The sequence below is a fragment of the Mesorhizobium sp. B2-4-14 genome, from assembly GCF_006442155.1.
Lineage (GTDB): Bacteria > Pseudomonadota > Alphaproteobacteria > Rhizobiales > Rhizobiaceae > Mesorhizobium.
The window spans coordinates 55954-167150 of sequence record NZ_VFVA01000005.1 but is presented as its reverse complement, the minus strand read 5'-3'; the positions used below and the strand labels follow the sequence as shown (position 1 = coordinate 167150).

Below are 111197 nucleotides of genomic sequence, written 5' to 3'. Positions count from 1 at the left end.
GACGGACCGGCGTGCGGCTGATCTGGAATTCCTGGGCGAGTTCTTCCTCGGAGAGCCGGCTTCCCGGCGGGTAGTCGAGCAGGCAGATGCGGTCTCGCAGGATCCGGTAGATACGCTCGAACCGTTCCCGCGCCGAAAGCGGCCGCGGCGCCTCCAGGATCGCCGTGGTGACCGAGGCATCCGTCTCCAGTGTCATCCAGCCTCCAGGACAGCATGCAGGAATTGCCGTGTCCGCTCGTTCTTAGGGGCACCGAACAGCTCGCCTGGCGGTCCCTGCTCGCATATCTTGCCTTGGTAGAAGAAGCAGACGCGATCGGAAAATTCCTTGGCGAAGCCCATCTGGTGCGTGACCATGAGCATCGTCAAATCATGCTCGCGGCCGATTTGCCTTATCACTTGCAGCACTTCGCCGACAAGTTCCGGATCAAGCGCCGAGGTCACCTCGTCGAACAGCATTATCTTGGGTCGCATCGCCAACGCCCTGGCGATGGCGACGCGCTGTTGCTGGCCACCGGAAAGCTGGGAAGGGTAATGATCCTTCTTCTGCGACAGCCCAACCATGTCGAGAAGCTCGGCCGCCCGCGCCTCGGCATCCGCCCTTTTCATGCCAAGCACGGTTATCGGCGCCTCGATGCAATTTGCCATCGCCGTCATGTGGGGGAACAGATTGAAGGACTGGAAGACCATACCGATCTTTGCCCGGATGCGACGGATGTGAGCAAGGTTGGCAGGCACAAGCGTTCCGCCCTGCTGCATGTGCGTCAGCGGCTCGCCTTCGACCCAGATGACACCATCATTGATCGTCTCCAGCGTCATCAGCATGCGCAGCACGGTGGTCTTGCCCGAACCGGACGGGCCAATGACGGAGACCTTCTCGCCGCGCGCGATTTCGAGGTTCAAGCCGTCGAGAACGGTCAACGCGCCGTAGCGTTTGGAAACATTGTCGAAGCGGACCATCGGTTGTTCCGTCATCGCGTGTTCCTCCGGTTGAGCAGGCGTTCGAGGGCACGAATAAGCGCGGCAGAAACCAGGCTCATCGCAAGGAAGAACAGGCCGACCAGGGTAATCGGCTCGGTGTAGCGGAAAGTCTCGGAGCCGATGATCTTGGCTGTCTGCATGAGTTCCAGCACGGCGATAGCCGAAAGCAGCGGCGTTTCCTTGAACAGCGCGACGAGATAGTTGCCGAGCGCCGGCACGATCGGCGGAATGGCCTGCGGGATAATGATGTCGCGAAAGGTCGTCCAGGACGAGAGATTCAGCGCGATCGAGGCTTCCCATTGACCACGATGGATGTTGTCGAAGCCGGCGCGATAGACCTCCGAGCAGTAGGCGGCATAGTGAATGCCAATCGCCATGACACCAGCCGTGAACGCGTCGAGCACAAGGCCGAATTTCGGAAAGACGAAATAGAGGAAGAATATCTGGATGAGCAATGGCGTCGAGCGGATCAGCTCGACCAGCACCGAGATCGTCCAACCGGTCCACGGCACGGCGATGCGGATCACCGCCAGGACCAGGCCGAGCGAGGCCGCGATGGCGAAACCGAGCAGCGTCGCCTCTATCGAGATGACCGCGGCGCGCGCCAGCACCGGCAGGATCTCTAGGGCAAAACTCCAATCCCAGATCATGCTGCCTTCCCTCGCGCCAAGCCGAGCGAGGCCCGCTTTTCGAGCAGCCGCATGCCGATGGAAACGGTGAGCGACATGGCGAGATACATCAGCAGCACCAGCGTGAAGATTGGAATGGTCTTGAACGTGTTCTGGTTCATCTGCTGCGCCTTAAAGGCAAGGTCCGACAGGGTGATCAGCGAGACCAGCGCGGTCGACTTCAGCAACTCGATGAACAGATTGCCCCAAGGCGGGATCATGGCGATGAAGGCCTGCGGCAGGATGATCCGGCGCAGCATCTGCGCGCGGCTCATGTTGAGCGCAGTTCCCGCTTCCCACTGGCCGCGCGCGACTGACTGGATGGCCCCCCGCACGCATTCGGATCCGTAAGCCCCGACATTCAGGCCGAGCGCCAGCACGGCAACGAGAAATGCGTCTAGCGTGACGCCGAATTGCGGCAGCACAAAAAATAGCCAGAACAATTGCACCAGCGCCGAGGTGCCGCGAAAGATCTCGACATAGACCGTCGCCAGCCATCTAAGCGGCGCCGGGCCATACATACGTGCCAAGGCGGCGAGCACGCCCATGATGACCGCCAGCAGGCTGCCCAGGATGGCGATCTCCATTGTCAGGACGGCGCCCTGCAGCAGCCCCGGCAGGAACAGCCTGTATGTTGCCTGCGTTGCAAGCACGGCGATCACGGCCAGCGAGACAACCAGCATGGCAACGAGCGTGCGGATTCCCATCTGCTTCTCCGAGCAAAAAAAGGGGCGGCGCTTTCACGCCGCCCAGCAGTTGGGAACTTATTCGCCCTTGCAGAGCTGCGCGGTGGTCTTGTTCGGCAGATAATCCTTACCGAAGCCGAGTGGTTCGACCAGCGCAATGTGCTCCGGTGAGCCGATGAATTTCTTCAGTTCGGCATTGAACGCTTCCTGGAGATCGGTGTCCTCCTTGCGGAAGCCGAAGCCGCCGTGCCCCTTCACCGACTTGCCGGCAACTTCGCCGAAGGGCTTGGTCGATTCGACGCCATCGGCCTTCTTGGCCATATCGGCGATCGACAATGCGGTAAGCGCGGCGGCGTCGGCGCGCCCTGCCTGGACGGCGGCAACGAGACTGGACTGGTCAGGCAAAGCGACGATCTGCCCTGGCGCGACACCTGCATCCTTGGCGTATCCACCCTCGACCGCGCCCGCCATCACCGCAAGCTTGAGATCGGGATTGTCCTTGACGCTCGAATAATCCTTTATGCCCTTCGGGTTGCCCTTCGCCACCAGCATGGCCTGACCGATACCATAGGACGGTTCGGAGAAATTGATCTCCGCGCAACGCTTTGGATTGATGAACATGCCGGCAGCGATGATGTCAAATCTCCCAGCCTTCAGGCCAGGTATGAGCGACCCGAATTCGGTCAGCACGCCGTCCACCTGCGAAATGCCCATCTTGGCGAGCACAGCCTTGGCGACCTCGGGCGCTTCGCCGGTCAATTTGCCGTCAGGCGTTGCGAACCCGAACGGCGCCTCATTGGCGAAACCGACGCGGATGTAGCCGTCCTTCTTGGCGCGTTCGAGGGTCGTTTCGGCCTGAGCCGGAAGCGCCGTGAACATAGTCGCGACGAGCGCAAGGCAGGCAGCCGTCTTCATGGCCGTGCGGCGAGATATCTGTGACGTGAGCATGCATTCCCCTTTTCTTTTTTGGATGAGATTACTGGCTCGAAGGACGTTTCTCCATCGTCACATCGAACATGTAAGACGTATACAACTCATCTGGACATATCGCAAGACACCCTGTACGAATCTGGAAAATCACTGATGTCAGCCCGAATGTGTGGCTGGATTGATTGCTAGTTGTGCACAATTAGAGGTATCTGCCTCGAAATGTAGCGGCGGACTTGCAATCGATCACGATGGTCACGGGGACAAGTTTTGAGCAGGTCAGCCAATTTCACGAAGACGGAATACGCGCAGCGCCTGACGGGCGTGAAGCGGCGCATGGAGAAGGCCGGCTTCGATCTCATCGTCTGCCAGGATCCCGCAAACATGTGCTGGCTTACTGGCTACGACGGATGGTCCTTCTACGTGCCGCAATGCGTGCTCGTCCATCTGGAGGAAAATCTGCCGATCTGGTTCGGCAGGGCGCAGGACGCCAGGAGCGCCCGCTTGACCACCGGCCTGCCCGAAGAAAACATCGTCGCGTTCTCCGAGCGGCTGGTACAGCAGCCTATCGAGCATCCGTATGACGAACTCGCCAGCCTGATCCGGGCACGCGGATGGGAACAGGCGCGCATCGGCGTCGAGATGGACGCGCACTACTACACGGCGCGCTGTCATGCCCATCTTGTCGGCGGCCTGCCCGCGGCGCGTTTCGGCAACAATCACGACCTCGTCAACTGGGCGCGGCTGGTAAAATCGGAGGCCGAACTGGTGCTGATCCGTGAAGCCGGCGCGATCTGCGACAATGCCATGAACCGCGCGGTCGAAAAGATGCGACCGGGCGTGCCGCAGAACCAAGTGATCGCGGAAATCTATCATGCCCAGATCATGGGCCTGCCAGGCGTCGGCGGCGACTACGCAGCAATCTGCCCGCTGATGCCGGTAGGCGAAGGCACGAGCACACCGCATCTGACCTGGTCGGACGCGCCTCTTCCGGACAGCGGGCTGGCCATCATCGAGATCGCCGGTGTGCGACGGCGCTATCACGCGGCGCTAACCCGGACGGTGCATTTCGGCAAGCCGCCGACCGCCCTCTCCGATATGGCAAAGGCGATCGTCGAAGGGGTCGATGCGGGCCTCGATCTGGCACGGCCCGGCAACACCGCCGAAGAGGTCGAGGCCGCCTGGCAGGCGGTGCTGCGCAGAAACGGGCTGAAGAAGGAAAGCCGCGTCGGCTATCCTGTCGGCCTCGCCTATCCGCCGGATTGGGGCGAACGCACCGCAAGCCTGAGGCCTGGCGACAAGACCGAACTGCAGCCCGGTATGTGCTTCCACTTCATGGCCGGCGTATGGCTCGACGATTTCGGCGTCGCCATTTCCGAATCCTTCGTCGTTACCGAAGGCGGCGGCGAACGGCTGTGCGACGTGACCCGCGATCTCATCGTCATTGACTGACCACCAGCCCAAGAGCCGGTAACTTCAAGGATACCCAATGGACCGCAATCCCTTTTCCGAAGCCGAAATCGCCGGCCGCCTGTCGAAGGTGTCCACGGCGCTGGCAGAACGCGGGCTTGATGCCGCTATCTTCGCTTCGCCTGAGAATATCTTCTACCTCACCGGCCTCGACCATTGGGGCTATTTCGCGCCACACCTCTTGATTGTCCCACTCGACGGTCGACCGGTTCTGGTCACCCGGTCAATGGAAAAGGTGACGATAGAGAACCAGGTGAAGGCGGCGGATTTCCGCGGTCATTCCGACAGCGAAACCGCTGCCGATCTGGCCGCGCGCCTCATTTTTGAGCTTGGCCTGGCAGGCAAACAGATCGGCCTCGAAAACTGGACGGCGGGTCTGAGCCATGGCCTCGCCTTGAGGCTCGAGGCGCAGGCCGACGCCAGGTGGAGCGACGTTTCCGGGCTCGTCGACAGGATGCGGCTGGTGAAGAGTGCCGAGGAACAGGTGCTGATGCGCCGCGCCGCCAAGGTTACGGACGCTGCTGCAGGTGCGGCCATCGCGGCAATCTCCGCCGGCGCCGCCGAGCAGGAGGTCGCCGCCCAATGCATGGCGGCGATGATCCGCGCCGGGGGCCACGCGCCGGGGTTCGGCCCGTTCATTCGTCCAACCGCCAGGCTCGGGGAAGAACACACGACCTGGGGCGACGGCATCTACCGCACCGGCGAGCCTGTCTTCGTCGAACTCTCCGGCTGCGTCTCGCGCTATCATGCGCCGCTCGGCCGGCTGATCCGCATCGGCAGCATCAAGGATGAGGACGCGGCGATGGCCGAGGTCACGGCCAAGGCATTCGACGCCGTCGTCAAGGCGCTCAAGCCCGGCGTCAGGGCGCGCGATGTCTATGCCGCCTGGCAAGGCGTCGCCGACGAAGCCGGCCTGTCGCACTATCGCCGCCATCATTGCGGCTATCTGGTCGGCATCGGCCAGCCGCCATCCTGGACCGGCGGCAATTCAGTGACCGGACTGAGACACGATTCCGATCTCGAAATCGAGACCGGCATGAGCTTCCACATCCTGTCCTGGCTGATGGGCACCGGCCGCGGCGACCATTTCATGTCAAACACGGTGCTGCTGACCGACGCGGGCGCTGAAGTGCTGACCCACACCCCGGCCGGTTCGATCGTTCGCTAGACCATGAACATGTCGCGCTATTCTGCGTTCTCGATTTTCCGCAATGGCCTCTCCGGCCAGAAGAACTGGCAGCGCGCCTGGCGCGCGGCGGAGCCGAAGCCGGCTTACGACGTGATCATCGTCGGCGGTGGCGGACACGGGCTGGCCACGGCCTTCTATCTCGCCGAGAACCACGCCATCCGCAATGTCGCCGTGCTGGAGAAGGGCTATGTCGGCGGCGGCAATGTCGGCCGCAACACCACCGTCATCCGCTCCAACTACCTGCTCGACGGCAACACCCAATTCTACGAATTCTCGGTCAAGCTGTGGGAAGGCCTGTCGCAGGCGCTGAATTTCAACGTCATGTTTTCGCAGCGCGGCCAGATCGTCACCGCCCATTGCGCGGACCAGCTCGACACTTTCAGTCATCGCGCCAACATCATGCGGCTGAACGGCATCGATGCCGACATACTCGACCGCGATGCAGTGCGGCGGCTGGTGCCCTATCTCGATTTCTCCGACACGGCGCGATTTCCGATATATGGCGCCATCCTGCAGGGTCGCGCCGGCACCGCCCGCCACGATGCCGTCGCCTGGGGTTATGCGCGCGCCGCCGATGGTCATGGCGTCGACATCATCCAGAACTGCGAAGTAACCGGTTTTGTCCGCGATGGCGACAGGATCATCGGCGTCGAGACGAGCAAGGGCCGGATCGGCGCCGGCATGGTCGGCCTCGCCGTTGCCGGTCATACGTCGGTGCTCGGACGGAAGGCCGGCCTGGAATTGCCGATCGAAAGCCATGTGCTCCAGGCTTTCGTCACCGAGCCGCTGAAGCCGCTGGTCGACCATGTCGTCGCCTATGGCGCCGATCATTTCTATGTCAGCCAATCCGACAAGGGCGGGCTTGTCTTCGGCGGCAATCTCGACGGTTACAATTCCTATGCCCAGCGCGGCAATCTCGGCGTCGTGCGCGAGGTGGCGGAGGCCGCGATCGCGCTGATGCCCTGCATCTCGCGCGTCAGGCTGCTGCGCCATTGGGGCGGCGTCATGGACATGACGCCCGACGCCAGCCCGATCATCTGCCCGACGCCGATCGACGGGCTCTATCTCAACGGCGGCTGGTGCTATGGCGGCTTCAAGGCGACACCAGCTTCGGGCTGGTGTTTTGCACACACGCTGGCGACCGGCAAACCGCATCCGCTGATCGCCGCTTACGGGCTCGACCGTTTCCGCACCGGCCACATACTCGACGAGGCCGGTGCCGGTCCCTCGGCCTGGCTGCAATAGGGAGCAGCGAAATGCTTCGCATCGAATGTCCGTGCTGCGGCCCGCGCGACCATGATGAGTTCCGCTATGGCGGCGACGCTTCGGTCACGCGTCCGCGGCATGACGATCCGGACCCGGAGGCCTGGTACCACTATGTTTATGTGCGCAAAAACCCGCCCGGGCAGCACAGCGAGTTCTGGCAGCACGTGACCGGCTGCCGGCAATGGTTGGTCGTCGAGCGCGACACCAGCGACCATTCCATCCTCTCCGTCGGTTTCGCCAGGACATAGAAGCATGAACTCGAATGACAGACGTTTGCCAGCAGGCGGCCGCATCGATCGTGCGCAACCGATTGGCTTCAGCTTCGATGGCCGCACGCTGAACGGCTACCAAGGCGACACGCTGGCTTCGGCTTTGCTGGCCAACGGGATCACACTCACCGGACGTAGCTTCAAATATCACCGACCGCGCGGCATCTTCTCGGCCGGCCCCGAAGAACCGAACGCTCTGGTCACCCTCGGGAGTGGGGGACGGCGCGAACCGAACCTGCCGGCCACCACGCTCGAACTGGCGGAAGGCATGTCTGCCGAAAGCCAGAACCGCTGGCCGTCACTTGCGTTCGACCTGCAGAGCATCAACGGGCTGTTTGCGCCGTTCCTTTCGGCCGGCTTCTACTACAAGACCTTCATGGGACCGACGCGGCGCGCCTGGATGTTCTATGAGCATTTTATCCGCCGGGCGGCAGGCCTGGGCCGGGCCGGCACGGAGCCCGATCCCGATCGCTACGAGGTGCGTCACGCATTTGCCGATATTGCCATTGTCGGCGGCGGCCCTGCCGGCCTCTCGGCGGCTCGCGCCGCGGCATACGCAGGCGCAAGCGTTGCGCTGATCGAGCAGGATTTCCTGCTAGGCGGCCAGCTTCTTTCGGAGCGTTCCGATGGCGAGGCGGCAGCGTGGCTGAAGGCGGTCGAGACCGAACTGGCAGGCCTGTCCAACGTCACGGTGCTGCGCAAGACGATGGCATTCGGCGCCTATGACGGCAACACCCTGGCGCTGATCGAACGAAACGATGATCCGACCGCGCAAGGCGCTCCGCGGCAGGTCTTCACCATGCTTCGCGCCCGCGCAGTCGTCTTTGCCACCGGTGCCATCGAGCGGCCGCTGGTCTTCTCCAACAATGACCGGCCGGGTGTCATGCTGGCATCGGCCGCCCGGATCTACCTCAATCGCTTCGCCGTCCTGCCGGGCAAGAATATCCTGGTCGCTGCCGCGAATGACGGCGCCTATCTCACCGCCATCGACCTCGCCGCCGCCGGTGCGCAAGTGACCATCGCGGATCAGCGCAGCGCCTCACCTGCCGATCTGGCGGAGGAAGCCAGGCGCCTGAACGTAGCGATCCGGGCCGGGACCCAAATCGCCGACCTGCGTGGCGGCCATGAGGTCAAGGCCGCGAAGCTTGCCGGGCCGCGCGGCAATTCGGAGATTGCGTGCGACCTCGTCTGCGTGTCCGGCGGCTGGTCACCGACCGTGCATCTCACCTCGCATCTCGGGGTCAAGCCTATCTATCGCGACGACATGGACGGCTTCATCCCCGGCGCCTTTCCGGCAGGCCACTTTGGCGCCGGTGCAATGATGGGCTGCTTCTCGACCGCCGATGCCACCGACGGCGGCCACCGTGCCGGCATCGAAGCTGCGGCCTTCTGCGGAAAATCTCGAGCCGCACCGGCCCCTGCGAGGCTCGATCTCGGCGAAGCCGCGGCCAACGCGTTCCGTGCAATCCCCTTCGTCGGCCGCGGAAAGGCCTTTGTCGATTTCCAGATGGATGTGACCAGCAAGGACATCGAACTGGCGTATCGCGAGGGTTATGAATCGGTCGAGCACCTGAAGCGCTACACCACGCTCGGTATGGGGACCGACCAGGGCAAGACCAGCAATTTCGCCGCGCTGTCGGCCATGGCGGCGTTGCGCCAGGCGACGATCCCGCAAACCGGAACAACGACCTTTCGTCCGCCCTACGCGCCGATCGCTATCGGCGCGCTCGCCGGCCGCGCCGTCGGCCACCATTTCAAGCCGTTTCGCCGCACGCCGATGCATGATTGGCATGTGGCGAACGGCGCCGAGATGCTCGAGGTCGGGCTGTGGATGCGTCCTTACTTCTATCGCGCCGCCGGCCGCGACGTGAACGAGGCCTATGTCGCAGAGATGCGCATGGTGCGCGGGGCCGCGGGCCTGATGGACATTTCCACTCTCGGCAAGATCGACGTGCAAGGCCCGGACGCGGCCATTTTCCTCGACCGCGTCTACGTCAACGGCTTCGCCAAGCTGCCGGTAGGCCGCGCCCGCTACGGCGTCATGCTGCGCGATGACGGCGTCGTCTTCGATGACGGCACCACCACGCGATTGTCGGAAAACCGTTTCTTCATGACCACCTCGACCGCCAAGGCGGCCGATGTCCTGTCGCGGCTGGAATTCCTGCTCGACACCGCGTGGCCGGACCTGCGCGTCGCCGTCACCTCCGTCAGCGACGAATGGGCAGCGATGTCGGTCGCCGGACCGAGGAGCCGCGATATCCTTGCCGCCGCCTTTCCGGAGATCGACGTCTCGAACGATGCGCTGCCGCATATGGGCCTTGCCGAAGCGGAGTTTGACGGCCGGGCATTGCGCATCATGCGGCTCAGCTATTCCGGCGAGCGCGCCTACGAGATCTATGTCGGCGCAACTGCCGGCGGGAAGGTCTGGCACTATTTGCTTGAGGCCGCCGCGCCCTTCGGCCTGAGACCCTACGGGGTCGAAGCGCTCGGGGCGCTGCGGGTCGAAAAGGGCCATGTCGCCGGACCCGAGATCGATGGCCGTACCGCGCTCGACGATCTCGGCCTTGGCCGCATGATCGGAAAGCGCACCGGATTCGTTGGTGATGTCTTGCGGCGGCGTCCGGCCTTTCAGGTGCCCAACCGCCAGCGACTTGTCGGACTGGAATGCACTGAGGAAGGCAAGCGCCTGCGTGGCGGCGCGATATTGTTCATGCCCGACGATACCGTTGCAGGGCATGGACGCGGCCGGATAACCTCGGTCACGTTCAGCCCGGAGCACGGCCGTTATGTCGGCCTTGCCCTGCTGGCAGGCGATGTCGCGGTCGAGGGAAGCGAAGTCCTCGCCACCTATCCGATGAAGGCTGAAACCGTTCGCGCCCGCATCGTCTCGCCCGTCTTTCTGGATCCGAAAGGAGAGCGGCTGCATGGTTGAGGCTCTGGCATTGAAAGATTTCAATCTGTCGACGTCAGATTGCCCGATCGTTCAGATCGAGGGCTGGGACGGGATGCTGGCCCGGTTTGAGTTGCGTGTTTCGCAATTGCTGGGCACCGCCCTGCCCGTCTCCGTCGGCGAGACTGCCCGTTGTGCCGACACGCTCATCGTCCGGGTCTCTCCCCGCCGTCTGTGGCTGATCACGGAGGCGGATGCAAAACCGCCGCAACCCGCGATCGATCCCGAGCTGGGCTGTTCGCTCTCCCTCGGCGAGGGACGCGTGCGCTTCAGCTTGAGCGGCGCGGGCCTCCTGGAAATCCTCTCCAACTGCATCGCAGCCGACTGGCGCTCGGCAGGCTCAGCGCCAGGCCGCGCATTGCAAACGGCCCTCCATCACGTACCGGTGCTCGTCCTGCGCACGAGCGAGACCGGCTGCGACATGATCGTGCCGCGAAGCTTTGCGCGCAGCCTTGCGGACTGGATCGCCGAAAGCCGTTCTTCGCCTGGAATTAAAGCGCGAAATTGACTGACCGCTGGCCGACAAGATGGAACCCTTTCCAACCGGGGATTTGGAAGTAATCACGTCGAGGATCGCTCGACAGCGGCTGTCGACCGCCAAAACCCACCAACAAAGCCATCCGGAGCCTCCGGCGCTGACATGATGCTCGATGCCCTCGGCATCGATGCGCGCCGTCTCGGCGCTGACGCCGAGCGAGCGCAGGAAGGCTTCCACCGTTTGGTGGCGGATGCGGCTCTCCTCGGCCACCTTGCGGCCGGCCTCGGTCAGGAACACACCGCGATAGGGTTTTCTCGACACCAGCCCGTCGGCGCACAACCTGGTCAGCATCTTGGCCACTGTCGGCTGGGCGACGCCGAGCCTAGCCGCAATATCGACTTGGCGCGCCTCGTTCCCGTCCTCGATCAGGTCGGCGATCAGCTCGACATAGTCCTCGACAAGTGCGCTGCGGCGGGCTTCGCGCGTCTGCCGGAACCCTTCCGAATGGACGTCGGCGTCAGGCAATGGCTCACGCGGGACCGGTTTGTTCTTCAGCGCCAATGCGCGCTCCTCCTGGGAGTTTTGCCGTCTCTGTTTTTATAGCACGGGCTTTGATTCTTCAGGCCGTTTATTTGGAGGCATGTTCGCCGATCGGCAAGCAGGTCGTTGCGCGTCGGGACGACGTTCCTCCGCCAGCCTATGCCCTCGATGGGACGGCAGAAACCGATCCAGTGCCATTGTCCGTGACTCCTGGGGCCATATTTGGGTGTTGCTGAGCTGAAACCGCCCGACTGCAATCGCCGCCAGGGAGAAAGCCATGACCCGCAGTGACGTTCTGATCGTAGGCGCCGGCCCAACCGGCCTGGTGCTGGCGCTTTGGCTCACCAGGCTGGGTGTCGGCGTCCGCATCATCGACAGGACCGCCGAGCCCGGCACGACGTCGCGCGCCTTGGCCGTTGCCGCGCACACGCTCGAACTCTACCGTCAACTCGATCTGGCCGATGCCGTGACCGCGCGCGGCCACAAGGTGCGCGCCGCCAATTTGTGGGTGCGCGGTAAAGCGGAGGCGCGCGTGCCATTCGCCGCGATCGGCGAGGATCTGTCGCCCTATCCCTTTTTGCAGATCTTTCCGCAGGACGAGCACGAACGCCTTCTGGTCGAACGGCTCGGACAATTGGGCGTCACCGTCGAGCGGCGGACCGAATTGCATGATTTCACCGACCATGGCGACCACATTGTCGCCCGCCTGCGTGGCGAGCATGGCGAGGAGACCGTCGAATTCAGCTATCTGGCGGGTTGTGACGGCGCACGTTCCCTGGTGCGCGAGACGATATCGGCCGGTTTTTCCGGCGGCACCTATCGTGAACTTTTTTACGTCGCCGATGTCGAGGCATCCGGTGAAGCGATCAATGGCGAATTGCATGTCGATCTCGACGAGGCCGACTTCCTGGCGATCTTTCCGCTGGCGGACACGCGCCGCGCTCGGCTGATCGGCACGGTCCGCGACGAACGCGCGGATCATGCCGACACGCTGACATTCGACGACGTCAGCAGCAAGGCGATCGAAAACCTGAAGATCAAGATCGAAAAGGTGAACTGGTTCTCGACCTACCATGTTCACCACCGCGTCGCCGGGCAGTTCCGCAAGGGCCGCGCATTCCTGCTGGGTGACGCGGCGCATATCCACAGTCCGGTCGGCGGACAAGGAATGAACACCGGGATCGGGGACGCGATCAACCTTGCCTGGAAACTGTCTTGCGTGCTCGCGGCACGGGCGCCCGATGCCCTGCTCGACAGCTATGAGATCGAGCGCATTGCATTCGCCAGACGCCTCGTTGCCACCACCGACCGCATCTTCACCTTCGTCACTGCCGACGGGCACATCGCCGACCTCGTACGCACGCGGATCGCGCCGATTGTCGTACCCAGGGTCCTCGGCATAGACCGGGTTCGCGAATTCATCTTCCGGACCGTTTCGCAAATCACCCTCAACTACCGCGACAGCCCCGTCAGCGAGGGCTCCGCGGGCGAGGTCCGCGGCGGCGACCGGCTGCCATGGGCGCCGGTCGGGGGATTGGACAATTTTACGTCGCTCGCCGCCCCGCAATGGCAGGTCCATATCTACGGCGTCGCCAATGGCGATGTGAGGTCCTGGTGCGAACGCCATCGGGTTCCGCTGAACGTCTTCGACTGGCGGCCTGCTTATGAAGCAGCAGGCCTGGCCCGTGATGCGCTCTATCTCCTGCGGCCCGACACCTATGTGGCGCTAGCCGATCCCCAGGCTTCGGTCGATACGCTCGAGCGTTATTGCAGCGATAGAGGCTTTTCCATCGGAATGTAGGGCAATTGCTCGACCCGGATATCGAGTCCGATTGCCTGTTCGCCACCTCCGGCAAAATGCCGGACAAAAAGCACCGACAATGAAATATAGCATATTGCATAATGTTGAGCCGTGACATAGCTTAAGAGAGATCGACAAGTCTCGCGGAAAGCCCTCTTTCATGTCTGAAGCCGAAGCCACAGCCTCCCGATCCGCATGGCGGGTAGCCGGGCCCGAAGAGGACGACCAGCCCAGCCTGCGCGAGGTCAATTCCTCCATCGCGGTGCCGAGTTCCGGCGCCTGGTTCCGCCGCCTGTTCGCTTTCATGGGTCCCGGCTACATGGTCTCGGTCGGCTACATGGATCCCGGCAATTGGGCGACCGACCTCGCCGGCGGCGCCCAGTTCGGCTACACGCTCCTGTTCATCATCATGCTGTCCAACCTGATGGCGATCCTGCTGCAGGCGCTGGCAGCCCGGCTTGGCATCGCCACCGGCCGCGACCTCGCCCAGGCCTGCCGTGCCTATTATCCGCGCCCGGTCAATTTCGTGCTGTGGATCGCCTGCGAACTCGCCATCATCGCCTGTGATCTGGCCGAGGTGATCGGCACGGCGATCGCGCTGCAGCTCTTGTTCGGCATTCCGCTGATCGGCGGCGCCGTGCTCACCGCGCTTGACGCCTTCCTGGTGCTGCTGTTGATGAACAAGGGCTTTCGCTATCTCGAAGCCTTCGTCGTCGCGCTTTTGATCATCATCTTCAGCTGCTTTGCCATTCAGATTTTCGTTGCCGCCCCGCCGGCCGGCACGATCCTGCATTCGATGTTCGTGCCGTCCTCGGAAATCGTCACCAACCCGGCGATGCTCTACATCGCCATCGGCATCATCGGCGCCACCGTCATGCCGCACAATCTCTATTTGCACTCCTCGATCGTGCAGACCCGCGCCTATGAACGCACCGACGCCGGCAAACGCGATGCCGTCAAATGGGCAACGGCGGATTCGACCATCGCCCTGATGCTGGCGCTGTTCGTCAACGCCGCCATCCTGATCGTGTCGGCGGTAGCGTTCCACGGCACCGGCCACCAGGATGTCGCCGAGATCGGTCAGGCCTTCGAGCTCTTGTCGCCTTTGCTGGGCCTCGGCATCGCCTCGATCCTGTTTGCCGTCGCGCTGCTTGCCTCGGGCCTGAACTCGACGGTGACGGCGACACTTGCCGGCCAGATCGTCATGGAAGGTTTCCTGCGCCTGCGCATCCCCAACTGGGCGCGCCGGCTTTTGACGCGCGGCATCGCCATCGTCCCGGTCGTGGCCGTCACCGCGCTCTACGGCGAGAAGGGCACCGGCCAGTTGCTGGTGTTCAGCCAGGTGATCCTGTCGATGCAGTTGCCTTTCGCGGTCATCCCGCTGGTGCAGTTCGTCTCCGACCGGAGGAAGATGGGCAGTCTTGCCATTCCGCGCGCGGTCGCCGCGTTGGCCTGGGTGGTCGCGGCCATCATCCTGGTGCTCAATTTCAAGCTGCTCTACGACACGATATTCGGGATGGGCTGAAGTCCACCCGGTCCCAAGAGCGCAAAATCGCGCTATCTTCCCGGGCGTCATGTCCAATGTCGAAGACGCCAGAAAGTTCTATGCACGGCTGATGGCCGCCAACGCCGCCTCATCGGACCCGCGGCTGGAAGACGTGTTCGCCAGTGTTCCGCGCGAAGCCTTCCTCGGTTCGGGGCCGTGGACGATCATCGCCGGCAAGGGCAAGATAACCACGCCGAGCTCCGATCCGGTCCACCTCTACCAGAACGTGCTGGTAGCGCTCGACGCCGACAAGGGCATCAACAATGGCGAGCCGTTCCTGCACGCCATGTGGATCGGGAAACTGGCGCCGAGACCTGGCGAGGCCGCCACGCATATCGGCGCCGGCACCGGCTATTACACAGCGCTGCTGGCCAGACTTGTCGCGCCCGGCGGCAGCGTCACCGCTTTCGAGCTCGACAAAGACCTGGCCGACCGCGCGCGAAAGAATCTCGAAGCCTATGACAACGTCGCCGTCGTCCATGGCGATGCCGTCATGTCCTCCCTGCCCCCATCCGATATCATCTACGTCAATGCCGGCGTCGTCGCACCTCCGGCCGGCTGGCTGAAGGCTCTGCGCCAGGGCGGCCGCATGATCTTTCCCTGGCGCCCGGCCGAGACCGTCCCGTTCGCCGTGATGGTGACCCGCACCGAAAAAGGCTTCGCGTGCGAACCGTTCATGCGCTCCTGGTTCATCCCTTGCGTCGGCGCGTCGAGCGTGGACCCCGCCGCCAAGATCCCGACGCGCGACCAGGCCGCGCGCAGCCGCTCGATCTGGCTGACGCATGACAAGGCGCCGGACCGCACCGCCACCGCTATTTTCGGCGATGTCTGGTTCTCGTCGAAAAAGCCCGGCGCCAGACCCGGCAGCTGACCGTTTGATGGCCGGGCTTGCGCAAAATCTGGCAAGCCGTGTCGGGATGCTGACGCGCCGGCCGTCCTTGGACCACAGTCCAGCCGCGACGGCGTGGATGGAATAAGGGAGAGACCAATGAGAAAGATCATCGCCGCCACTTTCGTCAGCCTCGACGGTGTCATGCAGGCGCCGGGCGGTCCGGAAGAGGACCCTGTCGGCGGCTTCAAGTTCGGCGGCTGGACCTTCCATTACTTTGACGAGGTGGCGGGCGCGGCAATGAATGAACTGTTCTCCAAACCCTTCGCGCTGCTGCTCGGCCGCAGGACCTACGACATCTTCGCGGCGTACTGGCCGTATCAGAAAGATCCGATCGGCGATGCCTTCAACCCGGCGACCAAATACGTGGCCACGCACCGGCCGGATTCGTTGACCTGGCAGAACACCCAGTGGCTTGGGCCCGATGTCATTGCAAGGCTTAAGGAACTCAAGCAGGAAGACGGACCCGACCTGCTGATCCAGGGATCGGGGAATCTCATCCAGACGCTGCTCGCCAACGGGCTGATCGACGAGATCCGGCTGATGATCTTTCCGCTGTTGCTGGGCAAGGGCAAGCGGCTGTTCGGCGACAACGCACTGCCCGCCGCCTTCAAGCTCATCAAGTCGCAGGCGTCGACCACGGGCGTCATCATGGCGACTTATGAGCGCGGCGGTGAGATCAAGACCGGGTCGTTCGTGCAGCAGGAGCCGTCCGACGCCGAGCTCGAGCGGCGCAAGAACTGGAAATAGATTGTCGGAGGTGGCACCAAGCTGGAACAGCGAAGTTCGCCCCCTCAAGCCGCCTGCGCCCGCCGCGCCAGTCCATCACGTATATGCCGCGCGAACTCCTGCGCTGCCGGCGCAACGCCATGCCTCGGCAGATGCAGGTTGATGGCAAAATTCGGCAGTGGCGGCAGGCCGGATTCGAGCGGCAATATGTGGAGATCGGCCGGCACGGTGGAAGCCAGCCAGGTGGTGACGGCGAGGTCCGATCGCACGGTGGCCGTTGTCGCGTCGATGTTGCCGTTCTCGAACACGGTGCGCCATTCCAGCCCGTGCTCGTTGAGCGCCGCCAGCACGACCGGCCGAAAAGCGCAGGTATCGGCGACGATCGAAACCGGCAGCGGACGCTTGGCACGGGCAACGCCGCCCTTGGCGCCGACCCAGACCAGCCTGTCGATGACAAGGCATTCGCCGGCGCTCGGACCGACGCGCTCCTCGATCACCGCGAGGTCGATGGTTCCCGCAGCCAGCGCTGACGCCAAGTCCGGCGAGGAGGCGCAGACCAGCGAGATCTCGACCTGCGGATAGGTCTCGGCATAGGCCTTCAGCACCGGCGCCAGGAAGGTGCCGACCAGATCGTAGGGGACGCCGAGCCGCACCCGGCCGGCGATGGCACTCCCCGCCATCTCGGCCCAGATTTCATCGTTGAGGCTGAGCATTCGCTTTGCCTTGTCGAACAGCCGCTCACCGAACCGCGTCAGGCGCAGGCCGCGCCGGTCGCGCTCGAACAGGCCGCATCCGAGCGTCTCCTCCAGCCGCTTGACCTGCTGGCTGACGGCGCCTTGGGTCAGATGCAGCGCATTGGCCGCCGCCGTCATGCTGGCCTTGTCGGCGACGGTGACGAAGGTGCGGATGAGCGCAGTGTCGAGATTACGGATCATGCCTGCATTATAGTTCCTAATGCCAACCATGACAAACATTGCATTTACTGATTGATAGTCGCGCATACCATGACGGCCACCGACAAAGGAAGCCGCATGCTCCAGCCCATCCTGCCACTCATCCTGTTCGCCTTCGTGGCCACCGCCACGCCCGGCATCGCCACAACCTTGTCAACGGCGTCGGGCGCGCAGTTCGGCTTTCGCCGTTCGGTGCCGCTGATGATCGGCAGTGCCGCCGGCCTCGCGACCGTGACAGGGGCGGCGGCCGCCGGGCTCGCGGGCCTGTTGCTTGCGGTGCCTTCCTTGCAACTGGCGATGAAGATCGCCGGCTCGCTCTATCTCGTCTGGCTGGCGGTCAAGATCGGCCGCGCGGGACCGCCCAATCTCGACGTGGCGATGGCCAAACCCAACAGCTTTCTTGGCGGCGCCGGCATCCAGTGGATGAACCCCAAAGGCTGGGCGATGGGACTGGGCGCGGCGGCCTCTTTCGCCGCGCTCGCCGACGGGCCGGGAAAGCTCGCCCTGCTCCTCGGCTCGACCTTCGGCCTCACCGCCGCCATCTCGCTGTCCGTCTGGTGCGCGGCCGGCATGGTGCTGGCACGGCTGCTCAAGACCGAGTGGCAATGGCGCGTGCTCAACATCGTACAGGCGCTGGTGCTGACGGCCTCGATCATTCCGATGTGGCGGACTGTTTAGCACTGACCTGGTCCCTCTCTTGCGCAAAGCGGGGAGAGGAACCCCACGAGGTCGGCGCCAGTACCCCCACCCGGACCTTCGGTCCGACCTCCCCACAAGGGGGAGGTAGAAAACACGCGCTCCCCCTTGCGGGGTCCGAAGGTCGGCCGAGACTCGTGGCTCGCCCGGGCAAGCCGATGCGAAGCAGCCGGGTGGGGTGCTGGTTCGCGTCGCGAACCTCTTTAGGCCGCGTAGCGGGGGGCCGGCTTGTCGGCGTGCAGGCTGCCGTAGAAGGCTTGCCGGGCGCCGAGGAACATATCCAGCTTGGCCGCGTCGGCAAGCGCCGGCGCGGTGACGGCTTCGCCCCTGGCCAGGCCGACAAGGGCGGCATCGACCAGATCGTCGGCATTCATGACGATCTCCTTCGGCAACTGGTCGATATCGCTGCCGGCAAGTTCCCAGAAATCGGTTCGGGTCGCGCCCGGCAGCACCACCTGGACCTTGACGCCGGTGCCCGCGACCTCGCGATGCAGGGCTTCGGTGAAGTTGACGACATAGGCCTTAGTGCCGCTGTAAATGCCGCCGAACGAGCTGTCGAAGGCAAGCACCGAGGCGATGTTGACGATGGCGCCGCGATTGCGCGCCAAAAGCCCCGGCAGCACGGCACGGGTCAGCCGGGTGAGCGCCACGACATTGACCTTGATCATGCGCTCGGCCGCGTCGGCGTCGGCCGTTGCCACCACCTGCTGGCCGCCGAGGCCGGCATTGTTGACCAGCAGCGTCACGCTGTCGTCGGCGGATATCGCCTGCTCGACGCGGCGCACATCATCGTCGTTGGACAGATCGGCGCTGATCACGCTCACCTTGCGATCGTAGGTATAGCCCAGCTTCTCGGCCAATTCCTCCAGCCGGTCGGCGCGCCGCGCCACCAGCACGAGGTTATAGCCCTGCCCAGCCAGCCGGTCCGCATAGACCGCACCGATGCCCGATGAAGCGCCGGTGACGACCGCCGTGCCCATCTTGTCTTTCCCAGTCATTGTCGTTCCTTCCGTCTTGTTCGTTGTCGCTCGGCCTTGCGGACTACCCGCGCCTCGCTACCCAATTTCAATTAGTGGCATATGCCATTTTCATGGAAGTAGGCATATGCCGCTATCTTGTCAACGACGACCCCGAAAACTATTTTGCGACAGGGCTGGCGCATCGTTGCGAAGCCAAGGAGTTCACATGACCGAGAGCCACGGGCCGGGATTCAGCCTTTGCAATAACGCCACGCTTCGCCGCGCCGGGCGCAGTGTCGGCCGCTTCTACGACGACATGCTGGCGCCTACCGGGCTGAAGGGCACGCAGTTTGGCTTGCTCTTTCAGATCCATGTCAGCGACGAGCCGACGATGGGCGCCCTGGCCGAAGCGCTGATCATGGACCTGTCGGCGCTCGGCCATACGCTGAAGCCGCTGATCCGCGACGGCTATGTCGAGACTTTCACCGACACGGACGACCGCCGCGTCAGGCGCGTGCGGCTGACGCCGCTGGGCAAGGTCAAGCTCGAGGAAGCGATAAAATTATGGAGCATGGCCCAGCAGCGTTTCGAGGCGATGGTCGGCAAGGAACGGGCGGCTCAGCTGCGTGCCGCGCTGGATGAAATCGCCGCGCTGGATTTCGAGACGCCGACGGCCGCTCCTTCGGTCTGAAGGAGCGGCCGTCGAAATTGGTTCGGTCATTCTATTCCGCCGGCATCGCCACTGGCCTCGCCAGCATACGCCCGGCGAGCACGATACCCATTCCGATCAACGGGAACGCCGCGGCGACGAGGCCGAGATCGGCCGGCGCGCCGTAGCGCAGCACCTCGCCGCCGACCACCGCGCCCAGTGCCACACCCAGATAAAGCGCCGAGCCGTTGAGGGACAAAACGATAGGCGCTGCATCGGGCGCCAGCCTGATGATGCGGCTGGCCTGAGCCGGCGGGAACGCCCAGCCGACAATGCCCCACGGCACCATCATCGCCATCAGCGCCGGCCCGGCAATGTGCTGCGGCAGGAAGGAGGGAACGACCGACAGCATCACCAGCATGGCCGCGCTCAGCGTCAGCGACCAGCCGACGGTGCGCGTGGCGCCGAAACGGTCGGCGGCCTGGCCGCCGGCGATGTTGCCGATGACGGCGCCGACGCCGAAGGCGAGCAGCATGCCGGGCAGCGCGATCTGGCCAAGCCCGGCGCCCTCGATGGCGAGCGGCGCGACATAGGCAAAGACGGTGAAGGCACCGGTCAGCGCCAGCAGCGTCGTCAACAGGATCGGCATCACGCCGGGACGCGTTGCGGCGGCAAGCCGGCGCTTCAGGGGCAGCCTGGTGCCGACGATGCCGCGCGGCAGCCTGTACCACAGGATCGCGCCGGCGAGCGCGCCAAGCCCGGCAATGGCATAGAAGGTGCCGCGCCAGCCGGCGAACGCGGCGACCAGAGCGCCGAGCGGCGCACCGACGGCAACGGCGACCGTGGTGCCGCCGACGACGACAGCGATGGCGCGCGCCCGGTGATGGTCATCGACCAGCGCCACCGCCGTGCCTTGCGCGGTCGCCGCGAACAGGCCCGACGACAACGCCATGATGATGCGCGCGATCAGAAGCACCTCGAAGGAGGAACTCATGGCGGCGACGACGTTGCCGACAACGAAGAACACCAACGTCCACAGGATGACGCGGCGCCGGTCCCATTCGCCGGTCAGCGTCGCCAGGATAGGCGTGCCGATCGCATAGGCGAGCGCGAAGGCGGTGATCAGAGATCCGGCGAGCGGTATGGAAATGCCGGCATCCCTGGCGATGTCAGGCAGGAGGCTGGAGATGACGAAGCCTTCGGTCGAGATCGTGAACGATCCGAGCGCAAGCCAGAAAAGCCGCTTGTCCATGCGAGATGTCCTTAGTTCAAAAGTTATTGAACAATTGGACATAAGGGGGCATGATGTCAATGAAGACTGGTAAAAATAGCAGAACCATCCTGACAGCCCTGTGTCAGCACGGTCATCGAATGGAGAAACAGTGTGCATGCCCGCGGCAGGACAGACGCGTTGAAATCGGCCCGGACTGTGCTTAGTTTTCGAGCATGACCCTGCCCCATCCCAATATTGACCAGATCAGCCTGCCGATCGTGCTCGGCGTGCTCGGCGACCCGACACGGCTGGCGATCGTGCGCTATCTTGCCAGCAAGGAAGGCGTGCCGCTGAACTGCAGCCGTTTCCTCGACCTCGGCTCCAAGACCAATCTGAGCTATCACCTGGCCAAGCTGCGCGAGGCCGGCGTCACCCGCGCCGAAGTGGTCGGCACCAACCGCATGATCACGCTGCGCCGCGCCGATCTCGATGCCCGCTTCCCCGGCCTGCTCGACAGCGTCATCGCCGCGGCGGTGCATGATCCTGCCCTGCCGGCTGTCGGCGGTCATGACCTCGAAATCCCTGCTTAGAAACGATTACCGGACTGGCTGCAGTTTCCATTCAACATTGATGATTTATGCATCTCACTGTCGAGATGGGGGATCGATGAGCAGTTCTCAGATGGAAAAATATGTCTGGGCATCGGTCCTATATTATACTGTAACCGCGATTGCGTCGGTGCTTCTTGTAGCCGCTTACGTGAGCGTCGTTGGTTTCCTTCTGGGCCTTCTTATAATATTTGGATACCTTGTGCTGGTCATATTTCTTAGAGCGTGGCAGCGTAGGAGACATCCGCGAAGTGCCTATCAAATAGAATTGGCCAAATGGAGATCGAGCCAGTAGCCACCCTGGCCGGCTTGGCTATAGTCTGCTCGGCACCACATCCGTATCGACACTCACAATCACCGACATGCCGGCGCCAGCATCCGGACCTTGCCCCTCGTCGAGGATGACTTGCGAGGGGATCGGCTGCGGTTTCGAAAGCAGCAGCAGTGGTTCCCCCGTCCGTCCCGCGGCATGGTTCGCTTGAATTTTCGGACTTACATGGCGGCACATCGTCCCTTATAAAACCGGCCGGGCATGCGGCGGAACCGCCGTGGCATGGTGATTTGACTATCGGCGCACGGCCAAATGAAGAGGCGCACAGTTACGCTCCGAAAAAGTTTGCATGCGCTGATTGCCGCCGCTCCGCTGCTGATGGCGGCGTGGCAGGCTGTTGTCCCGGCCCATGCCGAAGAGGCCCCGTTCATCTCCATCGTCACCGGGCTGGCGCCAGACGACCTGCTCAATGTCCGCACCAAGCCATCGCCGATCGGCAAGACCGAGACCCGTCTGGCCGCTGGCGCCAGCGTCAGGAACCTCGGCTGTAACGACATTGACGGGAATCAATGGTGCAAGATCGTGTCGGACAATCCCCGGGCAACTGGCTGGGCCCCCGCGCGCTATCTCGTTCCCGTCAACCCGGCGACCGTACCTGATGCGGACCAACAGGCGGATGCCGGCGCCGAGGACGCGGGCGCGGCTGCCGATGCGAACACGGACGGGGACAGGGTGGTGTCCGCCGATCCCGCCCAGCCGCCGCTGGCGCCTCCAGCCGACCTGGCGGCAAGGTTGGGGCGCGCGGCTCATCCGGCCGCCCCTGAAACACCGATGAAATCGGCCGCCGACACCGCCATGCAGGATGCCTATGGCCTGGCATTGGCCGCTGCCGAAACCCCGTCGACCGGTGAGGTCGCGGCCCCCGCCGTGCCCGCCGCCCACGACCCGCTGACCGTCGCGGAACTGCCGCATCAGTCCGACGCTCTCGCCAGTGGCGGCTCCATCGAGATTCCCTGCGCCCGCAATGTCGGCCAACCGATGACCCGCTGCGCGGTAACGGTCCTGCATAAAGGTACGGACAAGGCCGAAGTGACGGTGACCTGGCCCGACGGCGGCACCCGTGTCATCTCGTTCGACGGTGGCCGGCCGGCCGGCTCGGACGCCAAAGGCGATTTCCGCTACACCCGCGAAGGCAGTCTCAGCATGATCCGCGTCGGGGTGTCGGAACGGTTCGAGATCACCGACGCGGTGGCGTTCGGGAAATCGGTTTTGGAGGGAATAAGGCAGTAGGGATTAGGCAGTAGGCCAATAGCCGGTTCGTGGCTGCGCGCGCCGAACTCCACCCGTTGGCAAGTCGCTACTGCCTACTGCCTATTGCCCACTGCCTAACCCCTGCTCCCTGCATTTTCGGGGTTACATCCCGCAAAACTCTTCCCTATAAGGCCCTCCTAGCCTGATACCAGAATCGCAAGCACAACCGGCCGGGTCTTCCCGTCCCGGTTTTTCGTGCAAGCCGCTCGCCGAACGGAATTTCGAACATGCCAAGACGCACCGACATCAAGTCGATCCTGATCATCGGGGCCGGCCCCATCGTCATCGGCCAGGCCTGCGAGTTCGACTATTCCGGCACCCAGGCCTGCAAGGCGCTGAAGGAAGAGGGCTTCCGCGTCATCCTGGTCAATTCCAACCCGGCCACCATCATGACCGACCCGGAACTGGCCGACGCCACCTATATCGAGCCGATCACGCCCGAGGTCGTCGCCAAGATCATCGCCAAGGAGCGGCCCGACGCGCTGCTGCCGACCATGGGTGGCCAGACCGCGCTCAACACCGCACTGTCGCTGCGCCGCATGGGCGTGCTCGAGCGTTACCAGGTCGAGATGATCGGCGCCGACGCCACGGCCATCGACAAGGCCGAGGACCGCGCGCTGTTCCGCGAAGCGATGAGCAAGATCGGGCTGGAAACGCCGAAGTCGATGCTGGCCAACGCCACCGACGTCAAGAACGCCGACCGCAAGACGCATGAGGCCGAGCGCGCCGCACTGAAGGCCGAGAAGCCGAAGAACCTCGACGCCGCGCTCGACGCGCTTGAAACCAGCTGGAACCTCGGTGAAGGCGACCGCAAGCAGCGCTATATCGGCCATGCGATGGCGGTGGCCGCGCAGGCGCTCGACCATGTCGGCCTGCCCGCCATCATCCGCCCCTCCTTCACCATGGGCGGCACCGGAGGCGGCATCGCCTACAACCGCGCCGAGTTCTACGATATCGTCCAGTCCGGCCTCGACGCCTCGCCGACCACCGAAGTGCTGATCGAGGAAAGCGTGCTCGGCTGGAAGGAGTATGAGATGGAGGTCGTCCGCGACCGGGCGGACAATTGCATCATCGTCTGCTCGATCGAGAACATCGACCCGATGGGCGTGCACACCGGCGACTCCATCACCGTCGCACCGGCGCTGACCTTGACCGACAAGGAATACCAGATGATGCGCAACGCCTCGATCGCGGTGCTGCGCGAGATCGGCGTCGAGACCGGTGGCTCCAACGTGCAGTTCGCCGTCAACCCGGCCGATGGCCGCCTCGTCGTCATCGAAATGAACCCGCGCGTTTCGCGCTCCTCGGCACTTGCCTCCAAGGCGACCGGTTTCCCCATCGCCAAGATTGCCGCCAAGCTTGCCGTCGGCTACACGCTGGACGAGTTGGAGAACGACATCACCGGCGGCGCCACGCCCGCCTCCTTCGAGCCGTCGATCGATTACGTCGTCACCAAGATACCGCGTTTCGCCTTCGAGAAATTCCCCGGCGCCGAGCCGGTGCTGACCACCGCCATGAAGTCGGTCGGCGAAGTCATGGCCATCGGCCGCACCTTCCAGGAGTCCTTGCAGAAGGCTTTGCGCGGTCTGGAGACCGGCCTCACCGGCCTCGACGAGATCGAGATCCCCGGCCTCGGCCATGGAACCGCAGTCGCCAGCCATGCCGACGACCGCAACGCCATTCGCGCCGCCCTGGGCACGCCGACGCCCGACCGGCTGCGGATGGTGGCGCAGGCGATCCGCATGGGCACCTCGCTGGAAGACGTGCACGCAATGTGCAAGATCGACCCGTGGTTCCTCGAGCAGATATCAGGCATCGTCGCCATGGAAGCCCGCATCCGCGAGCATGGCCTGCCGCAGGATGCCGTCAATCTGCGCATGCTGAAGGCGATGGGTTTCTCCGATGCCCGCCTCGCCTCGCTGACGAAGACCGACGCCGAAGTGATTCAGAAGACTCGGCAAAGGCTCGACGTTCATCCGGTTTATAAGCGCATCGACACCTGCGCGGCCGAGTTCGCCTCGCCCACCGCCTATATGTACTCGACCTATGAAGTGCCGTTCGCCGGCAGCCTCGCCAACGAGGCGCAGGTCTCGTCGCGCAAGAAGGTGGTCATCCTCGGCGGCGGCCCGAACCGCATCGGCCAGGGCATCGAATTCGACTATTGCTGCTGCCATGCGGCGTTTGCGCTGCGCGACGCCGGCTATGAAGCGATTATGATCAACTGCAACCCCGAGACCGTGTCGACCGACTACGACACCTCGGACCGACTCTATTTCGATCCGCTGACGGCGGAAGACGTGCTGGAGATCCTGCGCGCCGAGCAGGCCTCGGGCGAACTGGTCGGCGTCATCGTCCAGTTCGGCGGCCAGACGCCGTTGAAGCTGGCCGACGCGCTTGAGAAGGCCGGCATCCCGATCCTCGGCACCTCGCCCGACATGATCGATCTGGCCGAGGACCGCGACCGCTTCCAGAAGCTGCTGCACAAGCTCAACCTCAGCCAGCCGAAGAACGGCATCGCCTATTCGGTCGAGCAGGCCCGCCTCGTCGCCGGCGAGCTCGGCTTCCCGCTGGTGGTGCGCCCCTCCTATGTGCTCGGCGGCCGCGCCATGCAGATCATCCATGACGAGGGCATGCTGCAGACCTATCTGCTCGACACCGTGCCCGGCCTGGTGCCGGAGGACATCAAGCAGAAATACCCCAACGACAAGACCGGCCAGATCAATACGCTACTGGGCAAGAACCCGCTGCTGTTCGACACCTATCTCTCAGGCGCCATCGAGGTCGATGTCGACTGCCTCTGCGATGGCAAGGCGACCTTCGTCTCCGGCATTCTGGAACACATCGAGGAAGCCGGCATCCATTCGGGCGACTCGGCCTGCTCGCTACCCGTTCACTCGCTGCCTTCGGACCTCGTCGACGAGCTGGAGCGCCAGACGGCCGCGCTTGCCCGCGCGCTCAATGTCGGCGGGCTGATGAACGTGCAGTACGCGATCAAGGACGGCACGGTCTATGTGCTGGAGGTCAATCCGCGCGCCTCGCGCACCGTGCCCTTCGTCGCCAAGACCATCGGGCGTCCGATTGCGAAAATCGCGGCCCGCATCATGGCCGGCGAGACGCTGGAAGACGCCTTCGCCCATTACGGCCCCCTGCCCGATGCCCGCAACCCCGGCCACATTGCGGTCAAGGAAGCCGTCTTCCCCTTCGCCCGCTTCCCCGGCGTCGACATCTTGCTCGGACCGGAAATGCGATCTACCGGCGAGGTCATGGGCCTGGACCGCGATTTCGCGCTGGCCTTCGCCAAGAGCCAGCTCGGCGCCGGCGTCGACCTCCCCCGCTACGGCACGCTGTTCGTGTCGGTGCGCGACGAGGACAAGAAGGGCATCCTGCCGGCGGTGAAGCGCCTCGCCGGCCTCGGCTTCAAGGTGCTGGCGACATCAGGCACGCAACGCTTCCTCGCCGAAAACGGCGTCGTCGCCGAAAAGATCAACAAGGTCCTGGAAGGCCGCCCCCACATCGAAGACGCCATCCGCAACCGCCAGGTCCAGATCGTGTTCAACACGACGGACGGCCAGAAGGCGGTGTCGGACTCGAAGTCGCTGCGGCGGGCAACGCTGATGCAGAAGGTGCCGTATTACACGACGCTATCGGGTGCGGCGGCCGTGGCGGAGGCGATCGCGGCGTTGAAGGCGGGGAGCCTCGAGGTGCGGCCGCTGCAGGAGTATTTTGCTTAGATACTCGCAGAGCCGGCCCGACCTCAAGTTGCTGGTCATTCCAGTCGCATGACCAGAAACTCTTGCGATCCTGATTATCGTTGGAGCGTGGTTCTAACGCTAGATTCAAGTCGCTCTTACCCCAGGCAACAAAATAGATATTGCTTGGCTAATTTAAGCCGTTAAGCCAACATCGTAGCAGGGTAATGGTGGGAAGCGGCAATGGCGACAATTCAAGCAATAAATTTCGAGAATTTTAAAAAATTTAGCCGCTTCTCAATAAGCTGCCGCGACACGAATATCCTCGTTGGTCCGAATAACGCTGGCAAATCTTCCACATTGGACGCTCTCCGCATTTTTCGCGATGTTCATAGATACGCTAGCAGGACCAAGTCTGTGCTGAAAGATCATGGAAGTTTCGGGGTATGCGCCACCTATGAAATGTCTCAAAGTTTGATTGGCATACCGATCGATAACGTTGTCCGAGATTACGGAGATGAGCCCGCGAGAATTTCAGTGAAATTGACGAAAATTCGACGCTACATGTAGAGCTTCATCCTGGCTTTCAAGTGTGGATGCAGATGATGGCTCAGTTTTTGCGAGGCAATGGTGATTCGATATTAGTTCTTGACGAACCCGATATATATTTGCACCCAGAACTCCAGAAGCGAGTATTGAGAATGGCTAAGGAGAAATTTGGCCAGATTTTTATTGCAACGCATTCAACGGAGATTATGAATGAATCGGAACCGGGAGATATAGTATTAATTGTTTACAACAACAGAACGGCTATTAGAATAACTACAGAGGAAGGGTATAAGAAAGTCTATTCGTACCTAGGCTCATCTGAGAATGCCGAATTTGCCAGATTGGCGAGAGCTGAAAGAATTATATTTTTTGAGGGCAAAGAAAGAAACCTAATCCGAAAATTTGCGATTAAGGCTAAGCTGGGAGAAATGTTTCAAAACCCCAAGACGGTATACCTACAAGCAGGAGGGTTCTCTCAATGGACGCGCGTGAAAGAAGTTGACTGGGCGCTCCATAATATATTTGATATTAATGTAAAAATTGCAGCCCTATTCGATAGAGATTATCGGTGTGACGAAGAAATACACTTGTTTAAAAAGAATTTGGAAAACAGCTCACTATGGATTGATGTATTATGCCGGAAGGAGATCGAAAACTACGCCTTGGTTTATGATCCATTAAGCGAAGCGATCAAGAAGCGTGTAAGATCGAGAGGAAACAACATAACTTCCGATGAGGTTAGTGAGCGCATTGTCAAACTTTCGGATACCTATCGTACAGCTTGTCAAGCGCAGCATCTAGCGCATTACCTCGCTCATCACCGAGAGGTCGATCGGCGTACAACGGATTCAACACACTTGGAACGGGCAAGTGAGCGATTCGAAGCTTATTGGGCGGACATCGATAAGCGTTTCTCAATCATACCGGGCAAGGAGTTTATTGCTGTTTTATCTGCTGGACTTCAGCGCGATTACGGCGTCTCACTAACTATAAATCAGATTGTTGATGAAATGGGTCAAAATGACGTGCCGCCTGATTTAGTGGATCGCCTTTCTAGCATGACTGCCTTCTTCAACTAGCTTCTATCACCGTTTAATTTGAGGACGGCCTTGTTGACGTCCCGGTCAAGGTCACGCACATTGTCTACATTGATCTCCCACCATTCACAGTTGATCGAGCGTAAATCGAGAAGCAATAGCAACTTCACTCAACCATCACGCACTCAATCTCAATATCAAACTGCATCGGCCAAGACGCCACCGGCGCGAAACTTCTTGCCGGCGGGTTCACGCTGAAATACCGGGCATACACCCTATTGATCGCGTTGTAGAAGCCGGAGTTGACGGCGTGCGCCATCACCACGTTCTCCAGCGCCCCGCTCCCAGGCAATGCCTCAGCGCCTTCAGCGACGCCTCGGTCTGGACCTCGATGTCGCGCGCACCACCTTGCCGTCAGCATGTCCACGGGCGGCGTCGCGGCGATGAGCACGAGTCCTTAGCTTCACCGCCGGGCGAACAGGGCAGGCCAAGCGCCCGCACCTTGTCCGGCATTCTTCATGGTGATCTCCTGGTGTGAGGCTGGGCGCTCTACGAGGACCCCCACCCGGACCTGCGGTCCGACCTCCCCACAAGGGGGAGGTGGGAGCCAAGGCATCATTCGGGCGACACTCTTGACGGCTTTAGTCGAGGCGGTGCCGCCGCCACTTACCTCCCCCTTGTGGGGAGGTCGGACTGCAGGTCCGGGTGGGGGTATTCGTAAAGCGATAGCGCTATGGGTTAAGCGAACTTATCCCGCCGCCGGGCGAAGACCAGCGCCGTCCTTCCTTCTCCACCTATGGGGGAAGGTGGATTGCCGCGAAGCGGCAAGACGGGGTGCTCCAGCCCCGCGACTCCGCTTGTCCAGCCGTGGTGGCCGTAGCTGATTATCAGCCGATCAGCGTCTCATTCCGCTGGAACACCCCTCATCCGACTCGGCGCTGCGCGCCGAGCCACCGTCTCCCACAAGGGGAGAAGGAAAGGTCCGCGCCGCCTCACCCCTGCCCCGGATAGGGCGTGCCATCCTTGTGCAGAAACCGGCCGTCGGAGCTGGGGCTCATCATGTCGATGTCGGAACAGGTGATGACATCGTCCTGAGAGCGCGAGCCGACCTCCAGGTAGAGCGCCGTGGCCGACGACCGGTTGATCATGTGGTGGCCGTTGCCGCTGTTTTTGGCGAAGGTCGCGCAGTCCCCTGCCCTCAGCACCGTCTCGCCACCATCCTCGACCAGCGTCAATTCGCCGTCCAGCACATAGACGAATTCGTCCTCATGGCTGTGCCAATGGCGCTGGCTCGACCAGCCGCCGGGCGGCAAGGTCATCAGGTTGACGCCGAAATCGGTGAGCCCGCCGGCCTCGCCGAGGCGGCGGCGCGTGCGCTCGGCGCAGGGTTGGTCGAACGGTGCGGGATAGCCGGAACCCTTGCGGATGGGCACGGCTGACAGGTTGATCCTGGGCATGGGACGCTCCTGAGTGATGCCGGTAGTTTAGTTTATGGCAGGCGGGCACAGGGCCACCATGCTGCACGCGGTTCGCCAAGGCGTCAGTATCCAACGTGGCGCTCTACGGCGCCCCCCTCTGTCCTGCCGGACATCTCCCCCACCTGGGGGGGAGATTGGCAGCTCGGGCGGCGACCCCCTTTGCAATATTGGAGATCGGCGCACGCCTCCCAGCTTCGTCATCCCAGGGCGAAGCAGGAGCGAAGCTCCGTCGCGGAGACCCTGGGATCCATGCCGTGACATCAGCCGAGGGTGCAGCGATGCAAATTCTGCACCGTGGCATCACTCTGAAGTCACGGCATGGATCCTCGGGTCTGCGCTGCGTCGCTACGCTCCTCGCTGCGCCCGTGGATGACGAGGCGACAGGCGGGTGATCAATCCCGACGCCCTCACCCCTGATGCGCGGCGCCCAGTTCCTTCACGTGCTTCTCGTGCATCTTCAGCACCGGCAGCGTCTTCTTGGCGAATTCCTTCATCGCCGGGTCGTCGCCCGATTGCGCATAGGTGCTGAACATCGCGACCGCATCCCTGTGCGCATCGGTCTGCATCTGGATATATTTCTGGTCGAACGCCTTGCCGCTGGCGCCTTTCAGCTCGTCGAGCATCTGCTGCTCCTTCGGCTGCAAGGCAGGCCCGGCGGGCGTGACCGAGGCGGTGGTCTGGCCCTTGTTCAGCGCCGCCTTGAAGTCCTTGCCGGCCTTGGTGTGATCCTTGATCATCCGGCTGGCGAAAGCCTTGACGTCTTTCGACGACGATTTTTCCTCGGCGAGCTTGCTCGACTGGATTTCGAACTCATTGGCACTGGGCACCGTCGTGACGAAGGTTTGGGTGTCGACCTTGCTGTCGGCCATCACAGGCGCGACCGTGTTCGATTTGGTGCCGTTCGTTTGGGCAAGCACGGCCGGCGCGCTGGCAAGCAGGGCCGCGGCTGCCACAGTCAGAAGCGTTTTCATCTGAAATCTCCGCTCGGAATGATCCTTCTGACTGTCCAACGCCGCAGACGCGCCGAGGTTGCGCGTTCTCTCTCCCCTCAGTGGCAGCACGCCTCGCCATATTGCAGTTGCTCGTGCCAGTCCGGCCGGCCTTCCGGAGTAAAATCCATCAGGTTCCACAGGATCTCGCAGGTGCCGATGGCGCGCGGGTCCTGGCCGGGTTCCGGCGGCGCGAAGCCGAGCTCCGACGACCAGGAATGGCGGATGCCGTCACCGTCGCGATGGAACACCGACAGCAGCGGGATCTGCGCGCCATCCGCATCCTCGGCATTGTAGTCGCGCTTGAAACTGTTGCCGGCCGACGAAACCAGCCGCATATTCTTCCAGCCGCGGTCGCGGCCAAGCGCCGTCAGATTTCTCAGCGCGGTCTTGGCCACCACGACAAAGTTGAAGCCGGCCGCTTCGAGATGGCGAACGGCGCCGTCGAACTGGTCGAGCAGCGCCGTGCAGGAGGGGCACGGCTGGTCCTGCCTTGGCAATTTCGCCGTCTCGCCGCTCACGGCCACGTCACGCGTTTCCTGGGGATGACGCGGAAACATCATCTGATAGAGGATCAGCGTGTCCTTGCCGGGCGCGAACAGCTCCGACAGTTTCACCCGCGTGGGCTTGCCGGCGATATCCAGCCCGTCGAACACATAGTTCCGTGGCACCAGACCGCCCGGCGGCAGCGCGCGCCGCGCCTCGGCCACGGCTTCCATGGCGCGGCGCAGCTCGATTTCCTTCCTCAAGAGTTTTTCGCGGGCGGTGCGGTATCTGGCGGATTCATTGGGAAAGGTGATCATGATCGGCTCCTTCAGATCGTCGCGCCGGCGTCCCGGCAAGGGTGCTCTACGACCCAAGGACGGGGTGCAGCGACCGGTTCCTACATTTTTTCGACCGCTCCTCACCCCTTGACCCCGCCGGCGGTGAGGCCGGAGACGATCTTGCGCTGGAAGATCAGCACCAGCACGACTAGCGGCACGGTGACGATCACCGATGCGGCCATGATGTTGCCCCACGGGATTTCGAACTGCGAATTGCCCGACAGCAGCGCGATCGCCACCGGCACGGTTCTTTGCGCATTGTTGGAAGTGAAGGTCAGCGCAAAGAGGAACTCGTTCCAGGCGCCGATGAAGGCGAGCAGCCCGGTGGTCGCCAGCGCCGGTCCCATCAGCGGCAGGAAGATGCGCGTGACGATGATCCACGGTGTCGCGCCATCGAGGATCGCCGCTTCCTCGACCTCGACCGGCAGGTCGCGCACGAAAGTGGTGAGCACCCAGACGGTGAACGGCAAGGTGAAGATCATGTAGGAGAAGATCAGTGCGAACAGCGAGTTGTAGAGGCCGAACATGCGGACAATCTCGAACAGCCCGGCAAGCACCGCCACCTGCGGGAACATCGAGACCGACAGGATCGCAAGCAGCAGGGCCGAGCGGCCACGGAAGCGGATGCGCGCCAGCGCGTAGGCGGCGGTGACGCCGAGCAGCAGCGACAGCGCAACGACCGCCCCGGAGACGACCAGCGAGTTCACGAGATTGCGCACGAAGGCGCCTTCGGTCAGCACGTTGCGGTAATTGCCGAGGCTGAAGGTCTTCGGCCAAAGGCCGGGCTCGAAGAGCTCGGTTCCGGATTTCAGGCTGGTGACGATGGCGTAGTAGAACGGAAACACCGCGACGAAGACGATCACCAAGACCAGCAGGTAGAAGGCCGCGCGCCGCACGATCCACATCTCAGCGGCCTCCTTCCAAGCTGATCCGGCCGATCCGGATATAGGCGATCGTGAGCAGGGCGAGGATCAGGAAGAACAGGGTCGAGGCGGCCGAGCCGTAGGCGAATTTGTCGAACTCGAACAGGTTCTCCCGTGTGAACACCGACATCGACTTGGTGTTCACATTGTTGGGCGTCAGCACATAGATCAGGTCGAAAATGCGCAGCGCGTCGAGCCCGCGAAAAATCACCGCCACCATCACCGCGGGGCGGATGAGCGGCAAGGTCACCCGCCAGAAAATCTGCCACGGGTTTGCCCCGTCGAGCCTGGCGACTTCGATGATCTCGCCCGGCAGCATCTGCAGCGCGGCAAGGATGAGCAGCGCCATGAACGGCGTCGTCTTCCAGATGTCGACGATGAGTACGGCCGTCATCGCGGTGTCGGGGCTGGCGGTCCAGGCGATCTTGTGGCTGATCAGGCCGAGATCGACCAGCACGACATTGATGATGCCGAACTGGTCGTTGAGCATCCACTGCCACATCTTGGCCGAGACGATCGTCGGGATCGCCCAGGGGATGAGGATCGCCGCCCTGACGATGCCGCGGCCAGGAAAGCTGGCGTTGAGCACCAGCGCCACGATCGTGCCGAGGACCGTCTCGCAAGTCACAGAAATCGCCGCGAAGCGCACGGTGTTCCAGACCGCGCTCCACCAGACCGGATCGACGAGCAGCCCGTCATAAATCACCCGGCCGCTCGGCAGGCGCAGCACCGAGAGATAATTGTCGAAGCCGACGAACTGGCGGGCGTCGAGGTCCGCCAGCGAGGCGTCGGTGAAACTGAAATAGACAGTGCGGATGAGCGGCCAGCCGGCAACGGCGGCCAGCACCAGCAGCATCGGCGCCAGGAACAGCCATGCCGAGCGCACGCGCTGCGCCATCAGCCGCGAATGCCTGACAGGCGCAACGCTCACCAGCCTTTGCCTTTCAGCTTGGTCAGCCTCGCTTCGAGGTCGGCCAGATTGTCGGCGCCGCTGCCTTCGCCGGAAAGCGTGTTGTGCACGGCCGTCCAGAACTGGCTCGATGCCTCGTTGTACTTGATCTTGACAGTCGCGGAAGGACGCGGCACGGCGTTGAGAAAAATCTGCTTCCAGCGCGGTACGATCGGCTGCTGCCTGGCAATGTCGGCATCGTCATAGAGCGCCTGGATGGTCGGCAGGTTGGACGTCTTCAGAGTCCGGTATTTCTGCATTTGGGGCGAAGCGATGAACTTGACCAGTCCGATCGCCGTGTCCGGATGCTTCGAATATTTGGAGACCGCGAGATTCCAGCCGCCCAGCGTCGCGACCGGCCGGGCGCCCTCGCCAGTGCCTGCCGGCAAAGGCGCCACGTCGAACTTGCCCTTGATCGGCGAGTTGTCGCTGTTGCCGAGCGCATAGGCATAGGGCCAGTTGCGCATGAAGACGGCATTGCCGGTCTGCCAGACGCCGCGCGATTCCTCTTCCTGATAGGCGAGCACGCCGGGCGGCGAGATGGTTCCGATCCACCCCCTGACCATATCGAGCGCCGGCGCCGCTTTAGGGTTGTTGACCGATATGGTGCCGTCCGGCTCGACGATCCGGCCGCCGCCACTGGACATCACCCATTCGAGCGCATTGCAGGTCAGCCCCTCATAGGCGTTGCCCTGGAAGACGAAACCCCAGATATCCTTGTTGCCGGCCGCCCGCTCCTTGTCCATGACCAGCCTGGCGGTCTCGGCCAGCTCCTTCCAGGTGGCAGGGACCTTGGCGCCATATTTGTCGAGCAGGTCCTTGCGGTAATAGAGCGCCGGCGCATCAGTGAAGATTGGCAGCGCGACCAGCCTGCCGTTGACGGTCTGCGACTGGATGATCGACGGGAAATGGGCGCCGACCACATCCCTGGTCGCTTCGGTGAGATCGACAAGCTGGCTGGCGAGCTGCGGCGCCCAGATGACGTCGGTCTGATAGACGTCGATATCGCTGTTGCCGGCGGCAAGCCACAGCCTGTACAGGCCGAACTGGTCCGTCGTCGACGGCGGCAGGACGACGATGGAAACTTTGTTACCGCTCTCTTTCTCGTAACGGTCGAGGATCTCGCGAAGCACCTTGATGCCGTTGCCGGTGTCTCCCGACACGATCGACAGGTCGACCGCGTGGGCTTGAGCGACTGCCAGGATGCTGCCAACCACAAGCGCCAGAAATGCGTGGAAAGGCTTCACGGCGGGTTGGGTCTCCCTTTGGAGCCGGACACCTCCCACGCGTCGGCAGCTCGTCAGCTATCCCCCTGCCCCTGAATGCGAAGCCGTGCTTTCGGGTTCCCAGGCTTTAACAAAGAACCCCTGAAGCGCGTCGCCATTTCAACGCGATGCGCTTCAGCCTTCCCAGTCGACCTCGAACATGCCGACCCGCTCATAGAGCCGCACGGCGGCGGCGTTTTCGACCGTGTTTGTCTTGAGATCGACGTGGGTAGCGCCGCGGTCGCGAAAGGCGGCGAAGGCCTGCCACATCAGCGCTTCGCCAATGCCTTTGCCGCGCGCCTCGGGATGAACGGCGAGATTCTTGATGAAAGCGCTCGTCCAGCATAGTGCTGCCGCCGCCAGCCGGCCCTTGGCGTCGATGACGAGAAAACAGAGATCCGGATCGAATTCGAGGTCGCCTGATATGCGCGGCCACCAGTCGTCGAATGGCTCGTCGGCGCGGTTCTCGAACACGTCGCCCAGTAGCGCATGCAGGGCCGGCGCGTCGCCGTGCCTCAGACAGCGCATGACGAAGCCATCCGGCCAGTGCGGTGTAACCAGCGTCTCGTCGAGGATCTTGCGCAGCCGGATGTCGTTCGGAGCCGGCGGGCGCGGTTCAGGCATCGCGCTCAGGCGTCGGGCTGCCGCTTGCGGTCGGCGCCAAGGCCCGTCGCCTCGAGCAGACCCTTGCGCTTGGCGTCGAAATAGTAGCCGGTCTGGTAGAGCCAATCGGCCTTCTTGGAATTGCCGCCGGCCACCAGCCAGGCGCCGCGCAGATATTTGACCGCATATTTCAGGTTGGTCTCGGCGTCGAACAGGCCCTTGGCCGGCCCGTCGTAACCCATGCCGCGCGCCGTCGCGTGCTTGATCTGCATAAGCCCCCAATGGCCATTGTTATAGGCCTTGGGGTTGTAGGTGCTTTCGCGATTGACGACATGGCGCACCAGATCGACCGGCACCTCGTAGAGGGCGGCATATTTGATGATCAGCCGGTCGACGTCGCCGCGCATGCCGGTGGCATGCTCCTCTTGCTCCGGAGCAACCGGCGCCGACGGGAACTGCACCAGGGCAGCCGGGTTCTGCGGCAGCATATAGGCTACCTGCTGCACGCCGGGCATTTTCTGGCCGGCGCTGGCGGTCGCCGGCACGATAAGCCCGGCGGTCGTGTATGCCTGAGCCGCCTTGATTGGCTGAGCCGCCTTGAGTGGCTGACCCGCTTTGGCCGGCGGTGGCGCCTGCCAGGCATTGGCCGTTATCACGGCGGGTAAAGCCGGCGCCGCCGGCGTCGCTCCGGCAAAGGCCGCGGTTGCGGCCGCGGGTTGGGTGGCTGGATCGAGAGCTGGCGTGGCCGCCGCGCCGGGTGTCAATTCGGCCGTTTGAACGGGCTTGATGCCCGAGGATTGCGGCAGCACCGAAACCGTTTCCGGCAGTGGTATGGTGAAGCCGGCATCGCTGCCTGCCACGGTCGCGGTTTCGGTCAGGGACGGCGCGGCTGTCATCTGCGAGGTCGAGGTGCAGCCGCTCATGCCGGCCGCCGCCACGATCACGCCGATCGCGATAAGGATCTGTTTTGCTGGCAAGCCGCGCTCGGGTCCGGTTTGTCGGGTTGTTAAGATTTCCCTTACACCAGCGATTCCTGGGTAGCAATCAGGGCCATCCGGTGGTTTTCGGGTGGCGAGACGTGAGGGGTGATGCCATATTGTTCCTGATATGTACCGGCAGGAATCCCGGATTTCGCCGCTTTGCGGAAAGGAGTGCATTATGGAAACGACAGCTTCGATCACAGCCGGCCACGCAGTGTTAGAAACAGTGATCGGTTTCATGGGCATCGCCTGGAGCAAAAAGGGCCTGATCCGGCTCTGCCTGCCCGAACGCAGCCGCGAAGCAGTGGAGCGGCGGCTGATGCGCCATGCCGGCGTTTCCGCCTCCACGGCCCAGCCGCCATGGGTGGTCGACCTGATCGCCTCGATCAAGGCTTATGCCGCGGGCGAGGATGTCGATTTCACCGATGTTCCGGTCGATCTCGACGGTGTCGACGACTTCCGCCTCGCCATTTATGACGCGGCGCGCAAACTCGGCTATGGCGAGACCACCACCTATGGCGAACTGGCCAAGCGCGCGGGCCACGCCGGCCTGCCGCGCGAGACCGGTGCGGCCCTTGGCGCCAATCCGGTGCCGCTGGTCATTCCGTGCCATCGCATTCTTGCCGCCGGCGGCAGGATCGGCGGCTTCTCGGCGCCCGGCGGCTCCGTCACCAAGGAAAAGATGCTGGCCATGGAAGGCGTGCGCGTCGGCCCACCGCCGCCCGCGCAGGTGTCCTTCGGGTTCTGAACCGTCGTGGCCTAGGTATTATGGAAGAAGCGTCGGCGGAAATGCCCGTCATTGTCCGGCCGCTTGCAGTTATAGACCGGGCAGGATTTCGTGTCGGCGCTCGGCACATAGGCGCGCGTCCTCACCTCGCCGATGGTACAGAACTGCTGGCTCTGCACATAGCGGTCGTAGAGCGGTAGCCCTGGAACACGCGTCGACTGGTAGCGCAGGATGACCGCGCCTTGTCGCGCGATCGTCGCTTGGACCTTGCCGCAGCTCATATGCGTCGGGTCGTAGCGAGAGATTGCCTGCGCCTCGGCGGCCACGAGCGTGAGGCAAGCGGCAAGCAATATGGTTTTCATGGTTCTTCCCTGATCCGCAGCCAAGGACGGCGCGCCACCTGCCGCAACGGTTTCACCGGATTAGGCCGGCCTTTGGGCGGCGTTCCGATCACGGCTTTCTCACACAGTCTTGTTTTTGGTGCGAAAGCATCCTATATCAGCCCCATTGATATTTCGGCCGATCGATCCGGGCCTCGCGATCTTCGCGTTTGCTGACGTCTATCTCCAAAATCTCGATGCACACCGGCTGGACCTCGGTTCAGTCAAACTAAAGCAAATGTGAAGGACTATTTTTATGGCAACTGGAACGGTCAAGTGGTTCAACGCCACCAAGGGCTTCGGCTTCATCCAGCCTGACAGCGGCGGCGCGGACGTTTTCGTCCACATCTCGGCTGTCGAGCGCGCTGGACTGTCGACCCTGGTCGAAGGCCAGAAGATCAACTTCGAGATCGAGCAGGACCGCCGCACTGGCAAGTCGTCCGCTGGATCTCTGAGCAAGGCAGCCTGATTTTGCGAATGGCGCGCGCCGGGCGAGAGCTCGGGGCGCGCGGCAAGTCACGGATGTACTGACGGCCGCACGAGAAGCGGGCCGGAGCGAAAAGACCCGACAAGCTGGAACAGCAGATAGCTGCCAGCCCGGACCGGACGCTCCCGATCAGGCTACCAAGCATGGGAAGGCGGGCTTTGTCCCGCCTTTTTGTTTGTCTGGGGTTCAGGCGACGGCATCAATACAGCGTCCTTCTCCCCGTCTCTATACGGGGAGTTGAGAAGTGGTCCGCGCAGCGGACGAAAAGCCAACTGCTTGGCTTTTCGAACGACGAACGCCCGGCAGGGCGATGAGGGGCAGCGAGATGCCCCAGGATTATCCCATTTTGAATCAAGCGCGAAACTATCAAAGGCAGGCGCCGCCCCTCATCTGGCTGCCGCCATCTTCTCCCCGTATAGGGACGGGGAGAAGAGCACCAATCGCCAAATCCTACCCCACCCAGTCAATCGATACGTGCCCTGGATCCGCCTCCACACGGCCAAGCCAAGCCTCGACCGCCGGATAGGCGTCGAGCTGGAAGCCGCCCTGCTCCGCCGTATGCGTATAGGCATAGAGGGCAATGTCGGCGACGCTGAGGGCGCCACCAGCGAAGAAGGCGTTGTTCTCCAGATATTTATTCATCACGCCGAGCGCCTTGTTGCCGCGCTCCAGTGTCACTGACAGCCGTTCCGGCGTAGCGTCCTTGGCCCTCTCGGGATAGGTCAGCAATGCCTTGCGCACGGCGATATAGGGCTCGTGGCTGTATTGCTCGAAGAACAGCCACTGATAGGCAAGCCCGCGCTCGTATCTGTCCGCCGGCAGGAAGCGCGTGCCTTCGGCGAGATAAAGGAGGATCGCGTTGGACTCGGCCAGCCGCCGGCCGTCGTCGAGTTCGAGCAGCGGCACCTTGGCATTCGGGTTCTTGGCGACGAAATCAGCCTTTCGCGTATCGCCGGTGTGCGAGCTCACTTCGACGGTGGTGAAGGCGAGGCCGAGTTTGGCCATCAAGAGGCGCGGCTTGTAGCAATTGCCGCTGTCGATCGTGCTGTAAAGTATCATTGCCGGTCCCCGAAGCGCTGCCTTGTGATTATCGCAGCCCCGGCGTCCTCAACCAATGATTTGTTTTGGCGTGATCATCAGCACCGCTGATGCAAGGTCCTAGCCAAAGAGCGGCACGACATTGTTGTCCCTGCCCAGCAATGCATCGATGGCGAGCGGCTTTTCGTCGAAGATGGTACCGGCCAGCGCCGGCCGGCCCAGAAGAAAACCCTGCACCAGGTCGACGCCGCCTTCGAGCGCGACGCGCAGATGGACGGGTTGCTCAATGCCCTCGACCAGAACCTTGGCGCCGCGGTCGTGCAGGCTGGACACCAGCGGGCGGAAGAACCGCTCAGCAGCAGTGTGGCGGCAGAATTCCGCGAACCAGCCGCCATCGATCTTCACGATATCGGGCCTGAGCAGACTCACCCGCTCCTCGGTCGAATGGCCGGTGCCGAAATCGTCGATGGCGATACGGATGCCGTCGCGCCGCATTTCGCGCACCAGCCGGGCCAGAAGCGCGTCATCCGCCGCCTGCTCGGTGATTTCGCAGACCAGCATGCTAGGGGCGAGGTCGAGCTCGTCGAGATGCCTGCTCATCAGCCGGATCTCCGCAAGCGCCCGCTCCGGATGGTCGTTGACCACCGGATTGTAGTTGAAGAACAGATCGAGCCCGTCGACGCCGATGTTGTGAAAATTCCGCAAATGCAGCGCCCGGCACATGGACTCGACAAACAGCCGGTCCGGCGATGCAACGCTCTCGAAGAACATCTGAGCGGACGCTGGCTGGCCGGCACGGCGCGGCTCGACCAGGCCCTCGACCGCCACGGCCTGCAAGATGCGGCCGCGCGGGGCGAAGATCGGCTGGTAGGCGCTGCGCAGGCGGAAATCGCCATGGACACCATATTCGATGCCGACCTCGTCGACGAAGATCGCATCGTCGACATTGCGCCGCCGCTCCGGGCTCATGGTGACGTCCTGCGCCCGAAGGCCTTCGCCGGTCGTGCTGTTCGCGGCGTCGCCGTCGCAGGCTCCACCCCGGCGGTGGCGGAGACGGTTTCCTCCCCGGCTTTGCCGAAGGCGTGGAAGCTGGTCGGCGCCAGTTCGGGGCGCGCCAGCACATAACCCTGGACCATCGAGGCTCCCGATTTCTCGGCGAGATCCAGTTGCCATCCCTCCTCCAGGCCCTCGAACACGGTGCGAATGGCTTGCTCCTCGAAGCTTTTCACCATGGCGGTCAAGAGCGCGAAGCCGGCGCCGGACTCCATCAGTTGCGTGATCCAGCGAGCGTCGAACTTGACGATGTCGGGCCTCAACTCCTTGATGCGGTTGATGTCGGAATCGTCGGCGCCATAGTCGTCGACGGCGATGCGAAAGCCGTTGCCACGCAATGCCGCGACGAACTCGTACAAAGTCTCCTGCGATGCCGATCGCTGCTCGGTCACCTCGCACACGACCCGGCCCGGATCGATGCCGGCCTCGTGCAGCACCAGCCGCATTTCGCGCAAGGCATTGTCGGCGACCGCCCGCTCGGTGAACACGGACGGATCGAAATTGATGAAGATCGACGCCTCCTGCGGCAGGCAGGCGCCGGCATTGAGCAGATGCAGCGTCCTGGTCAGCGCCTCGACATGCAGCCGGTCGGCGGCCGGACAGGTCGAAAAGAAGGTCATCGGCGATTGCGGTTCGCCATCGCGAAACGGCCGGATCAACCCTTCGAAGGCGACGACCAACAGCTTGCCCTCCTTGAAGGCGAAGATCGGCTGGAAGGCGCTTTGCAGCGTGTAGATGCCCCAGACACCTGACGAGGTGCCGTCATCATGACGGATGATATGGGCAAGCCCGATGCTGCGCGACAAGGGTTCCTCGCTCCGCGACTGGCGAAATTGGATTGCGATCCTGCCATGCAAGCCTCTACCTTGTGTTAATGAACTCTCCGTTGATCACGCCTCATTGACCGCATCGCCATAGCTGGCCCAGCCGACAATGCTTGCACTTGGCGGCAGCATGCGACATGAGAAGCGCCGCGGCCGCTCCTGGCCGCGCCGATCCTTTGGAGAGACAAAAGGTCATGGCCTTTCTTGCCGACACCCTTTCCCGCGTGAAGCCTTCCGCCACCATCGCGGTGACGCAGAAAGCCCGCGAGCTGAAAAATGCCGGACGTGACATTATTGGCCTCGGCGCCGGCGAGCCGGATTTCGACACGCCCGACAACATCAAGAATGCGGCGATCGAAGCCATCCGCCGTGGCGAGACCAAGTACCCGCCGGTTTCGGGCATCGTGCCGCTGCGCGAGGCGATCGCCAAGAAGTTCAAGCGCGAGAACAATCTCGACTACAAGCCCGAGCAGACCATCGTCGGCACCGGCGGCAAGCAGATCCTGTTCAACGCCTTCATGGCGACGCTGAACCCTGGCGACGAGGTCATCATCCCCCGTCCCTACTGGGTCAGCTACCCCGAAATGGTGGCGATCTGCGGCGGCACTTCGGTGTTTGCCGACACCTCCATCGACAATGGTTTCAAGCTGACGGCTGAAGTGCTTGAGAAGGCGATCACGCCGAAGACCAAATGGCTGCTGATGAACTCGCCGTCCAACCCGTCGGGTGCCGCCTATACTGAGGCCGAATTGCGGGCGCTGGCCGACGTGCTGCTGAAGCATCCGCATGTCTGGACGCTGACCGACGACATGTATGAGCACCTGACCTATGGCGATTTCGTCTTCAAGACCATCGCCGAGGTCGAGCCGATCCTCTATGAGCGCACGCTGACCATGAACGGCGTGTCCAAGGCCTATGCCATGACCGGCTGGCGCATCGGCTATGCCGCCGGTCCAGTCCAGCTGATCAAGGCGATGGACATGATCCAGGGCCAGCAGACTTCGGGTGCCTGCACCATCGCCCAGTGGGCATCGGTGGAAGCGTTGAACGGCCCGCAGGACTTTATCGCCAAGAACAAGGCGATCTTCCAAGGCAGGCGCGATCTGGTTGTATCGATGCTCAATCAGGCGCGCGGCATCACCTGCCCGTCGCCGGAAGGTGCCTTCTATGTCTATCCGTCCTGTGCCCAACTGATCGGCAAGAAGACGAAAGCCGGCAAGGTGATCGGCACCGACGAGGCCTTCTGTTCGGAACTGCTCGAGGCCGAAGGCGTCGCTGTGGTGTTCGGCTCGGCCTTCGGCCTTGGCCCCAACTTCCGCATCTCCTACGCCACATCGGAGGCGCTGCTGGAGGAAGCCTGCACACGCATCCAGCGCTTTACGGCATCGCTGACCTGATCAGATAGGCCTGAGGAGGCGGCCGCCGTCCGCGGTCAGGACTCAGCTGCCATACTGCTCGCCGGAAACCGCTTCCAGCCAGTCGACATGGACGCCGTCGAGTGCCTCCTGCATGGCGATATGCGTCATCGCGGTTTTCGGCCCGGCACCATGCCAGTGCTTCTCGACCGGGGCGAACGAGATGGTATCGCCAGCCCTGATCTCCTGGACCGGGCCGCCCCATGCCTGGGCAAGCCCGGCGCCCGAGGTGACATGGAGCGTCTGGCCGAACGGATGCGTGTGCCAGTGGGTGCGTGCGCCCGGCTCGAAGGCGACCAGCGTGGCCCTGAGCCGCGCCGGCGCCTCCGTCTCGACGATCGGCGTCTGCAGAACCCGGCCGGTGAAATACTTTTCCGGCGCGATAATGGTCGGCACGCTGCCGCAAGCAATGATCTTCATCGTCTGGTCCTGAAACTGGTGGTGAACCGACCGACGGCAAATGCCGCTGCTGATCGAGGCGAAACACATTCTCGGCCGATATCGGCCGGCGCGCAACCGGCGGTTTCGCCCAGGTGAGGAAGATTCCGGTTTTTTCTCCTTAACCATGAATTGCCCCCGCATGGAGCCGAGAGGCGAAATGACGGCGAATTCAATGTCTTCTTAACGGCTGCGCACTAGCCGTGAGCCTGCATCGCGGGGGCTGGCGGATGAGCATACTGGCAACGATCAAGAACCACAGCGGCCGGATCTACCGCGGCATCCAGGCGCTGCTTGTGCTCAGCATCGGCGCGGCAGCGCTTGGCGCTTTCAATATCTCGCGGGACCTGCCGCCGGGCTGCGCCTTCGCCGTCTCGATCCTGGCCACGAGCCTCGCTTTGCTGGCGTTGATGTATATGCGCAGCAGCGTCGTCCATCGCTTGCGGTCGGCGGAGGCGGCAGAGGCGGAAAAGCATCATTTCCTGACCAGGGACGCGATGACCGGGGCGATGACAAGGCGCTATTTTCTCGAAGCGCTGCGCGACAGCCTTGGCACCATGCGCGAGCGGCGCGAGGCAACCTTGCTGCTGATCGACCTCGACCATTTCAAGCAGCTCAACGACACGTTCGGACATCAGTTCGGCGACCTCACCCTCATGCATCTGGTCAAGACCGCCGAACGCATCTTTGCCGGCAGCATGGTCGGGCGCCTCGGCGGCGACGAATTCGGCGTCATCATCCCGCACGCAGACCTCAACGCCATCAACAAGAATGTCAGGCAATTGCTGGATGCCATGCGGGCGGGCAAATCGCATGAAGGCAAGATCATTCCGCTCTCCATTTCGCTCGGCGTGGCGCTGGCGCCCGCCCATGCCTCGAACACGACGGAACTGATGCTGGTTGCCGACCTGGCGCTCTATGAAAGCAAGGCGGCCGGCCGAGGCCGCGTCACCGTGTTCGACGAGGAGATGCTGTCCGACAAGCGTTACCGCCGTCTGGTCGAACGGGAATTGCGCGCGGCGATCTATCTCGGCGAACTCGAACTGCACTACCAGCCCATCGTCAACCCGGACGGTTCCACCCATGCCTTGGAGGGGCTGATCCGCTGGCGGCACCCGGTTCGCGGCCTGATCTCGCCGGCCGAGTTCATTCCGATCGCCGAACGCTCGACCTTGATCGACATGCTCGGCGAATGGGTGTTCAAGCGGGCTTGCGCCGATGTCGGCTATTTCCCCGGGCGCCGCATCTCGATCAACGTCTCCGGCGAGCAGCTCAAGCGCGACGAAATCGTCACCATGTGCGACCGCGTGCTGAAGGAGACCGGCCGCCCGGCGGCGCAATTCATCATCGAGATCACCGAGACGGTGGCGACCGCGGCCACGCCCGAGATCCTGCGGCGCCTGGAAGCCTTGCGCGGCCTCGGCTTCCACATCGCGCTCGACGATTTCGGCACCGGCCATTGCGGCTTCAACTATTTGAAGGCCTTGCCCATCGACATCATCAAGATCGATCGCTCCTACATACGCAGCCTCGCCCATGACCAGGTGGCGCAGATCTTCGTCTCCGCGCTTGGGCAGATCGCGCGCATCCAGGACGTCACCATCGTGGCGGAAGGCGTTGAGACCGCGGAAGAATTCGCGCTGGCCAAGGCGGCGGGCTGCAACCGCTTCCAGGGCTATTATTTCGGACGGCCGACGCCGCGCGACAAGCTTGCTCCCGTTCGCACCGTCAATGCCGACCCCCTGGCGCTGAGCGCCTGACGCTGCCCGGATTCCTATTTTCCTTGCCCTGCCGGCAAACAAGTGGGACGATGCTTTTGGGCAGGTGGCGCTTGAAAAGAACCCCGCCCGCGACGGTCGAACAGGCCGGCCGCCGCTCGGGACCGATTGACCAAGCCTGAACCATGAATGCCAGTCGGTCCTACGGGAAACGCCTGAGTGGAGGTCAGTCATGGGTAATCGCGCCGGAGGACGACGCACGGGACCGAAATGCATTGCCATAGTCGGTCCCTTCGCAAGCGGTAAGACGACACTTCTAGAAGCCATATTGGCCCGCACGGGCGCCATCCCCCGCCAGAACCCGGTTTCCTCGGGCAGCACCGTTTCAGACCATTCGCCAGAGGCACGCGCCCACGCCATGAGCGTCGAGGCGACAATCGCCACCACCGAATTCATGGGCGAGCAGTTCACCTTCGTCGATTGTCCCGGCTCGATCGAATTCTCCTTCGAGGCCGAGCCGGTGCTGGCCGCCTGCGACGTAGCAGTGGTCGTGGCCGAAGCCGATGAGAAGAAGATCCCCGCCTTGCAGCTCATCATGCGCAAGCTCGACGATCTCGGCGTGCCGCGCATCCTGTTCCTCAACAAGGTCGACAAGGCGGTAGCAGGCGTGCGCGACACGCTGAAGATGCTGCAGCCGGCAAGCTCGGTGCCGCTCCTGCTGCGCCAGATTCCGTTGCGCAAGGACGGCGTCGTCATCGGCTCGATCGATCTGGCGCTGGAGCGTGCCTACATCTACCGCGAATATGCCGAAAGCGAGGTGGCTCAGATACCGGGCGACGACAAGGCGCGCGAGCTGGAGGCACGCTTTTCCATGCTGGAGACGCTGGCCGATCATGACGATCAGCTGATGGAACAGTTGCTCGAGGAGATCGAGCCGCCGAAGGACGCGGTTTTCGACGATCTGACCGCCGATCTTCGTGACGGCGTGGTGACGCCGGTGCTGATCGGCACCGCCGAGAAAGGCAATGGCGTGCTGCGCCTCCTGAAGGCAATCCGCCACGACGCGCCCGACATCGAGGCGACCCGCAAGCGGCTCGGTGCCCCTGATGGCAACGCCACACTGGCCCAGGTGATGAAGACCATCCACACGCCGCATGGCGGCAAGCTGTCGGTGTCGCGCATCCTGTCCGGCCAGGTCGCCGACGGCCTGGAGCTCTGGCTGCCGGGCGGCGGCACCGCCAAGGTCTCCGGCATCTACAAGATGCTGGGCAAGGACCAGGTCAAGCTCACCGCCGCCAAGGCTGGCGATACAGTGGCGCTCGGGAAGCTGGACGACGTCAAGACCGGCCAGACGCTGACCTCGGCCAAGGGCGGCACCAAACAGCTGTTCGATGTCGAGCCGCCACAGCCGGTCTTTGCCTTTGCGCTGCGCCCCAAGGAGCGCAAGGACGAGGTCAAGATGTCGGCCGCCATCCAGCGGCTGGCCGAGGAGGACCCCTCGCTCAGCCTGCGTCACAACCAGGACTCGGCCGAGACGGTGCTGTCCGGCCATGGCGAGATGCACCTGCGCGTCGTGCGCGAGCGGCTGGAGGGCAAGAACCAGATTCCGGTCGAAGGCCATGCGCCGGCCGTGCCCTATCGCGAGACGATCCGCAAATCGGCGCAACAGCGCGGCCGCCACAAGAAGCAGTCCGGCGGCCATGGCCAGTTCGGCGATGTGGTGATCGAGATCAAGCCGCTGCCGCGTGGTTCCGGCTTCCAGTTCACTGACACCATCACCGGTGGCGTCGTGCCGAAGACCTATATCCAGTCTGTGGAGACGGGCATACGCGATTATCTGAAATCCGGCCCGCTCGGCTTCCCCGTCGTCGACATCGCCGTCAACCTGTCGGATGGCTCCTACCACGCGGTCGATTCGTCCGACATGGCCTTCCAGATGGCAGCGAGGCTGGCGATGAAGGAAGGCATGGCCGCCTGCTCGCCGGTGCTTCTGGAGCCGGTGATGAAAGTGGAGATCGTCACGCCGTCGGACGCCACTTCCAAGATCATCGCGCTGATCCCGCAGCGGCGTGGCCAGATCCTCGGCTATGACGCGCGGCCCGACTGGCCAGGCTGGGACGTCGTCGAGGCGACCATGCCGCAGGCCGAGATCGGCGATCTGATCATCGAGTTGCGTTCGGCAACCTCGGGCGTGGCCAGCTATCGCGCCGCCTTCGACCACATGGCCGAACTCACCGGCCGCCTCGCTGACGAAGCGATGAACACCAACGGCAAGGCTGCCTGATTCTCATCCAATGCACGTCGCCCAAAAGTGCGCAGCGTTTGGGCGACGTGGATGAAACAAGACCTCAAGCGCGTCGCTCTGATGCGAGGCGCTTTGGCGCATCATCCGTTTTGTTCGGGGGACAAAACCAAAAACGACGCCCGGGGGGCCGGACGCCGTTTTGTTTGCGGACCGTTTTCTTGGGAGGAGAAACGGCAGGTCCGCCGCATGTGCAGTTGCCGATCTTCGGCGGAAAAGGTTCGGACGCGGTAGCCGCCTGAGCCCGGCCGTCCGAGTGATGCCCCCATCTCTCGTCCGAACCACACCGCGTCCTATCATCTACTTAGCAGGTCGAGGATGGCCTTGTCATGTTACCAGAGGTTACATGACACTGTTACGTGGCAATTCCGGCGAACTTTTCCGTCACCATGGTGGCATCCGGGCAACAAAAAAGCCGGATCAACGAAGATCCGGCTGAGTTTGATTGGAAGTGCCTGTTAAGGCTAACCTCCAGAGGGGAACACTCAAGGGCGCTAATGGGAGGAGAACGCGCCCAAGAGATGATCTATATATGTGCTCATCATGCCCAAGAAACAAGCATCTATTTTGCAACACACGCATGCAAAAAGACACAGGCTGTGGTCTAACCCATTCATGGTGCCAATAGGACCAGCAGATTCGTCAAAATGGAGCACGCAACCGGGCAATTGCCGTCTTGAGAACGTCAATTCCGGACGACTTTGCTCGCAAATGACGAAAAACACCTGATGACCTGGAAAGAGGCAGTGGTCGTTTAATTCTGAGGCAGCCAGGCAAGGACATCCAATGCGCCCCTTTTCGGCGATCGCCGGCAGCGGCATCTTCCTGGTCGCGGCACCCGGCGTGGTCGCCGGACTATTGCCTGGCTCTGCGATCGCTGGGGGCCTGCCATTGTCAGCCATGCCTGGCTTTGTCCCTGCCGGCGGCGTTCTCATCGTTGCGGCAACCGGCGTGCTGCTGCATGCCTTCGCCCGTTTCGCGCTGGAAGGGCTGACGCCCTGGCGGGGCGGATAGACCACCGCCGCCGGCGCTGCCCCCGTGTCCTAGTAGGACCAGCTGCGCGCCTTGGCGATGATGAAATCGCGAAAGACATGCAGCTTCGCCTGGTTCTTCATCGCGTCGGGATAGGCGAAATAGGTGTCGAAGGACGGCACTTCGGTTTCCGGCAGGAGCTGCACCAGGCCTGAGTCCTTGGAGATCACATAGTCGGGCAGCATGGCGATGCCGGCGCCGCCCTGCACGGCGCGCTTGATCGACAGGATATCGTTGATCTGCAGCGTCGGCACACGCTGGCCGCCTTCGAAATCGCCGATCGTCTCCAGCCAGTTCAGCTCCGACAGATGCGAGGGCACCGGCACGCCGAAGGTGACGATGCGATGGCTCTTCAGCTCCGCGATCGAAGCCGGCTTGCCATACTTGGCGACATAGGATGGGGCCGCGTAGAGGTGGAAATGCACGGTGAACAGGCGGCGCTGGATCAGGTCCGGCTGCTGCGGCTGGCGCAGCCGGATGGCGCAGTCGGCCTGGCGCATGGTGAGGTCGAGTTCCTCGTTGGCGAGGATCAGCTGCAGGCTGATCTCGGGATAGAGTTCGATGAATTCCTGCACGCGTTCGGTCAGCCAGCCGGCACCCAGACCCACCGTCGTCGTCACTCTGAGCACGCCGGAAGGCCGGTCCTTGGTCTCGGTCAGACGCGACTTGATGGTCTCGAGCTTCATCAGCACGTCATGCGCCGTGCGGAACAGCATTTCGCCCTGCTCGGTCAGCACCAGGCCGCGGGCATGGCGGTTGAACAACGGCACGCCGACATCATGCTCGAGCGCGCTGACCTGCCGCGAGATCGCCGATTGTGAAAGATGCAATGTCTCGGCTGCGTGCGTAAACGACCCCGCTTCCGCCGCGGCGTGAAACACGCGTAGCTTGTCCCAGTCCAACGCCATGATACCCCTCGTTCTGTTTGGCGTCTGAGTGAAAAATCAGGCTTTTACACGGCGTTTCTAAGCTGATTTTTTAACAATTTTACAAACGGCCTATTCCGCCGCCTCGCGATGCACCTCGATGCCCGCCAGATACTTCTCCGCCTCCAGCGCGGCCATGCAGCCGAGGCCCGCCGCCGTCACCGCCTGGCGGTAGACATCGTCGGTCACGTCGCCCGCCGCGAACACGCCGGGCACGTCGGTGCGGGTCGAATTCGGCGCCGTCCACAGATAGCCGTTCGGCTTCTGCTTCAGCTTGCCGACGAACAGCTCGACCGCCGGCGCATGGCCGATCGCCACGAACACGCCATCGACCCTGAGGTGCGTTTCGGCACCGGTCACCGCATGCTTGAGCTTGAGCCCTTCGACGGAAGGCGGCAACGGCGCCTTGCCGGGGCGCCCGGTGATCTCGTCGACGATCGTGTCCCAGATGACGCGGACATTGTCCTTCTGCAGCAGCCGCTCGCGCAGGATACGCTCGGCGCGGAAGTCCGAGCGCCTGTGGATGACCGTCACGCTCTTGGCGAGGTTCGACAGATAGAGCGCCTCTTCCACCGCTGAATTGCCGCCGCCGACCACGGCGACATCCTTGCCGCGATAGAAGAAGCCGTCGCAGGTGGCGCACGCCGAGACGCCGAAACCCATGAAGTCCTGTTCGGTCGGAATGCCCAGCCACTTGGCTTGCGCACCGGTGGCGATGATCAGCGCGTCAGCGGTGTAGGTCGTGCCGGAATCGCCCTTGGCGCGGAACGGCCGCACGTTGAGGTCGACCTCGGTGATGATGTCGTTGATGATATCGGTGCCGACATGCTCGGCCTGCTTGAGCATCTGCTCCATCAGCCACGGCCCCTGGATCGGGTCGGCGAAGCCGGGATAGTTCTCGACATCGGTGGTGATCATCAGCTGGCCACCCTGCTGCAGGCCGGCGACCAGCATCGGCTTCAGCATTGCACGTGCGGCATAGACCGCCGCCGTATAGCCGGCCGGGCCGGAACCGATGATGAGAACGGGCGCGTGCTTGGTGGTCATTTGAAGCCTCTGCGGGGCAGACAGGGAGTGTGCCTTGGGAAATAGCATGGAATGTCGCGCCTAATGTAAGGGTTGCCAACCATGCCAGCAAGACGAACGGGCCGTCGTCCCCGGAAAGCTTCGGCCCGTGGGGTTATTCGCGCGATGGCCACTTTCGTTACCGGTCAAAAATCGCGTTGATGAGGGCTGGCGCCAACACAAAAGTCGTTTAATTACAAAATCGCGAAAGATTCTTGCGCCGAGCTGAGACAGCCATGCCCCTGAAAGCCGACCTCGACGCCATCGACTGGAAGATCCTGCGCGAGTTGCAGGCGGATGGGCGCATGACCAATGTCGAGCTCTCGAACCGGGTCGGCATTTCGGCGCCGCCCTGCCTGCGCCGGGTCAAGCGGCTGGAGGAAACCGGCATCATCCGCGGCTATCGCGCGCTGCTCAATGCCCCGGCGCTTGGCCTCGACGTCGTTGCCTTCTGCCTGGTCGGGCTGCACCATCAGGCCGATGCCGAGCTTCGTACCTTTGCCGAGCGCACGCGCGGCTGGCCGATCGTGCGCGATGCCTGGATGGTGTCGGGCGAATCCGATTTCCTGCTGCACTGCGTGGCAAGCGACCTCGGCGCCTTCCAGACCTTTGTCATCGAGGAACTGACCTCGACACCGAATGTGGACACGGTGCGCACCGCGCTCACCATCCGACGGGTCAAGGATGAAGGGCTGGTCTCGTTCGAGCGATCGTGAGGCCAGGCGACCGCCTGCGCGCCTGCCCCCGCGAATTCCTGGCCTTCGCCACACCGGCGCCGCGTTGGTGTTCGACAGACGCTCATGTACAAGGCTGGATCGCTCCGCCGACCTTCGCTGCGTGGTTGGTTTCTCAAGCAATTCCTGGAAAAATGTGTCACGGTTTTCCGCCCGGGACTGCGTAAGAACAGATAGCGCAAGCAGCGTTGTTCCGAGACGATCCGCCATGGAAGGGGACCATGACTCGATTTGCAAGCCCGGTCTCGGCGCTTATCATCTGCATGGACGAGGCCGATATGATCGGCCCGTGCCTGGAAAGCATCGATTTCTGCGCCGAGATCATCATCGTCGATTCCGGTTCGACGGATGGCACCGTCGAATGCGTGCAAAGCTATATCGCCAAGGGCTACCCGATAACGCTGCTGCACAATGACTGGCCGGGTTTTCCCCGTCAGCGGCAATTCGCGCTCGATCATGCCAATCAGCCCTGGTGTCTTTCCATCGATCCTGACGAGCGCGTCGACGACCGGCTGCAGCAGTCGATCGTGGCCATCACGCAATCGACCAACGGCAAGATCCGGGGCTGGTACATCCGCCGCCGAGACTGGCTGAAGGGCTACGGCTATGCGCACCGATGGGTGCTGCACAACAGGCTGATGCGGCTTTTCCGCCGCGAAGGCGCCATCATGGATCTCATCGCGCGGGTGCATGAATCCTTCGGAGTGCCGGGCGAAACCGGCACGATCGAGGACGGTTTCCTGCTGCATCGCCGCGAAATATCGGTCGAGGACGATCTTGCCCGGGCCAACGCCTATTCCAGCCTGAAGGCCGTCACGCTGGTCGAGAAGGGCAAGAAGCCCGGCCTGGTGCGGCTGGTGCTGTCACCGCTTGGCAACTTCCTCAAATTCTACCTGGCCAAGCGCTACTTCCTGTGCGGCCGGCACGGTTTCGTCTACTCGATGTCGGTGATGATCTATTCCTTCGCCACCGAGGCCAAGCTCTACGAAGCCTCGGAACGCCACGATCCTGTGTAAAGCGGCACGGTGCGCATGGCTTTGACCATCCGCTGCGTTAAGGACAGGGCCTTGTGGCGCTCGTCGGATGAACCTTAGGCCCTCCCAAGCTCAGCAACTGCATCGCAAAGCCTCCGATGATCATTGCCAGTCATCAGCTTCCGGGCGACAAAACTGCCGTCACCGGTCTTTCGATTGACCCTGCCGCCAACCAGCCAACCCTCGTGCAGCCCGGCCCGCCGTCCGGCTTCCATATCGTCGGCTTTGTCGCCAACGATGATGGATCGGCTTGTGTCCAGGTCCAACAGATCGCGAGCGCGCAGCAGCATGCCTGGACTAGGCTTGCGCATAGGATGATCGCCTATTGCCAGTTCACCCGTACCGCTCGAGTGGTAGGCACAGGCCAGCACAAGGTCGACCCGGCAATCGTGCGCCTCGAGCAGTGCCAGCAGCCGCGCATTGACCGCAGCGAATTCCGGCCAGCCGAAATAGCCCCGAGCGATACCGGACTGGTTGGACACGATGATGGCGGGAAGGTTACTAAGATTGGCCGTTCGGATCACTGGCAGCATCTCGGGCCGCAGGACTATTTGTGCCGGATCGCTTGGATAGCTGGTATCGACATTGATGGTGCCGTCGCGGTCGAGAAAAAGCGCCGGTCGACCGGCCGAAAAGGCTCTGCCTCCAATCCGCTCGACCCACAGGCCTGGCTCCGCGAGCGGATAGACTGAACCGCCGTCAGCCATTGCTGAGGCGCGCTTCGACCACCTCGCAAAGATGATGGTAGAGGCACAAATGCCCCTGCTGGATGATCGGCGTTGAGGTCGAGGGTACGTTGAGCAGGATGTCGCACAGCGGCTTGAGCTTGCCGCCCGTGTCGCCGGTCAGGCCGACGACCGTCATGTCCATCATCCGCGCCTGTTCGGCGGCGGCCAGGATGCTCGGCGAATTGCCGCTGGTCGAGATTGCCAGCAGCACGCCGCCGGCCGAGCCATGCGCCTCGACCTGGCGCGAAAACACCGTGTCGAAACCGTAATCATTGCCCCAGGCGGTCAGCACCGCCGCATTGGCCGGCAGCGCGATGACATTGTAGGCCTTGCGCTCCTTGAGGAAGCGGCCGACCAGTTCGCCGGCGATGTGGATGGCATCGCTGGCCGAGCCGCCATTGCCGGCGATCAGAAATGCCTTGCCCGATGAAAGCGCCGTCACCACGGCGCTCACCGCGCGCTCCATCTCACTCGTCAGGTCACGCTCGACCATGGCCGTAATGGCGGCCGCCGAGCGGACCAGATAATCGTTCAAGTCCGACATGAAACCCTCAATTTGCCGAGCCGCCGGCGCGCATCTTGCCGATAGTGTTGGTGGTGCTCTTGCCGGCGACGAGATCGACCAGCACGACGCGCCCGCCGGCCTTCCGCACCACATCGGCGCCGACCACGGTGTCGATCGTGTAGTCCGCGCCCTTGACCAGAATGTCGGGAAGGAGCGCCTCGATCAGCGCCAGCGGCGTATCCTCGTCGAACACCACGACGGCGTCGACCGAGGCAAGGGCCGCGAGCACGCAAGCGCGGTCATGCTGGTCGTTGACCGGGCGGCCCGGTCCTTTCAGCCGCCGCACCGAGGCGTCGCTGTTGAGGCCGAGCACCAGCCGATCGCATTGGCTTCGCGCCGCGTGCAGCAGGCTGACATGGCCGGCATGCAGGATGTCGAAACAGCCATTGGTGAAGCCGACGCTCAGACCCTCATCTTTCCAGACCGCCACCATGCGCGCGGCCGATGTGGCATCGAGGATGGCATCCTTGTGGGCCGTCGGTCCATGCGAGCGGAACAGCGCGCCGGTGAGTTCCTCGACTGTCAGCCGCGCGGTGCCGCGCTTGCCCACCACGACGCCGCCGGCGGCATTGGCAATCGAGGCCGCGGCGACAGGATCGGCACCGGCGGCAAGCGCCAGCGCGAAGGTCGCGATCACCGTGTCGCCCGCCCCCGAAACGTCGAACACCTCCCGCGCCTGGGTGGCGATGTGGCGCGCTTCATCGGGCCCGACCACGCTCATTCCCTTTTCGCTGCGGGTCGCCACCACGAAGTCGAAGCCATGCGCCGAGATCAGTTGGCGGGCGGCGGCGACAATCTCGTCATCGGCGAACACCGCATGGCCGACGGCCTCGCTAAGCTCCTTGCGGTTCGGCGTGATCGCGGTCGCCCCGGCATAGCGCGCATAGTCGCGGCCCTTGGGATCAACCAGCACCGGCTTGCCGGCCTCGTGGCAGATGGCGATCAGTTCGGCGGCGACGCCGTCAAGCAGGATGCCCTTGCCGTAGTCGGACAGGATGACGATGTCGGCCTTCGCGAGTGCCGCGCGGAAATGCCGGATCAGCTCCGCCCGCTCCGCCTCGTCCAGCGGCTTGATCTCTTCCTCGTCGAAGCGCAGCACCTGCTGGTTGAGCGCGCTGAAGCGGCTCTTGGACGAGGTCATGCGGCCGCGTTGCTGCGCCAGACCTGTCGTGTCGGCGCCGAGTTCGCCAAGCATCCGCACCAGGGTGTCGCCGGCTGTGTCGGTGCCGATCACCGAGACCGGAACGGCACGCGCGCCAAGCGACACGATATTGGCCACGACGTTGCCGGCGCCGCCCATGGCGGAGGTCTCGCCGCGCCCGTGCAGCACCGGGATCGGCGCCTCCGGCGAAATCCGCTCGATGACGCCATTGACGAAGCGGTCGAGGATGATGTCGCCGACCACCAGCACGGCGACGTCGCCAAAGCGCGCAATAGCGCGGTGCAGTGGTTCGGGAGAAGGCGGATTGTGCTTGATCATGTCACTGGCAGCGCGCTGGGAAAACCGTCTCTGGACTATATGGGGTCGGTTGGCGGGACCGATCGTTCGTGCCTGCCGATATACCGCAATTCGAGCCAGTGCAACGGCGGCGCCGCGTCAGCTCTTCTGCAGGGCAACGTGGACGCCGAGCCCGACCAGCACCACGCCGCCGGCCCGCTGCATCAGCCGCTGCGCCCGGCTCGAACGCCGCAACCGGCCGATCACGAGACCAGCCAGGAAGACGCAGACGATGTCGGCCGAGGAGAACATCAGGTTGACGATGGTGCCGAGCACGACGAATTGCAGCCAGACCGGAGACGCCGCCGAGGCATCTATGAACTGCGGCAGGAACGCCATGAAGAAGATCGCGGTCTTGGGATTGAGCACCTCGACGGTGATGCTCTCGAAGAAGGCGCGGCGCGCCGACTTGCGCTCGATGACGGGCAACGCCGCGTCACCCTCCCCGCGCTTGCGAAACAGCGAGACACCGAGCCAGATCAGGTAAAGCGCACCGACCAGCTTGACCGCCATGTAAAGCGGCGGCACGGCGTGGAACAGCACCGACAGGCCGGCAGCAGCGGCAAAGACGTGCACATAGCCGCCCAGATGAATGCCGAGCGCCGCCGTCAGTCCCGACCAGCGTCCGCGCGCCATGGTCTGCGCGGCTGCGTAGAGCATGGCCGGACCGGGAATGTAGGCGAAGATCGCCGTGGTGGCGAAAAACGCGATGAGCAGTTCGGTCGACGGCATTCTGTTGTCCCTTATGATCCTGCCCTGTCCGATTGCAGACCTTTCAGTCAGCCCGTGGGATGGCTTTGGATTGGCCTGCGCGAACAGCCGCAATGAAAGCCGATATGACTTTTTTGTGGAACGACGGACTGAATGCGCCGATACGCGCACCCGGTTCGAAATAGGCCGACGATTCCAGAATATCGTGGTTGTACTCGTCGACTATGACCCAAAGGGGGATAGGGTCAAGGCCGGCGCGGCGGCATTCAATTTCCGGAACGCCAACGGTGATGCGATCACGGCCCGGCTGCGTGGAGGTGATGGCAAGGATGAAAAGGTTCGTGCCTCCGGCTTTTCCGGGAAGAACGGCGACAAAGGCGACGGGCCTCGTCTTGCGGCCTTCGGTCTGGCCGTCTCCATGTTGGCGATGCCACAGATATGGATATCGCCAGACGTCCGCGGCGACCGGTTTAGTCACCGTTCAGTTCCGCGGCGTACCCCTCCAGCATCTCGACATGTTCCAGCGGTGCATCCTCCGCCGCGTAGGCACGACGGCTATCGGTGCCGAAGCGCGCTTCGTAGGTCTCGATGCTCATCAGGACGTATCTCGGCTTGTTGTGGCGAGTGATGGAGACCGGCTGCTGGCTGGCAGCCGCGAGCACGTCGCCGAGATTCTGTTTCAGATCAGTCGATGGGTAGTGTTTCATTGGACACTCCGTTTTGCCCATAATAGACAAAATGGACAAAACAGACAAGCCTGAACGGGCGAGCCCGAGCGACCGCCTGCTTTGTCGACAGCCCGGCTGGCCTCCCTTATAAGGACCGGAATCGCAAGCAACCAGAGGCCTCCATGATCATCGTCACGGGCGGCGCCGGCATGATCGGCTCGAACATCGTCGCCGCGCTCAACGCCGAAGGCCATGACGACATCGTCGTCGTCGACGACCTCACCGACGGCCACAAGATCGCCAACCTCGCCGATCTCAAAATCGCCGACTACCTCGACAAGGACGATTTCCTGCCCCGCATCGAGGCCGGATCGCTCGGCCGCATCGAGGCCGTCTTCCACCAGGGCGCCTGCTCGACCACCACCGAATGGAACGGCAAGTTCATGATGGAGGTCAACTACGCCTATTCGAAGCGGCTGCTGCATGCCTGCCAGACGCTGCGCGTGCCCTTCCTCTACGCCTCTTCCGCGTCCGTCTATGGCGGCGGTTCCGAATTTCGCGAGGAGCCGGCGCTGGAGCGGCCGCTCAACGTCTATGCCTATTCGAAGAAACTGTTCGACGACTATGTCAGGCGCACCGCCTTCGACACTGACCATTCGCAGGTCGCGGGCCTGCGCTACTTCAACGTCTATGGCCCACGCGAGGCGCACAAGGGCGCCATGGCCTCGGTCGCCTTCCATCTGTTCAACCAGGTCGAGCGCGGCGAGAACCCGAAACTGTTCGGCGCCTATGGTGGCTTCGGACCGGGCGAGCAGAGCCGCGACTTCATCCATGTCGGCGACGTCGCCGACGTCAATCTGTGGCTGTGGAAGCGCGGCTCGAGCGGCATCTTTAACTGCGGCACCGGCCGCGCCCAGCCGTTTCGTGCCATCGCCGAAACCGTGATCGACACGCTGGGCAAGGGCGAGATCGAGTTCATCGAATTCCCCGACCACCTCAAGGGCAGCTACCAGAGCTTTACGCAAGCTGATATGTCCGGTCTGCGCGCGGCCGGTTATAACGGTCAATTCCGGAGCGTCGAAACTGGCGTCAGAGACTATGTCGAATGGCTGAAAGCCCAACGATCCTCGTGATCGGCCCACGCTGGGTGGGCGATATGGTGATGGCGCAGTGCCTGTTCTCGGCGCTGAAGGAGCTCCATCCCAACGCCGTGATCGATGTGCTGGCGCCCGCCTGGGCCGCCCCGCTGGTCAAGCGCATGCCTGAAATACGCCAGCAGATCGACTTTCCGCTGAAGCCCGGCGCGCTCGAATTCACCCATCGCCGCCGTTTCGGCCGCCTGCTGCGCGGCCGCTACGACATGGCTTATATCCTGCCGGGCAGCTGGAAATCGGCGCTGATCCCGTTCTTTGCCCGCATTCCACGCCGTTTCGGCCATTTGCGTGAAATGCGCTATGGGCTGCTGACCGACATCGTGCCGCTGCCCGATGCCGTGAAACGGCGCACCGCGCAGGCCTATTTCGGCCTCGCCCAGGGCGGCACTTTCCGCGCGCCCCAGCTGACCGTGGATGCGCAAAACCAGGCTGTCCTGCTCGAGCGTTTCGGGCTGACGCCGCAAAAATTCGTGGCCCTCATGCCCGGCGCCGAGTTCGGCCCGGCCAAGCGCTGGCCGAGCGAAAGCTATGCCGGCCTTGCCCGCGAGTTCATGGGCAAGGGCTTGAAAGTCGCGCTGTTCGGATCGAAGAACGACCGCGACGTGACGGCGGAGATCGCGGCCCTCGCGCCTGGCGTCGTCGACCTCGCCGGCCAGACGCGGCTGGAGGACGCCATCGATCTGATCGCCGCCGCTAGGCTGGCTGTCTCTAACGACAGCGGACTGATGCATGTCGCCGCGGCTGTCGGCACGCCGATCGTTGCCGTCTATGGTTCGACCTCACCTGAAAACACGCCGCCGCTGGCGGAGCGCCGCGAACTGGTCTGGCTAGGCCTGTCCTGCTCGCCCTGCCACCGCAAGGTCTGCCCGCTCGGTCACCTCAATTGCCTGAAGACGTTGGAAGTCGGGCGGGTCGCGGCGGCGGCCGACCGGCTGCTGGAACTTCCGGCCACGGCATGAAGGTCCTCATCGTCAAGACGTCGTCGATGGGCGATGTCATCCACACGTTCCCGGCTGTCGAGGATGCCAGCCTCGTCAGGCCGGACATATCCTTCGACTGGTGCGTCGAAGAGGCGTTCGCCGGCATCGTGGCGCTGCATCCGGCGATCGGCAGGATCCATACGGTCGCCATCCGGCGCTGGCGCAAGGCGTTGTTCAATGGCGGCACCTGGCGCGAAGCGGCCGCCCTGCGCCGCACCTTGCGCGCATGCCGCTATGACTTGGTCATCGATGCACAGGGCCTGCTGAAATCGGCGCTTGTGGCCCGGCAGGCCAGCACGCCGATTGCCGGCTTCGACCGGTCGAGCGCGCGAGAGCCTTCGGCCACGCTGTTCTATGACGTCACCTATAATGTGCCGCGTGACCTGCACGCCATCGAGCGGACAAGGCGGTTGTTCGGACTGGCGCTTGGCTACCAACCCGATCTTGCGACGCTCAATTCCGGCATTGTGCCCCCGGCTGGCACCATCGCCACCATCAGAGGCAAGACCGCCTTCCTGCTGCACGGCACCAGCCGAGAGGACAAGAAATGGCCGGTCGTGGACTGGATCGGAACCGCCCGGCTGCTGGTCGAACGAGGCATGACGCCGGTCACCACCTGGTCGAATGAGCGCGAGAAGATGGTGGCCGAAGCGATCGCCAAGGCCGTGCCACCCACGATGGTCGTGCCAAAATCACCACTCGCCGACATCGCCGGCGTCCTCGGCCGCTCGACGCTGGTCATCGGTGCGGACACCGGGCTGACCCATCTAGCCAGCGGCTTCGGACTGCCGACAGTCGCGGTGTTCCTGGCGACGGAGCCGGGGCTGACGGGGCCGCGCGGACCCTACGCGTCAACGCTGCTGGCCGCCCCCGGCGGTCGTGTTGCGCCAGCGGAAGTGATAGCGGAGGCGGAGAGATTGATGGAGCTTAGCCAGGCAAATATCGGCGAAGATTGATTTTTCGGTCGAATCAATCGAAAAGGTCGGCGCAGCCCCTCATCCGCCTGCCGGCACCTTCTCCCCGTATAGTAACGGGGAGAAGAGAGCTGGCCGCAATCTTGGCGGCCTTCTTACAACGCTGGCGATTAGCGAAACGATCAATGACGGCGTTCCTTCTCCCCGTCACTATACGGGGAGAAGTGCCCGGCAGGGCGATGAGGGGCAGCGCCGACCTGGCTTGAAGCGCGGACAGGACGAAACCGCGCCGTCAAATTCGTTAAATGAACTGCACCTGGACGATCTCATAGCCGCGCGCACCACCTGGCGCATTGACCTCGATGGCGTCGCCGACTTCCTTGCCGATCAGCGCCCGCGCGATCGGCGAGGAGATCGAGATGCGGCCGGACTTCACGTCGGCTTCCTGGTCGCCGACGATCTGGTAGGTCTTCTTTTCCTCGGTGTCCTCATCGACCAGCACGACGGTGGCGCCGAACTTGACCTTGTCGCCGCTGAGCTTGGTGACGTCGATGACTTCGGCGCGCGCGATCAGGTCCTCGAGTTCGTTGACGCGGCCCTCGTTGAGGCTCTGCGCCTCCTTGGCGGCGTGATATTCGGCATTTTCGGACAGGTCGCCATGCGAGCGCGCTTCAGAGATCGCCTCGATGATGCGCGGCCGCTCTTCCTGCTGGCGCCAACGCAGTTCTTCCTTCAATGACGCGAACCCCTCGCCTGTCATCGGGACCTTGTTCATGATGCCTGACCTTTCTGCCGCCGCCCCCGCGTTTCGGGGGAAGCCTTGTCGTTGGGTACAAAAAGAAAACGGTCCGGCAGCCTCGGGCTAACGGAACCGTTTCACCGCAATTTCCCCCAATATAGCAATCTTCGCGGGTTTTTCACGCCCAAAAAAGCGGTTTTGCAAAAATCGTCACCGCTTTCGCGAGCCGGGCGACGGCGAGGCAAGGTGGCGACAAAAAGCGGCCGCGATCGCTCGCGGCCGCTTCGGGACCCTTGGAGGCCAGGTCAGCTGCGCATGAAATGGTTGATCTGCTCGGCCAGCATGCCGTATTCGCGCGACCCCTTGCCGATACGCTTCTCGATCTCCGCCAGCTGCTGCTGGGCGCCGGCCAGATCGCCGATCTGGAGATGCGCTTCGCCGAGATATTCCCGCACCAGCGTGTAGTTCGGGTCGATGCGCAGCGCCTCTTCGTAATAGCCGAGGCCTACGGCGACACGGCCGGAATGACGGTGCGAATAGCCGAGATAGTTGAGGATGCGCGGATCCTGCTTGTTGGCGGCAAGGGTGAGCACCGAGATCGCCTCGTCATAGCGCCCGGCCATCGCCAGGTCGTGACCGGCTTCATAGATGCTGTCGTCGTCCAACATGCCTTCCTGGGGCGCGACGCACTTTTTCTTCTTCTTGTCCCAGACCTCGCCCTTCTTGCACTGGGTGACAGTCTGGCCGCCGCCCGAACTGTCGCCGCCCGCGGCGAACGCCGGAACGGCAAGAAACTGCAGAGCGATTAGCGCGCTCGCCGTCTGGATCAGCACTCTTTTATGCATCGAAGCCTCCTGGAGGGGTGAGAATAGAACACTAACGCCAAGTGGTTCGCGTTTCATCCCGGAAAAGCAGGCCTGGAGAACATGAGGTGACGGATGGCGCAAATTCGGTATCATCGCGGATCGAATGAAGACTGAGCCCACGGAGACGGCCCGTGCAGCAACGGCTTGAGAAGAACTGGGAACTTTCGATCGGCCCCGACACCGTGCGCCTGTTCATCCTCAAGGCCAAGGCGCTGAGTGCGGCCGTCAACGAGGATTATGCCGACGGTGCCGAACACGAGATCGAGTTCGATGGCGACACGCACGACAATCACCATCATGACGGCCTTGCCGAGGAGAGTTCGGAAAACCTGACCGAAGAGGAACTGCGCGAACTGATCAACGACCTCAATGTCGATGAAGCCGCCGAACTGATCGCGCTCGCCTGGGTCGGGCGTGGCGACTACGACCCCTCGGAATGGTCGGATGCCGTGACCGCGGCGCGCGAGCGCCCCAACAGGCGCACGGCAAAATACCTGCTCGGCATGCCGCTGCTTGCCGACTGGCTGGAAGAGGGGCTGGAAGCGATCGGCGCGTAACGCTGAAGTAACCGATTGTGATCGCCCGAAGCGGCCGCGCACGCAACTTCGGCATGCCGGTGCCGTTTCGGAGCGATGGCAACGCTGCGCTCTTCCCGAAGGTACCGGATCGCAATGGTCATGGCGGCGACAGTTCTGCTGGCGGCGCCGGCCGACGCCAAACATCGTCACAGGCATTACAAGCCGCTTTCACCGCGAGTGGAGCAGCCGCTGACGCCGCGGGTCGACCAGCCCCTGAAGCCGCGGGGGAAATCGCGGCGCAAGCAGCCGAAACCGAGGGGCGAGCAACAGATCACGCGCAGCCCCGCCCAGCAGACGACGCAGCCTCCGCTGCCATCGCCCGCCGATGTTCCCCTGCCGGAGCAACGTCCCGCAGGCTCGCCAAACACGGAAAAAAGCCCGAAAACGGAAGAACAGAACACCGAGGCCCCAAAGAGCGGCGGGGCTTCCAATCAGTTCAATGAAGAAAAATCCCGTTACAAGAAACAGGCGCTCCCCGAACCGCAAGCCAACATGGAAAGCGAGCCGGAGCCACCGGCCGTGGCGCCAATACCGACACCAAAGCCCGATGACCAGGAGCCCGAGGCCCAGCCGCCTGACGTCGCCCCGCAACCACCTCAGAAGCCGGCCGATAGCGGCGACCAGAAGATGCTTCCCGACCCGCGCTCGGCCGACCTGCCGGCGGACAAGATGCCCGCGGAGCAAGTTGCCTGCCGGGAACGGCTGAAGGCGCTCGGGGTCGAATTCGAGGAGCACAAGGCGGAAAGCAATCCCGAAATCGGCTGTTCGATTCCCTATCCCCTGGTGCTGAAGTCACTCGGCAAGTCGATCGCGATTGCCCCCGGCACCGAACTCAATTGTCCGATGGCCGAGGCAACGGCGCGTTTTGCCGCTGACGTCGTCCAGCCGGCGGCGAAAGCCGAATTCGGCGCCGACCTGAAATCGATCGGCCAGGCATCGGCCTTCGTCTGCCGGCCGCGACACGGCGCTGGGAAACTGTCGGAGCACGCTTTCGGCAACGCGCTCGACATCGCGAGCTTCACCCTATCGGACGGCAGGACAATCGAGGTCGGCCTGACCCCGCCGGAGAAGGAGGGCAAGTTCCTCGACGCAATCCGCAAGGCCGCCTGCGGTCCGTTCAAGACCGTGCTTGGACCCGGCGCCGACGCTGACCACGCCTTGCATTTCCATTTCGACCTCGAACCGCGCCGCCATGGCGGCACGTTTTGCCAATGAGCATTGGCTGTCAGCCGCACGTGCCGCAATTCAGCCGCAGGCATGAACGCGGCCGCTGAGTTTTCCTTTACCCTTGATCGTTAAAATACCGGATATCCGGACCATGATCCCGAAAACTGGAAACCGGTTTTCGGGAAAGATCGTGGTCAGGCAAAGGTAGGACCTGGTCAGGATCAGGTTCGGGGACAGGATTCCGCCAATGGCCGGCAAATTTCGCGCCGTGTGTCTTCCCATCGCGCGCCAGCTGAAACCCGCGGTGCTGCTGGCTGCCGGCCTTGCGCTGGCCGCGGTTTCAGCCTGCAACACCGGCAATGTGCTGTCGCTCGAACCGGCCGTCGACGTCGGCTCGCAGACCGCGGCCGTGCCGCAATATTCAGGGATGCAGAGGCTTGTTCCGTCCAATCCCTACATGACCCAGGCCGCCTATCCGCGCATGGATACCCCGATGTCACCGACCGAACAGATGCCGGCCAGCGAGACAGACTGCCGCCAGCAGCTGAAGCGCCTCGATGTTGCCTATACCGATCTGGCGCCGATCCATGAAGGCCAGTGCGGCATCGACTATCCGGTCAAGGTCTCGGCCATCGGCAGCGTCGAGATGAAGCCCGCCGCGACGCTGACCTGCGACATGGCCGCCACCTTCGCCGCCTGGACGAAGAACGAACTGGTTCCCTCCGCCCGCTGGCGCTATTTCTCCGGCGTCAAGACCATCCACCAGGGCTCGAGCTACTCCTGCCGCAACATCGCCGGCGAGGGCGTGCTGTCGGAGCACGGCAAAGGCAATGCGCTTGACGTTATGAGCATCGAGCTCAACAATGGCGATGATATCGACGTGCGCAAGCCCGGCCTGTTCGCCTTCCGCACGCGTGGCTTCCTCAACAATGTGCGTGCCGACGGCTGCCAGTATTTCACCACCGTGCTCGGCCCCGGTTACAACTACGACCACCGCAACCATTTCCATTTCGACATCAAGAACCGCAAGAACGGCTACCGCGCCTGCCGCTGATGCATGTCGCCCAAAAGTGACCTCGGTTTTGAGAAAACGACATGCATGAAAGCAAGAGTCCAAAGTGCGTCGGCCGCAATGGCGGTCGTGATCCCTACCCCACCGACGGCAAGGCAATCATCGGCGTGTTGAAGCAGCCGCGGTGACTCGCGTCACGTCGTGGCGATCGCGATCTTGCCGAATCGACAGCCCCACACATTGTCGTGCGCGCCGTCTGGCCGGTAACGCGCGCTCACGCCAAAGGTGCGGGTTGTCGTCTATGCCCTTGTCGAACACTTTTCGGCGCCGCCGTGAGACAAGGCCTGAAAGACACGCGTCATATTCTAAAAATGACGGCGGACTATTTTCGAGCGGCCCGACGCAATGCTATTGAGCCCTCATGCTATACGTTGAAATCGCTATCGTGGTCGTCCTCATTTGCGTGAACGGCCTTCTGGCAATGTCCGAGCTCGCCATTGTCTCGTCACGGCCAGCCCGGCTCAAGGCAATGATCGACCGCAATATCAACGGCGCCGGCCGTGCCCTGGCGCTCGGCTCCGATCCCGGCAAATTTCTGTCCTCGGTGCAGATCGGCATCACCCTGGTTGGTATCCTCTCCGGCGCCTTCTCCGGCGCCACGCTGGGGGATCGACTGGCGGTGTTCCTGGCCTCGACCGGCATCCGCGAAAGCATCGCCGACCCGCTCGGCGTCGGCATCGTGGTCGCCATCATCACCTATTTCTCACTGATTGTTGGCGAACTCGTGCCCAAGCAGATCGCCTTGCGCGATCCCGAGCGGGTTGCCGTCCGCGCGGCGCCCGCGATGACCATCCTTGCCACCGTTTCGGCGCCATTGGTGTTCCTGCTCGACATTTCCGGCCGGGCTGTCCTGTGGCTGCTCGGCCAGCGCGGCGAAAGCGAGGAGAAGGTCACCGACGAGGAGATCAAGATGCTGGTCGCCGAGGCCGAGCATCACGGCACCATCGAATCCGACGAGCGGCGCATGATCGCCGGCGTCATGCGGCTTGGTGACCGCGCCGTGCGCGCCGTGATGTCGCCGCGCACCGACGTCGACTGGATCAATCTGCAGTCCGACGATGCCACGATCCGCAAGCTTTTGATGGAGACGCAGCATTCGCGGCTGCCGGCCGGCGACGGCAGCGTCGACGCCATGATCGGCGTCGTCCAGACCCGCGACGTGCTGGCGGCGCTGCTTGCCGGCCGCGCGCTCGATCCGCGCAAACATGTGCGCGCGGCACCCATCGTCCACGACCAGGCCGACGCACTGGACGTGCTGCAAAAGCTGAAGGAATCCGACGTGCCGATGGCGCTGGTGCATGACGAGTACGGCCACTTCGAAGGCATCGTCACCCCTGCGGACATCCTCGAGGCCATCACCGGCGTCTTCCGCTCGGATCTCGAAGCCGGCGAGGAAGAAAACGCCGTCCAGCGCGACGACGGCTCATGGCTGCTCGCCGGCTACATGCAGGCCGACGAGATGGCCGAGGTCCTCGGCATCGACCTGCCGGAAAACCGCGATTATGAGACCGTCGCCGGCTACGTGCTGTCACACATGCATCATTTGCCAACAACCGGCGAATGCGTCGACGCTCAAGGTTGGCGCTTCGAAGTGGTCGATCTCGACGGCCGCCGCATCGACAAGCTGATCGCCACCCGTCTGCCGAGCGGCCACCGCGAGGTGGTACGCTGACAACGGAGGTCAAGCTGATCGAGATAGCCGCGAGGATCAGACCAGGGACCCTGCGGCTTGCCCAAGTTGCGTTAGCCGTCTGATTCGAGGGAACTCGCTCCCTCAAACCGTGGCTTCGATTGGTTCGGCAAGTCTGGGGTTTGAGCGCGTGGCGATCAGGCAGCTGGCCACGATGAGGCCTGCTCCGCCCAGCGTGGTCCAGGTCACCGCCTCGTCGAAGAAGAGGAAGCCGAGCGCGATCGCCCAGATGAAGGCCGAGTATTCCGTCGGGATCAGATATTGCGCTTCGGCGCGGGCATAGGCCCAGCTCATCAGGAATTGGCCGGCGAGTGACAGTGCCGTCACTCCGGCAAGCGGAAGCCAGAGATTGCCCGGCAAGGCAATGGCGAGCCAGGGCGCGGCAAAACCAAGGATCACCGCAACGCAAAGGTTCTGGAACAGCATGATCTCGATTGGCTTGGCCACCAGCGCCTGTTGCCGCGCAAGGATCAGATTGTAGGCGTAGAACACGGTCGACACGAGCACCGCGGCCGTCCCAAGCAGGGCATCGCCGGCATAGCTTCTCTGTCCGAACTGTCCGGCCACGATGATTGCGACGCCCGCCATCCCGGCCAAAGAGGCCCAGATCGCCTGCCGCTGTATCCGCTCGCCCAGCAAAAGCGCGGCCAGGAGAAGCGCAAACAGGGGCGCCACGAAACTAAGCCCGATCGCCTCTGCCAGCGGCAGCCTGGCAAGCCCCCAGAAGAAGGACAAAAGGACGATGCCGACAACAGCGGCCCGCAGCGCATGCAGCCTCAGCACCGAGGGAGCAGGAAGCGAGCGCGGCCCCGCCAACCAGCCCGTGCCCGCGACCACGGTCGCCAGCATGCTGCGCCACAGGACCGTGTTGTAGACGCCGACCGCGATGACCAGCACCTTCATCGCGGCATCCATGCCGGACAGGAGGAAGATGCCAAGCGCGCATACGAGCACCGGGATCATCGGGGAAACGGCGCCGGACAGGCTGGATGACTTCACGCGGGCTTACTCAGGTGACGGATGCAAGCTGACATATCAGGGCGAGATGGCTGGGCCAGATGGCAGCTCCGACCATATGGCGGTCCAACGATGCCGGCGCGCCTCGCGCTGCGCGGCCCGCACCGGCAAAGCGGGCCGATCCTGCTGCTCGACCAGGACCGCAGCCGATGGAACTGGTCGCTGATCCGCCGCGGTCTCGACGGCCTGAACCGCGCGATGACCCTGACACCGACACCCGGCCTCAATCTGCTGCAGGCGATGATCGCCGCCTGCCATGCCCGCGCAGTGACCGCCGCCGACACCGACTGGATCGCGATATCGGCCTATCACCAGGCTCTCGCCCTGGCCGGCTCGGCGCCGCCCCTCATCGCCCTGCCGGGCACTTCTCCACCTACAGTGACGGGGAGAAGGCCGCTGTCATCGATGGTTTCGCGAAACAGAAACGTTGCAGAATATTAAGCCGAGGTCGCGGCCAGCCCCTTCTCCCCGTCACTATACGGGGAGAAGGTGGCGGCAGCCGGATAAGGGGCAGCGCGACGTCGCTCGAGCAGCACTCATGGGGCCCCTCCAACGAAAAAGGGCGGCGCAAGCGCCGCCTCATATCCCTTGGGAGGATAATCTCAAAGACCGATCAGGCCGCCTTGATTTCATCGTCGACCACTTCGGCGTCGCGCGCCTTCTTCAGCGCCTTGGCCCACCAGGCGACATCGTTGACCAGCGCGGCGGCGGCCTGGTTCAGGTGCTCGAGATCCTCAAGCTTCTTCTCGCCCTGGCGCACGGCGAGGAAGTCGCCCCAGGCGATATGGACGGCGGACTTGACCGGCGCCATCTGCAGTTCGACGGCATGGAGGCGGAGCTGCTCGACGGCGCGGGCGCCACCGACGCTGCCATAGCCGACGAAGCCGGCCGGCTTCTTGTTCCATTCGTTGGCGGCGTAGTCGATGGCGTTCTTCAGCACCGCCGTCGGGCCATGATTGTATTCGGCGGCGGTGAAGATGAAGCCGTCATACTCGGCAACCTTCTTCTGCCAGCGCTGCGCCACCTCGTTGGTCGAAGGCACCCAGGCGGAGGAGGCAACTTCGTCGAAGAAAGGCAGCGGGAAGTCACGCAGGTCGACGACTTCCACGTCGATGTCGGCATGCGACTTGGCGATCTTGGCGATCTTGGCGATCCATTGGGTGGGCACATCGGCGAAGCGCGCGGCGCGCGTCGAACCAACGATGATGGCGATCTTGGGTTTTGACATGGGAGGCTCTCCATTCCGGTAAAAGCTGGTATCGTTTAGATACCGGCGCTATATGAGATACTGTCAACTCCAGACGCAAGGAGGCACCTTTTTGTTACTGAGGCACCCGCACCGCACCGAAGACTGCCGCGCCATTTCGGAAATCCTGCAGCGTGTCGGCGACAAATGGACCGTGCTCGTGGTCGGCAAGCTTGGCGATGGGCCGCTGCGTTTCAATGAGTTGCGCGCCGCTGTCGGCGGCATCTCGCAGAAGATGCTGACCACCACCTTACGCGGCCTGGAACGCGACGGCTTCGTCACCCGCACCGTGTTCCCGACCATCCCGCCGCGCGTCGATTACGAGCTGACCGAACTCGGCCACGAACTCCTGATTCCGGTCAGCGCGCTTGGCGAATGGGCACGCAGGAACACCCAGCGCGTCAAGGCGGCACGCGAAAAATTCGACGGGATGCATGGCTGAAACCCTTGCGCGGCAAGGAGTCCGGTATCTCGCGATGAGCGACATTGCCTGACGGCAGGCGAACCCGTGACCGCTAAACGAGGCCGCCAAACTTTGCCTATCGCCGGCCAGCACACCCGCTACTTTGACGACGATAGTCGCGAGCCCTGAGGCAACCATTCAGGCTCTTGGCGCCATGTTCCCGCAAGGCGCCGGCCTGCAGATCGCGCATGCCGCGGCTGGCACCCCGACGCCCTTGTCGCCCTGCAAGCAGGCGGTGCGTGGAAGGTCGTCCTTGACTTCGGCATAGGCGGTTACGCTCAGCAGGCAGACCAGAGCGACAAGGGCTGCCACGAGCCAGCCGTTCAGCATGTGTTGACGCATTGTCTCTCCTCCAACGCGGCAGAATCGGGCGTGAGGGCAACCGTCGGATGTCGCTAAGCGCGGCGCCCGCACGGCCGATGTTACAATTTGGCCTGTATGAGAGAACGGGCTGTTGTCAACTCTCGGCCGGCACCGCCTTCGGCTTGCCCTCGCCGTCCAGCGCCACCATGACGAAATCGGCGTGCGTCACCTTTTCCATCAGGTCGGAGAGATAGCGCTGCGCCCAGGCCTCGACCTTGAGCGTCATCGAGGTGCGGCCGACGCGTTCGACATGGGTGTAGATGCACAGCGTGTCGCCGATCTTCATCGGCTTGGCGAAGGACATCTCCTTGACCGCCGCCGTCACCACGCGCCCCCTGGCTCGCTCGGCGGCGCGGATGCCGCAGGCAAGGTCCATCTGCGCCATTACCCAGCCGCCGAAAATGTCGCCGGCCGCATTGGCGTCCGAAGGCATGGCGAGCGTACGCAGCGTCAGGTCTCCGATCGGCCGTCCATCCGCGTAGTGCACCATGCGAGAAATCCCTCGAGATCGATTGCCCTCGATCCCGTAGCGTCAGGGCGCAGGCACGTCAACGCGCCTTGGGACGGCGCGGTCCACGCCCGCCGCACCGGCGGCAAGGCACGCCTGTCCATTAGAAGTAGCGCGCGAGGTTCGAGCGGATGCGATCGAGAACGGTATTTCCGGAAACGTCAGGCACGAATCCCTTGCCCGTGATCGCCTCGTGGGCCTGCACATAGACCCTGGAAGCCTGCTCGACGATTTCGTCCGGAATCTTCGGAATTGGATCCTTGTAGGGATCGCAGCGAGCCGCCACCCATGATCTGATGAAATCCTTGTCAAAGCTCTCCGGCCGCGTGCCGCTTGCGAGCGCCTGTTCGTAACTCGCCGCGATCCAGTAGCGACTGCTGTCGGGCGTGTGGATTTCGTCGGCCAGGATGATGGTGCCGTTCCTGTCGGTGCCGAATTCGTATTTCGTGTCGGCCAGGATCAGGCCGCGCTCGGCGGCGCGTTCCTGGCCGCGCGCGAACAGCTTCAAGGCGTAGCTCGAAACGGTATCCCATTGCGCCTGGGTGAGCAGGCCCTGCTCTATGATCTCGGCTCTGGACAACGGCTCGTCATGGCTGCCATCCGCCGCCTTGCTCGTCGGCGTGATGACAGGCTCGGCCAGCTTCTCATTGTCGCGCAACCCGTCCGGCAGGCGCATTCCATACATGTCCCGCTCGCCGCGCTTGTAGCGGGTCAGGATCGAGGTCCTGGTAGTGCCCGCCAGATAGCCGCGCACGACGATCTCGACCGGCAGGATATCGAGCCTTGTGCCGACGACGACATTGGGATCGGGATATTCGAGCACATGGTTCGGGCAGATATCGGCGGTTTCTTCGAACCAGTAGCGGGCCGTCTGGGTCAGGATCTCTCCCTTGAACGGGATCGAGGTCAGGATGATGTCAAAGGCGCTGAGGCGGTCGGTGGCGATGATGATGCGCCGCCCGTCGGCTAGGTCGTAATTCTCGCGGACCTTGCCCTTGTAGTGGCCCGGCAGTTCGGGAATGAAAGCATCCGACAGGGTTCGCATCTGATTTCCTGCCTTCCGCAGAGTGGCCAGGGCATGGTTCCGAAATTTGCTCGGAAACATCATGCGCCAGAATAATTCCCCGGCATAGGCTGTCGACGCCATCCATATCAAGCGCGATTGTCGGTATTCCCCGCAACCCGGCCCGGCATCGCGGTCGCTTTTTTCACAACCGATGCCGGAAGGCACGGCGACGCGGCAAGCCCGCCGCGTCTAGGCTGCGGCCAGATTTTCGGAGCCGCTTATTTCCATCATGCAGACTTATGACTTCATCATCGTCGGCTCCGGCTCGGCCGGCTCGGTGCTCGCCGACAAACTGTCGGCTTCGGGCCGCTTCTCGGTGCTGGTGCTCGAAGCCGGCGGCACCGACCGGCGCTTCTACGTGCAGATGCCGCTGGGCTACGGCAAGACCTTCTTCGACCCCAAGGTCAACTGGAACTACAAGCCCGAGCCCGACCCCGGCCTTGGCGGCAATGTCGACCACTGGCCGCGCGGAAAGCTGCTCGGCGGCTCGAGCTCGATCAACGCCATGGTGTGGATCCGGGGCGCACGCGAGGATTTCGACGACTGGCGCGACGCCGGCAATCCCGGCTGGGGTTACGATGATTTGCTGCCGGCCTTCAAGGCGCTCGAGGACAATGAGGCCGGCGCCGACCAATGGCGCGGCACCGGCGGCCCGCTGCACATCACCGACACCACGAAGGCCGTCCACCCGCTGACGAAGCGCTATCTCGCCGCCGGCCAGCAGGCCGGTCTGCCCCTTAATCCCGATTTCAACGGCGCCTCTCAGGAAGGCGTCGGCATCTACCAGATCTCGACCAGGAACGGCCGCCGTATGTCGGCGGCCCGCGCCTTCCTGCGCCCGGCGATGAAGCGCGGCAATGTCCGCGTCGAGACCAACGCGCTGGCAAGCCGCATCCTGTTCGAAGGCAAGCGCGCCGTCGGCATCGAATATCTTCAGAACGGCCAGACGAAAACGGCCCGCGCCGGCCGCGAGGTGATTCTTTCCACCGGCTCGATCAACTCGCCGCAGCTTTTGCAGCTCTCCGGCATCGGACCCTCGCCGCTGCTCAAGCAGTTGGGCATCCCGGTCGTTCATGCCAACGAGAATGTCGGCGCCAATCTGCAGGACCATGTCGGCATCAACTACACCTTCAAGGGCAAATTGCCGACGCTCAACCAGATCCTGCGTCCCTGGTGGGGCAAGCTGCTGGTCGGCATGCAGTACATCCTCACCCGTTCCGGCCCGCTGTCGCTCTCGATGAACCATGGCGGTGGTTTCTTCCGCACCGACCCGGCGGCCACGCGGCCCAACATGCAGCTCTATTTCCAGGCGTTCTCGACCATCATTCCAAAGAGCGGCGAGCGTCCGATCCTGACTCCCGATCCCTGGCCGGGCTTCTCCATCGGCCTCTCCAACTGCCGCCCGTCCAGCCGTGGCGAGATCATGATCCGCTCCAGCAACCCGCTGGATCATCCAAAAATCGTCGCCAACGCCTATTCGACCAATGCGGACATCGACGAAATGCTGGCGGCGGTGAAATTCGTGCGCAAGATCGCCTCGATGCCGGCCATGGCCGAGATCATCGCCGAAGAGGTCCTGCCCGGCCCTTCGATCCAGTCCGACGCCGACCTGATCACGGATTTCAGGAAGCGCTCCGGCACCGTCTATCACCCGGTTTCGACCTGCCGCATGGGCCCCGATCCCTCGCGCGCCGTCGTCGATCCGCGCCTCAGGGTGCATGGGCTCGAAGGCCTGCGCGTCATCGACGCGTCGATTTTCCCGGACAACATCACCGGCAACACCAACGCCGCCTCCGTCATGACCGGATGGAAGGGCGCCGAACTGGTTCTGGAGGACCACAAATGAAGATCACCGACGTCAAGACCTGGGTTGTCGGCAACCCGCCGCCCGGCATCGGCGGCAAGTATTTCATCTTCGTCAAACTGACCACCGATGGCGGCGTGGTCGGTTATGGCGAGGCCTACAACGCCACCTTCTCGGCCCATGTCACCGCCAGGATGGTCGAGGACATGGCCGAGCGCTATCTCGTCGGCCGCGACCCGCACGACATCGAGAACTTCTTCCGCCGCGCCTATTCCTCCGGCTTCACCCAACGTCCCGACGTGTCTGGCATGGGCTGTTTCTCGGCGCTCGAAATGGCCTGCTGGGACATCATCGGCAAGGAAGCCGGCAAGCCGGTCTACAAGCTGCTCGGCGGCCAGGTGCACGAGACATTGCGCTCCTACACCTATCTTTATCCGCACACCGGCAGCGTTCATTCCGAGGATGCGCCGGACGGCAGGAATGTCTATAACGATCCCGATCTGGCGGCCGCCTGCGCGCTCGAATATGTCGAGCAGGGCTTCAATGCCGTCAAGCTCGACCCGGCCGGCCCCTACACCGCCTTCGACGGCCATCAGCCGCGCCTGCTCGACATCGATGTCTCCACCCGCATGATCAAGGCGATCCGCGAGGCGGTCGGCACCCGCGCCGACATCCTGTTCGGCACGCATGGCCAGTTCACCGCATCGGGCGCGCTGCGCATGGCGCGCGCCATCGAGCCCTATGATCCGCTGTGGTTCGAGGAGCCGGTGCCGCCGGATATGCCCGAAGTGATGGCGCAGGTCGCTCGCGGCACCTCCATCCCGATCGCCACCGGCGAGCGGCTGACGACAAAGTCCGAATTCGCCCGCGTCATCGAGAACCGCGCCGCGACCATCCTGCAACCGGATCTCGGCCGCTCCGGCGGCATCCTCGAAACCAAGAAGATCGCGGCGATCGCCGAGGCCTACCACATCCAGATCGCGCCGCACTGCTATTGCGGGCCGCTGGTCGGCGCCGCCAACATCCAGCTCGCGGTGACGCTGCCCAACTTCCTCATTCTCGAATCCCTGAAGCAGTGGGACGGGTTCCACGCCACGCTGCTGAAGAAGAAGATCGAGTGGCAGGACGGCAATGTCATCCCGTCGAAGGAGCCCGGCCTCGGCGTCGAGCTCAACGAGGACGTCTGCGACGCGCATCCCTACACCGGCAAGGACCTGCATCTGCAGATGATGCAGACACCGCTGATGCCGTGAGCGAAAGCTACGCCTTCATTGGCCTTGGCCATCTCGGCGGCAACCTTGCCGCCAGCCTGGTCCGCAACGGCTTCGCGGTCATCGTCTTCGACCGCGACCCTGCCGCCGTCGAGCGCCTGGTAGCGCTCGGCGCCACCGCCGCCAGCAGCCCTGCCGAGGCCGCCGCCCGCGCCGGCAATGCCATCTCTTGCCTGCCCTCGCCCAAGGTCAGCGAAGCGGTACTGGCCGGCCCCGGCGGATTGCTGGAAGGTCTACCCAGGGGCGGTACCTGGATCGAGATGTCGACCAATGGCCGTGACGAGATCGTGCGCCTCGCCGCCCTCGCCACCGCCAAAGGCGTCGAGACGTTGGAATGCCCGGTCACCGGCGGCGTGCATCTGGCGGCGGCGGGCAAGATCACCGCGCTGGTCGGCGGCGATACGGCGCTCTACGAGCGCCACCGCCGGGCCATCGAGGCAATGTGCGCCAAGTCCTTCCTGATGGGCCCGGTTGGCTCGGCGGCGGTAATCAAGGTGATCACCAACATGCTGGCCTTCATCCATCTCGTCGCTGCCGGCGAGGCATTGATGCTGGCCAAGCAAGGCGGACTCGACCTCGCCCAGTCCTATCATGCCATCGTGGCCTCCTCCGGCAACAGCTTCGTCCATGAGACCGAAAGCCAGCTCGTTCTCAACGGCTCCTACGATATCGGCTTCACCATGGACCTGGCGCTGAAGGACCTTGGCTTCGCGCTGGGCATGGGCAAGGATTTCGGCGTGCCGCTCGAACTGGCCTCGCGCGTCAACGCGATTTTCGAGCAAGGCAAGGAAGCCTATGGCGGCGGAGCCTGGTCGACCCAGATCGTCAAGCTGCTCGAGGACACTGTCGGTACAGACCTGCGCGCCGCCGGTTTCCCGGCCAAGCTGGAGATATGATCCCGGCAAACCAGCGAATGAAATCAAGGCGTTGAGCAAGCATCTGGAATCACGGCCGCAACAACTTGAATCAGAGCTAGAACGTCCCGACTGGTTTATCGGGAGAGTTTCGATCAGACTGCATGTCTCGGCGATTGGCGGGAAACACCCTTCCCTTCGTCATCCTATGGCGAAGCAAGGAGCGAAGCGACGCGGCGCAGACCATAGGATCCATGCCGTGAGTTCAAAGCGTTGCGACGGCCCGAAATTCTGCTCCGCCGCACTCTTCGGCCAAGGTCGCGGCATGGATCCCAGGGTCTCCGCGACGGAGCTTCGCTCCTGCTTCGCCCTGGGATGACGACGTTGTGGGACGCTCTACCCTCGGGCAACGCCTTGATTCAATATCTGAGCGTCAGGGCGCCGGGCAGGATCTCGAAGGTCGCCGGAATGCGGCCGGGCGACTCGCCGTCTATGTCGACCAGCGCACCGTTCTCTGCACCATCGCCAAGCGGTTCGACAACCACTTTCCTGCCGCGCAATATGGTGATCGCCGGGTGGTTGCGATGCCGGCCGCCATAGAGCAGGCGGATGTCCCAGATCAATTTCAGCTTGCCCGCCGCGCGCAGGATGACGATGTCGAACTGCCCGTCGGTCAGTTCGGCATCGGGCGCGATCATCATGCCGCCGCCGAAGAACTTTCCATTGGCCACCGCCACCAGCGCCATGCGTGCCTCAACCGGAGCGCCGTCGTCGACGGTGATCCGGACATGCTGGAAGCGATAACGGATGAACTCGACCACGGTGCGCCACAGGAACAGCGTCCTGGCCGACATCCTGCCCTTGCGCTTGTCGGCGTTGACGGCGCGGTCGGTGGCGCCTGACAGGCCGAGGCTGGCGATGTTGATGAAGTGACGGCTGGCCAGCGCGCCATGGTCGTCGATGTAGCAGATGCGGCCGGCATCGACGGCCCTCGCCTTCGCCTCGGCGATCCGCTTCAGGGTCGCATCCACCGCCCTCGGCAGGCCGAGCCCGCGCGCGAAATCGATGCCGGTGCCGCAGGGCAGCAAGCCGAGCTCGGTCTTCCGCCCGCCTTCCTCGCCGGCCTGCAGCAGCCCGTCGGCCACTTCGCTGGCGGTGCCGTCGCCCCCGGCCGCGATCACCAGATCGAAGCCATTCACCGCGAGATCGATCGCCAGCCGTTCGGCATCGCCCTCGGCCTGCGTCTCGCGCATCACGAACTCGCCGAAGTGTTTTCTCAGCGCGGCGGCGACATCAGGCCAATGCCGTTTCAGCCGGCCGCCACCCGCAATCGGATTGAGCACCACCCCGACTTTCAAATGCTCGCTCTCCCCGGCACCGAGCCTACGTGCTCGATCCTTTGCCGGCATTGAAGCCCGCGTCCATCGGCGGAGCAAGAGGGACTTTCCATCGGAGCGTGGAAAAGCAGGGGCGGGCTGTCTAAAGCAGTCAGGACCGAAATTCCGGGCCCAGTGGCAAACGCTCCCCGATAATCCCACTATCCACAGGCCCGGGACCATTTCCCGGAACCCTTACCCGGCGTAAGTTCAACCCATCTCAGGCGGCTACCGATCATCGAGCCGAAAGGCGAAAGTGAAAGGCGGATTTCCTGAGGCCCGTACGGCCCGGATCGAGAACAGGCTTGCCTGTGCGAGGGACGGAAGCCGAGCTACGGGGCCGCGGAAAGCGTGCCAACGCCGACGGCGGACCGATGCTGCCATGAAGGACGGCAAAAACCTTCGATGGCACGCAGGGCAAAGCCCGCAAGGGCCAAGACCAGCGTGGTCTGGAACGGATGCCGCCCTTGGGTGGCCTCTGGCAGGACCGTCAAAATCAAGGCCGGCATGGCGCGACGACTGTACGGAAGTTGCTGCCGCGATCGCGTCCTGATCTGACAGGGAGGCGCTGGGAGAAATCCCGGCGCCGACTGTCTTGTCGCCCCTCCAACTTCTTCCCGGCGACGTTGCGGGTGCCGCTTGAGCGGTAGCCCCGCCACGCGTCGACTGAACCGGATAGACGCGCTCCACCACGCACATTCCACAATCGAGGCCAAAATCCCGCCTTGTTCGCGGGCGATGGAGGATCGTGTGTCGCCTGGAACGCGGCATGCACCTGACTGGCTGCCGGGGGCATCTCGAAGGGACAAGACCGTGATCAAGACCGCCCTTGTCGCCATGACCATTGTGGGCTGCGACTGCGACGCCAAGCTTTGCGAATATATTGGCGAGACGCCGGCCAAATGGTCAACCATCGCCGAGTGCGAAGCCGCGATGAAGAGCCAGATCCTGCGCCAGCATAATTTCAATTATCCCCTGGTGTCCGGCATCTGCCGCACGAAGGGCTCGGCGTCCTCCTCGCAACTGGCCGCTACGGCATCCCGCCCGGAACTGAAGCCCGCCAACCGGACCGTTGCGCCGGAACGGCCGCTGCCGCCGGAGCTGAGCCACCGGCCGAGCGTCCCGGTCGGCTCGCCGACGACGGCCATGGATGCGGCCGCCGCGCGGCCCGTCGCCTATGAACAGGTGGTCGATGGTGGAACCGGCACGCTCTATCGCACCAAGAATGGCTACGCCGTGGTCAAGACCGATCTTGGCCGCGCCGCTTCCGCGACCGCCGACGCGGCAAAGCGTTCGGTGAACTGGCTGGCCGGCCTTGTACCAACGGGACTTTAAGTCCCTACAGTTTGACCTTCAGGCTCTCCCAGAACTTGTCGATCAGCGGCTTTTCGGTGGCTGCGTCCTCGCCGGCGACCCGTGTGATGAACAGCAGGCCCTGATCGGCAAGGCCGAAGCCGACGATCTCGAAATAGGCGGTATCGGTGCGCGTCTTCACCTCGGCGCGGATGCCAGTCAATTCCTTGCCGTCGCCAAGCTTGCGCGTCGTCGGCTGCTGCGTCAGTTCGGCACCCGCCTGCACTGATTCCTTGGTCATTTCCTGCAGCATGAGCTGGTTGAGCGACACCGGATTCATCTTGCCGTATTCCTGCACCACGACGATCGTGCCCAGCGCCGAGGCCATCAGATATTGCGTGATGTTTTCGCCGAGATCGGTCTTGGTCACCGAAATGTCGCTCGGATGGACGAAGGAGAAACTGCCGCCCGAAAAGGTGGCGAAGTCGTTGCGCTCGAGCGTCACCTTGCTCTTTTTGCCGCCGGGCAGCGTCACATCGGCGGTGTCGCCGGGATCGATGTCGACCGTCACGCCATCGATGGTCAACCTGAAGGCCTTGAGGTCCTCGGCTCCGGCCGGTCCAGCGCACAGCGCGATGAGAGTGAGGGCTGCCGCTGATACCATCCGCATTGTTGTTCTCCTGCCTCCAACGCCACCCTGCCCAGCGCCTTGATGGCACGGTAGACGGTCGAGGAAAACAGTTCCGTCGGGTCATATTGCCGTTTTGCCGCCAGGAAGGCCGGCAGCTCGGGATAGGATGCCAGCAATTCCCTGGCCGTATAATGCAGCTGGTAGGGCAGGAAGAAGCGCCCGCCATGCTTGATCGTCACGACGCGCCCGGCGTTCTTCAGCCCCGAAGGCCCGCGCGCCAGCCGCGCCATGGTGGTGTCGCCCCAAGCACCGCGCCGCCGACCACCGCGGCACCGAGCAGCAAGCGCCGCGACAGGCGAAACCCTTTCTGTTCCTCGGCCATGAATATCCCCGTCGGCCAGGGATAGCGCGGCTCTTTGGCAAAAATCATGGCGGCGCTGCCGGAACGGCGTTCCACCACCCTGGTCGGCCAGCGGTGAGCGACCAACAATATGAAAATGGCCGATCCCCTAGGGAATCGGCCAGCATTGGAGCAGGGTCTGAAAGGTCAGGTCAGCAGGTCCGCCGACGCGTGACGTTCATGTCTAGGAAGCCTTCTTGATCGACGTCACCATGCCGGTCTTGTCGTCCACCGTCACCGCTACCTTGGCGCCGACCTTCAGTTTCCCGAGCGCCGCTTTTGGCGACAGCTGGTAGATCTTGCCGTCGTCGAGGGTGATCGACTTGGTCGTCGGATCGACGGCCTGGATGGTGCCCTGAACGGTCGCGGCATAGGCCGTGCCGAGGAAGGCGAGCAGAGCGGCGGTGGTTGCGAGGGTCTTCTTCATCGATAGCACTCCGTGCTGTTTCGGTTTCGTCCGGTTGCCTTGATGGCCGTCGCCTTGGGAACGACGGCACCGAACGAGCCGAGACTGGAATGGAAGACCTGCTTCCTGCAAATCACATTGAGTGAATTTTAGCAAAGGAAATCATAGGCTTAATTCTGACACATTGCTTCCAGCCGACGTGGTTCCCTGATGTTTCGCCCTTGCCAATGAGCCCACTTCTTTCCACGAAAAGAGTCGGTTAGCCGATTGTGGCTGGCGGGTTGCGGGCATCACGCAGCCGCCGCAATCCGTCTGGTGCAGGATCACGAAACAGTCTGGCGGCGTCTCACAGGGTCAAATTTTGTTTCATGGGATCAGCTCGAATGTCCCTTGAGCGGATGAGGCTCGCGTGCCGGTTGCAAACCCGAAATGGATGCGGATGGTGGCGGTTACTATGGTGAGGGGAACTTCATGAAACGCACAGTCCGGACCGTGATATCCCTGATGCTGGCGCTCGCTCCGGGATTGGCCGGCGCACAAGGCGGGGACCCGGGCGACGACAAAACGGTCATCTTTGCTCCGGGCGATCCGGAAATGACGGCGGCCACCGCGCGGGCGCTCGCCAGGCTCGATGAATTCCTGGCCTTGGCAGAAGCGCCTCCCTCCGGCGCGGACAGGTTCAAATTGAAGGTCCAGGTGCGCGACGGCAACGTCACCGAGCACTTCTGGATCATACCGTTTCGCCGCACCGAGGCGGGTTTTGTCGGCATATTGGCCAACCAGCCGGAGCAAGTGCACAATGTGGTACTCGGCCAGAACATCCAGTTCACGCGGGACGATATTTCCGACTGGGGATACACCAGGGACGGCCGCCAGGTCGGCAGCTTCACCGTCTGCGTGATGTTCAAGAGGATGTCCAAGGAAGAGGTCGACTATATGCGCGGCAAATACGGCTTCGACTGCTGAGCCGCCCAGCTTTTGTCTTGACGTGCATCATTGTGCCGAACTGGGTAACCGCATCATATCAAGACTGCGGAGGATGCAGTCTCGACGCGTGGCGAAGAGGTTCAAGGGTGCCTCGCACCTATCGTGCGCCGCGAGGCCGCGCCTTTCGGGCAAACGCTGGCGCCGACCCACCTGGGCGATAGGCAAATAGGCCGGCCTCCGGTTGCAAGACTATGGAAAGACCGCCCTCAACCGCCCCTCGACCTTTCCCCTCATCGCACCTGCCAACGCCTCGACCCGCACCAGCCGTTCATGATCTCCGTCCCGCAGCCGAACAAAGGGATGCAGCCGGTAAGACGCAATGGCACCACGCGTCCCTTCATCGGCGCTGACGTCGACGGCGAAAATCCCGCCAATGCGACCCGGCCAGGGCTGGCGGGCAAAAGCGGTGCCGAGGAAATCACCGAGCCCATAGGCGACGACCGTCCCGCCGATCCGCTCCACCGGCTGAATCACATGGGCGTGATGGCCGGCGATCAGGCCGACGCCCTGCCCGGCCAGGCGTCTGGCCAGTGCCCGCGTCGCGGCGCGCGGAATATGCCGGAACTCCCAGTCCCAATGCGGCACGGCGCAGAGGAGGTCGAGACGATCGCGTGACCAGCCCGTCGGGTCGCTGTCCATCGACACCCGCCCGGCAAACAGGCGCTCGTCGGCATTGCGCCACAGCGTGAAGGCGGCAAAGCCGACACTCAACGGTCCGACTTCGACAGCCTGCACCAGGCCATCGGCGGCCAGGCCAAAGGTGCGGATACCGAGCCGCTTCAGCGCGGCCACCGTCTCGTCGAAACCGGCGACGCCCTGGTCGAGGACATGATTGTTGGCCAGCGACAGCACGAGTTTTTCGCGCGCGATACCGACCGCCGCCAGCGCCTCGGCCAGAAACCGTTCGCTCATCGCATGATGCGTGCCGAGCTTTGTTCCCAACACGGCACTCGGCCTGTCCACGACAGGGCTTTCGCAATTGCCGATCACCAGATCGGCGGCGCCAAGCAGCGCCTTGATCGCCGGATCGCAGTCCGGCGCGCTGCTGTTGGCCACCGCCGAGATGTCGCCGATGAAGGCAAGCCGCACCGTCCGCTCCGGCGGCGGCTCCATCAACGTCCCCGCCATCGGCGCAAACCCGCTGGCGTCGCCGCCGAGCGACGGTTTCAGGAATCGCGGCAGCCAGGACAGTTTGTAGGAGAGCGGATAGTTCGACACGCAATGCCCAATCGTTTGCCTTCTGTAGACCGTCCGCCCGGCCGGTTGAAGCGCGTCCGTCGACAATCATCCCACGATGTCGACCGCGTGACGGGACCGGCAGGCGCGACGCCGTGAATATGTGTATGGTGGAGTATGTGTATGGTAGCCGGGAACACATGCACGGGAGGGAACGATGACACGAATAGCAAGCCTGCTGGCATCCGCCTTCATTGTCCTTGTGCCCCTGTCTTCCGCCAACGCCGCCATGCCCGAAGCGGCAACCGCGCTTTTCCAGGCGAAGACCGTGGCCGCGCGCGACAGTGCGCTTTCGACGCTGGAGGCGGCCGCGCCGAAGGATCCCGCATCGGCCTATGCCGCGGGCGCCGGCGAGTTCTTCACCGCGCTGGAGTTGCTGGCCAGCGGCCTGCACCGCCATGGCTTCGAGAGCCCGCGATCCTTCATGCTGCCGCTGATGCAATTGCCGGTACCAGAAAATCCCAACCCCGAGCCGCTCACCTATGAGCAGTTCCGCGCCATCCTGGTCGCCTTCCGCGACCGGCTGGAAAAATCCGCCACCACGCTTGGTTCGGTGCCGGCCGATGCCGATATCGGCATGGTCATCGACCTCACCCATGTCGGTATCGACCTCAATGAGGACGGCGCGATCGCGCCCGACGAAAGCATGGCGGCCATCATGGCCGCGCTGTCGCGCGGCAGCATCTCGCAGGGCGACGCCACGCCCGCGCTGACTTTCCGCTTCGACCGCGCCGACGGCTATTGGCTGCAGGGCTATGCCGAGTTCCTGATGGCGCAGGCCGATTTCTGGCTGGCGCATGATTTCAGGGGCATGTTCGACGGCTCCTTCCACATGCTGTTCCCACGCGCCAAACTGCCGTTGCAGGACATTCTCGTGCCGCCGCCGAGCGACGTGGGCAGCAACATCTTCTCCTCGGAATGGCGCATCGCCGATTTCATCTCGATGGTGCATCTCATCAACTGGCCGGTGGTCGAGCCGGAGCGCCGCAAGGCGGCGCGTCGGGAACTGCTCGAAATGATCCGGCTGTCGCGCGAAGATTGGAAGGCGATCCGCGCCGAAACAGACAATGATCGCGAATGGCTGCCCGGCCCGCAGCAGAAGGGTGAGAACCCGCTCACCGGTCTCGAAGTCGGCGAGGAACAGGTGCAGGCCTGGCTCGCCACCTTGACCATGGCCGAGGATCTGCTGGACGGGCGTGTGCTGCTGCCGCATTTCCGCATCACCGGCAAGGGCATCAACATGAAGCGCTTCTTCGACGAGCCCAAGCCTTTCGACCTCGTTCTGTCGATCACCGGCCCCGGCATCGCGCCCTACCTCGAAAGCGGCAAGATTCTGACCAGCGAGGATTTCGACCAGATCCAGCGCGAGTTCGGCGGCGGCGGGTTCTTGACTTTCGCGCTCTGGTTCAACTGAGGCTTGGCTTCCTCCGCAGTTGGCGCCATTGCCCCGCCGCACCTACGGGCACGCAGCACAAGGAAGGCAGAAGCCTTGAGCCTGCCGGCCCGAAAATCTCTGGCAATATGGCAACGGTTTTGCGGGGTGCCGCAGGCGTTTTCAGTGACCAGGCGAACGGCGGATGGCGTGCCCGATTGCCGCAGGCACCGCCGAACCGCCTTACTACAAACATTAGCAGAGGCTGTTTTGCTTGACTTGGCCGGCAAAAACAGGCAGCAAAACACCCTTGGAAGGGCTGCAATACCGCGTGCATGGTCGTGGACAAGCCTTTTTTGGCACAAAGTCCACGTCTCTCGGTTGGTTTTGAGAGGGATTGGTTAACCAACTTTGTCCATATTTTAAAGCAATCGGCAACTAACGACAGGCGCGGCAAACGCGTCGGGGACCACCTGGGATCACTCACAGAATGGTCGTCGCGGCTATCACAGCCGCGGACGTGGGAGCCGATTGGAGCAAGATTGGTTGCATGGCGTTCTTGAGTAAGAAAATCGTCGGGGACAAGCGTTGGGACGGCGAGAACGCCTGCGACGCGCCACGTGCCTCATCCTTCAACCCTGAACGGATCGTCCGCTGGGTGGCGGTGCCCGGCGTCGGTGCTGCCGTAAGCCTATGGCTGGTCGGCACGATGGTTGGCCTCAGCTCCGTCGGCGCTTCCCTGTCGTCGACGTCAAGCGGCCTGCCGCCGACGCTGTCCATGCCGGGCTCGCTCGCGCTCGCCGATCCGCTGAAACAACATTTCCTCAGTTCTTCGGCGCCTTTCGTGCTGGCCAACGCCCATGGCGGTGCCCATGCCCTGCATGACCATGCCGTGCAATGCGGTGCTGGCTGCTTCAGGCTCGCCGCGGTGAGCCCCCGGGCGGAGAAATCCACGCGCCTTGTGGCGCGGGCAAAGCCGGCACCTGCTGTCGCCCCGCCGACCGTCAAGTCGAAGTCGCAGGAGCGTTTCGAACGCATGGAAGCGTCGCTGTCGCCGTCCAGGCTCGCTGCGGCCTTCGCCGGCGCCGGGAAGCCGGCTGCCGCCCCCAACGCCCGTCCCGTGATTTCCAGCGCCACGCCGCAAATCACCGAGGCATCGCTGGTGCCATCCGTCCAGGTCGTGGCCAGCCTGTCGGATGACATGCCGCCCCCGGCGGCGGAGCGCTTCGCCCGTATGGACACGGGTTCCGTTGTCGTCCAGACCGCGCCGGCGCCTATGGGTTTTGCCCAGTCGGAGACGCCCGATAACGCGCAGCTGGCGCTTGCCCTCGTGCAGTCGATGCCGGTCGAGGACGAAGCATTCGCCTCGCCGCTGCCGATGACCGAATCCTCGGCCGACGTCGCGGTTGCCCCTGTCGAGACCCGGCAGGAACAGCCCGGCGACGCCGCTTCGCTGCCGGACGCGCTCACCGATGACGTGCCGCTGCCGACGCGTCGCCCGCAATACGACGCGCCGCAGCCCAAGGCCGTGGAGCAGGACAAGTCGGCTCCACAGCCCAGGATCGTGGAGCAGAAGCCGCTTCCGCAGGCCAAACCGGTCCAGCAGGCCAGGCAGCCGGCCCGGCAAGGGCGGTCTGGTGATGGCGGCGACGCGTTGGCCTACGCCAAGCCCGACACGCCTTCGGGCGGCCTCGGCCAGGCGTTCAGGAACCTGTTCAGCGGGCCGAGCGCCGGAAGCGGAGCCGGCCACGGCGTAGCCGTCTACGACATCTCGGCCAAGACCGTCTACATGCCGGATGGCCAGCGGCTCGAGGCGCATTCGGGCTTGGGCGCCATGGTCGACCAGCCGCGCTATGTCCACGTGAAGGATCGTGGTCCGACGCCGCCCAACACCTACAATCTGTCGCTGCGCGAGTCCCGCTTCCATGGCGTCGAGGCCATCCGCCTGACACCGGTGGGCGGCGGCAACAAATACAACCGCAACGGCCTGCTCGCCCACACCTACATGCTGCGCGGCGGCCGCGCCGAGTCCAATGGCTGCGTCGTCTTCAGGGACTATGCGCGCTTCCTCGCCGCCTTCAAGAAGGGCAAGGTCACACGACTCGTCGTAGTGCCACGCTTAAGCGGATCGCCGACCCAGGTGGCGTCGGATAACGCACGCGGTGCCTGAAGACTGAAAGGCGCCGCGGCAGTTGCCACTTCCTGACAGCCTGCTGTCAGGAGCCGGAGCAGGCGCTGCGCCTCGCTCCATCCCGCTCTTTCCATTTTCGCCAGGAAATCCCATATTCGGGACATGGCCAAATCCCCCGACAAAAGAACGCCGCCGACGGCGAATGACGACCGCGCCGCGCCGAAGCGGCGCAGCCCGCTGACCGATTTCCTCGACGCCTCGGAGCCGCTGCACAAGGGCGGCTTCGCCGAGATGCCGCAACCCGAACTGTCGGGCACCCCGCTGACCGGTTCGATCTCCGATTGGGCCGAGCAGATCGAGCAGGAAGCAGAACGCGAAGGGCGCCACCTGATCTCCCCCCCTGAGGGGGAGATGCCGCCGAGGGCGACAGAGGGGGTCGCCGGAGGAAGCGCTCGACATAAAGAGGCGCCGAATCCGGTCGAACCGACCCCACCCGGCGGCTCCGCCGCCACTCTCCCCTCGGGGGGGAGGGATGGCGCCAAGTCGAAGAAAATTCCCGAGCGCTCCGCCGCGCCGGGCCGCACCGCGCGCGGCACCTCGATGGGTGGCGCGGCCACCGCCCGTGAACGCGCGGCAGCGGGCCTCAATCCGGTCGCCGGCCTCGATGTTTCGCTGGAAGAGGCCGAAACGATGACGTCGAGTGGCGTCACCGCCACCGTGGCCGCGCTGTCGGCGCTGATCGAATCCGGCAATCCGCTGCACAAGGACGGCGTGCTGTGGACGCCGCACCGCCCTGCCCGCCCGGAAAAATCCGAAGGCGGCATCGCCATCAAGATGGTGTCCGACTTCGAGCCGGCCGGCGACCAGCCGACCGCCATCAAGGACCTGGTGGAAGGCGTCGACAACAACGACCGCACCCAGGTGCTGCTCGGCGTCACCGGCTCCGGCAAGACCTTCACCATGGCAAAGGTGATCGAGGAGACGCAGCGCCCGGCTTTGATCCTGGCGCCGAACAAGACGCTTGCCGCACAGCTCTATTCCGAGTTCAGGAAGTTCTTCCCCGACAATGCGGTGGAGTATTTCGTCTCCTACTACGACTACTACCAGCCGGAAGCCTACGTCCCGCGCACCGACACCTTTATCGAGAAGGAATCCTCGATCAACGAACAGATCGACCGCATGCGCCATTCGGCGACGCGTTCGCTGCTCGAACGCGACGACGTCATCATCGTCGCCTCGGTGTCCTGCATCTACGGTATCGGTTCGGTCGAGACCTATACGGCGATGACCTTCCAGATGCAGATCGGCGACCGGCTCGACCAGCGCGCCCTGCTCGCCGATCTCGTCGCCCAGCAATACAAGCGGCAGGACATCAATTTCGTCCGCGGCTCGTTCCGCGTGCGCGGCGACACGATCGAGATCTTCCCCGCCCACCTTGAGGACCGCGCCTGGCGCATCTCGATGTTCGGCGACGAGATCGAGGCAATCACCGAGTTCGATCCGCTGACCGGCCAGAAGACCGGCGAGCTGAAAAGCGTCAAAATCTACGCCAACTCGCACTATGTGACGCCGCGCCCGACCCTGAACCAGGCGATCAAGTCGATCAAGGAAGAGCTCAAGCTGCGGCTGGTCGAACTGGAACGCGCCGGCCGCCTGCTGGAGGCGCAGCGGCTGGAGCAGCGCACCCGCTTCGACCTGGAGATGCTGGAAGCCACCGGTTCCTGCGCCGGCATCGAGAACTATTCGCGCTATCTGACCGGCCGCCAGCCGGGCGATCCGCCGCCGACGTTGTTCGAGTACATTCCAGACAATGCGCTGGTCTTCATCGATGAGAGCCATGTCACCGTGCCGCAGATCGGCGGCATGTATCGCGGCGACTTCCGGCGCAAGGCGACGCTGGCCGAATATGGCTTCCGCCTGCCGTCCTGCATGGACAACCGGCCGCTGCGTTTCGAGGAATGGGACGCCATGCGTCCACTCTCCGTCGCCGTGTCGGCGACGCCCGGCGCCTGGGAAATGGAGCAGGCCGGCGGCGTCTTCGCCGAGCAGGTCATCCGCCCGACCGGGCTGATCGATCCGCCGGTCGAGGTGCGCCCGGCCAAGAGCCAGGTCGACGATGTCGTCGGCGAGATCCGTGAGACCACCAAGGCCGGCTACCGCACGCTGGTGACGGTGCTGACCAAGCGCATGGCCGAGGACCTGACCGAATATCTGCACGAGCAAGGTGTGCGCGTGCGCTACATGCACTCCGACATCGACACGCTGGAGCGCATCGAGATCCTGCGCGATTTGCGCCTCGGCGCTTTCGACGTGCTGGTCGGCATCAACCTCCTGCGTGAGGGCCTCGACATTCCCGAATGCGGCTTCGTCGCCATCCTCGACGCCGACAAGGAAGGTTTTTTGCGCTCGGAGACATCGCTGATCCAGACCATCGGCCGCGCCGCCCGCAACGTCGACGGCAAGGTCATCCTCTACGCGGACCAGGTCACCGGCTCGATGGAGCGGGCTATGGCGGAAACCAACCGCCGCCGCGAAAAGCAGATGGAGTGGAACGCCGCCAACGGCATCACGCCGGAATCGGTGAAGTCGCGCATCTCGGACATCCTGGACTCGGTCTACGAGAAGGACCACGTCCGTGCCGACATCTCGCAGTTCACCGACAGTGCCGGCGCCATGATGGGCAACAATTTCAAGGCCCATCTCGACGCGCTGGACAAGCAGATGCGCGACGCCGCCGCCAATCTCGACTTCGAGAAGGCGGCCCGCATCCGCGACGAGATCAAGCGGCTGCGCGAGATGGAACTGTCAATCTCCGACGATCCGCTGGCGCGCGAGGTGGAAGGCCAAAGCCCCGCCTCCGGCCGCGAAAAGGGCAAGCATAACAAGGGCGTGGCCAAACATCGTACGGTGGAGGAACAGGAGCGTTTCCGCAAGCTCGACGAAGCACGTGCCGCGGAGGAGGCGGCCAAGGCCGCCCGGCCCAACCTGTTCCGCAAGCCCGCGCTCGACGAGATGGGCGCCGACGGCGCCGTGCCGGTGAAGAAGCCGCTGTTCGCCAAGCCGTCGATCGACGACATGGGGCCCGGCACCGACATGCCGACGCCGGCCGGTGCGGTGTCACGCTCGCTGTTCAAGAAACAGTCGGCCTCCGAAGCGCATGGGTCCGACTTCGGCATCCCCGGCGAACCGACCAAGCCGCTGTTCAAGAAGAATTCGCTGGACGAGATGACCGTGCGGCGGACCGAAACGCCCGTTGAAGGAAAGAAGCCGGCCAGGCTCCAGCCGATCCCACCCGTTGTGGGGGCCGGCAGGACAGAGGGGGGCGCGAAGGAGCGCGACGATTCCGCCAAACCGATTGTCCGTCAGCGCGCCGGCATCGGCTCTTATGAGGATCCAGGCGATGCCCGCCGCGAAAAGCGCCGCCCAGGCAAGACAGGTCGGCCGGGACGATAGGGAGAGGGAGTTCAGGCGCGTGGCTTCTGAAAACGAGCGTCGCGCTGCCCCCCATCCCCCTGCCGGCACCTTCTCCCCGTAAACGGGGAGAAGTCAGCTGGCCGCGACCTCGCGCCCGTCCTGCAACGCTGGCGATTGGCGAAATATAAGTTGGCAGCAGCGTCCTTCTCCCCGTCACTATACGGGGAGTTGAGAAGTGGTCCGCGCAGCGGACGAAACGCCAATTGCTTGGCTTTTGGAACGACGAACGCCCGGCAGGGCGATGAGGGGCAGCGCAAACCCCGGCAGTCCGGCTCGTCGTGCCGTCGGCTGGCCCATGAGCTCGCGCTTGCCACCTTCCGGCGGAAACGATAAGCCGCAGCAAGCCGCAACAACCTTCCCCACCAACCATGAAACCCAGAGACATCGCCGCCTACGGGTTTCTGGCCGTCACTTGGGGGCTGTCGTTCCTGGTGCTGCTCAAGGTGGTGCATGCTTTTGGCTGGGTCGGCGCGGTCACCTTGCGGTCGCTGGTCGCGGGCATCACGCTCTTTCTGTTTGCCGCCGCGACGAGGCGCAAGCTCGATTTCAGCGCCGGCTGGCGGCCCTTCGCGATGGTCGGCGCAACGACGGTAGCGGCACAGCTGATCGGCCTGTCTTATGCCACGCCGCGCATCGGCACGGCGATGGCGGCCATCCTTGTTGCTGCCATCCCGCTGTTCTCGATGATCATCAGCCAATTGTGGGGGCTTGAGCGCATAACCGTTCGCGGGCTGGCGGGACTGTTGCTCGGGACCGCCGGTATCATCGTTCTGGTCGGCTTTCCCGCCGTCCCGATCACGGCGCCCTTCGCTTTTGGCTATGCCGCGTCCCTGTTCAGTTCGTGCTCGGCAGCCTTCGGCAGCAATTACGCCAATCGCCATCTGCGCTCTGCAGGCTCGTGGGAAGTCACCAGTGCCGCCTTCCTGTTCGGCGGCCTGATGACGCTGCCGCTGCTCCTCGCCGTGCCGGTACCGGCCCTGCCGCGCGCGGTCGACTTCCTCTACCTCGCTATCCTCGCCTGCGTGATGAGCGCGATGACCTACGTCGTCTATTTCCGGCTGGTGGCCAGCATCGGCGCGACCAGGGCGATCAGCGTCGAATTCGCCGTAACTACAATCGCGGTGCTGGTTGGCACTGTCATGCTCGGCGAGGCGCTGACCCTCATCCAGGCTTTCGGCGCGGTGGCGATCATCGGCGGCTGCGTGCTGGTGCTGGACCCATTCCCGTGTAGCGCCAAGGTAGCGCCGCAGGCGGCGGCCTTGCCATCCGCCCCGCCTTTGGTGTAGCCAATCCCCACACTCGAACGTCTGAAAGGAGGGCTCAGGTGTTTACGTTCTATCGTCACCATCGTCAGCGTGGCCCGATTTCCGCCCTGCGAGCTTGCTTGCAGGGCTGACCAGGGACGGTCCGGGTTTTTCCCGCTTCGATTTTTTGGTCTGCCCTTCGTGGTGCGCAATCCTAGCCTGATGGCCGGCACGCGCACCGTCAAAGTGCATCGAACCGGAGTTTGCCTCCGGACAGACCGGAGAAATCACAATGGCCCTGATCAGCCTCAAATCCCTCGGCGTCACCATGAGCGCGCCGCTCTTCTCGAACCTCGACCTCACCATCGGCAGCGGCGACAGGCTGGGCATCGTCGCCGCCAACGGCCGCGGCAAGTCCACCCTGCTGAAATGCCTGACCGGCGAGATGGAACCGACATCAGGCGACATCACCCGCACACGCGGCCTCCGCATCGGCCATGTCGAACAGTCGGTTCCCCCTGCCCTGCTTGGCCGCACCTTCCAGCAGGTGGTGGCCGATGCCTTGCCGGCCGAGCAAGCCGACAGCGAGATGTGGCGTGTCGACGTCGTTCTCGACTCGCTCGACGTGCCCGAGGACATGCGCGGGCGACCCATGCAGGCGATGAGCGGCGGCTGGCAAAGGCTGGCGCTGATCGCCCGCGTCTGGGTCACCGACCCGGATGTGCTGCTGCTCGACGAGCCGACCAACCACCTCGACCTCGCCCGCATCAGCCAGTTGGAAACCTGGCTCAACGCGCTGCCGCGTGAGGTACCTGTGGTGATCGCCAGCCACGACCGGGCCTTCCTCGACGCGACCACCAACCGGACGCTGTTCCTGCGCCCGGAAAAATCGCCGGTGTTTTCTCTCCCCTATTCGCGGGCCAAGAATGCGCTGGACGAAGTCGACGCCTCGACGGCCCGCAAGTTCGAGCGCGACATGAAGGTGGCCCAGCAACTGCGCAAGCAGGCGGCCAAGCTCAACAACATCGGCATGAATTCCGGCAGCGACCTGCTGACGGTCAAGACCAGGCAGCTCAAGGACCGCGCGGAAAAGCTGGAGGACGCGGCTGTCGCGGCGCATCGCGAGCGCTCGGCCGGTACCATAAGGCTGGCCAATCGCGGCACGCATGCCAAGGTGCTGATCACGCTCGACGACGCGGCCGTCGAAACGCCCGACGGCACACTGCTGTTCAGGACCGGCAGGCGCCACATCTGCCAGGGCGACCGCATCGTGCTGCTCGGCCGCAACGGCGTCGGCAAGTCGCGTTTCGTCACCCTGATCCGCAACGCCATCCTCGAGCCGGAAACCGCCGAGAACGTGAAGGTGACGCCGTCAACGGTGCTCGGCTACAGCGATCATGCCCTGTCGGGCATCAGCGGCGACGACACGCCAGTGGCGATGGTCTCGCGCCGCCATGATGTCGGCGAGCAGCGCGCCCGCTCGCTGCTCGCCGGCGCCGGCGTCAGCATCGACGTGCAGGAGCGCAAGATCGGCGTGCTGTCCGGCGGCCAGAAGGCGCGGCTGATGATGCTGGCGCTCAGGCTCGCCAATCCCAATTTCTATCTGCTCGACGAGCCGACCAATCATCTCGACATAGACGGCCAGGAAGCGCTGGAAGCTGAACTGCTGGCGCACGAGGCAAGCTGCGTGCTCGCCTCGCATGACCGCTCCTTCATCCGCGCCATCGGCAATCGCTTCTGGCTGATCGAGAAGCGGAAGCTGACCGAGGTCGAGGACCCCGAGGATTTCTTCCGCCAGGTGGCACAGGCCGCGGCCTGAGAAACGTAGCCGGCCCGTCGAAAACAACGGGCCGGCGCACACCCGTACAGAAAATTCTGCCCGATCTGTCGGACCGCCGCCCGATGCCACGTCCTTGGGACGCCGACACGATGATGCCGGCGCCAACCCAGGGAGAATGCATCATGTCGGTTCTTTCATCCATCGGACGCATTGCGACCCGTTATGCGGCGGCGCGCGCCCGCCACCGCAGCGAGCGCATCCTGCTTTCGCTGCCGGCCGAATTGCGCAAGGACATCGGCTTTCCGGAACTCTTCGACGCCAAGAACAGCCGTCGCGCGGCCACCTTCTCTGCCAAGGTCATATGACCACGGCCAGTCAACCATGCGTCAAGCCCGCCGGCGGCCCGCCTCTCCAGGCTCGGTCCGCGAGAAAAATTTGACGGCCGTGTAGGATAGCCATCACCTCATGCGTCCTATGATTGGCGAGGCCCAAACCGAACGTAAAGAGGAGCAAGACATGACTGACCAGACCCCAGTTCAGCCAAGGGCGAAAGTGCTCGGCGGATTGACCCCCTATCTCCAGGTGGACGGCGCCTTCAAGGCCGCGGAATTCTACAAGAAGGCTTTCGGCGCCGAGCAGGTCTTTTCCTATCCGGCGGACGAGAAGGGCCGCACCATGCACATCCATCTCCACATCAACGGCTCGACGCTGATGCTGGGCGACGCCTATCCCGAACACGGCCATCCACATCAGGCGGCGCAAGGCTACACGCTGCAGCTTCATCTCGGCAGCGACGATATCGATGCCTGGTGGAAGCGTGCCGTCGACGCCGGCTGTGAGGTCGTGACGCCGTTGCAGGTCATGTTCTGGGGCGATCGCTGGGGCCAGGTGAAGGATCCCTTCGGCGTTGCCTGGGCGATGAACGCGCCGGTCAAGTAAACTGGCGAGCCGGCGCCCCTCCCCAAGGGCGTGATGCGCTCACCTGCGCCGGGCTGCATCCCTGCCGACCCGGCGCTCCACTTCAACAAAGGAATCCACCATGTCCTACGTCGATGGTTTCGTACTGGCCGTGCCCAAGGCAAAGCTCGATGCGTATAAGAAAATGGCTGAAAATGGCGGCGCCATCTGGAAGGAGCACGGCGCGCTCGCCTATGTCGAATGCGTCGGCGACGACGTGCCTTACGGCGAGCTGACCTCGTTCCCGCGCGCCGTGCAGGCCAAGGACGACGAGGTCGTCATCTTCTCTTGGGTGGTCTACGAGTCGAGGCAGAGCCGCGACGCGGTCATGGCCAAGGTGATGGCCGATGAACGCTTGAAGATGGACTGGTCGTCAATGCCGTTCGACGGCAAGCGCATGATCTTCGGCGGCTTCCAGCCGTTCCTGGAGCTTTGAGGAGCGACGGAACGCTATCGCTTCGTCATCCTATGGCGGAGCAAGGAGCGCAGCGACGCGGCGCAGACCATAAGATCCATGCCGTGACGTTAAAGCGTTGAAAATGGTGCAGAATTCTGCGCCGTTGCATCCTTCGATCGACGTCGCGGCATGGATCCTCGGGTCTTCGCGACGCCGCTTCGCGGCTGCTCCGCCCGTGGATGACGAAGCTGGGTGGGCTTCGGCTAATCCATAAGGAGGGCGCTAATCCAGCTTGTCGAGCAACGGTTTCAGCCTGTCGCCATAGCGCTTCCACAGGTCGACAGAGCCTTGATACATCGGCTGGCGCACTTGCGCGGCGGAAGCCGTGCGCACCGGCCGGTCGGTCTCGTGGAACGACAGCACGGCATCGTCCCAGGGCAGCCCGAGATAGTCGATGAGCGCCCGGCTCTGGCCTTCCTGATCGGCGACGAAATCCTCGTAGCGCACATCATGCACGACGCCGGGCAGCACCTTGTGCCAATGCGCCATGATGTCGGTGTAGAGATTGTGGAAGTCGGCGAGTTCGCCAAGATCATAGCCATAGCGATGGCTGTCGCCGCGGAAATGCACCTTGTAGATCGAAAGGCAGGTTGCCGCCGCATCGCGGGCGCAGTGGATGATCCTGGCCTTCGGCATCATCATGTGGATGAAGCCGACGAGCAGGAAGTTGCCCGGCATCTTGTCGGTGACGTGGCGCATATGCGGGTAGCGGGTGTGCAGCATGTCGAGATAGGCCTGCCCCGCCTCGGCGAAATCCGCGTCGTCCGCGTCGGAGACGCCCCAGGGGAAACCACCGGGCATGTTCGACGGAAACTGCTTGCCCACCGCCTTCTTCAGGATGCTGAGCTCACCCGCGCCATAGACCTGCGGATGGCTGGCGATGATCTGCTCGACCAGCGTCGTGCCCGAGCGCGGCATGCCGACGACGAAGATCGGCGCGTCATCGGCGATCGCGCTCGGCCTGTGCCTTTCGAAGAAGCCGGCATCGAATACCGTCTTCATCGCCTCGAACTCGGCGCGTGTCTTCAAGGGATCGTAGTCGATGCCCTTGCGGCGGATGGCATTGCCTTCGGCGAAATAGTCGAAGGCCCTGCTATAGTCCTTCAGATCGTCGTTGGCCTTGCCGAGTCCGAAGGACAGCTGCATGCGGGCCAGGCTGTCCTGCGGCGCCTTGGCATGCTGGGCCTCCATGCCGGCCAATTCGGCGTCGCGCTCCTTCTGCCGCTTGACCTGCGTCAGCATTAGCCAGGCACGCGCCATGGCGGGCTGGACCTCCACTGCTTGCCGGAACAGATCCGCCGCCTCGTCGAGCTTGCCCTTTTCCATCAGCCCGACGCCGAGCCCGTGCAACAGGTCGGCATCCTTCGGGCGTATCGCGAGCGCTTCGCGGAAAGCAGACAGCGCCTCGTCCAGCCGCCCGGCTTCCTGCAGGGTTTCGGCAAGCCCGATGCGGGCGCGCACATGAAATGGATTGCGCGCGACCGTGCCGCGATAGACCTCTTCGGCCTCCTCGAACTGGCCGAGCTGCTTCAGCGACGAACCGAGGTTGTCGCGCGCCGCCAGCTGTTCCGGCCGCAGGTCCACCGCGCCTCGGAAGAAATCGATCGCCGCCGCGACGCGGCCAAGGTCGCGCATCACCGTGCCGAAATTGTTGAGGAAATCGGGATTCGTCGGCTGCAGGCTCACAGCCTGTTCGAGGAGTTCCAGCCCCTCTTCGCTACGCCCGGTCTGATGCAGCAGCAATCCCAGGAAATGCGCGGCCGCCGCGTGTTTGGGCTGACGCGCCAGCACCTGCCGGTAGATTGACTCAGCCTCTTGCCGGCGCCCGGCCTGGTGCAGTTGCAGCGCCTGCTGCACATACTGGTCGAGGCCCAGCGGCGGCTGGCCTCCCGCGCCAGACTTGGCCGCGCCAGACCTGACTCCCGCACCCGCCGCTCTTCTCTGATCTCTGTTAATGGGAAACCTGCCGTGTTTGTCCGCCTGCCGCGATCTAGGCCATTGGCGCCAAAGGTTCAAGGCTTTGCTTGTCTGCCTCGGCCATTGCGTTGCCGGCAAATGGGCTCGCTCGCAAGCGGCGCCTGCCTTCTTCCCTGCTGGAAGGAAGAGGGCAACGCCTCTCAGCACGGCCCGCCGCCAACGATGCGGTAGTCCGCGGCGCGGGCTTCGCAGGCGTTGGGGAAGGTGCGCGTCTCGCCACGCCGACGGGCCCAGACGGGCGCGTATTCACGAGTACAGAAGGTCTGCTCTTCGCCACCACCACCGCCGTCGCGGCAGGGGCCGTCGCGCACGATGCGATAGCCGGCGCGGTCGGCAAGGCAGGCATTGGCGAAGGTCTGGCGGTCGCCGCGCCGGGCGCAGACCGGCTCGTACTGCTTGGTGCAGAATTGCGGTTCGGGACGTGGCGGGCGGGGTAGAAGATCTCCCTGGCCCATGCGTGACTGCGGCTGTGGGCCGATGACCCGCCCGGCGACGAGGCCTATCTGCGGCCCGTCGACGCTCAAATCGGTCGATTCTTGCGTCGGGATGCGCTCATAATGGCGGCCCGCGGCGCTATCTTGCAACCTTCACGTTTCCATGCGATAAATTCCGTGTTCGGGCATTTGCGACCCGGAGAGCGGAACGTTTTGGACGACCTTTCCCCGATACTGTGAATCTCTGACGGCCCCGTTTTTCGGCGGGGGGTTTTGACCATGCGCCAATGCATGACTGCCGAAGCAACCACCGGGAACTGCCCTCGACGCCAGGTGGCGGGCAGGACCACCAAAGACTGAACGGGTGAAGGAGTTTCCCCAATGGCCCAGACCGGCACCGTTAAATTCTTCAACGCGACCAAAGGCTTCGGTTTCATCACGCCCGATGGCGGCGCCAAGGACGTGTTCGTCCACATTTCCGCGATCGAGGCATCGGGCCTGCGCACGCTCGTTGACGGCCAGAAGGTTACCTTCGACGTCGAGCCGGACCGCATGGGCAAGGGCCCGAAGGCGGTCAATCTCCGCGCGGCCTGAACCATCGGGACGCCGCCCGCTCTTGATGGCGGGCGAATGAGGGGGCGGAGCTTGCCCAGCCTCTGGGCACGCAGACAGATTTTTGAAGGCGCGGCGTTTTTTGTCGCGCCTTTTTCATGTCCGCAGGACAGCATAAAAGCATGTCGCCCAAAACGGTTCCGGTTTTGGGTCAACGACATGCGTCATAACAAGGACTTAAAGCGTAACGCGCTTTAAGTCTCCGCAAAACTTTCTCTTGCCGATGACGCTAAAATAAAGGACAAATTTCCGCTCGGGCATTTGCCGGCCCGAGACTGGAGTTTATGGGATCAAAGGAGCTTCCCATGCCGCAGACCGGCACCGTCAAATTCTTCAACCATGCCAAAGGCTTCGGCTTCATCACGCCGGACGATGGCGCGAAGGATGTCTTCGTCCATATTTCGGCCGTGCAGGCGTCGGGTCTTCCCGGTCTCGAAGATGGGCAGAAAGTGACATTCGACACCGAGCCGGATAAACGCGGCAAGGGTCCGAAGGCCGTCAACCTGTCGATCGGCTGAGCCGGCTTCAGGCCGAACGCTCCGGCAGGCCAGGTCCGCTCCCCGGAGCGTGCGTTTTTTGATGCTTGTGGCAGCGCGGCACATAAAATCCGTTCAGCCCCCGTTCAGCCACGGTCTCATATTAATCTTTCGTAAAGCCGGACCGCATTCCCGAAAAATCATACGGGCTGGCACGAAGGAGATCGACATGAACCGAATTTTCAAGACAGCCGTGCTGTCTGCCGCCGTGGCCGCCACGATGCTTGTGGCCCTGCCCGCGGCCAACGCCGATGACTGGCATCGTTGGCATCATCACGGTCACGGCCATGGCGACGCCGTCGCAGCCGGCGTCCTCGGCCTCGCCGCCGGCGCGCTGATCGGCGGTGCATTGGCCAACCAGCAACCGCCGCCGCCAGACTATTACGATGACGGTTACTATTACGATCGTGACGTGAGCGTGCGCCCGGCCCCTGTCCGCCGCTACTACGCGGAGCCTCGGGTGGTGTACGCCGACCGTTATGCCGAACCGTGGACGCGCGACTGGTACGAGTATTGCTCGGACCGTTACCGCACCTTCAATTCCCGCACCGGCACCTTCACCGGCAATGACGGCGAACAGCATTTCTGCACGGCCAACTGAGGCTTCCCTGCCCCAAAACAAAAAGCGCTGACCGCGAGGTCGGCGCTTTTTGTTTGGGCTCTAGGATTTCGAGGGCAATCTGCGGCTGCAAAAGTCAGCGCCGCCCCTCATCCGCCTGCCGGCACCTTCTCCCCGTATAGGGACAGGGAGAAGAGAACTGGCCGCAATGCTGGCGCTGGTACTGCGACGCTGGAGATTGGCGAAATCCTCTGTGCAGGCTGTCTTTCTCCCCGTCCCTATACGGGGAGTTGAGAAGTGGTCCGCACAGCGGACGGAAAAGCCAATTGCTTGGCTTTTTCAACGACGAACGTCCGGCGGCGCCAGCTTTCGGAAACGGCCTGGTCAAGTTGTTCGGGATCGTCTGAATCCCTACCGAATTAGACCAAAAACGGATTGGTCCGCCGCTCCTCGCCGAAGCGGCCGCCCGGCCCATGGCCGCAGATGAAACCGATATCGTCGCCGAGCGGCAGAAGCTTGTCCTTTATCGAAGCGATCAGCGCCGCATGGTCGCCACCCGGCAGGTCGGTGCGGCCGACCGAGCCGCGAAACAGCACGTCACCGACATGGGCGAATTTGGCCGCCCGGTTGTAATAGACGACGTGGCCCGGCGCGTGGCCGGGGCAATGCAGCACCTCGAAGAGATGCGAGCCGAACGACACCGTCTCCCCCTCGGTCAGGAACCGGTCTGGCACGCAATTGCGCGAACCGGCGATGCCGTAGCGCCTGCCCTGGTTTTCCAGATTGTCCAGCAAAGGTTTGTCGGCCTCGTGCGGGCCGATGATCTCGATGCCCAGCGCCGCCTTGAGCTCCATCGCACCGCCGGCATGATCGATGTGACCATGCGTGATCCAGATGGCTCCGGCCGTGATCGCATTGTCCTTCAACACGCCCAGCACCTTGTCGATGTCGCCGCCCGGATCGACGATGACGCCGTGCTTGTCGTCCATGTCGAACAGGATGGTGCAGTTCTGCTGGAACGGTGTGACCGGTACGATGCCGGCGTTGAGCTGACCCATGATCGTCCTTTCGATGTCCAAGCGGTCATGTAGAGGCGCCGGTGAAAGGCGTCCACCCCTCGAAAGACGAACAGTCAGTCGTCTTGAAACGGAATGGGCGGCCGGAGCCGCCCATTTGAAACCTTGGACAGAAATCGCCTACTTCTTCATGGCACCCATGACCGCGCCGACGATGGCGGTCAGGATCGCGCCGCCGCCGGCGCCGCCGACGATATTGTTCAGGTTGAGCGCGCTGCCGAGACTGCTCGTCGCCGCCGCGGCTGCGTCCGGAGTGATCGTGCCGCCGCCGAGCAGGCTGCCAAGGATCGCCGCGCCGCCGACGCCGCCAACCGCGCCGGCGAGGATCTTGGGAAGCTGCCCCATCGCCGCCGTCTTGATCGCCGCGCCGACCGCCTGGCCACCGATGATGCCTGTAATAATCTGAATAATGATCGGAAGAAGCGTGTTCATGTCCATATTGCCAGTCCCTCCATAGCTGCCAGCCTCCCGGGCCGACGCCATCATGAGACGCCGAATTGAATGAAAGTCAAATGCACAAACGCTGAAATAAAAGGGGCGGTTCGAAAACCGCCCCTACTTGCGCGAAAAGCTGTGACTTTCGTTATTCTGCGGCGATCGCATGCTTGGGCTGAACGGCCACAGAATAGTCGTTCATAAGGTTCTTGGCGATCTCGCCGACCTCGAATCGGTAGGGGCCGATCTCCGAGACCGGCGTGACCTCCGCCGCGGTTCCGGTCAGGAAGCATTGCTCGAAGCCTTCGAGTTCCTCCGGCATGATGACGCGTTCGATGACCTCCAGGCCGCGATCCCTGGCCAGGCCAATGACCGTGCGGCGGGTGATGCCGTCGAGGAAGCAGTCGGGCTTCGGGGTGTGGATCTTGCCGTCCTTGACGAAGAAGATGTTGGCGCCGGTCGCTTCGGCGACCTGGCCGCGCCAGTCGAGCATCATGGCGTCTGCATATCCCTTGGCCTCGGCGGCGTGCTTGGACATGGTGCAGATCATGTAGAGGCCGGCGGCCTTCGACTTGGACGGCGCCGTGCGCGGGTCGGGCCGGCGCCATTCCGCCACGTCGAGCCGAATGCCCTTCAGCTTCTGCGCCGGATCGAAATAGCTCGGCCACTGCCAGATGGCGATGGCCACATTGATGCGGTTGTTCTGCGCCGAAACACCCATCTGCTCGCTGCCGCGCCAGGCGATCGGCCTGACATAGGCATCCTGGAAACCCTGCTTCTTCAACAGTTTGGTCGAAGCATCATTGAGCTCGGCCACCGAATAGGGGATCTTGAAGCCGAGCAGGCGCGCCGATTCATGCAGACGCTCGGTATGCTCGTTGAGCTTGAAGATCACGCCGCCATAGGCGCGTTCGCCCTCAAACACCGCGCTGGCGTAATGCAGGCCATGGGTCAGCACATGAATCTTGGCGTCGCCCCATGGAACGAACTCGCCGTTCATCCAGATGAAGCCGTCCAGTTGATCGAAGGGAACGGATGCCATGGTAACCTCCCGCGGGCGTCGGCCCGCATATCTTCAGTGTCGTTGCGTGTTCTTTTTGGCCGCGCCGTGAGATTGGAGACGCCAGCCGGTGTCTCGAAGCGTAAGCGGATAATCGCGCTCTGGCAAACTCAGGAAATTCCGGAAAAACCCGCCGGTCTTGCCTTTTTGTTCGCAATCCGCCCAAAAGCTTGTCAAAAATTATCATTGCAGGGAAATTACGTCAATAGTACTGACATAATCTCCTGTTCCCATGGAGAAATGATGACGGACCGAAGCCACGCAGCCGGGAAACCGATCAGGACCGCAATGTCAGTCGAGGACGGCATCGACTTCGCCATCATCGAGCTGTTCTTCTTCGCCTATCGCGACTTCACTTCCGATCCCGATCAGATCCTGGCCGATTATGGCTTCGGCCGCGCTCATCACCGTGTGCTGCATTTCGTCAACCGGCGGCCAGGCCTGACGGTCGCCGAACTGCTTGACGTGCTGAAGATCACCAAACAGAGCCTGGCGCGCGTGCTCAAGCAACTGATCGACACCGACCATGTCGTGCAGCTGCAAGGTCCGCGCGACCGCCGCCAGCGTGAGCTCTATCCGACGGCCAAGGGCCGTGCGCTGGCGCTGGCGCTGGCGCGGCCACAGTCGCGCCGCATCCGTGCTGCATTGGAAGATTCCGGCGCCACCGAACGGGCTTTGGTGGAACGCTTCCTCGAAGCGATGGTCAATCCGGAACTGAGAGCTCAAATCGACGTTGGGTCCGCAAAAATGTCAGGAAAAAGCCATGGAGAGCAGTGAGAGGGTCGACCAGGCGACCGCACCGGATGACGACGCACCGCATTTGCTCGTGGTCGACGACGACACCCGCATCCGCAATCTTCTCAAGCAATATCTGACCGAAAATGGTTTTCGCGTCACCGTCGCCGGCAATGCCGGTGAGGCCCGCCGCAAGCTCGCCGGCCTCGACTTCGACCTGCTTGTGCTCGATGTCATGATGCCGGGCGAAAGCGGCGTCGATCTGACCAAGGCGCTGCGTGCAGAAAAGAACGTGCCGATCCTGATGCTGACGGCGTTGTCGGAAACCGACAGCCGCATCTCGGGGCTCGAGGCTGGCGCCGACGATTATCTGCCAAAACCCTTCGATCCGCGCGAGCTGATCCTGCGCATCAACAACATCCTGCGCCGCGGCGGCCCGGCGGCGACGCCAAAGGTCGAACAGTTGGTCTTCGGCCCCTACACCTTCCAGATCGCCAGGCGCGAACTGAAGCGCGGCGGCGAGGCGCTGAAGCTGACCGACCGTGAGCAGGAGATTCTGGCTATCTTTGCCGCGCGCGCTGGCGAAACCATCCCGCGCCACGAACTCGTCGGCGACGATTCGGAGGTCGGCGAGCGCACCATCGACGTTCAGATCAACCGGCTGCGCCGCAAGATTGAGCGTGATCCCTCCAATCCGGTTTGGCTGCAGACCGTGCGCGGTATTGGGTATCGGCTCAGCGTGGAATAGAATACCGGCCGCGGCCGCAATGGCCGCCGACGGATGAGACGGGCCAATGGCGACCACGGAACTGGAACAGCCGGGAAATGACGGCTTGAGCGCACGCGCCACGCGAACGCTCAAGGCGGTGCCGCGCATCTGGAACCGGTTCTGGCGCCTCGTCTCGCTCTATATGCCCAAGCGCCTCTATGCGCGCTCGCTGATCATCGTCATCGCGCCGATGATCCTTTTGCAATCGGTGGTCGCCTTCGTCTTCATGGAGCGCCATTGGGCGACCGTGACGCAGCGCCTGTCGCAGGCCACCGTACGCGACATCGCCGCCATCATCGACATGATCGAGACCTATCCGCACGACGCCGACTACGCCAACATCATTCGCATCGCGCAGGACCGGATGCAGCTGAAGGTCGACCTCCTGCCGCCCGATCCGTTGCCACCGCCGGGACCCAAACCGTTCTTCTCGATCCTCGATGACGTTCTTTCCGCCGAGATCACCCGCCAGATCAACCGGCCGTTCTGGATCGACACGGTCGGCAATTCCAACATCGTCGAGGTGCGCGTCCAGCTCGAGAACAGAGTGCTGCGCGTCTTCGTGCGCCGCAGTCAGGCCTATGCCTCCAACACCCACATCTTCCTGATCTGGATGGTCGGTACCTCGCTGGTGCTCTTGATGATCGCCATCCCCTTCCTGCGCAACCAGATCCGGCCGATCCTGACGCTCGCCGAGGCCGCCGAAAGCTTCGGCAAGGGCCGGCCGATGCCGCGCGATTTTCGCCCGCGCGGCGCCGAGGAGGTGCGCCGCGCCGGCTTTGCCTTCATCCAGATGCGCGAGCGCATCGAGCGCCAGATCGAGCAGCGCACCGCGATGCTCACCGGCGTCAGCCACGATCTCAGGACCATCCTCACCCGCTTCAAGCTGCAGCTGGCGCTGGCCGGCGGCAAGGCCGAGACCAAGGCGGCGCTGAACCAGGACATCGACGACATGCAGTCGATGCTCGAAGGCTATCTCTCCTTCGCCCGCGGCGAGGCCTCGGAGGATCCCGGGCGCTTTGATCTCGACGCCTACTTCCAGAAGCTCAGCGAAGAAGCGAGCCTGCGCAAATGCAAGCTGTCGACGACGCTTTCCGGCGACCCGACCGTGCATGTGCGGCCCAACGCCTTCGCCCGGCTATTGTCCAATGTCATCGGCAACGCCTTCCGCTATGCCAAGACGGTGGAGGTCAGCGCCAATCATGGCCGTGGCTCGCTTGTGGTCACCATCGACGATGACGGCCCGGGCATTCCGGCCGACAGGCGCGAGGATGTGTTCAAGCCCTTCGTGCGGCTCGACGAGGCCCGCAACCTCGATGCCAGCGGCACCGGTCTCGGCCTGTCGATCGCCCGTGACATCGCCCGCAGCCATGGCGGCGACATCACCCTCGACGTCAGCCCGCTTGGCGGCCTGCGCGCGGTGATCAAGGTTCCGGCCTAAGCGCAATTCCAGGAAAAGTGTGAAACGGTTTTCCGTCCGGACTTGCGTCAAGACAAAGAGTTAAAGGAGTTCGCCGTTTCCGCGAACGGTGGGCTGCTCTATGCACTTCAAGCATCTGGCTTCATCCGCCCGTCATGAAATCGTGGTGAAGAGCGCGCATGAAACGTGCGATCACACTCGATTCGTCCTTGCCGGCCCATTTCGACCCCGTGCCCGCCCGGGTGCGCTGGAGCGAAGCGGTTGTAGCCGGCTGGTCGCCGTTCCGGCATCGCTTCAAGGCAACCGTCGACCTTTCCAGCAAAGGGCCGCCATGCGCATATTGATGGTCACCGACGCCTGGCGCCCACAAGTCAATGGCGTCGTCCACACGCTGGAGCGGCTCACCGAAACCCTGAAATCCTTTGACGTCGGGGTGGATTTCCTGACGCCAAACATCTTTCGCACGCTGCCCTTGCCGACCTATCCCGATATAAGGCTGGCGCTGACCACGCCCGGCCACGTGGCACGGCTGATCGATGGCTACAAGACCGACCACATCCACATCGTCACCGAAGGGCCGCTCGGCATCATGGCGCGGCGCTATTGCCGCAATGCCGGCCGGCCATTCACCACCAGCTATCACACGCGCTTTCCCGAATATCTGAGCGCCCGCTTGCCGGTACCGGAAAGCTGGGCCTATCGCTGGCTGCGCGACTTCCACAATTCCGGCCAAGGCACGCTGGTCGCAACCCAGTCGCTCGCCGACGACCTTTCGGCGCGCGGTTTCAACAAGCTGAGGCCGTGGACGCGCGGCGTCGACACCGACCATTTCCGGCCGGACAAACGGAAGGACCTCGGCTTCCCCGGCCCGGTCTTCCTCTGCGTCGGCCGGGTCGCCATCGAAAAGAACCTCTCGGCCTTCCTCGACCTCGACCTGCCCGGCAGCAAGGTGGTCGTCGGCGAAGGTCCGGAGCTTGCAAAGCTCAAGGCGCGCTATCCCCAGGCGCATTTCCTCGGCCATCGCCCTAACGACGAACTGGCCGAGATCTATGCCTCGGCCGACGTCTTCGTCTTCCCCAGCCGCACCGACACATTCGGCAACGTCATCATCGAGGCGCTGGCCAGCGGCACGCCCGTCGCCGCCTATCCGGTCACCGGGCCGATCGACATCGTCGGCGACGGCATTGGCGGCGCGGTTTCCAACGATTTGCGCGAAGCATCGCTCGCCGCCCTCAAGGTCGACCGCGCCCAGGCCCGCGAACGGGCCATGCGCTACAGCTGGAAAGCCTGCGCGGAAATGTTCCTCGACACGGTCGGGGAAGCGCTGGGAACACCGCGCAAACTGGCGGCCTGAGAGTTGTGCCGGCCCAGGATGTGTTGAGATTCAGGTCAGGCCGAGCCGAGAATGGTGGGCTCCGAGAACCGGAGCGGAGCGTACTTTTGGGTACGTGAGCACCGGAAGCGCAGGAGACCGCCGTTCGCAGGCCGGCATCACCTGAAATCAACGCATCCTAGAACAGCCGCCCACCGTCCGGCACCCTGCGCTCGATGGCGCCGAGCACGACAGCACCCTCCTCGTCAGGAAAGCCCAGCGTCAGCACTTCCGACATGAACAGCCCGATCTGGCGCGGCGGGAAATTGACCACAGCGAACACCTGCCGCCCGACCAGCGTTTCCGGCGAATAGTATTTGGTGATCTGCGCCGACGATTTCTTGATGCCGATGTCGGGCCCGAAATCGATCTTCAGCTTGAATGCCGGCTTGCGCGCCTCGGGAAACGGTTCGGCCTCGACGATCGTGCCGGCGCGGATGTCGACACGGTCGAAATCGGCAAAACTGATCTCGGGCTTGCGCTCGCTGCTCGAACTCATGACACTGTCTTACCGATGCTCAGGCGTTGCCGTAGGTCTCGAACAGCACACCGGCCAGCGCATCCTTGGCCGAGGTTCCCGACCAGACGACGAACTGAAACGCCTGGAAATAGCATTCGCAGGCTTCCAGCGCCGAGGACAAAAGCACCTCGACCTGCTGGCTCGACGGCTCGACTCCGCCCGCCAGCAGCAACGACTGGCGGAACATGATCGCGCCTTCCTGCTCCCAGAGGTCGAAATGACCGAACAGCATCTGCTCGTTGATCAGCGACAACAGCCGCATCACTTCCAGCGCGCGGGTCTCCGGCACCTTGATGTCGAAGGCGCAGGCCAGATGCAGTGCCTCGAAATCCTCCATCCAGGAGAAGGAGACGTGATAGTCGGTCCAGCTGCCAGCGACCGAGATCGAGATTTCGTCATCGCCGGCCCGTTCGAAGGACCAGTCATTGTTGTGGGCCACCTGCTCGATAACATCCACCGGATGGATTTCGCGGGAGAATTCGAGTTCGAGAAGTTCCATGGAATGCTTCCTGTCGTTCTAAGGAGCGCCGCCACACGCTCCGCGGGAGGGCACACACAACGAACAATCTGATCTAGAACTCGGACGGCCAGGACTTCTCGACGCAAAGACCCCCAGACCGGACCCCACCGCCCGGCCGCATGACCCTGCTCCGAATCATGCAACAAATTCAGTCTATTGATCGGGAGTCGCGTGAACAGCCCAATTTTTCGCACTGCGTCATTCGCATGTGGAAAGGCGCTGTCACAAAGATTCATGCAATGCCGTTAAGCGATTCACGGCAAAGCGCTTTTCAGAATTGGGCTATGTGGAAAAGTTTAATGATTATTTTTTTGCACGCGGCTTCGCCGCCGCCGCTGGCGCGGTATCACCGGCCAGTTCGGCGAGCCTGGCTTCGAGCGCTTCGATGCGGGCGGCAAGACGGGCATTCTCGTCGCGGGCCTTGGCTGCCATCTCGCGCGCGGCCTCGAATTCCTCGCGCTGCACCACGTCCATCGAATTGAGGATACGCTCCGCCTGCCCCTTGAAGGCGGTTTCCACCTCGCGCCGCACGCCCTGGGCGGCACCGGCTGCATCGGTCATGAGCTTGGCGAATTCGTCGAGAATGCGGTTCGGTCCGGTCGACATGGCAAATCCTCGCTTGCTCGAAATGACGTAGTGGCGCCGCGCGGAGAATGCAAGAACGTTGAAGCTTGGTGCGGCATCTGCGTTGCTATGGCGCATGGCGCTGCCGTGCCTATAGGCAGTTGTCAAACAGCTCCAACCTGTACTCGAGGACGCCAAATCGCCTATTGTGTTGTCGTCTCATGTTGCGTCAGCACACTCCAATCAGGGTCAATCAATGGCAACGCCTCCACGCCGACCAACAAATCCGATGGCAGCCGCCGAAGCGGCCTTCAAGCCGGTCAAGAAGCCGGCGGCACCGCCCCGGGAACCCTCGACCGCCCCGAATGTCCGCGAGCTCGTTTCGATCAGGATCGACCGAGCCGTGCTGGACTATTTCCAGGAGGATGGCCCCGGCTGGCAGGACAGGATCAACGACGCGTTGCGGCAGGTGGTGGCTGCCAAGTCTCAGGGTTGAACTTACCGCCTGCACGGCGATGGCCCGAAAGGATGACCCGCCCCGACAATTGACGGCAACCACCTTGCCTTGACCCTGCCCAAACCCTGCCGCATGGTCCGCGCGCAAACGCGTTTCGCAACCGAGAGCTCCCGTTGAACGATTATTTCCTGCTGCCGCTGGCCTCGCTGCCCTTTCCCAACATCAACCCGATCCTCGTCCAGATCGGGCCGCTGGCGGTGCACTGGTACGGCGTCGGCTACATCGTCGGCATCCTGTTTGCCTGGTGGTATGCCAAGCGGCTTGCCTCCAATCCAAGGCTCTGGCCCGACGGCATCCTGCCGATGAAGCCCGAGGACCTCGACGATTTCATCGTCTGGGCGGCCATCGGCGTGGTGCTGGGCGGCCGCACTGGCTATGTGCTGTTCTACGACCTGCCGCGCTACATCGCGCATCCGCTCGACATTTTCGCCGTCTGGCAAGGCGGCATGTCGTTCCATGGCGGCCTGCTCGGCGTCATCCTCGCCATGACGCTGTTTTCCATCAAGCGCGGCATCCGCACTTGGTCGCTGTTCGATGTCGTGGCCGCCGGCGTGCCGGTTGGGCTTGGACTGGTGCGCGTCTGCAATTTCATCAATGCCGAACTTTGGGGTAGGCCGACCGACATGCCCTGGGGGGTGGTCTTCTGCAACGATCGCCTCCAGCAGGCGCTAGGGCAATGTCCGGCCGGTCTCGACCCTCGCCATCCGAGCCAACTCTACGAAGCGCTGCTCGAGGGCCTGGTGCTGTTTGTCGTGCTGCGCATCCTCACCCATTCGCGCCTCAAGCTGAAGACGCCGCGCTTCGTCGGCGGCGCCTTCATCTGCGGCTACGGCCTGTCGCGCATCTTCGTCGAGTTCTTCCGCGAGCCGGACCAGCAGCTCGGCTATCTCCTCGGCACCAACTGGCTGACCATGGGCATGATCCTGTCGACACCGATGGTGCTGGCCGGCATCTGGGCGATGGCCACCGCCAAGCCGGTGACGCAATCGCAGCCGCAGGCGACATGACGCGGCTGAAGACCCGGATCGTCGACCTGATCGAGGCACTTGGTCCCCTTCCCGTCAACGAATACATGGCGATGTGCCTGTTCGATCCTTCGGACGGCTACTACACGACGCGAGAGCCCTTCGGTACCGCCGGCGATTTCGTCACCGCGCCGGAGATCAGCCAGATGTTCGGCGAACTGATCGCCGTCTGGCTCTACCAGGCGTGGCTGGCGATCGGCCGCCCGATGGCGGTGACCATCGCCGAGATCGGCCCAGGCCGTGGCACACTGATGAAGGACATGCTGCGCACCCTGTCGTGGCTCGACCCGGCGCTGGCCAATGGTGCTGACTTCGCCATGATCGAGACCAGCCCGCGCCTGGCCGAGGTGCAGAAGCAGACGCTTGCCGCGACACCGCTCGCGGTTCGGTGGCACGAGACGATCGAGACCCTCCCTCATCAGCCGCTGCTGATCGTTGGCAACGAACTGTTCGACGCCGTCCCCATCCGCCAGTTCGTGTGCGCCGGCGCCGGCTGGCGCGAGCGGATGATCGGCCTCGATGATGAGAACAATCTTTGCTTCTTCGCCGGCGCCGGCTCGGTCGATCCGACTTTGCTGCCTCCCGATGCCGCAAATGCACCGCAAGGCGCGGTCGCCGAAGTGGCACCGGCCCGCACGGCTCTGATGGCAGCCATCGCCGAGCGCATGGCCCGAGACAATGGCGCCGGGCTGTTCCTCGACTACGGCCATCTGCAGCCGGGTGTCGGCGACACGCTGCAGGCCTTGCGCCGGCACAATCACGAAGATGTGCTGGCCAATCCGGGCGAAGCCGATCTCACCTCCCATGTCGATTTCGCCGCCCTTGCCGCGACCGTGCGCGCGCACGGTTTCGACGCCCACCTGTCGACGCAGGGCGATTTCCTGCTTGGCATGGGCATCCTCGAGCGTGCCGGCAGGCTTGGCGCCAATGCCAGCCAGGCGGCGCGCGACAAGATCACCGGCGATGTCGAACGCCTGGCCGGGTCGCAGGCCATGGGCGAGCTGTTCAAGGTGCTTGCCGTCCTGCCGCGCGGCGCCGCCGTCCGGCCTTTTGCCATGGCGGATTGACTTTTCACCGCTCCCCCTCCCAATCTCCCGTCCGGTAAAAGAGCGGCCGGACCGCCGGCCGCTTTTTCTTGACGAAACCGCTCATACGGACAACAACGCCCGCATGCTGAATCAGACCAAACCGGATCCTGTTCGGTCGCCGCTGCTGGACGAGGCGCAGGCACAAGGCATCCGCCACGGCTATTTCACCCGCGTCGGCGGCGTCTCGGCCGGCATCTATCAGGGCCTCAACATCGGCACCGGATCGGATGACGACCAAGCGCTGGTCGCCGAGAACCGCCGCCGTGTCGCCGCCTGGATGGGCGTGCCGGCGAACCATCTGCTGACCGCCTGGCAGATCCATTCGCCCGACGTCATAATCGCCCGGGAGCCCTTTGCCGGCGAGCGGCCCAAGGCCGACGCCATCGTCACCGACCGGCCCGGCATCGCCATCGGCGCCTCGACCGCCGACTGCGGCCCGGTGCTCTTTGCCGATGCGCAAGCGCGCATCATCGGCGCGGCGCATGCCGGCTGGAAGGGCGCCTTCACCGGCGTGCTCGAAAACACCGTTCTTGCCATGGAAAGCCTTGGCGCCCGGCGTGAGAACATCATTGCCGTGCTCGGTCCTTCGATCGGCCCGGACAATTACGAGGTCGGTCCTGAATTCGTCGCCCGCTTCGTCGAGGCGGATGCTGAAAACGCCGCCTATTTCACACCCTCCGCCAATGCCGGCCACGCCATGTTCGACCTCAACCGCTACACGGTCGACCGGCTGACCAGGGCCGGCGTTACCGCCGAGGGCCTCGGCCGCTGCACCTATGCCGAGGAAGATCTTTTTTACTCCTACCGGCGCACCACGCACCGCAAGGAGCCTGATTATGGCCGGCAGGTTTCGGCGATTGTTTTGGAGAGGGAATAATGGCGCTGCATTTTGAACGATCCGAATTTGACGCGCGGCGCGACCGGCTGATGATCGAGATGGCCGAGAAGAAGCTCGATGCCATCCTGTTGTTCGCGCAGGAGAGCATGTACTGGCTGACCGGCTATGACACGTTCGGCTTCTGCTTCTTCCAGTGCCTGGTGGTGAAGGCCGACGGCTCGATGGTGTTGCTCACCCGCTCGGCCGATCTGCGCCAGGCACGCCAGACCTCGATCATCGATAACATCGTGCTGTGGACCGACCGCAATGGCGCCAACCCGGCGGTCGACCTGCGCAACCTGCTCAACGAACTCGACCTGCTTGGCGCCCGTATCGGCGTCGAATACGACACCCACGGGCTGACCGCCTACAATGGCCGCCGGCTGGACGAGCAGTTGCAGACCTTCGGCCAGATCGCCGACGCATCCGGCATCGTCGGACGGCTGCGCCTGTTCAAGAGTCCGGCCGAGATCGCCAAGGCCGAGAAGGCCGCCAACCTCTCCGACGACGCGCTGGACGCGGCCCTGCCGCTGATCAAGCAAGGCGGCGACGAAGCCCTGATTCTGGCCGCCATGCAGGGCGCCGTCTTTGCTGGCGGTGGCGACTATCCGGCCAACGAATTCATCATCGGCTCCGGTGTCGACGCGCTGCTGTGCCGCTACAAGGCCGGCCGCCGCAAGCTCACCAAGAACGATCAGCTGACGCTCGAATGGGCCGGCGTCTTCCATCATTATCATGCGCCGATGATGCGCACGGTGCTGACCGGAAAGGTCTCCAAGCGCCATCAGGAACTGTTCGACGCGGCGCGCGCCGCGCTTCTCGCCGTCGAAAAGGCGATGACGCCCGGAAACACATTCGGCGACGTCTTCGACGCCCATGCCCGCACCATGGAGGCGCATGGCCTGACCAAGCATCGGCTGAACGCCTGCGGCTATTCGGTCGGCGCGCGCTTCACACCGTCCTGGATGGACATGCCGATGTTCATCCAGGGCAATCCCGAGCCGATCGCGCCGAACATGACCCTGTTCGCCCACATGATCATCATGGATTCCGACACCGAGACGGCGATGACGCTTGGCCGCACCTACCTGACAACCGAATCCCAGCCGAAGCCGCTCTCCCGCCATGATCTCGACTTGATCGTGCAGTGAAACCACAATGGGAGGCGTTCTTCGCCAAGGAGTTAGAAGGCAAATGAGACGATCGCGTCTGACGACCGTGTCATTGCTTGTGGCATTGGCTCTGGCGGCCTGCACCAACGCAAAGGACGTTCTCGAACCTTCCGCAATCACCCCACCGGCCACCTCGGCGCCGGCAGCGCAAGGCGGAGCGGCGGCTGGTGTTTCGGTCCCGGCGTCATCAGCCGCGCCTGCCACCACGGCGGGTGCGCCTGCCGCCACCACTCCGGTCACGCCCGCACAGGCCGCCGCCATCCTTGCCAAAACCCGGCTGCAGATCGCGCCGATCGTTGGCGCTTCGGTGGAAGCCGCCACCCCGCTGACGGCGGAACTGCAGGCGCGCGCCAAGCAGCGTGGCATCACGCTTGCAGGCAGCCAGGATCAGACCGCGACCCACGTGCTCAAGGGCTACTTCTCGGCGATTTCGGAGGGCAAGGACACCACCATCATCTATGTCTGGGACGTCTACGACCCCTCCGGCAACCGCCTGCACCGTATCAACGGCCAGATGAAGGTGCCTGCGGTCAATTCCGGCAACAGCGGGAGTGCCGACAGCTGGAAGGCGGTCTCGCCCGCCACCATGCAGGCGATCGCCGACCAGACCATCGACCAGTTCGCGGCGTTTCTTGGCGGCAAGGCGAGTTGAGATGTTGTCAGCCGGCGATGCCCAACAGCTTTCTTGAGCTTAGCCGGCGGATTCCCGATCTCGGCGCTTGCAATACCAGCGCGGGCCGCTAAAAGCCCGGTTAAAAGGTACAGGAGAGTCCGTCAGGCCTCTCCACCCTCCACCAGGAACGGTGCATGAAACTCTTCGCGGGCAATTCCAACAGGGTGCTGGCCGAAGCGGTCGCCCGCTATCTCAACATCCCGCTGGGCAAGGCCAGTGTCAGGCGCTTCGCCGACCAGGAAATCTTCGTCGAAATCCAGGAAAACGTGCGCGGCGAGGATGTCTTCATCCTGCAGTCGACCTCGTTCCCGACCAACGATCACCTGATGGAACTGCTCATCATGATCGACGCCTTCATGCGCTCGTCGGCCCGGCGCATCACGGCGGTCATCCCCTATTTCGGCTATGCAAGGCAGGATCGCCGCGCCTCCGGCCGCACGCCGATCTCGGCCAAGCTGGTGGCCAACATGATCACCCGCGCCGGCGTCAACCGGGTTTTGACGCTGGACCTTCATGCCGGCCAGATCCAGGGCTTCTTCGACATCCCGACCGACAATCTGTTCTCGGTACCGGTGATGGCCCGCGACGTGAAGGCGAAATACAAGCAACTCGGCAATGTCGTGGTGGTATCGCCCGATATTGGCGGCGTGGTGCGCGCGCGTGCGCTGGCCAAGCGCTTCGACGCGCAACTCGCCATCGTCGACAAACGCCGTGAGCGCCCGGGCGAATCGGAAGTCATGAACATCATCGGCGCGGTCGCCGGCAAGGACTGCCTGCTGATCGACGACATCGTCGATTCCGGCGGCACGCTGTGCAATGCCGCCGATGCGCTGCTGGCCAACGGCGCCACCAGCGTCACCGCCTATATCACCCACGGCGTGCTCTCGGGCGGCGCGGTCGCCCGCATCAGCGGCTCGAAGTTGCAGGAACTGGTGATCACCGATTCCATCCAGCCGACCCAGGCCGTGCTCGATGCCCCCAACATCCGCGTCATCTCGATCGCCGACCTGATCGGCGAAGCCATCTCGCGCACGGCGACCGAAGAGTCGGTGTCGAGCCTGTTCGATTAACCTCCCGGCGGCGGCAATCTGGTTCCGGCACCGGGTACCATCCGCCGCGGGCTTTCCCCGCTGTCACGGGCACCGCGCATGTAGCCACGCGGCGAGGAGCCGAGCATGCGCTTGAACATGGTGATGAAAGCCGGCACGCTGTCATAGCCGAGATCGAGCGCCACCCTGGTGATCGGCTCGCCATCGGCCAGCCGCGGCAGCGCCGCGAACAGGCAGGCCTGCTGCCGCCATGTCGACAGCGACAATCCGGTCTGACGCTGGAAGGCGCGCGTGAAGGAGCGCCGGCTCATGCCGACGGCATCGGCCCATTCGTCGATCGTTGCGTGTGGCGAGGGTGCCGCGACAAAGCGCCGGCAGAGCGCCGCCAGTTTGGGATCGGACGGGAACGGCAGGCCCAGTGGCCGTTCCGGCAGCTGCGGAATCTCATGCAGCAGAAGGTTCATGATCAGGCCGCCGCGCCCTTCCAGTTCGCCGCCTTGCGGCAGCTTCTCGGATTCCACGATCAGGCTGTGCATCAGGTCGGTGATGCCGACCACGCGCATGCCTTCCGGCAGGCCGGGAATCGCCTGCGGCACGACATAGACCGAGCGCATCGAGACATCACCCAGCATCTCGACGGAATGTTCGATGCCGGCCGGAATCCACATTGCATGGTCGGGCGGCACCATCCAGCGCCCGTGCCGCGTCGTCACTAGCACGACGCCCACCAGCGCATGCAGCAACTGACTGCGGCTGTGGTGATGATGCGGCACATGGTAGCCATCCGGATATTCGGTCGGCAAGACCACCGCCGGTCCAACCGCCTGCTCCAGCCACTGCCAACGCAACCCGTGCAATCGCTCGAGATCGGTACGACCGGCGCCGAAAAGCTCCTTACCGTTCGGCATCATCATGCTCAGCTGGCCCACTTGCGAAACTATTGGACCAAACCACGAAAGAAGTAGCCTGGCAACCAGCTTATAAGGCTGCCCTGCGGGAGCCCCCCGCTATGTTACCGCTGCGGGGCGGGAAAGCC

Annotated in this window: 113 protein-coding genes and 1 pseudogene (1 of these 114 running past the window's edge); 61 read left to right on the top strand and 53 right to left on the bottom strand. The window is 63.4% G+C overall.

The window, feature by feature from the left end:
• The 5 genes in view from FJ938_RS06950 to ehuB are tightly spaced (at most 57 nt apart) and all read right to left on the bottom strand, a layout consistent with a single transcriptional unit that may run on beyond the window.
• Positions 1-196: the 5' end (the start) of a GntR family transcriptional regulator gene (locus tag FJ938_RS06950; protein WP_140611647.1), read on the bottom strand. It extends 554 nt beyond the left edge of the window; only the first 196 of its 750 coding nucleotides appear in the window; the start codon lies at positions 194-196; its stop codon lies off the left edge, out of view.
• Positions 193-972, bottom strand: coding sequence for an ectoine/hydroxyectoine ABC transporter ATP-binding protein EhuA (ehuA, locus tag FJ938_RS06945; protein ID WP_140692363.1), 780 nt, complete (start codon positions 970-972; stop codon positions 193-195). The genes FJ938_RS06950 and ehuA overlap by 4 nt, the downstream gene beginning before the upstream one ends.
• Positions 969-1628, bottom strand: coding sequence for an ectoine/hydroxyectoine ABC transporter permease subunit EhuD (ehuD, locus tag FJ938_RS06940; protein WP_140692361.1), 660 nt, complete (start codon positions 1626-1628; stop codon positions 969-971). Before ehuD ends, ehuA begins: the two co-directional genes overlap by 4 nt.
• Entirely contained in the window at positions 1625-2353 is a 729-nt protein-coding gene (gene ehuC / locus FJ938_RS06935) for an ectoine/hydroxyectoine ABC transporter permease subunit EhuC (RefSeq protein WP_140611641.1), read from the bottom strand. The genes ehuD and ehuC overlap by 4 nt, the downstream gene beginning before the upstream one ends.
• 57 nt (positions 2354-2410) lie before the next feature.
• Entirely contained in the window at positions 2411-3280 is an 870-nt protein-coding gene (ehuB, locus tag FJ938_RS06930; protein ID WP_140692358.1) for an ectoine/hydroxyectoine ABC transporter substrate-binding protein EhuB, read from the bottom strand.
• 249 nt (positions 3281-3529) lie between these two features.
• On the opposite strand from ehuB, the gene FJ938_RS06925 reads away from it, so the two are divergent.
• The 6 genes from FJ938_RS06925 to FJ938_RS06900 are packed head-to-tail and all read left to right on the top strand — an operon-like array spanning position 3530 to position 10911.
• Positions 3530-4711 carry a M24 family metallopeptidase gene (locus FJ938_RS06925; protein WP_140611637.1) on the top strand — a complete coding sequence of 394 codons (1182 nt, stop codon included), beginning with the start codon at positions 3530-3532 and terminating at the stop codon, positions 4709-4711.
• Between the two features lie 37 nt (positions 4712-4748).
• Positions 4749-5897, top strand: coding sequence for a Xaa-Pro peptidase family protein (locus FJ938_RS06920; RefSeq protein ID WP_140692356.1), 1149 nt, complete (start codon positions 4749-4751; stop codon positions 5895-5897).
• 9 nt (positions 5898-5906) lie between these two features.
• Entirely contained in the window at positions 5907-7163 is a 1257-nt protein-coding gene (locus FJ938_RS06915) for a sarcosine oxidase subunit beta family protein (RefSeq protein ID WP_140692353.1), read from the top strand.
• Positions 7164-7174: 11 nt separating this feature from the next.
• Positions 7175-7432, top strand: a complete 258-nt coding sequence (locus FJ938_RS06910) for a sarcosine oxidase subunit delta (protein WP_140692350.1) — start codon at positions 7175-7177, stop codon at positions 7430-7432.
• A 4-nt stretch (positions 7433-7436) separates the two neighbouring features.
• Positions 7437-10385 carry a sarcosine oxidase subunit alpha family protein gene (locus FJ938_RS06905; RefSeq protein ID WP_140692347.1) on the top strand — a complete coding sequence of 983 codons (2949 nt, stop codon included), beginning with the start codon at positions 7437-7439 and terminating at the stop codon, positions 10383-10385.
• Positions 10378-10911 (top strand): sarcosine oxidase subunit gamma, encoded by a 534-nt coding sequence (locus tag FJ938_RS06900; RefSeq protein WP_246673216.1) that lies wholly within the window; start codon positions 10378-10380, stop codon positions 10909-10911. Before FJ938_RS06905 ends, FJ938_RS06900 begins: the two co-directional genes overlap by 8 nt.
• Positions 10912-11034: 123 nt before the next feature.
• Here FJ938_RS06900 and mntR read toward each other — a convergent pair.
• Positions 11035-11442 (bottom strand): annotated as a pseudogene (gene mntR, locus FJ938_RS06895) (manganese-binding transcriptional regulator MntR); the annotation flags it as partial.
• A gap of 256 nt (positions 11443-11698) precedes the next feature.
• Between mntR and FJ938_RS06890 the strand changes: the two are divergent.
• The 4 genes from FJ938_RS06890 to FJ938_RS06875 all read left to right on the top strand — a co-directional run bounded on the left by FJ938_RS06890 (position 11699) and on the right by FJ938_RS06875 (position 16407).
• A complete protein-coding gene (locus FJ938_RS06890; RefSeq protein ID WP_140692344.1) occupies positions 11699-13222 on the top strand; it encodes an FAD-dependent monooxygenase in 1524 nt (507 codons plus the stop codon).
• 160 nt (positions 13223-13382) lie between these two features.
• On the top strand, positions 13383-14747 hold the full coding sequence (locus tag FJ938_RS06885; RefSeq protein WP_140613337.1) for an Nramp family divalent metal transporter: 1365 nt from the start codon (positions 13383-13385) through the stop codon (positions 14745-14747).
• A gap of 49 nt (positions 14748-14796) precedes the next feature.
• Positions 14797-15639: a protein-L-isoaspartate O-methyltransferase gene (locus FJ938_RS06880; RefSeq protein WP_181169023.1), complete on the top strand. Its 843-nt coding sequence runs from the start codon at positions 14797-14799 to the stop codon at positions 15637-15639.
• 117 nt (positions 15640-15756) lie between these two features.
• On the top strand, positions 15757-16407 hold the full coding sequence (locus FJ938_RS06875) for a dihydrofolate reductase family protein (protein WP_140692341.1): 651 nt from the start codon (positions 15757-15759) through the stop codon (positions 16405-16407).
• A 44-nt stretch (positions 16408-16451) separates the two neighbouring features.
• On the opposite strand, the gene FJ938_RS06870 is transcribed toward FJ938_RS06875, so the two are convergent.
• Entirely contained in the window at positions 16452-17321 is an 870-nt protein-coding gene (locus FJ938_RS06870; protein ID WP_140692339.1) for a LysR substrate-binding domain-containing protein, read from the bottom strand.
• A gap of 96 nt (positions 17322-17417) precedes the next feature.
• Here FJ938_RS06870 and FJ938_RS06865 point away from each other — a divergent pair, with 96 nt between their 5' ends.
• Positions 17418-18017 carry a LysE family translocator gene (locus FJ938_RS06865; protein ID WP_140692336.1) on the top strand — a complete coding sequence of 200 codons (600 nt, stop codon included), beginning with the start codon at positions 17418-17420 and terminating at the stop codon, positions 18015-18017.
• A gap of 221 nt (positions 18018-18238) precedes the next feature.
• On the opposite strand, the gene FJ938_RS06860 is transcribed toward FJ938_RS06865, so the two are convergent.
• The gene (locus tag FJ938_RS06860; protein WP_140692333.1) at positions 18239-19033 is read right to left on the bottom strand and encodes an SDR family oxidoreductase; all 795 of its coding nucleotides are present in this window, start codon (positions 19031-19033) and stop codon (positions 18239-18241) included.
• A 187-nt stretch (positions 19034-19220) separates the two neighbouring features.
• Between FJ938_RS06860 and FJ938_RS06855 the strand changes: the two genes are divergently transcribed.
• Complete coding sequence (locus FJ938_RS06855) at positions 19221-19685, top strand: MarR family winged helix-turn-helix transcriptional regulator (protein ID WP_140692330.1); 465 nt, start codon at positions 19221-19223, stop codon at positions 19683-19685.
• 31 nt (positions 19686-19716) lie between these two features.
• Here the strand turns inward: FJ938_RS06855 and FJ938_RS06850 are convergent, their stop codons facing one another.
• Positions 19717-20895, bottom strand: coding sequence for an MFS transporter (locus tag FJ938_RS06850; RefSeq protein WP_140692328.1), 1179 nt, complete (start codon positions 20893-20895; stop codon positions 19717-19719).
• Positions 20896-21089: 194 nt separating this feature from the next.
• Between FJ938_RS06850 and FJ938_RS06845 the strand changes: the two genes are divergently transcribed.
• From FJ938_RS06845 to FJ938_RS06820, 4 genes are all read left to right on the top strand, one after another.
• Positions 21090-21446: a helix-turn-helix transcriptional regulator gene (locus FJ938_RS06845; RefSeq protein ID WP_140692325.1), complete on the top strand. Its 357-nt coding sequence runs from the start codon at positions 21090-21092 to the stop codon at positions 21444-21446.
• A gap of 601 nt (positions 21447-22047) precedes the next feature.
• Positions 22048-23025 (top strand): SH3 domain-containing protein, encoded by a 978-nt coding sequence (locus FJ938_RS06835; protein ID WP_140692321.1) that lies wholly within the window; start codon positions 22048-22050, stop codon positions 23023-23025.
• A 248-nt stretch (positions 23026-23273) separates the two neighbouring features.
• Positions 23274-26777, top strand: a complete 3504-nt coding sequence (gene carB / locus FJ938_RS06830; protein WP_140692318.1) for a carbamoyl-phosphate synthase large subunit — start codon at positions 23274-23276, stop codon at positions 26775-26777.
• A gap of 548 nt (positions 26778-27325) precedes the next feature.
• Positions 27326-28363, top strand: coding sequence for an AAA family ATPase (locus FJ938_RS06820; RefSeq protein WP_281409094.1), 1038 nt, complete (start codon positions 27326-27328; stop codon positions 28361-28363).
• A 124-nt stretch (positions 28364-28487) separates the two neighbouring features.
• On the opposite strand, the gene FJ938_RS29830 is transcribed toward FJ938_RS06820, so the two are convergent.
• From FJ938_RS29830 to FJ938_RS06775, 9 genes are all read right to left on the bottom strand, one after another.
• Positions 28488-28640 carry a hypothetical protein gene (locus FJ938_RS29830; protein WP_246673215.1) on the bottom strand — a complete coding sequence of 51 codons (153 nt, stop codon included), beginning with the start codon at positions 28638-28640 and terminating at the stop codon, positions 28488-28490.
• A gap of 673 nt (positions 28641-29313) precedes the next feature.
• The gene (locus tag FJ938_RS06810; RefSeq protein WP_140692309.1) at positions 29314-29778 is read right to left on the bottom strand and encodes a cupin domain-containing protein; all 465 of its coding nucleotides are present in this window, start codon (positions 29776-29778) and stop codon (positions 29314-29316) included.
• Between the two features lie 428 nt (positions 29779-30206).
• Complete coding sequence (locus tag FJ938_RS06805; protein WP_140692306.1) at positions 30207-30770, bottom strand: DUF4142 domain-containing protein; 564 nt, start codon at positions 30768-30770, stop codon at positions 30207-30209.
• 77 nt (positions 30771-30847) lie between these two features.
• Complete coding sequence (locus FJ938_RS06800) at positions 30848-31591, bottom strand: DUF899 family protein (protein ID WP_181168942.1); 744 nt, start codon at positions 31589-31591, stop codon at positions 30848-30850.
• A 101-nt stretch (positions 31592-31692) separates the two neighbouring features.
• Positions 31693-32517 (bottom strand): carbohydrate ABC transporter permease, encoded by an 825-nt coding sequence (locus FJ938_RS06795; protein WP_140692302.1) that lies wholly within the window; start codon positions 32515-32517, stop codon positions 31693-31695.
• 1 nt (position 32518) lies between these two features.
• Positions 32519-33433 carry a sugar ABC transporter permease gene (locus FJ938_RS06790; RefSeq protein ID WP_140692488.1) on the bottom strand — a complete coding sequence of 305 codons (915 nt, stop codon included), beginning with the start codon at positions 33431-33433 and terminating at the stop codon, positions 32519-32521.
• Between the two features lie 29 nt (positions 33434-33462).
• Positions 33463-34731 carry an ABC transporter substrate-binding protein gene (locus FJ938_RS06785; protein WP_140692299.1) on the bottom strand — a complete coding sequence of 423 codons (1269 nt, stop codon included), beginning with the start codon at positions 34729-34731 and terminating at the stop codon, positions 33463-33465.
• 153 nt (positions 34732-34884) lie between these two features.
• Positions 34885-35373 carry a GNAT family N-acetyltransferase gene (locus FJ938_RS06780; RefSeq protein ID WP_140692297.1) on the bottom strand — a complete coding sequence of 163 codons (489 nt, stop codon included), beginning with the start codon at positions 35371-35373 and terminating at the stop codon, positions 34885-34887.
• A 5-nt stretch (positions 35374-35378) separates the two neighbouring features.
• Positions 35379-36329 (bottom strand): lytic transglycosylase domain-containing protein, encoded by a 951-nt coding sequence (locus FJ938_RS06775; protein WP_140692294.1) that lies wholly within the window; start codon positions 36327-36329, stop codon positions 35379-35381.
• A gap of 181 nt (positions 36330-36510) precedes the next feature.
• On the opposite strand from FJ938_RS06775, the gene FJ938_RS06770 reads away from it, so the two are divergent.
• Positions 36511-37080, top strand: coding sequence for a methylated-DNA--[protein]-cysteine S-methyltransferase (locus FJ938_RS06770; protein ID WP_140692291.1), 570 nt, complete (start codon positions 36511-36513; stop codon positions 37078-37080).
• Between the two features lie 11 nt (positions 37081-37091).
• On the opposite strand, the gene FJ938_RS06765 is transcribed toward FJ938_RS06770, so the two are convergent.
• Positions 37092-37421, bottom strand: a complete 330-nt coding sequence (locus FJ938_RS06765) for a hypothetical protein (RefSeq protein ID WP_140692289.1) — start codon at positions 37419-37421, stop codon at positions 37092-37094.
• Positions 37422-37695: 274 nt separating this feature from the next.
• On the opposite strand from FJ938_RS06765, the gene FJ938_RS06760 reads away from it, so the two are divergent.
• Positions 37696-37908, top strand: coding sequence for a cold-shock protein (locus FJ938_RS06760; RefSeq protein ID WP_015316174.1), 213 nt, complete (start codon positions 37696-37698; stop codon positions 37906-37908).
• A 468-nt stretch (positions 37909-38376) separates the two neighbouring features.
• On the opposite strand, the gene FJ938_RS06755 is transcribed toward FJ938_RS06760, so the two are convergent.
• The 3 genes from FJ938_RS06755 to FJ938_RS06745 form a co-directional block, all read right to left on the bottom strand.
• On the bottom strand, positions 38377-38985 hold the full coding sequence (locus FJ938_RS06755) for a glutathione S-transferase family protein (protein WP_140692286.1): 609 nt from the start codon (positions 38983-38985) through the stop codon (positions 38377-38379).
• A gap of 99 nt (positions 38986-39084) precedes the next feature.
• Positions 39085-39933: an EAL domain-containing protein gene (locus FJ938_RS06750; RefSeq protein WP_140692283.1), complete on the bottom strand. Its 849-nt coding sequence runs from the start codon at positions 39931-39933 to the stop codon at positions 39085-39087.
• Positions 39930-40823, bottom strand: coding sequence for an EAL domain-containing protein (locus FJ938_RS06745; RefSeq protein WP_140692280.1), 894 nt, complete (start codon positions 40821-40823; stop codon positions 39930-39932). Before FJ938_RS06745 ends, FJ938_RS06750 begins: the two co-directional genes overlap by 4 nt.
• Before the next feature lie 212 nt (positions 40824-41035).
• Here FJ938_RS06745 and FJ938_RS06740 point away from each other — a divergent pair, with 212 nt between their 5' ends.
• Positions 41036-42238 (top strand): pyridoxal phosphate-dependent aminotransferase, encoded by a 1203-nt coding sequence (locus FJ938_RS06740; protein ID WP_140692277.1) that lies wholly within the window; start codon positions 41036-41038, stop codon positions 42236-42238.
• Positions 42239-42280: 42 nt separating this feature from the next.
• Here the strand turns inward: FJ938_RS06740 and FJ938_RS06735 are convergent, their stop codons facing one another.
• Positions 42281-42676 (bottom strand): cupin domain-containing protein, encoded by a 396-nt coding sequence (locus tag FJ938_RS06735; RefSeq protein WP_140692274.1) that lies wholly within the window; start codon positions 42674-42676, stop codon positions 42281-42283.
• A 248-nt stretch (positions 42677-42924) separates the two neighbouring features.
• Between FJ938_RS06735 and FJ938_RS06730 the strand changes: the two genes are divergently transcribed.
• The 3 genes from FJ938_RS06730 to FJ938_RS06720 all read left to right on the top strand — a co-directional run bounded on the left by FJ938_RS06730 (position 42925) and on the right by FJ938_RS06720 (position 47728).
• On the top strand, positions 42925-44454 hold the full coding sequence (locus tag FJ938_RS06730; protein WP_140692272.1) for an EAL domain-containing protein: 1530 nt from the start codon (positions 42925-42927) through the stop codon (positions 44452-44454).
• A 190-nt stretch (positions 44455-44644) separates the two neighbouring features.
• The gene (locus FJ938_RS06725) at positions 44645-46696 is read left to right on the top strand and encodes an elongation factor G (RefSeq protein WP_140613118.1); all 2052 of its coding nucleotides are present in this window, start codon (positions 44645-44647) and stop codon (positions 46694-46696) included.
• Positions 46697-47500: 804 nt separating this feature from the next.
• Complete coding sequence (locus tag FJ938_RS06720) at positions 47501-47728, top strand: hypothetical protein (RefSeq protein ID WP_181165765.1); 228 nt, start codon at positions 47501-47503, stop codon at positions 47726-47728.
• 29 nt (positions 47729-47757) lie between these two features.
• Here FJ938_RS06720 and FJ938_RS06715 read toward each other — a convergent pair whose 3' ends face one another.
• Together FJ938_RS06715 and trxB are read right to left on the bottom strand one after the other, a co-directional pair.
• The gene (locus FJ938_RS06715; protein ID WP_140692270.1) at positions 47758-48654 is read right to left on the bottom strand and encodes a LysR family transcriptional regulator; all 897 of its coding nucleotides are present in this window, start codon (positions 48652-48654) and stop codon (positions 47758-47760) included.
• 90 nt (positions 48655-48744) lie between these two features.
• A complete protein-coding gene (gene trxB / locus FJ938_RS06710) occupies positions 48745-49719 on the bottom strand; it encodes a thioredoxin-disulfide reductase (RefSeq protein ID WP_140613116.1) in 975 nt (324 codons plus the stop codon).
• A 254-nt stretch (positions 49720-49973) separates the two neighbouring features.
• On the opposite strand from trxB, the gene FJ938_RS06705 reads away from it, so the two are divergent.
• Both FJ938_RS06705 and FJ938_RS06700 read left to right on the top strand, forming a co-directional pair.
• A complete protein-coding gene (locus tag FJ938_RS06705) occupies positions 49974-50453 on the top strand; it encodes an Lrp/AsnC family transcriptional regulator (protein ID WP_140613115.1) in 480 nt (159 codons plus the stop codon).
• A gap of 239 nt (positions 50454-50692) precedes the next feature.
• Positions 50693-51487, top strand: coding sequence for a glycosyltransferase family 2 protein (locus FJ938_RS06700; RefSeq protein WP_140692267.1), 795 nt, complete (start codon positions 50693-50695; stop codon positions 51485-51487).
• A 74-nt stretch (positions 51488-51561) separates the two neighbouring features.
• Here FJ938_RS06700 and FJ938_RS06695 read toward each other — a convergent pair whose 3' ends face one another.
• The 6 genes from FJ938_RS06695 to FJ938_RS06670 form a co-directional block, all read right to left on the bottom strand.
• Positions 51562-52212 (bottom strand): HAD-IIIA family hydrolase, encoded by a 651-nt coding sequence (locus FJ938_RS06695; protein ID WP_140613113.1) that lies wholly within the window; start codon positions 52210-52212, stop codon positions 51562-51564.
• On the bottom strand, positions 52205-52777 hold the full coding sequence (locus tag FJ938_RS06690; protein ID WP_140692264.1) for an SIS domain-containing protein: 573 nt from the start codon (positions 52775-52777) through the stop codon (positions 52205-52207). The genes FJ938_RS06695 and FJ938_RS06690 overlap by 8 nt, the downstream gene beginning before the upstream one ends.
• A gap of 7 nt (positions 52778-52784) precedes the next feature.
• A complete protein-coding gene (gene rfaE1, locus FJ938_RS06685) occupies positions 52785-54278 on the bottom strand; it encodes a D-glycero-beta-D-manno-heptose-7-phosphate kinase (protein WP_140613111.1) in 1494 nt (497 codons plus the stop codon).
• A 117-nt stretch (positions 54279-54395) separates the two neighbouring features.
• Positions 54396-55028, bottom strand: coding sequence for a LysE family translocator (locus FJ938_RS06680; RefSeq protein ID WP_140613110.1), 633 nt, complete (start codon positions 55026-55028; stop codon positions 54396-54398).
• 43 nt (positions 55029-55071) lie between these two features.
• Positions 55072-55485 (bottom strand): hypothetical protein, encoded by a 414-nt coding sequence (locus tag FJ938_RS06675; RefSeq protein ID WP_246671632.1) that lies wholly within the window; start codon positions 55483-55485, stop codon positions 55072-55074.
• Positions 55478-55714 carry a type II toxin-antitoxin system Phd/YefM family antitoxin gene (locus tag FJ938_RS06670; RefSeq protein ID WP_140613109.1) on the bottom strand — a complete coding sequence of 79 codons (237 nt, stop codon included), beginning with the start codon at positions 55712-55714 and terminating at the stop codon, positions 55478-55480. The genes FJ938_RS06675 and FJ938_RS06670 overlap by 8 nt, the downstream gene beginning before the upstream one ends.
• Positions 55715-55857: 143 nt before the next feature.
• Between FJ938_RS06670 and rfaD the strand changes: the two genes are divergently transcribed.
• Genes rfaD through waaC form a run of 3 tightly spaced genes read left to right on the top strand, consistent with a single transcriptional unit; the run spans position 55858 to position 58765 of the window.
• A complete protein-coding gene (rfaD, locus tag FJ938_RS06665) occupies positions 55858-56808 on the top strand; it encodes an ADP-glyceromanno-heptose 6-epimerase (protein ID WP_140613108.1) in 951 nt (316 codons plus the stop codon).
• Positions 56781-57788: a lipopolysaccharide heptosyltransferase II gene (waaF, locus tag FJ938_RS06660; RefSeq protein ID WP_140613107.1), complete on the top strand. Its 1008-nt coding sequence runs from the start codon at positions 56781-56783 to the stop codon at positions 57786-57788. Before rfaD ends, waaF begins: the two co-directional genes overlap by 28 nt.
• The gene (gene waaC / locus FJ938_RS06655) at positions 57785-58765 is read left to right on the top strand and encodes a lipopolysaccharide heptosyltransferase I (RefSeq protein ID WP_140613106.1); all 981 of its coding nucleotides are present in this window, start codon (positions 57785-57787) and stop codon (positions 58763-58765) included. The genes waaF and waaC overlap by 4 nt, the downstream gene beginning before the upstream one ends.
• Before the next feature lie 259 nt (positions 58766-59024).
• On the opposite strand, the gene greA is transcribed toward waaC, so the two are convergent.
• Together greA and FJ938_RS06640 are read right to left on the bottom strand one after the other, a co-directional pair.
• Positions 59025-59498, bottom strand: coding sequence for a transcription elongation factor GreA (gene greA, locus FJ938_RS06645; protein ID WP_008877613.1), 474 nt, complete (start codon positions 59496-59498; stop codon positions 59025-59027).
• 269 nt (positions 59499-59767) lie between these two features.
• On the bottom strand, positions 59768-60307 hold the full coding sequence (locus tag FJ938_RS06640) for a tetratricopeptide repeat protein (protein ID WP_140613013.1): 540 nt from the start codon (positions 60305-60307) through the stop codon (positions 59768-59770).
• Between the two features lie 152 nt (positions 60308-60459).
• Between FJ938_RS06640 and FJ938_RS06635 the strand changes: the two genes are divergently transcribed.
• The 4 genes from FJ938_RS06635 (at position 60460) to FJ938_RS06615 (ending at position 64817) form a co-directional block, all read left to right on the top strand.
• Positions 60460-60885: a DUF3775 domain-containing protein gene (locus tag FJ938_RS06635; RefSeq protein ID WP_140613012.1), complete on the top strand. Its 426-nt coding sequence runs from the start codon at positions 60460-60462 to the stop codon at positions 60883-60885.
• A 198-nt stretch (positions 60886-61083) separates the two neighbouring features.
• On the top strand, positions 61084-62121 hold the full coding sequence (locus tag FJ938_RS06630) for an extensin family protein (protein ID WP_246673226.1): 1038 nt from the start codon (positions 61084-61086) through the stop codon (positions 62119-62121).
• 199 nt (positions 62122-62320) lie between these two features.
• Entirely contained in the window at positions 62321-63127 is an 807-nt protein-coding gene (locus FJ938_RS06625) for an extensin family protein (RefSeq protein ID WP_140692258.1), read from the top strand.
• Positions 63128-63506: 379 nt separating this feature from the next.
• Entirely contained in the window at positions 63507-64817 is a 1311-nt protein-coding gene (locus FJ938_RS06615; protein WP_140613009.1) for a hemolysin family protein, read from the top strand.
• Between the two features lie 102 nt (positions 64818-64919).
• On the opposite strand, the gene FJ938_RS06610 is transcribed toward FJ938_RS06615, so the two are convergent.
• Positions 64920-65798 carry a DMT family transporter gene (locus tag FJ938_RS06610; protein WP_140692486.1) on the bottom strand — a complete coding sequence of 293 codons (879 nt, stop codon included), beginning with the start codon at positions 65796-65798 and terminating at the stop codon, positions 64920-64922.
• A gap of 126 nt (positions 65799-65924) precedes the next feature.
• Between FJ938_RS06610 and FJ938_RS29825 the strand changes: the two genes are divergently transcribed.
• Positions 65925-66293 (top strand): hypothetical protein, encoded by a 369-nt coding sequence (locus FJ938_RS29825; protein WP_246673212.1) that lies wholly within the window; start codon positions 65925-65927, stop codon positions 66291-66293.
• Positions 66294-66465: 172 nt separating this feature from the next.
• On the opposite strand, the gene FJ938_RS06595 is transcribed toward FJ938_RS29825, so the two are convergent.
• On the bottom strand, positions 66466-67080 hold the full coding sequence (locus FJ938_RS06595) for an NAD(P)H-dependent oxidoreductase (protein ID WP_140692256.1): 615 nt from the start codon (positions 67078-67080) through the stop codon (positions 66466-66468).
• Positions 67081-67171: 91 nt separating this feature from the next.
• On the opposite strand from FJ938_RS06595, the gene FJ938_RS06590 reads away from it, so the two are divergent.
• The gene (locus FJ938_RS06590) at positions 67172-67540 is read left to right on the top strand and encodes a helix-turn-helix domain-containing protein (protein ID WP_181165755.1); all 369 of its coding nucleotides are present in this window, start codon (positions 67172-67174) and stop codon (positions 67538-67540) included.
• Positions 67541-67699: 159 nt separating this feature from the next.
• On the opposite strand, the gene FJ938_RS06585 is transcribed toward FJ938_RS06590, so the two are convergent.
• The 3 genes from FJ938_RS06585 to FJ938_RS06575 form a co-directional block, all read right to left on the bottom strand.
• Positions 67700-67903 carry a hypothetical protein gene (locus tag FJ938_RS06585; RefSeq protein WP_140692253.1) on the bottom strand — a complete coding sequence of 68 codons (204 nt, stop codon included), beginning with the start codon at positions 67901-67903 and terminating at the stop codon, positions 67700-67702.
• 115 nt (positions 67904-68018) lie between these two features.
• Entirely contained in the window at positions 68019-68414 is a 396-nt protein-coding gene (locus FJ938_RS06580; RefSeq protein ID WP_140613005.1) for an acyl-CoA thioesterase, read from the bottom strand.
• A 121-nt stretch (positions 68415-68535) separates the two neighbouring features.
• Positions 68536-69477 (bottom strand): phosphoribosylaminoimidazolesuccinocarboxamide synthase, encoded by a 942-nt coding sequence (locus FJ938_RS06575; protein WP_140692251.1) that lies wholly within the window; start codon positions 69475-69477, stop codon positions 68536-68538.
• Between the two features lie 250 nt (positions 69478-69727).
• Here FJ938_RS06575 and FJ938_RS06570 point away from each other — a divergent pair, with 250 nt between their 5' ends.
• The 3 genes from FJ938_RS06570 to FJ938_RS06560 are packed head-to-tail and all read left to right on the top strand — an operon-like array spanning position 69728 to position 73469.
• The gene (locus FJ938_RS06570; RefSeq protein WP_140692248.1) at positions 69728-71344 is read left to right on the top strand and encodes a GMC family oxidoreductase N-terminal domain-containing protein; all 1617 of its coding nucleotides are present in this window, start codon (positions 69728-69730) and stop codon (positions 71342-71344) included.
• Complete coding sequence (locus FJ938_RS06565; protein ID WP_140692245.1) at positions 71341-72555, top strand: mandelate racemase/muconate lactonizing enzyme family protein; 1215 nt, start codon at positions 71341-71343, stop codon at positions 72553-72555. Before FJ938_RS06570 ends, FJ938_RS06565 begins: the two co-directional genes overlap by 4 nt.
• Positions 72552-73469, top strand: coding sequence for an NAD(P)-dependent oxidoreductase (locus tag FJ938_RS06560; protein ID WP_140692242.1), 918 nt, complete (start codon positions 72552-72554; stop codon positions 73467-73469). The genes FJ938_RS06565 and FJ938_RS06560 overlap by 4 nt, the downstream gene beginning before the upstream one ends.
• A 377-nt stretch (positions 73470-73846) precedes the next feature.
• On the opposite strand, the gene FJ938_RS06555 is transcribed toward FJ938_RS06560, so the two are convergent.
• Complete coding sequence (locus FJ938_RS06555) at positions 73847-74785, bottom strand: diacylglycerol kinase family protein (RefSeq protein ID WP_140692240.1); 939 nt, start codon at positions 74783-74785, stop codon at positions 73847-73849.
• Between the two features lie 831 nt (positions 74786-75616).
• Between FJ938_RS06555 and FJ938_RS06550 the strand changes: the two genes are divergently transcribed.
• Positions 75617-76138: a hypothetical protein gene (locus FJ938_RS06550; protein WP_140692237.1), complete on the top strand. Its 522-nt coding sequence runs from the start codon at positions 75617-75619 to the stop codon at positions 76136-76138.
• Positions 76139-76142: 4 nt separating this feature from the next.
• Here the strand turns inward: FJ938_RS06550 and FJ938_RS06545 are convergent, their stop codons facing one another.
• From FJ938_RS06545 to FJ938_RS06535, 4 genes are all read right to left on the bottom strand, one after another.
• Positions 76143-76766, bottom strand: a complete 624-nt coding sequence (locus FJ938_RS06545) for a hypothetical protein (protein ID WP_140692234.1) — start codon at positions 76764-76766, stop codon at positions 76143-76145.
• Positions 76679-77017 (bottom strand): hypothetical protein, encoded by a 339-nt coding sequence (locus FJ938_RS29820; RefSeq protein ID WP_246673211.1) that lies wholly within the window; start codon positions 77015-77017, stop codon positions 76679-76681. Before FJ938_RS29820 ends, FJ938_RS06545 begins: the two co-directional genes overlap by 88 nt.
• Positions 76984-77157 (bottom strand): hypothetical protein, encoded by a 174-nt coding sequence (locus FJ938_RS29340; protein ID WP_181169020.1) that lies wholly within the window; start codon positions 77155-77157, stop codon positions 76984-76986. Before FJ938_RS29340 ends, FJ938_RS29820 begins: the two co-directional genes overlap by 34 nt.
• A gap of 154 nt (positions 77158-77311) precedes the next feature.
• The gene (locus FJ938_RS06535) at positions 77312-77554 is read right to left on the bottom strand and encodes a DUF1344 domain-containing protein (RefSeq protein ID WP_140612997.1); all 243 of its coding nucleotides are present in this window, start codon (positions 77552-77554) and stop codon (positions 77312-77314) included.
• 450 nt (positions 77555-78004) lie between these two features.
• On the opposite strand from FJ938_RS06535, the gene FJ938_RS06530 reads away from it, so the two are divergent.
• Positions 78005-78499 (top strand): DUF2314 domain-containing protein, encoded by a 495-nt coding sequence (locus FJ938_RS06530; protein WP_140692232.1) that lies wholly within the window; start codon positions 78005-78007, stop codon positions 78497-78499.
• Positions 78500-78709: 210 nt separating this feature from the next.
• On the opposite strand, the gene FJ938_RS06525 is transcribed toward FJ938_RS06530, so the two are convergent.
• Positions 78710-79738 (bottom strand): CapA family protein, encoded by a 1029-nt coding sequence (locus tag FJ938_RS06525; RefSeq protein WP_140692229.1) that lies wholly within the window; start codon positions 79736-79738, stop codon positions 78710-78712.
• A gap of 175 nt (positions 79739-79913) precedes the next feature.
• Here FJ938_RS06525 and FJ938_RS06520 point away from each other — a divergent pair, with 175 nt between their 5' ends.
• The 8 genes from FJ938_RS06520 (at position 79914) to FJ938_RS06485 (ending at position 91150) form a co-directional block, all read left to right on the top strand.
• On the top strand, positions 79914-81170 hold the full coding sequence (locus FJ938_RS06520; protein WP_140692227.1) for a hypothetical protein: 1257 nt from the start codon (positions 79914-79916) through the stop codon (positions 81168-81170).
• Positions 81171-81678: 508 nt separating this feature from the next.
• The gene (locus FJ938_RS06515; protein ID WP_140692224.1) at positions 81679-83298 is read left to right on the top strand and encodes a DUF2778 domain-containing protein; all 1620 of its coding nucleotides are present in this window, start codon (positions 81679-81681) and stop codon (positions 83296-83298) included.
• Positions 83299-83421: 123 nt separating this feature from the next.
• Positions 83422-86712: an excinuclease ABC subunit UvrB gene (gene uvrB / locus FJ938_RS06510; protein ID WP_140692221.1), complete on the top strand. Its 3291-nt coding sequence runs from the start codon at positions 83422-83424 to the stop codon at positions 86710-86712.
• 389 nt (positions 86713-87101) lie between these two features.
• A complete protein-coding gene (locus tag FJ938_RS06505) occupies positions 87102-88019 on the top strand; it encodes an EamA family transporter (RefSeq protein ID WP_140692218.1) in 918 nt (305 codons plus the stop codon).
• A gap of 250 nt (positions 88020-88269) precedes the next feature.
• Positions 88270-89796 (top strand): ABC-F family ATP-binding cassette domain-containing protein, encoded by a 1527-nt coding sequence (locus FJ938_RS06500; protein ID WP_140692215.1) that lies wholly within the window; start codon positions 88270-88272, stop codon positions 89794-89796.
• A 143-nt stretch (positions 89797-89939) separates the two neighbouring features.
• Entirely contained in the window at positions 89940-90122 is a 183-nt protein-coding gene (locus FJ938_RS06495; RefSeq protein WP_140692212.1) for a hypothetical protein, read from the top strand.
• A gap of 151 nt (positions 90123-90273) precedes the next feature.
• Positions 90274-90696, top strand: a complete 423-nt coding sequence (locus tag FJ938_RS06490; RefSeq protein ID WP_140692209.1) for a glyoxalase/bleomycin resistance/extradiol dioxygenase family protein — start codon at positions 90274-90276, stop codon at positions 90694-90696.
• A gap of 100 nt (positions 90697-90796) precedes the next feature.
• The gene (locus tag FJ938_RS06485) at positions 90797-91150 is read left to right on the top strand and encodes a DUF1428 family protein (protein ID WP_140692206.1); all 354 of its coding nucleotides are present in this window, start codon (positions 90797-90799) and stop codon (positions 91148-91150) included.
• Positions 91151-91393: 243 nt separating this feature from the next.
• Here FJ938_RS06485 and FJ938_RS06480 read toward each other — a convergent pair whose 3' ends face one another.
• Positions 91394-93028, bottom strand: a complete 1635-nt coding sequence (locus tag FJ938_RS06480) for a tetratricopeptide repeat-containing sulfotransferase family protein (RefSeq protein WP_140692204.1) — start codon at positions 93026-93028, stop codon at positions 91394-91396.
• Positions 93029-93288: 260 nt separating this feature from the next.
• On the bottom strand, positions 93289-93627 hold the full coding sequence (locus FJ938_RS06475) for a Kazal-type serine protease inhibitor (protein WP_246673224.1): 339 nt from the start codon (positions 93625-93627) through the stop codon (positions 93289-93291).
• Positions 93628-93963: 336 nt separating this feature from the next.
• Here FJ938_RS06475 and FJ938_RS06470 point away from each other — a divergent pair, with 336 nt between their 5' ends.
• The 3 genes from FJ938_RS06470 (at position 93964) to FJ938_RS06460 (ending at position 95331) form a co-directional block, all read left to right on the top strand.
• The gene (locus FJ938_RS06470) at positions 93964-94176 is read left to right on the top strand and encodes a cold-shock protein (RefSeq protein WP_006202520.1); all 213 of its coding nucleotides are present in this window, start codon (positions 93964-93966) and stop codon (positions 94174-94176) included.
• A 323-nt stretch (positions 94177-94499) separates the two neighbouring features.
• Entirely contained in the window at positions 94500-94712 is a 213-nt protein-coding gene (locus FJ938_RS06465; protein WP_006202521.1) for a cold-shock protein, read from the top strand.
• Between the two features lie 187 nt (positions 94713-94899).
• The gene (locus FJ938_RS06460; protein ID WP_140692201.1) at positions 94900-95331 is read left to right on the top strand and encodes a BA14K family protein; all 432 of its coding nucleotides are present in this window, start codon (positions 94900-94902) and stop codon (positions 95329-95331) included.
• Positions 95332-95708: 377 nt separating this feature from the next.
• Here the strand turns inward: FJ938_RS06460 and FJ938_RS06455 are convergent, their stop codons facing one another.
• The 3 genes from FJ938_RS06455 to FJ938_RS06445 form a co-directional block, all read right to left on the bottom strand.
• Positions 95709-96347, bottom strand: coding sequence for an MBL fold metallo-hydrolase (locus FJ938_RS06455; RefSeq protein WP_140692198.1), 639 nt, complete (start codon positions 96345-96347; stop codon positions 95709-95711).
• 138 nt (positions 96348-96485) lie between these two features.
• Positions 96486-96803 carry a hypothetical protein gene (locus tag FJ938_RS06450; RefSeq protein WP_140692196.1) on the bottom strand — a complete coding sequence of 106 codons (318 nt, stop codon included), beginning with the start codon at positions 96801-96803 and terminating at the stop codon, positions 96486-96488.
• Positions 96804-96948: 145 nt separating this feature from the next.
• Complete coding sequence (locus FJ938_RS06445) at positions 96949-97842, bottom strand: branched-chain amino acid aminotransferase (protein ID WP_140692193.1); 894 nt, start codon at positions 97840-97842, stop codon at positions 96949-96951.
• Between the two features lie 261 nt (positions 97843-98103).
• Between FJ938_RS06445 and FJ938_RS06440 the strand changes: the two genes are divergently transcribed.
• The 5 genes from FJ938_RS06440 to FJ938_RS06425 all read left to right on the top strand — a co-directional run bounded on the left by FJ938_RS06440 (position 98104) and on the right by FJ938_RS06425 (position 102138).
• Positions 98104-98637 carry a MarR family transcriptional regulator gene (locus FJ938_RS06440; protein WP_181169027.1) on the top strand — a complete coding sequence of 178 codons (534 nt, stop codon included), beginning with the start codon at positions 98104-98106 and terminating at the stop codon, positions 98635-98637.
• Positions 98624-99343, top strand: a complete 720-nt coding sequence (locus tag FJ938_RS06435; protein WP_140613160.1) for a response regulator transcription factor — start codon at positions 98624-98626, stop codon at positions 99341-99343. Before FJ938_RS06440 ends, FJ938_RS06435 begins: the two co-directional genes overlap by 14 nt.
• Positions 99344-99389: 46 nt before the next feature.
• Positions 99390-100805, top strand: coding sequence for an ATP-binding protein (locus FJ938_RS06430; protein WP_140613161.1), 1416 nt, complete (start codon positions 99390-99392; stop codon positions 100803-100805).
• Between the two features lie 158 nt (positions 100806-100963).
• Entirely contained in the window at positions 100964-101128 is a 165-nt protein-coding gene (locus FJ938_RS29335; protein ID WP_181165769.1) for a hypothetical protein, read from the top strand.
• Positions 101116-102138: a glycosyltransferase family 1 protein gene (locus FJ938_RS06425; protein ID WP_140692190.1), complete on the top strand. Its 1023-nt coding sequence runs from the start codon at positions 101116-101118 to the stop codon at positions 102136-102138. Before FJ938_RS29335 ends, FJ938_RS06425 begins: the two co-directional genes overlap by 13 nt.
• A 157-nt stretch (positions 102139-102295) precedes the next feature.
• Here the strand turns inward: FJ938_RS06425 and FJ938_RS06420 are convergent, their stop codons facing one another.
• The 3 genes from FJ938_RS06420 to FJ938_RS06410 all read right to left on the bottom strand — a co-directional run bounded on the left by FJ938_RS06420 (position 102296) and on the right by FJ938_RS06410 (position 103802).
• Complete coding sequence (locus FJ938_RS06420) at positions 102296-102655, bottom strand: tRNA-binding protein (protein WP_140692188.1); 360 nt, start codon at positions 102653-102655, stop codon at positions 102296-102298.
• A gap of 19 nt (positions 102656-102674) precedes the next feature.
• Positions 102675-103175, bottom strand: coding sequence for a YbjN domain-containing protein (locus FJ938_RS06415; RefSeq protein WP_013893499.1), 501 nt, complete (start codon positions 103173-103175; stop codon positions 102675-102677).
• Positions 103176-103499: 324 nt separating this feature from the next.
• A complete protein-coding gene (locus FJ938_RS06410; RefSeq protein ID WP_140613163.1) occupies positions 103500-103802 on the bottom strand; it encodes an accessory factor UbiK family protein in 303 nt (100 codons plus the stop codon).
• A 214-nt stretch (positions 103803-104016) separates the two neighbouring features.
• Between FJ938_RS06410 and FJ938_RS06405 the strand changes: the two genes are divergently transcribed.
• From FJ938_RS06405 to FJ938_RS06375, 7 genes are all read left to right on the top strand, one after another.
• Entirely contained in the window at positions 104017-104256 is a 240-nt protein-coding gene (locus FJ938_RS06405) for a BrnA antitoxin family protein (RefSeq protein WP_140613164.1), read from the top strand.
• A gap of 134 nt (positions 104257-104390) precedes the next feature.
• Positions 104391-105284 carry a prolipoprotein diacylglyceryl transferase gene (gene lgt, locus FJ938_RS06400; protein WP_140613165.1) on the top strand — a complete coding sequence of 298 codons (894 nt, stop codon included), beginning with the start codon at positions 104391-104393 and terminating at the stop codon, positions 105282-105284.
• Positions 105281-106369: a class I SAM-dependent methyltransferase gene (locus FJ938_RS06395; protein WP_140692185.1), complete on the top strand. Its 1089-nt coding sequence runs from the start codon at positions 105281-105283 to the stop codon at positions 106367-106369. Before lgt ends, FJ938_RS06395 begins: the two co-directional genes overlap by 4 nt.
• Before the next feature lie 103 nt (positions 106370-106472).
• Positions 106473-107267, top strand: coding sequence for a peptidoglycan editing factor PgeF (gene pgeF / locus FJ938_RS06390; RefSeq protein WP_140613167.1), 795 nt, complete (start codon positions 106473-106475; stop codon positions 107265-107267).
• Positions 107267-108418 (top strand): Xaa-Pro peptidase family protein, encoded by a 1152-nt coding sequence (locus FJ938_RS06385; protein ID WP_140692183.1) that lies wholly within the window; start codon positions 107267-107269, stop codon positions 108416-108418. The genes pgeF and FJ938_RS06385 overlap by 1 nt, the downstream gene beginning before the upstream one ends.
• A 43-nt stretch (positions 108419-108461) precedes the next feature.
• Positions 108462-109091 carry a hypothetical protein gene (locus tag FJ938_RS06380; RefSeq protein ID WP_140692180.1) on the top strand — a complete coding sequence of 210 codons (630 nt, stop codon included), beginning with the start codon at positions 108462-108464 and terminating at the stop codon, positions 109089-109091.
• Between the two features lie 155 nt (positions 109092-109246).
• Positions 109247-110182 (top strand): ribose-phosphate pyrophosphokinase, encoded by a 936-nt coding sequence (locus FJ938_RS06375; protein ID WP_140613170.1) that lies wholly within the window; start codon positions 109247-109249, stop codon positions 110180-110182.
• Here FJ938_RS06375 and FJ938_RS06370 read toward each other — a convergent pair.
• Positions 110179-111069, bottom strand: a complete 891-nt coding sequence (locus FJ938_RS06370; RefSeq protein WP_140613180.1) for a helix-turn-helix transcriptional regulator — start codon at positions 111067-111069, stop codon at positions 110179-110181. The genes FJ938_RS06375 and FJ938_RS06370 overlap by 4 nt on opposite strands.
• Between the last annotated feature and the right edge of the window lie 128 nt (positions 111070-111197).

What these genes read in the sequence shown, in the direction of transcription:
- FJ938_RS06495 (WP_140692212.1), top strand. Translation starts at nt 89,940, where the DNA reads ATGTCGGTTCTTTCATCCATCGGACGCATTGCGACCCGTTATGCGGCG.
- FJ938_RS06395 (WP_140692185.1), top strand. Translation starts at nt 105,281, where the DNA reads ATGACGCGGCTGAAGACCCGGATCGTCGACCTGATCGAGGCACTTGGT.
- FJ938_RS06435 (WP_140613160.1), top strand. Translation starts at nt 98,624, where the DNA reads ATGGAGAGCAGTGAGAGGGTCGACCAGGCGACCGCACCGGATGACGAC.
- FJ938_RS06420 (WP_140692188.1), bottom strand. Translation starts at nt 102,655, where the DNA reads ATGAGTTCGAGCAGCGAGCGCAAGCCCGAGATCAGTTTTGCCGATTTC.
- FJ938_RS06615 (WP_140613009.1), top strand. Translation starts at nt 63,507, where the DNA reads ATGCTATACGTTGAAATCGCTATCGTGGTCGTCCTCATTTGCGTGAAC.
- uvrB (WP_140692221.1), top strand. Translation starts at nt 83,422, where the DNA reads ATGGCCAAATCCCCCGACAAAAGAACGCCGCCGACGGCGAATGACGAC.
- FJ938_RS06690 (WP_140692264.1), bottom strand. Translation starts at nt 52,777, where the DNA reads ATGTCGGACTTGAACGATTATCTGGTCCGCTCGGCGGCCGCCATTACG.
- FJ938_RS06900 (WP_246673216.1), top strand. Translation starts at nt 10,378, where the DNA reads ATGGTTGAGGCTCTGGCATTGAAAGATTTCAATCTGTCGACGTCAGAT.
- FJ938_RS06730 (WP_140692272.1), top strand. Translation starts at nt 42,925, where the DNA reads ATGAGCATACTGGCAACGATCAAGAACCACAGCGGCCGGATCTACCGC.
- greA (WP_008877613.1), bottom strand. Translation starts at nt 59,498, where the DNA reads ATGAACAAGGTCCCGATGACAGGCGAGGGGTTCGCGTCATTGAAGGAA.
- FJ938_RS06405 (WP_140613164.1), top strand. Translation starts at nt 104,017, where the DNA reads ATGGCAACGCCTCCACGCCGACCAACAAATCCGATGGCAGCCGCCGAA.
- FJ938_RS06380 (WP_140692180.1), top strand. Translation starts at nt 108,462, where the DNA reads ATGAGACGATCGCGTCTGACGACCGTGTCATTGCTTGTGGCATTGGCT.
- FJ938_RS06805 (WP_140692306.1), bottom strand. Translation starts at nt 30,770, where the DNA reads ATGAAAACGCTTCTGACTGTGGCAGCCGCGGCCCTGCTTGCCAGCGCG.
- carB (WP_140692318.1), top strand. Translation starts at nt 23,274, where the DNA reads ATGCCAAGACGCACCGACATCAAGTCGATCCTGATCATCGGGGCCGGC.
- FJ938_RS06750 (WP_140692283.1), bottom strand. Translation starts at nt 39,933, where the DNA reads ATGAGCCCGGAGCGGCGGCGCAATGTCGACGATGCGATCTTCGTCGAC.
- FJ938_RS06795 (WP_140692302.1), bottom strand. Translation starts at nt 32,517, where the DNA reads ATGTGGATCGTGCGGCGCGCGGCCTTCTACCTGCTGGTCTTGGTGATC.
- FJ938_RS29820 (WP_246673211.1), bottom strand. Translation starts at nt 77,017, where the DNA reads ATGGCGCGGCTGGCGCGCGGGCCTTCGGGGCTGAAGAACGCCGGGCGC.
- FJ938_RS06530 (WP_140692232.1), top strand. Translation starts at nt 78,005, where the DNA reads ATGAAACGCACAGTCCGGACCGTGATATCCCTGATGCTGGCGCTCGCT.
- FJ938_RS29825 (WP_246673212.1), top strand. Translation starts at nt 65,925, where the DNA reads ATGCCGGCGCGCCTCGCGCTGCGCGGCCCGCACCGGCAAAGCGGGCCG.
- FJ938_RS06740 (WP_140692277.1), top strand. Translation starts at nt 41,036, where the DNA reads ATGGCCTTTCTTGCCGACACCCTTTCCCGCGTGAAGCCTTCCGCCACC.
- FJ938_RS06410 (WP_140613163.1), bottom strand. Translation starts at nt 103,802, where the DNA reads ATGTCGACCGGACCGAACCGCATTCTCGACGAATTCGCCAAGCTCATG.
- FJ938_RS06890 (WP_140692344.1), top strand. Translation starts at nt 11,699, where the DNA reads ATGACCCGCAGTGACGTTCTGATCGTAGGCGCCGGCCCAACCGGCCTG.
- FJ938_RS06580 (WP_140613005.1), bottom strand. Translation starts at nt 68,414, where the DNA reads ATGGTGCACTACGCGGATGGACGGCCGATCGGAGACCTGACGCTGCGT.
- rfaE1 (WP_140613111.1), bottom strand. Translation starts at nt 54,278, where the DNA reads ATGATCAAGCACAATCCGCCTTCTCCCGAACCACTGCACCGCGCTATT.
- FJ938_RS06680 (WP_140613110.1), bottom strand. Translation starts at nt 55,028, where the DNA reads ATGCCGTCGACCGAACTGCTCATCGCGTTTTTCGCCACCACGGCGATC.
- FJ938_RS06505 (WP_140692218.1), top strand. Translation starts at nt 87,102, where the DNA reads ATGAAACCCAGAGACATCGCCGCCTACGGGTTTCTGGCCGTCACTTGG.
- FJ938_RS06885 (WP_140613337.1), top strand. Translation starts at nt 13,383, where the DNA reads ATGTCTGAAGCCGAAGCCACAGCCTCCCGATCCGCATGGCGGGTAGCC.
- FJ938_RS06515 (WP_140692224.1), top strand. Translation starts at nt 81,679, where the DNA reads ATGGCGTTCTTGAGTAAGAAAATCGTCGGGGACAAGCGTTGGGACGGC.
- FJ938_RS06535 (WP_140612997.1), bottom strand. Translation starts at nt 77,554, where the DNA reads ATGAAGAAGACCCTCGCAACCACCGCCGCTCTGCTCGCCTTCCTCGGC.
- FJ938_RS06770 (WP_140692291.1), top strand. Translation starts at nt 36,511, where the DNA reads ATGGAAACGACAGCTTCGATCACAGCCGGCCACGCAGTGTTAGAAACA.
- FJ938_RS06445 (WP_140692193.1), bottom strand. Translation starts at nt 97,842, where the DNA reads ATGGCATCCGTTCCCTTCGATCAACTGGACGGCTTCATCTGGATGAAC.
- FJ938_RS06385 (WP_140692183.1), top strand. Translation starts at nt 107,267, where the DNA reads ATGGCGCTGCATTTTGAACGATCCGAATTTGACGCGCGGCGCGACCGG.
- FJ938_RS06800 (WP_181168942.1), bottom strand. Translation starts at nt 31,591, where the DNA reads ATGATCACCTTTCCCAATGAATCCGCCAGATACCGCACCGCCCGCGAA.
- FJ938_RS06845 (WP_140692325.1), top strand. Translation starts at nt 21,090, where the DNA reads ATGACCCTGCCCCATCCCAATATTGACCAGATCAGCCTGCCGATCGTG.
- FJ938_RS29340 (WP_181169020.1), bottom strand. Translation starts at nt 77,157, where the DNA reads ATGATTTTTGCCAAAGAGCCGCGCTATCCCTGGCCGACGGGGATATTC.
- FJ938_RS06670 (WP_140613109.1), bottom strand. Translation starts at nt 55,714, where the DNA reads ATGAAACACTACCCATCGACTGATCTGAAACAGAATCTCGGCGACGTG.
- FJ938_RS06735 (WP_140692274.1), bottom strand. Translation starts at nt 42,676, where the DNA reads ATGAAGATCATTGCTTGCGGCAGCGTGCCGACCATTATCGCGCCGGAA.
- rfaD (WP_140613108.1), top strand. Translation starts at nt 55,858, where the DNA reads ATGATCATCGTCACGGGCGGCGCCGGCATGATCGGCTCGAACATCGTC.
- FJ938_RS06640 (WP_140613013.1), bottom strand. Translation starts at nt 60,307, where the DNA reads ATGCATAAAAGAGTGCTGATCCAGACGGCGAGCGCGCTAATCGCTCTG.
- ehuD (WP_140692361.1), bottom strand. Translation starts at nt 1,628, where the DNA reads ATGATCTGGGATTGGAGTTTTGCCCTAGAGATCCTGCCGGTGCTGGCG.
- FJ938_RS06705 (WP_140613115.1), top strand. Translation starts at nt 49,974, where the DNA reads ATGCCCCTGAAAGCCGACCTCGACGCCATCGACTGGAAGATCCTGCGC.
- ehuA (WP_140692363.1), bottom strand. Translation starts at nt 972, where the DNA reads ATGACGGAACAACCGATGGTCCGCTTCGACAATGTTTCCAAACGCTAC.
- FJ938_RS06370 (WP_140613180.1), bottom strand. Translation starts at nt 111,069, where the DNA reads ATGCCGAACGGTAAGGAGCTTTTCGGCGCCGGTCGTACCGATCTCGAG.
- FJ938_RS29335 (WP_181165769.1), top strand. Translation starts at nt 100,964, where the DNA reads ATGAAACGTGCGATCACACTCGATTCGTCCTTGCCGGCCCATTTCGAC.
- FJ938_RS06375 (WP_140613170.1), top strand. Translation starts at nt 109,247, where the DNA reads ATGAAACTCTTCGCGGGCAATTCCAACAGGGTGCTGGCCGAAGCGGTC.
- FJ938_RS06720 (WP_181165765.1), top strand. Translation starts at nt 47,501, where the DNA reads ATGCGCCCCTTTTCGGCGATCGCCGGCAGCGGCATCTTCCTGGTCGCG.
- FJ938_RS06500 (WP_140692215.1), top strand. Translation starts at nt 88,270, where the DNA reads ATGGCCCTGATCAGCCTCAAATCCCTCGGCGTCACCATGAGCGCGCCG.
- FJ938_RS06545 (WP_140692234.1), bottom strand. Translation starts at nt 76,766, where the DNA reads ATGCGGATGGTATCAGCGGCAGCCCTCACTCTCATCGCGCTGTGCGCT.
- FJ938_RS06460 (WP_140692201.1), top strand. Translation starts at nt 94,900, where the DNA reads ATGAACCGAATTTTCAAGACAGCCGTGCTGTCTGCCGCCGTGGCCGCC.
- FJ938_RS06725 (WP_140613118.1), top strand. Translation starts at nt 44,645, where the DNA reads ATGGGTAATCGCGCCGGAGGACGACGCACGGGACCGAAATGCATTGCC.
- FJ938_RS06520 (WP_140692227.1), top strand. Translation starts at nt 79,914, where the DNA reads ATGACACGAATAGCAAGCCTGCTGGCATCCGCCTTCATTGTCCTTGTG.
- trxB (WP_140613116.1), bottom strand. Translation starts at nt 49,719, where the DNA reads ATGACCACCAAGCACGCGCCCGTTCTCATCATCGGTTCCGGCCCGGCC.
- FJ938_RS06465 (WP_006202521.1), top strand. Translation starts at nt 94,500, where the DNA reads ATGCCGCAGACCGGCACCGTCAAATTCTTCAACCATGCCAAAGGCTTC.
- FJ938_RS06565 (WP_140692245.1), top strand. Translation starts at nt 71,341, where the DNA reads ATGAAGATCACCGACGTCAAGACCTGGGTTGTCGGCAACCCGCCGCCC.
- waaC (WP_140613106.1), top strand. Translation starts at nt 57,785, where the DNA reads ATGAAGGTCCTCATCGTCAAGACGTCGTCGATGGGCGATGTCATCCAC.
- FJ938_RS06810 (WP_140692309.1), bottom strand. Translation starts at nt 29,778, where the DNA reads ATGCCCAGGATCAACCTGTCAGCCGTGCCCATCCGCAAGGGTTCCGGC.
- ehuC (WP_140611641.1), bottom strand. Translation starts at nt 2,353, where the DNA reads ATGGGAATCCGCACGCTCGTTGCCATGCTGGTTGTCTCGCTGGCCGTG.
- FJ938_RS06860 (WP_140692333.1), bottom strand. Translation starts at nt 19,033, where the DNA reads ATGACTGGGAAAGACAAGATGGGCACGGCGGTCGTCACCGGCGCTTCA.
- FJ938_RS06780 (WP_140692297.1), bottom strand. Translation starts at nt 35,373, where the DNA reads ATGCCTGAACCGCGCCCGCCGGCTCCGAACGACATCCGGCTGCGCAAG.
- FJ938_RS06880 (WP_181169023.1), top strand. Translation starts at nt 14,797, where the DNA reads ATGTCCAATGTCGAAGACGCCAGAAAGTTCTATGCACGGCTGATGGCC.
- FJ938_RS06765 (WP_140692289.1), bottom strand. Translation starts at nt 37,421, where the DNA reads ATGAAAACCATATTGCTTGCCGCTTGCCTCACGCTCGTGGCCGCCGAG.
- FJ938_RS06850 (WP_140692328.1), bottom strand. Translation starts at nt 20,895, where the DNA reads ATGGACAAGCGGCTTTTCTGGCTTGCGCTCGGATCGTTCACGATCTCG.
- FJ938_RS06455 (WP_140692198.1), bottom strand. Translation starts at nt 96,347, where the DNA reads ATGGGTCAGCTCAACGCCGGCATCGTACCGGTCACACCGTTCCAGCAG.
- FJ938_RS06450 (WP_140692196.1), bottom strand. Translation starts at nt 96,803, where the DNA reads ATGGACATGAACACGCTTCTTCCGATCATTATTCAGATTATTACAGGC.
- FJ938_RS06485 (WP_140692206.1), top strand. Translation starts at nt 90,797, where the DNA reads ATGTCCTACGTCGATGGTTTCGTACTGGCCGTGCCCAAGGCAAAGCTC.
- FJ938_RS06695 (WP_140613113.1), bottom strand. Translation starts at nt 52,212, where the DNA reads ATGGCTGACGGCGGTTCAGTCTATCCGCTCGCGGAGCCAGGCCTGTGG.
- FJ938_RS06440 (WP_181169027.1), top strand. Translation starts at nt 98,104, where the DNA reads ATGACGGACCGAAGCCACGCAGCCGGGAAACCGATCAGGACCGCAATG.
- FJ938_RS06870 (WP_140692339.1), bottom strand. Translation starts at nt 17,321, where the DNA reads ATGATCCGTAATCTCGACACTGCGCTCATCCGCACCTTCGTCACCGTC.
- FJ938_RS06910 (WP_140692350.1), top strand. Translation starts at nt 7,175, where the DNA reads ATGCTTCGCATCGAATGTCCGTGCTGCGGCCCGCGCGACCATGATGAG.
- FJ938_RS06470 (WP_006202520.1), top strand. Translation starts at nt 93,964, where the DNA reads ATGGCCCAGACCGGCACCGTTAAATTCTTCAACGCGACCAAAGGCTTC.
- FJ938_RS06875 (WP_140692341.1), top strand. Translation starts at nt 15,757, where the DNA reads ATGAGAAAGATCATCGCCGCCACTTTCGTCAGCCTCGACGGTGTCATG.
- FJ938_RS06595 (WP_140692256.1), bottom strand. Translation starts at nt 67,080, where the DNA reads ATGTCAAAACCCAAGATCGCCATCATCGTTGGTTCGACGCGCGCCGCG.
- FJ938_RS06430 (WP_140613161.1), top strand. Translation starts at nt 99,390, where the DNA reads ATGGCGACCACGGAACTGGAACAGCCGGGAAATGACGGCTTGAGCGCA.
- FJ938_RS06700 (WP_140692267.1), top strand. Translation starts at nt 50,693, where the DNA reads ATGACTCGATTTGCAAGCCCGGTCTCGGCGCTTATCATCTGCATGGAC.
- FJ938_RS06585 (WP_140692253.1), bottom strand. Translation starts at nt 67,903, where the DNA reads ATGCGTCAACACATGCTGAACGGCTGGCTCGTGGCAGCCCTTGTCGCT.
- waaF (WP_140613107.1), top strand. Translation starts at nt 56,781, where the DNA reads ATGGCTGAAAGCCCAACGATCCTCGTGATCGGCCCACGCTGGGTGGGC.
- FJ938_RS06835 (WP_140692321.1), top strand. Translation starts at nt 22,048, where the DNA reads ATGAAGAGGCGCACAGTTACGCTCCGAAAAAGTTTGCATGCGCTGATT.
- FJ938_RS06575 (WP_140692251.1), bottom strand. Translation starts at nt 69,477, where the DNA reads ATGCGAACCCTGTCGGATGCTTTCATTCCCGAACTGCCGGGCCACTAC.
- FJ938_RS06610 (WP_140692486.1), bottom strand. Translation starts at nt 65,798, where the DNA reads ATGATCCCGGTGCTCGTATGCGCGCTTGGCATCTTCCTCCTGTCCGGC.
- pgeF (WP_140613167.1), top strand. Translation starts at nt 106,473, where the DNA reads ATGCTGAATCAGACCAAACCGGATCCTGTTCGGTCGCCGCTGCTGGAC.
- FJ938_RS06625 (WP_140692258.1), top strand. Translation starts at nt 62,321, where the DNA reads ATGGCCGGCAAATTTCGCGCCGTGTGTCTTCCCATCGCGCGCCAGCTG.
- FJ938_RS06855 (WP_140692330.1), top strand. Translation starts at nt 19,221, where the DNA reads ATGACCGAGAGCCACGGGCCGGGATTCAGCCTTTGCAATAACGCCACG.
- FJ938_RS06865 (WP_140692336.1), top strand. Translation starts at nt 17,418, where the DNA reads ATGCTCCAGCCCATCCTGCCACTCATCCTGTTCGCCTTCGTGGCCACC.
- FJ938_RS06760 (WP_015316174.1), top strand. Translation starts at nt 37,696, where the DNA reads ATGGCAACTGGAACGGTCAAGTGGTTCAACGCCACCAAGGGCTTCGGC.
- FJ938_RS06755 (WP_140692286.1), bottom strand. Translation starts at nt 38,985, where the DNA reads ATGATACTTTACAGCACGATCGACAGCGGCAATTGCTACAAGCCGCGC.
- FJ938_RS06415 (WP_013893499.1), bottom strand. Translation starts at nt 103,175, where the DNA reads ATGGAACTTCTCGAACTCGAATTCTCCCGCGAAATCCATCCGGTGGAT.
- FJ938_RS06790 (WP_140692488.1), bottom strand. Translation starts at nt 33,433, where the DNA reads ATGGCGCAGCGCGTGCGCTCGGCATGGCTGTTCCTGGCGCCGATGCTG.
- FJ938_RS29830 (WP_246673215.1), bottom strand. Translation starts at nt 28,640, where the DNA reads ATGGCGCACGCCGTCAACTCCGGCTTCTACAACGCGATCAATAGGGTG.
- FJ938_RS06570 (WP_140692248.1), top strand. Translation starts at nt 69,728, where the DNA reads ATGCAGACTTATGACTTCATCATCGTCGGCTCCGGCTCGGCCGGCTCG.
- FJ938_RS06905 (WP_140692347.1), top strand. Translation starts at nt 7,437, where the DNA reads ATGAACTCGAATGACAGACGTTTGCCAGCAGGCGGCCGCATCGATCGT.
- FJ938_RS06490 (WP_140692209.1), top strand. Translation starts at nt 90,274, where the DNA reads ATGACTGACCAGACCCCAGTTCAGCCAAGGGCGAAAGTGCTCGGCGGA.
- FJ938_RS06920 (WP_140692356.1), top strand. Translation starts at nt 4,749, where the DNA reads ATGGACCGCAATCCCTTTTCCGAAGCCGAAATCGCCGGCCGCCTGTCG.
- FJ938_RS06915 (WP_140692353.1), top strand. Translation starts at nt 5,907, where the DNA reads ATGTCGCGCTATTCTGCGTTCTCGATTTTCCGCAATGGCCTCTCCGGC.
- ehuB (WP_140692358.1), bottom strand. Translation starts at nt 3,280, where the DNA reads ATGCTCACGTCACAGATATCTCGCCGCACGGCCATGAAGACGGCTGCC.
- FJ938_RS06425 (WP_140692190.1), top strand. Translation starts at nt 101,116, where the DNA reads ATGCGCATATTGATGGTCACCGACGCCTGGCGCCCACAAGTCAATGGC.
- FJ938_RS06715 (WP_140692270.1), bottom strand. Translation starts at nt 48,654, where the DNA reads ATGGCGTTGGACTGGGACAAGCTACGCGTGTTTCACGCCGCGGCGGAA.